Raw genomic sequence first — 111,735 nt, forward strand, 5'->3', positions numbered from 1 at the left:
CCGCGCTGCCGACCGGCGACTTGGTCAGCTTCGTCCGCGGCTGGCCGCCATAGGTGATGCTGCCGGGAATAGGGTCCAGCGCCGGGCTATCGGCGGAGGAGCAGCCGGCGAGCAAGGCCACGGCAAACAATGCCCCGGGGAATAAGGCGGGCAGCAGCACTTTCATCGTCGTCATCCCTCTGTCGGCTCCAAGCCAGATATGGAAACCGCAGCGGCTTCCGCCAAGGGCAGGCCACACCGGGGCTTGCAGAAATCACGCTCGAATATCGCGCCGAACCGGTCGCAACGAAAGCCCTGCTGCGGCGTTAACTGAGATCAACCAACCTTAGGAGACACTGACGTGATCGGGTTTCCCGGCTTCACCGACCATGACGAATCCGGCCGGCAGGGCCACGGCGAGGCGGCGACGCGCGCTTCGGTCGAGAGCGCCCTTCACGCCGCCGCCGATCTCGACGCTGAGGAAATCATCGTCGACATGCTGGGCGCCTATGTCATCCTCGACGGTTTCGTGCACCGGCGCGGCGATGTCGAGCGGGCGGTCGCAATCGCCGAAAGCATCGTCGGCCAAGGTTATGTGCACAGTCGCCTGTTGCGGCGCTGAGGGAACCAAGTGCCCTTCCGCGGGTTGAAATGCCGGATCGAAACGCTGGAGACCCCTCATGCAGTCGCTTCCTCGCCTCTCGGCAATCACCATGATATCGGCCGGCGTCTTTGCCGGTTCCGCCTATGCCTCGCTGGAAACCGGCACGAATTATTCGGCGCTGCCGAAGGACCAGGTTGCCCTCAACGAATATACCGGCGCCGTCGCCTGCACGCCGGCAGAACCGCAGTATCTCCCCTCCTTCATCCGCGCGGGCGATGGCACGATCATCGGTGTCGGTTATATCGAGGTGGAAAGTGAGGGCGGCGCGGACTGCTGAAAACAGTCCTGCTCAAACGAGGCTCGCCTGCGTTCCCGCAGAGGTGACGAGCCTCTGACCATCATCATGATGGCTGCGTGTCTTTTATGAATAGACCTGTCCCGGGCACAACGCCCATTGCACCAAAACCCGCCACAAGTTCGATGCAGGGTTAAGTAAATTAAAGCGTTGCACCGTTCCGGCACGCTCCGTTTACGGAAATCGGCCGAAGGACGAGTTCAACGTGGCTGAGCGTGCTTCCGCGTCCTGTCGGACGCTTGGCCGCTCTAATGCAACTTCAGCTTCGCCTCTTCGGCCGCCGCCAGGAATTCAGCTCGCGCCTCTTCCACGCTCTTGCGCCCGTCAAGTGCTGCCCGGCAGGTGCTGCGCGCCTTGATATAACGCAGCCCGCGCGAGTTCGGCCAGAAATCCGCCAGGCATTTCAGCGCATCGAACGGCCCGCTGACCGTTCGCGCGTCGGCATCTTCGAAACCGACCTTGACCGGGCTGTCCCATTTTTCAGTTGCCATCAATGCTCCTCCACGATTGTCGACAGAAACAAAGGGTGCAGCGCCTCCCTATTCCTCCGTGGAGACGCCGCCATGATAGCATTCTAGCGTGATTTTCACGGCCAACAATGGTGAATCGATTGTTGCCGGTGAGGCGAAATGTCAGCGTGTGTGAGAGGGGTTCGCCGGCATGCAGGCCGGGATGTTTTTTTAGATAGTCGCAGATAAGTTGTATGGCGCTTGCGCGCTGCTACCGCTACCCAGCTGAGGGGCTCCGACATGGGTTTAGATCGAAAATTGATCCAGGCTGCTTTTCTCTGCGGGGGGCTGGCAATGCCGGCCTTTGCCGGCGGCGCAGAGATATCAGATGAAGACGCTTTGCTCGCGCGTATTTCTACTGAGATTATCCCTAGGATCCAACTGGAATACGTGCAGACCGCCATCGGCCAGTTTACGGCCGCGATGGATATCGCCGCCTTTCGCGCACGACTGATATTAGACGAGGCATTACAGCAATGGTACGTCGAAGGTATATATGATGGAGTTCCTACGAGGGTAACCGCTGACCTGCTTGAACGGTGGGCGTTGTCGCCATCCATGCCCTATTATCTCGAAGCAATCGACATTCCCGATTGCGCTCATGGCAGCGTGCTGCTTCCCAATTGTCGCTAGCCCTCGTCGAGCACGTGCGAGGAGATATCCGATATCTGAGAAAGAAAACTGGTGCTGCCGAGTGGGATTGAACCACCGACCTCACCCTTACCAAGGGTGTGCTCTACCACTGAGCTACGGCAGCAGGACCAGGACCCGTGCGAGCCGGGCGGCTCAAATCGCGGGAACGGGGCGGCTATTGCCACAGCTTGGCGGCAAGCGCAAGCAGCAAATTCCAACTTCGCGTGGATTGGGACGCAAGGGCCTTTTGGATCGGCGCGAATTCGGCTAATCCTGTCACATGAACGACAAGACCGAAACCGGCCAGCAGAGCCGCAAACAGGCGATCGAGGCCCAGGCGAAACTGCGCCGCGAGCGCGCCGCCGAAAAACTCAGAGAAAATCTTTCGAAACGCAAACAGCAGGTGCGCGCCCGCCGTTCGGGCCAAGCCGACGAAACAAATGGACTGCCTGCCGCAAAAATGGACGAATCGTAATGTTCCGTCCGCGGTCAATTGAAGCGTCGCGAAAAATCCCTTAAACACCCCACTCCCTATTCCAAGGCAGTATTTCAGGAAAGGCGGGCGCGGCCCGTAAGCGCACATGGATCGTATCAGAATCGTCGGCGGTAATGAGCTGAATGGCATCATTCCGATTTCCGGCGCCAAGAATGCCGCATTGCCGCTGATGATTGCCTCGCTTCTGACCAGCGATACGCTGACGCTCGAAAACGTCCCGCATCTGGCCGATGTCGAACTCTTGATGCGCATCCTCGGCAATCATGGCGTTGACGTTGCGGTCAACGGCCGCCGCGAGCGCCAGGAGGATTCCTATTCGCGCACGATCCATTTCACCTGCCGCACCATCGTCGATACCACCGCTTCCTATGAGCTGGTCTCGAAGATGCGCGCCTCTTTCTGGGTCATCGGCCCGCTCCTGGCGCGCGAAGGCCATTGCCGGGTGTCGCTGCCGGGCGGCTGCGCCATCGGCACGCGCCCCGTCGATCTCTTCATCGAGGGCCTGACGGCGCTCGGCGCCACCATGGAGATCGATGCCGGTTATATCAACGCCAAGGCGCCGAATGGCGGCCTGATCGGCGCGCGCTACACTTTCCCGAAGGTTTCCGTCGGCGCCACCCATGTGGTGATGATGGCGGCAACGCTTGCCCGCGGCACGACTGTCATCGGCAATGCCGCCCGCGAGCCTGAGGTCGTCGATCTCGCCAACTGCCTGAACGCCATGGGCGCCAAGATCTCCGGCGCCGGCACCGCGACCATCACCATCGAGGGCGTCACCTCGCTCTCCGGTGCCCGCCACCGCGTCCTGCCGGATCGTATCGAGACCGGCACCTATGCCATGGCGGTTGCGATGGCCGGCGGCGACGTCGTGCTCGAAAATACCGATGTGGCGTTGCTCGACACCGCATTGGAAACGCTGCGCCGCGCCGGTGCCGACATCTCCGCGACCAACAACGGCATGCGCGTCAAGCGTAATGGCGCCGGCATCAAGCCGGTCGATATCGTTACCGATCCCTTCCCGGGTTTCCCCACCGATCTGCAGGCGCAGTTCATGGCGCTGATGACCCGCTCTTCCGGCATCTCGCACGTCACCGAGACCATCTTCGAAAACCGCTTCATGCATGTGCAGGAACTGGCCCGCCTCGGCGCCAGGATCACGCTCTCCGGCCAGACGGCGAAGATCGAAGGTGTCCAGCGGCTGCGCGGCGCCCCCGTGATGGCGACCGATCTGCGTGCCTCCGTCTCGCTCGTCATCGCCGGCCTGGCCGCCGAGGGCGAAACCACGGTCTCCCGCGTCTATCACCTCGACCGCGGTTTCGAGCGGCTCGAGGAGAAGCTGACCCGCTGCGGCGCCGTCGTCGAGCGCATCAGCGAGTAAGCCGTTCATCCCGGTTGCGTATTTGGCCGCAGCATCTTATTTCCCTTGTCTGACGCATCGCCATTTCGGCGGTGCCTGCTGGGATGAAGCCGAATGACCGAACTGAAGCTTGTAGCGCTCGATGACGAGGATCTTGCGATCATCTCCGCGCATATGCAGGACAGCGTCTTCAAGGTCGGCGATATCGACTGGTCGCCGCGCGACGCGCAGTTCGCCCTTGCCGTCAATCGTTTCGTCTGGGAAGGTGCCGAGCGCAAGCGCAGAGGCTTCGAGCGCCGCCGGGCTGCCCTGGTGTTCAAGCGGGTGCTCGCCGTGCGGTCGCTCGGCATCGACCGCGGCAAACGGGACGAGGTGCTGTCGCTGCTGGCCCTGCGTTTCGAGCAGAAGGGCGAGGGGCCGGAGGGTACGATCGAGCTGTCGCTGTCCGGCACCGCCTCGATTGCGCTCGATGTCGAATGTATCGAGGTGCAGCTCTCCGATATCGGCGGCGCCTGGGAGGCTTCCTCCAAGCCTCGCCACCTCTGACGTCTCTGACGCTTGAGGTTTGAACATCGCAGTTTCGAGTTGAGAAGGAATATCGGCCTTGGCAATCTGGCTGGATCAGGCATCGGAAGGTTTCGAGCAGCGTTTTGCTACCTTTCTGACGACGAAACGTGAAGTCTCCGAGGATGTGAACACGGTCGTTCGCGCCATCATCGACGATATCAGGGCCCGCGGCGATGTGGCGCTTGCCGAATATTCGCTGAAGTTCGACGGCATCGATTTCGCCACCGTGCCAATGCGGGTCACGCCGGAAGAGTTCGACGCGGCGATCGAGGCCGTGCCTCCGGAAGTGCTGGGTGCGCTGAAGCTCGCGGCACTGCGCATCGAATCTCATCATCGCCGGCAGCTGCCGAAGGACGATATTTACGAAGACGATCTCGGCGTCGGTCTCGGCTCGCGCTGGACGGCGATCGAGGCGGTCGGCCTCTATGTTCCGGGCGGCACTGCGAGTTATCCGAGCTCGGTGCTGATGAATGCCGTGCCGGCCAAGGTCGCCGGCGTCGATCGCATCGTCATCGCCGTTCCCGCCACCGGTGGTGCCGTCAACCCGGCGGTGCTTGCCGCCGCCAAGCTTGTCGGTGTGACCGAGGTTTATCGTGTCGGCGGCGCCCAGGCGATCGCGGCTCTTGCCTATGGCACCGAGACGATCGCCCCGGTTGCCAAGATCACCGGTCCCGGCAATGCCTATGTTGCTGCTGCCAAGCGCCATGTCTTCGGCACTGTCGGCATCGATATGATCGCCGGCCCTTCCGAAGTGCTGGTCATCGCCGACAAGGACAACAATCCCGATTGGATCGCCGCCGACCTGCTGGCGCAGGCCGAGCACGATGCCAGCGCCCAGGCAATCCTGATCACCGACGATGCCGAATTCGGCAAGGCGGTGGAGCAGGCGGTGGAGCGCCAGCTGAAGACGCTGAACCGTGCCGAGACCGCCGCGGCAAGCTGGCGCGATTTCGGCGCGGTCATCCTCGTTGCCGATCTGAAGCAGGCCATTCCGCTCGCCAACCGCATCGCCGCCGAGCATCTGGAGCTTGCCGTCGCCGATCCGGATCGGCTGCTCGACGGCATCCGCAATGCCGGCGCGATCTTCATCGGCGCCCATACGCCCGAGGTGATCGGCGATTATGTCGGCGGGTCCAACCACGTGCTGCCGACGGCGCGCTCGGCGCGCTTCTCCTCCGGCCTTTCGGTGCTCGATTTCGTCAAGCGCACCTCGATCCTGCGGCTCGGCCCGCAGCAATTGCGCACCCTCGGCCCGGCGGCGATTGCGCTGGCCGTCTCCGAAGGCCTCGATGCTCATGCGCGATCGGTTGCGATCCGCCTCAACCTCGAAAGGTGAGGGGATGGCGGCGGGCGATTTCCGGCTTTGCGACGTCGTCCTCGACGATACGATCGGCCGTTCGACGCCCGATGTCGAGCATGAACGCGCCGTCGCCATTTTCGACCTGATCGAGGAGAACAGTTTTGCGCCGATCGGCCATGCCGGCGGGCCTTACCGGCTGAACATCTCGCTGGTCGATTCCAAGCTGGTCTTTGCCATCAGGACGGAGGAAGGCATCGACGTCGCCACCCATATCCTGTCGCTCACCCCCTTCCGGCGGATCGTCAAGGATTATTTCATGATCTGCGAGAGCTATTACGAAGCGATCCGTTCGGCCACACCGAGCCGCATCGAGGCGATCGACATGGGCCGGCGCGGCATCCACAATGAAGGTTCGCAGACGCTGAAGGACAGGCTGACCGGCAAGATAGAGGTCGATTTCGACACCGCCCGGCGGCTGTTCACTCTGGTCTGCGTGCTCTACTGGCGCGGGTGACGGCCGTGGATCTCGGCGCCGACATCGAGGAGGGAAAGCGGCCGGGCGCCATCCTCTTCATGTGCGGGATGAATGCCATCCGCTCGCCGATGGCCGAAGCGATCGCCCGCAGCATGCTGCCGTCCAATACCTATATCAGGTCGGCCGGCGTGCGCGCCGGCGAGCGCGATCCTTTCGTCGATGTCGTGCTCGACGAGATCGGGCTGTCTCTCGGGCGTCGCCTGCCGCAGACGCTGGAAGAGCTCGAGGACGATTATTTCGATCTGATCATCACCCTGTCGCCGCAGGCCCACCATGCCGCCCTCGAGCTGACGCGGTCGAATGCGATCGATGTGGTCTACTGGCCGACCATGGATCCGACGGTTGTCAGCGGCACGCGCGAGCAGATTCTGGAGAGCTACCGCGAGGTCCGCGATTACCTGGCCGGCCTCATCGAAAGCCGGCTAGTCAAACGAAATGGCATTGCCGCGCAATCGGCTTGAAAACAAATGACGGAAAGGCCGTTCAACAAGGTTCACAAACCTGCGTTGATTGTGTAGTTTCCGCCCAAATTTTAAAGGCGCGCGCTGCGCTGCCTATTCAACCCACAGGAAGAAAACACTTATATGCCGAAAGAAGAAGTCCTCGAATTCCCGGGTATCGTCACCGAACTTCTGCCGAATGCGACGTTCCGCGTGAAGCTCGAAAACGAACACGAGATCATCGCCCACACTGCGGGCCGCATGCGCAAGAACCGCATCCGCGTTCTCGCCGGCGACAAGGTGCTCGTGGAAATGACGCCCTACGATCTGACCAAGGGCCGCATCACCTACCGTTTCAAGTAAGCTTGCCCAAGGTTCTGCAGGGGTTGTTCTCCCGTCTGTCGATGGTCGAGGTTCCATGGCGCTGAAATACAAGCTCATTCTCGCCTCGGGCTCGCCCCGTCGCGTCGACCTGCTCAACCAGGCAGGCATCGAGCCTTCGCGCCTGATGCCGATGGATATCGACGAGACGCCGAAAAAGTCGGAGCACCCGCGTTCGCTGGCCCGCAGGCTTTCGGCCGAGAAGGCGGAAGCAGCACTTGCCGCCATCAAGAGTGATATCACCTGGAAGGGCAGCTATATCCTCTCGGCCGATACGGTGGTCGCCGTCGGCCGGCGTATTCTCGGCAAGGCGGAATTCGCCGATGAGGCATTGAGCTCGCTGCATCTTCTGTCGGGACGCAACCATCTCGTCTATACCGGCGTTTGCCTGGTGACGCCGGATCGCAAGATCCGCCAGAAGATCGTCGAGACCAAGGTGCGCTTCAAGCGCCTCTCCGGCTTCGAGATCGAAAACTACCTGGCCTCCGGCCAGTGGCGCGGCAAGGCAGGCGCCTATGGCATCCAGGGCCTTGCCGGCACCTTCGTGCAGAAGATGGTCGGCTCCTACACCAATGTCGTCGGCCTGCCGCTTTATGAAACCATTGTGCTTTTGACCGGCGAAGGCTTCGACGTGCATAGCCGGTGGCCCGAGGGCTGAAGCCCGAAGGCCGACTCCTGAATTAGGACGGACCGATCATGCCCGAAGACAACAAAGCCGCCGCCAAGGTCGAACCGTTGCGCAAGGCGCGCCCTTGCCCCGAATGCGGCAAACCCTCACACCGCGAACATTACCCCTTCTGCTCCAACCGCTGCCGCGAGGTCGATCTCTCCCGCTGGCTGACCGGCGCTTATGCTATCCCGGTGGCCGACGACGAGACGAAGGCCGAATATCCGGATGAGGAAAACTAGAGAATTCCGTCGGCGAAGCTCTTATTTTTCCTCATGAATCTGTAAAACCGGCAAGACCGTCAAAAAAGTGTCGTTTGACCGCTTGCCATGGCCGAACAAGATGCTATAACCCCGCTCGCTTCCGGGGCGAACCAAGGCCCCGCGGTTCTTTTTTCGAAAAGCGCCATCGGAAGCAGGTTAGCCCAGGTAGCTCAGTTGGTAGAGCAGCGGATTGAAAATCCGCGTGTCACTGGTTCGATTCCGGTCCTGGGCACCACTCAATCCCCTAGAACTAATCTCCATGCACAGCATCGGATAGCGGGCCAGAATCTGGCCAACAAACCCCTCTGTCTAGAAGCTAGTGCCGCCCTTTCGTTGTCTTCGCCAGCATCTCGCTCAGAGTTGCCGCCGAAAGCATGGATTCGGCCAAAAGCTTCTTGAGCTTCTGGTTCTCTTCTTCAAGGGCTCTTAGCCTTCTCGCATGGAGACCGACATTTCCGGACTGCAGGGATTGCCACCGATAGAAGGTCGGCTCGCTGATGCCGTATCGGTGGCAAACATCGGCCACCGTCACGCCGGCCTGGTGCTCCTTGAGAATGCCCGTAATCTGGTCGTCGTCAAATTTTCGCTTGCCCATCACCGCTTCAGTCCTCACGAAATGCTCTGTTGAAACTGTCGAGAAGCGGTCTGACAGCGTAGAGGGCCACGCTGCTTTTGCCGGTTTCGATCAGTGTCTGTGCGGGCATGCCCGCGACCAGTTCGACATCACGCATTTTCGCCAGCCGCTCGTCCGTTACGCGGATTGTCGCGGCATAATAGGGCTGGCCGCTCTGCGTATCGGTGAGGCGGTCGGCTGACACATACTCGACCCGACCTTTCAGCAGTGGAACGCGCCGCTGATTGTATGGAAGAAGGTGCACCTGTGCCTCCAGCCCCGCATGGACAAGATTGATGTCCTCCGGTCTGACATGGGCAGACACGATCAGGCGATCGGAGCGTGGCAGAAGATCGACGAGCGGTTCGCCTGCGCCGATCACCCCGCCTGATGTGTGGATGCGCAGGTTCATGATTGTACCATCTTCGGGAGCCCGGATATCGGTCCTCGAAAGTTGGTCGTCGATCGCCCGCAAGCGCTCGCGCAATTGCATGATCCGGCTTTCCGTATCGCGCATGCCTTGGGCGACTTCGCTCAACCGGTCGCTCTCGAGCTTTGCGAGATCGACCTGCGACTCGCTGATCACCTGGTAGGCGCGCGCGATCTGTGCCCCGACTTGGCCCTGCTGGCCGTCAAGATCTGCTTTTTCGCGCTCGAGGTTGAGAAGCCTGCTCCTTCTCTCCAGTCCCTTGGCAGTGAGGATCGTCACCTGTTCCAGTTCTTCCTGCGAGATTGCGGCTCTGTCGGCGAGTGCCGCCTTCTGGGCGCCAAGTCCGACGATTTCCTGCCGCACCTGCGCGATTTTTTCATTGCCGATCTGAATTTCCGCCTGCATGACCCGGCGGCGAGCCTCGAAGATTTTCTGTTGCCCGGTCAGAATCGCGCTGACCGAAGGATATTTGTCCATGGCTGCCCTGAGATCGTCGGGATAGGCGACATGGTCGCCGCCGGTCTGCTCCGCAAGCAGGCGGGCGCGGCTTCCTTCGGCGTCCCAAAGCTGCCCTTGGATGCTGTCGCGCTCCGAGCGGGACTTCGTGTCGTCGAGTTCGATCACGATTTGCCCGGCCATCACCGTATCGCCGTTCCTGACGAGGATCCGCCGCACAATTCCGCCTTCCAGATGCTGGATGGTCTTGCGGCTGGTCTCCGGCTCGATAACGCCAGATGCGACCGCAGCGCTGTGCAGCGGGGCCAGAGCCGACCAGATTCCCAATCCGACGACAAAGACGAGGATCAGCAGGTTTCCCGTCCAAACGACGCCTCTGAGCACCGGCATGGGCGAAGGGGCGGCGGGTCCGCGCTGTTTCTGTTCGATCACCGGCGGATAGGCCGTCTGCCTGGCTGTCGCTGTCCATCGATGAGCGAAGCGCTGGCCCATCCTTGACGAATTCGAAAATTTCGCCGGGGGCGCGTCCAGTGGAACAAGGGTCATGGCAGCGTCCCTCCCTAGCTTCCCGTTCGCGCCGGTGGTTGAAGATAGGTTTCATAAATCCGCTCGCTGTCGCCGAAGGCAGCCACCGTGCCGTTGCGCATGATGGCAATCTTGTTGGTGACCGGCAGGATGCCCATCCGGTGGGTTATGATAACGACGGTCATCCCCCGGGATCTCATCCGCTCGATTGCCGTAAACAGCATGCGTTCGCCGTCATAATCCAGGCTCGAATTCGGATCGTCGAGAACGATGAGGGACGGATTTCCGTAAGCCGCCCGTGCCAGCCCCAGCTGTTGGCGCTGAGCCCGAAGGAGCAGGTTTCCCCCTTCACCGATATCGGTCTCGTAGCCCTGCGGCAGCCGCATGATCGCGTCGTGCAATCCAACCAGCTTTGCGGCGTCGATTGCCTTGCCGGGATCTCCTCCGTCCAGCCGGCCGATCACATCCTTGATTGCTCCGCCGAAGAGTTCGATATCCTGCGGCAGATATCCGACGTGGCAGGTCCCCCCGCAAAGACGCAGAGCCGAGATATCGACCCCGCCGAGAAGAGCATATCCGCTCGTTGCCGGCACAACACCTGCCATGATGCGGCCCAGTGTCGATTTTCCCGATCCCGACGGACCGATGAGCGCAATGCAATCGCCAGGTGCCAGGCGCAATGTGATATCGGTCAATATCGGCCGATCGGCGAATGGCTTGAAATAGCTGACATTATCGAGAACCAGGCCATTGGGTTCCGGCAGCGGCACCATTCGGGCGTCGCATTCCGATGCAATTGTTATCAGCATTCTGTTCAAGCGATTGAAGGCATTGCGCGCAAACATGAAGGAGCGCCATGCCCCAATTGCGCCCTCGATCGGTGCGAGCCCACGCCCGAGCAGCAGGCTCGCAACGAAGATGATTCCGGGACTGCCGCTGTTGACGAGCACCAGCCAGGTCGCCGATCCCATCATCAGGATCTGCGCCAAGGTGCGGATCGATTTGGAGAAACCAAGGATGATCTCCGTGCGATGCATCGCGATGTCCTGGGCCCTTCTTGCCATTTCCGCATCGCGATAGACGATCAGGGCTGCACCGTCCTGCATGCCCATGGCCCGGATCACCTCGATGTTTTTCAGCGCGGTCGCAAATCGCAGATAGCTCCTCGAAAGGGCAAGATTGGCGTGAGCAAGCGGCGCCCGCGTCGCCAGTTCCGTTGCCAGCGCAAACAGCAGCAGCGCAACTGCGCACAGAAGACCGATGGTCCCAAGCAGCGGGTGAACAAGAAAAAGCAGAAGCAGGAATACCGGCGCCCAGGGAACGTCGAATAGAAGCGAGCTGGCCGGTGAATCGAGGAACTGGCGCAATGCGGCGAGATCCCTGTAGCACTCCGAGGCGGCTCCCGTATCGGCGCGAGCGGCATATTCGAACGATGCGGTGAGCACCATGGGCCGCAGCCTATGGTCCAGCCAGCTGCCGATGCGCGAAAGAGCTGCCCTGCGCACGATATCGAGCGTCGACCCGACCAACACGGCGATGGCGATGATCATCGTCAGCATCAGCAGCGTGTCGACGCTTCGGCTCGACAGGACCCTGTCGTAGATCTGCAGGAGATAGATGGAAGGCGTGAGAAGAAAAAGATTATAGCCGCAGCTGTAAAGGAAGACCAACCCGAAGGCCCCGGCGCAAGCCCGGAGCGCAACAACGAGCTGTGTCGGTGGTCGCGGTGGTTTTATGGAAATTGTTGTCATTATCAGATCTCGCTGCCCTTGATACTGACAAGAAGAGGCTGTCTGCCTTGAGGGCCGCCGGCCGAAACCAGCGGCCCTTGATGTCGTCTGAGTTCAGGAGCCGAGATGGTCGACGTCGATATGGCCGAAGGCGTTGATGAAGTGATCCAGAGAATTGGTCACCGTCGTCGTTTCGGGATCCGTGTGGACCAATGCCGACGAGATATCGCCGCCATGCGCCATGTTTCCATTGCCGCCGTTGCCGCCGACACCGGCGAGGATGGTGGCATGCTGATCGGCCATCAGCTGCGTATATTGTGTCGCGGTCGTCGCCGCAGCCACTGCAGCCGTGTCGCCGCCGCTTGAGTTTCCTTGACTACCGTTCGAGTTGGAATCTCCGCCCGCGCCGCCATCGCCGTGGTTCGAGATTTTCGCCAGGAAGCCGTTCTGGGCCTCGGTAAAGCCACCGGATCCGCCATGGCCGGCGTCCCAATCGGCCGTCTGCCAAACGTGATCGCCGTTGTGCACATCGGTAGTGGCCCCATAGACCTTTTGCACGGGATCGACATATGCAACCGGGTTGTAGTTGATGTTGCCATCGTTGTGGCCATCACCACCGTTGCCGGCATTCGCGTCACCCGCATCCGGATGGCTGAGATGAATCGTGTCGGATATTTGTGGAATAGGCATTGATGTCACTCCTCTACTTGGTTTCGTGCGTGTTGGTTTTTTACGGCGTCCCCCTGCGGCGTGCTTTCCGGCATATCGCCACAGCCAATACGACCGCGGAGGAATATTGCCCGCGATTTAAACTTCGAACTACCTAGATATTCGGAGGCATTCCTTCGGATGTATACTTGATGTGACGGAGCGTTATTTGGATTGGTGTTGGGTGATTTGGCGCGGGGCGGCATGCTCACGATCAAGTCTTCGACCTCACCGAAGCGACGCCAGGGCCCTCATCCAAAGCCGATTGAGTGCTTGCAACGCGCACAACGGGTGCTGCGGCCATGACAGCCAAATGGCTAGAGAACTAGCCGAGTGGATGTAGACGAATTGCAGGCTCTGCTTTTCCGAGGTTCAGATGCACAATGCCTGAACAATTAAGGCGGCATGACGCCGCATGCTCGGTGGCCGTGCGGTCGACCGCGAATGGAGACGGTAATGGCGGAACCTCGTCCCTTATTGGAAGACCTGCCCAAGGCGGGCACCGATCAACACCTCGCCGCCAATGTGGCTGCGGGGCATCTGGCACTGGTGCCGACCTGGCTTCCATTGGATGTCGCTTCCGCTCCAAGTCATACGTCAGCCGGCAGCGGTGGTGACGGGATCAGCGAAGGCGTGATCAGCAGCAATGCGTTGGCGGTCTTCATGCCGTCCAATGCCGCTATTGCAGGACCTCATTCGAGTGCCGACGCTTTCCAGGGCAACGATGCGCTCATTAATCAGCATCCCACCGAAATGGCTGGGATCGGCGGCAATGGCGGAAGCGGCAATGTTGCCATCGGCAGCGGCGATGGCGCCACTCATGCCGGCAGCGGCGGCAACGGGCTCTTCTATGGCGGGCTGGTCAGCACCGAAGTCGCAGTCTTTGCCCCCGTCAATACTGCTGTGGCTGCCGGCCCAGGCGCGGAGGCTCACGCCGAGCAATCGAACAACGCAATGTTCCTGCAGGGCGCAACCCAGATGGGTGGCATAGGCGGCTCGGGCGGAGACCATAATGTCGCGACCCATGGTTCGTCCATGAGCCCGGGCACTGCGCTGACATTGACCGGCGACTATTATGCCGGCCACGGCGGTGATGGATATTTCGTCGGCAGCATGGTCGACGTGAGTATCGCCATCTTCTCGCCGATCAACATCGCCATCGGCGCCGCAGGCGGCTCGGCGGAGGCTCATCAGACAAACAATGTGATTTTCGATCAGGGCACTGTGCAGATCGCAGGCATGGGCGGCAACGGCGGTGGCTTCAACCTGTCGTCGGACACGATCTTTACCGGCAACCATGCCGGTGGCGGTGGCGGCGACGGATCGTCGACCGGCGCCATGGTCGACGTCAATTTCGGCTATTTCCATCCCATCAATATTGCCGTTCCCGCCGGTGGGACGGCGGACGCCCAACAGATCGACCATGTTCTCTATGATCAGCATGCGCTTCAGCTGGCCGGCATCGCGGGCCACGGCGGAGAGGGTAACCTCACGGACGCCCATTCGGCGCTCGTCGACGATATTCTGACTTTCATGCATAGCTAGAGCAATTCCAGCAAAAGTGCTCAGCGGTTTTCCCAGTAAAGGCGCGAAGCGCTTTTGCCGGGAATTGCGTGAAAACAGAGAGATAGCCCGCTCGTATTGCGCCTGCACAACTGCACGAGATTGTTCTCGGTGCTGTTTTCAAGCCATATGTTGAATCGTTCCCCGCCCGGTTTCGACGGAGATACCGACCATTCCCCAATGAGCTTATCCGCATCAGTCGGCGCCTGCGTGATGCTGCCTGAGTGAAAAACGCTGCGGCTGGTATTAATGCGTCATTTGAGCGCGGTTTCCAGTAATCAAAAAGGGTAGTCGCCGATCTCAGGCTTTTGTTGCTTTTGGCGTTTGTCCTTTTGCTACTGGGATCTGCAACTGTTTTGAATTGAGACAGGGAAATAAAGCCGATCCGATCGGTGGCTTGTTATGTAAGATAGAGTTTTACAGAAAAGGTCTGAAGCAGATCGATTGCCTTTTCAATTCCTTTGGAAGCTTTGTTGACCCGCTTGCCGTACGTAAATTCGGCGAATTCCGGAAAGTCTTTGGTGGAAAGTCGAGTCGTCAGCTCATGATGAACAAGCGCGTAAATTTGCTCGCATAAGCTAGTTATCTCTCGTAGAAATCTTATAGGCTATAATAATTATCCTGAGAGATCAGACTATTAATATCGGCAATACACTCGCTTTTTCTCATGACATGTCGCAAGAACAGGAATAGTATGAATGACTGTTGGGTTGCACACAATCTGGGGAGCACGCAGGTGTCCGACAGTGCTGGAACAAAGCGCCGGCGCAATGCACCAACTGTGATCATTATTGAGCATTCTACACTGGCGCGCACGACCGTGGTGAAGCTACTTGAGCGGGAACTCGCCGGGTGGAACTTGATCGATTTGAGTTCGACCGAGAGTCTCGATCGGGCGCTTGGAGCCGAGGTGCGTTTGATCGCATTGGATCTGGCCGGCCGAGGTGTCGAGAGCGCCAGCCTGCGGGATGATCTCGCCGCGATTACCGCACGTTTTCCCGAAGTTCCTATCACGTTGCTCTCAAGTACGGATGACGCCATCATTGCCCGTCAGGCGCTCAAGATCGGCATACGCGGCTTTTTCTCGACGTCCCTTCCCATCGACATTGCTCTTGCCGGCCTTCGCCTTGTCCTGGCAGGAGGAACATTTTTCCCACAGCTTTTGGGGGCAGCTACAAACGGCTCAAACGGCTCAAACGAGCATAGTCCGGCCAGAAACGAGGCCGAAAAAAGCTTGGATGAGCGGACGCAATACTTGGCGCTCGCCGAGTTCACGCCCCGCGAAGCGGATGTCCTCGCAGAGTTGCAATCCGGCTGCTCAAATAAGGTCATTGCAGGAAAACTCAATTTGTCGGGGCATACGGTGAAGATGCATCTGCAACACATCATGCGAAAGCTGCAGGCGCAGAACCGGACTGAAGTGGTTGCCCGCTTGATCCAAAGAGCCGCCAGCGGGCCTGACGCCTCGCCGAGTTAGGCGGTGTCGCCGGTGCCGGGAACTGTCTCAACGTTTTAGCTGGATTTCCGAGTGCGGCTTGACCCCGCCATGGGCGCCGAAGAATGCTCCCTTACTCGAACTGTTCGGGGCGTCGGACACAGCCGTGCCTCTGCAAAACGGGCATTGCCGAGCCCGGGCTTTAGAATTTTTAAGCGCCTATCTGCTGGATCTGCATGTCAGCAGAAGGCTCGGCAACGACGGCTTGATTTCGCCCTGCCTGCTTGGCGCGATAGAGCGCGCGATCGGCTTCGAGCAAGAGCGCTTCCGGAGAGATATTCTGATCCGGGGCCGCCAGAGCGATGCCGACGCTGAGCGTCACGTGCCCGAAAGGCGATCCCTCATGCGCCAGCTTGACGGTCGCCATTGCCGAACATAGGGCCTGTCCGATGACGGGCGCGTTGCTGGCTGAGGCGATCCGCGCAATGATGGCGAATTCCTCTCCGCCATAGCGGGCAACAACGTCCTGTTTGCTGCGTGTATTGCGTTCCAGCACCCTGGCGATTTCCTTGAGACAGGCGTCTCCCGCCGGATGGCCGTATCGGTCGTTATAGCCTTTGAACCAATCGGCATCCACCATGGCAAGCATCAACAGGTCCTGCCCTTGTCCAAGCCCGGCGAGCTCGCTTGCGAGAACCTCGTCGAAGCGGCGCCGGTTGGCGACGCCCGTCATCTCGTCCGTCTGGCTGATCGTCAGGAGCTTCTGATTGAGCCGCTCCAGCTCGGACGTTCGATCCCGTATCTTTCCCTCAAGCGCTTCATGGGCTGTGTGAACGCGCGCGGCCATCGACGCAAAATCGCGGGCAAGCTCGCCGATCTCGTCGTCGGAATGCGTGGGCAGGGCGTCATTGGCAACAGTAACGCCGGAACGACCGACCAGCTGCGTGGCGTGGATCAATCTCACCAGCGGTTCGGCGACCTGCTTTTGCAGGATCGAGCGGAGGATGAAGAGTTCGACGAACAAGGTGAGCAGCCCGACCGCGACGACGATCCCGAGATTGGTGAGGATGGCGGGTCGCATCAGGGATTTCGGATAGTGGACGGCAAGCACCCAGGGCGTATCCGGGATCCGGCCGACGGCGGTAATTTCGCTGGTGCTCTCGATGAGCGATACTGAACCCGCTCCGATCGCCTGGCTCGCCTTCAGCAATGGCTGGTAGTCGGCGATTTCAAGGGAGGAAATCGAGGCTTCGCCGGCGCTGGCCGTGATCGCATCGGTGTATTTACCGTCGAAGATCAGAGTTCCCTGATTATCGGCTGCAAAGATCGTCGCGCGTGCGCCCGGCAGCGTCGGATTTGCGGTTCGTTTCATCAGATCGTCGAGCAGCACGTCGACGCAAGCCATGATGCGATGTTTGCCCGAAGCATCAGGCGCATCGGCCGTCGCAATCGTCGTCATCCACGCATTGTTGGAGGGATCCCAATAGATGCGGGTGAAGAAGGTCTCGTTTTGAGGCCCGCCGAAGCCGCGGGAAAAAAATTCGAAAGTCTCGAGCTTCAGCGCATCCGGGCCTTCATATTTGAAAACCTTGGCGATGTCGGCAGCCTGATAGATCGGGAAGCCTTTTTCCGGAACCACGCCGTAGAAATTGAAGAGGCGGCCCTTGGCGGCGGAACCGAATTGGTAAGAGAGCAGGTACGACAGCGCAAACCGTGTCTTCACGTCCGCATCCGGCGTCACGTCAGGCGCATAGGTCGCCGACATGCCGGGAAATCTGCGTCCATCGGGCAAAGGCTCGCCTTCAAATAATCCCGGGCGCTGGGTGTAGGATCCATCCTCATGGCGATAGAAAATATCGTCGAAATTCCGCGCCAATGACTGCCGGGCTTCCGGTATCGCGTAGATCCTGTCGAATTCGGCAAGGAAATTCTTTTCGAGGTCCTTCACTTCGCGAAATGGCAGAGATTCGCGCTGCAAAGCCTGTTCCGTCGACAACGAGAGCTGCGAGCGCACCGACTGCTCAAGCGCGGAATGGTTGATGAAATAGGACACACCGCCCGCACAGGCGCAGACCAGCGCGATGCGCAGTGCCGCAAGCCTCAACGCCCGCGCCGCCAGAGTATGGCGTGTTTTCCGCTTCACCGTTGGTCTGAAGGCGATCCTCAGCAACGCGCTCATGCCGGTGCCGCTCATTTCGACGATCCGGCCTGCATGATCGACAACCCGATTGCGTCGACCGATCGCATGCCAATAACCAGCAGGCTGTTCGAGATCATGCATTTACCTCAGTCGTTGGAAGCAAGCCTGTCCGGCTGCCCCTCGAGAGCAGCATCAAAACGTCGTGCATTTAAGGGCATCGTGGGAAAGCGCCATGAGTCATTCATGACTTTAAGAGTTCGGCAGCGGCGGCGAAACTCATTCAGCGCATCGAGACTTTGCTCGCTGGACTGGAGCCATTCAGTGCAGTCTACAAGTTAACAAAGAATGCTTTGCTGAAGCGCCGCCGATTTTGCCTGCGCAATTTGGACAGAACGGGGACAATCCGGATCAAACGGTTGCTCTGTCGGCCGCGCAGCTCGGATGTTCGTTTCAGCTGGTTTTATATCGTGAATCCCTCATGGGAACAGCGAGTCCAGCCGGCCGTTACTTTAGCGAACGGAGGACATGGACATGCGCAAGAAAAAGGCAATCGTCGAGGCGGCGCTCGAGTCCGAATATGAGCGCCAGCCGCTCGGGATCATGAATACGGAGCAAGCGCTCGAGCTTGAGGATGCCGAGGGTCTCGTTTTCAGTCACCCGGATAAAGAGGCCGGGGTGACGGATCACTTTGTCGATCAGGAACAGTTGCGGCGATTGGTGCAGTAGATCTTCGCGCAGCTGTCGATCTCAGGCAATCATGTAGCCGCCGTCCACCGGCATGGATATCCCGTTCACCATCGCCGCCTCATCCGACAGCAGGAAGAGCACGACTTCGGCGACGTCGCTCGGTTCGGCGAAGCGACCGACGGGGATGCGCTGCATCATCCCGGCCGCCTTCTCGGGATCGCTCCAGGCCTTCACCGCCATCGGCGTCAGCGTCACCGTTGGGTGCACGCCGTTTGCGCGGATGCCGTGCGGCGCAAGTTCCTTCGCCATGACCCGCGTCAAGCCATCGAGCCCCCCCTTCGACGCACAATAGGCGGCATGGTCGGGGATGCCGACAAACGAGGCGACCGACGAGACGTTGACGATGGCGCCTTTGCGGCCCTCCTTGATCAGCGATCGGGCATATTCCTGCGCCACGATCATCGGCGCCCGTGTGTTGACCGCGACGAGACGGTCGAATGCTTCGACTGACGTCTCCAGGAACGGCTGGAGTTCGGTCGTGCCGGCGCAGTTGATCAGGAAATCCGCCGGCAGGGCCGCAATCGCCGCCTCCCTGGTCGCATCGGCGTCGGCGAGATCGACCTCTATGGCGCGGCAGCCGGGTTCCTCTCGCAGCGCGTCGACGTCGGCGGCACTGCGGGTGAGGGCAACGACATCAGCACCCCGCTCGACGAGTATCCGGGCAATTTCGCGGCCGATGCCTTTTCCCGCTCCGGTAACGATGACCGTCTTTCCATTGAAGTCCATGGTCGTCTCCTTACAGTCTCTGGCCCGTTTCCCGATCGAAGATATGTGCACGCCGGGGATCGATGTGGAAATACACCGTCCGTCCGGGATCGACCTCGATACGCTCGCGGATCAAGGCGTCGATCGGCACACCTTGCGTACGGCCGAAAATCAATGTCTCCGAACCCGTGGGCTCGAACACCGATACCTCGACGGGAACGCCATCGTCGCCGATCGTGATATGCTCCGGTCTTATGCCATAGGTGACAGTCCGTCCGTCATCCGCATTGGTATTGTCCAGGGGCAGGGCGACGCCCTGGTCGGTGACGACGACCTTCCGGCCGTCGCGGGTCGCGACACGGCCCTGAAGGAAGTTCATCGATGGGCTGCCGATGAAGCCGGCGACAAAGAGGTTGACCGGGAAGTCGTAAAGATCGAGAGGCTTGCCGATCTGCTCGACCCTGCCGTCGCGCATCACCACGATCTTGTTGGCCATCGTCATGGCCTCGATCTGATCATGCGTGACGTAGACGGTGGTGGTTTTCAGCCGCTGGTGAAGTTCCTTGATTTCGACGCGCATGGTGACGCGAAGTTTGGCGTCGAGATTGGACAACGGCTCGTCGAACAGGAAGACCTGCGGATCGCGGACGATGGCGCGGCCCATCGCCACGCGTTGACGCTGACCGCCCGACAGTTGCTTCGGGTAGCGGTCGAGATAACGCGTCAGGTCGAGGATCTCGGCGGCCCTGCCGACCTTCTCGTCGATCTCCGCCTTGGGGCGCTTGGCCATCTTCAGCGGAAAGCCCATGTTCTCCGCCACCGTCTTGTGGGGATAGAGCGCGTAGCTTTGGAACACCATCGCGATGTCGCGCTCCTTCGGTGGAGCGTTGGTGACGACACGGCCGCCGATCCGGATGTTGCCGCCGCTGACGGTCTCGAGACCGGCGATCATCCGCAGCAGGGTGGACTTGCCGCATCCGGAGGGGCCGACCAGCACGACGAATTCGCCGTCTTCGATGTCGACGCTGACGCCGTGCATGACCTGAAGCGCGCCATACCTCTTGGTGACGTCGCTAACCTGTACGTTTGCCAATGTCGTTCCTCCCTAAAGCAGCACGGCTGGTGTGTTGACGGAAGTCATCGGCTCATCCCTTCCAGACGATATAGGCGCCGAGCACCGCCGAGATTGCCGCGGCGACCCATACCGAGGGCCCGAACGGCTCGATGAACCGCATCCAGAACAGCGAGAGCGCGACCCAGATCACCACCGAGATGAAGAGCCGGTCGAACCAGTTCGTCTCGATCGGCAGAAATCCCGGCTTGCGTTGGTTGTTTTCTGATTGAGAGCTCATGGCTTCACCCTTTCACCGCACCGAAGGTCAGGCCGGCCACGATGTGGCGTTGCACCACCGAAAAGACGATGAGCGCCGGAACCAGTGTCAGCATCGAGATTGCGGCCATGATGCCCCAGGCCGTGCCCGTGGTCGTCACATATTCGGACAGGCCGGTGGTCAGAGTTCGCGCATTGAAGTTGGTGAGGGTCGCTGCGAGCAGGTACTCGTTCCACGCAAACACCCAGGTCAGGATCAGCGTTACCGCGAGCCCGGGCCGCGCCAGGGGAAAGACGATGTCGTAGAGGACGGTCCATGGGCTGGCGCCGTCCATATAGGCTGCCTCGTCCAACTCCTTCGGAATTCCTTCGACGGTCGGGCGCAGCGTCCAGATGGCGAAGGGAAGGTTGAAGGAGCAGTAAACCAGTATCATGCCCAGCCGGGAATCGGCGAGCGAGAAGTCGCCGATCTTGTAAACCTGCGTCAGCAGCAGGAAAAGCGGCAGCAGGAAGACCGCCGGAGGCGCCATGCGGTTGGTGATCGTCCAGAAGAAGATGCTTTCCTTCCCCGCGAGGTCGAAGCGGGTCAGCGCGTAGCAGGCAAAGAAGCCGAGCGTCGTGACCAGCAGCGCGTTGCCCGACGAGATGATCATCGAGTTGAGCATGTATCCGCGCAGGGTCGGATTGGTCAGCACATCCTGGTAGTTCTTCCAGAAGAAGCTGCGGAGCACGACATCGGGCGTCGAGAACAGGTCGAAGGGCTGTTTCACCGATATGACGAACAGCCAGTAGATCGGGAAAAGCGTCGCGAGGCTGATCAAGATCCACAGCACGACGGGCAGCCAGGGGGTCTGGGTCTTCATCGCGTCAACCTCTCTTCACGCGGGGCGCAATCAGGCCGACATACAGCAGCCAGCAGACGACGATGGTGAGGTAAAGGACGATGACGGAGATGGCCGAACCATAGCCGTAATTGGTCTTCGGGAAGACCTCCTTGAAGATGTGGACGCCGATATAGCGTGTCGACGAACCCGGGCCGCCGCCGGTCAGCATCAGCACTTCGTCGACGGTGCGCAGCGCATCCATCAGCCTGATGAACACCGTGGCGAGCAGGGCCGGGCGGATCAGCGGGAGCGTGATGTGCCAGAAGATCTGGCTCTTGCCCGCGCCGTCGATCTGCGCCTGCTCGAACGGATCGGGCGGCAGCGAGACCAGTGCGGCGATCAGCGAAAGGGTGACGAGCGGCGTCCAGTGCCAGATGTCCATGATCACCGTGACGGTGAAGGCCGCGACGGCACTCTGGCCGATGTTCAGATCGTAGCCGAACCAACTCCTGAGAAGATAGGGGATGATGCCGATCGACGGTGTGGTCATCAGCTTCCAGACGGAGCCGACGATGATCGGCGCCATGATCAGCGGCAGGGTGTGGATCGTGCGAAACACCGCTTTTCCAGGAAAATCCTTCAGCAGCGCCTGGGCGAGGACATAGCCGAGGACCAGTTCCGAGACGACTGCGAAGAAGACGAATGTGAGGGTTATGCCGAGCGATGCCAGGAATTGGGCGTCGAAGACGAGCCGCCGATAGTTGTCGGCCCAGTTGAAGACCATGCCCGGATTGGCCGCGAACGGGTTCCATGCATGGAACGAGACCCAGAGGACGTAGATGAACGGAAAGATTCCGAACAGTCCAAGGATCACGATGGTCGGTGACAGTAACAGCCACCCGAGCTTCTGCGAATGCATCGCCTATCCCCCATTGAACGTTATGTGACGTCCGCCCATCCTGGAGCGAAAGATGACGGGTCGTAGGACACGACCCGTCAATTGGGGAGGATGTTTATTTGCGATAGCCGAGCGATGTCAGTTCCTCTTCGGCCTTGGCCGCCATCTGGTCGAGGCCTTCATCGGGAGCGATTTTGCCGGTCAGGATGTCGTAGAAGATCGGAGCGGTCGCTTCCCGCACCTGCGCATGGAAGGGGTAGGGAGGAGCGCCGGCGAAGAGTTTGCCCTCATCCTTCAGCATCGTGTAGAAGCCGCCGAGCTTGGTATCCATCTCCTTTACCTTCGGATCGTCGAAGGTCGCCTTGTTGGTGATGCGCGGCGCGGCGATGGCCCAGTCGGGCTGCACTTCGTTCTGACCGATGAATTCGAGGAACAGCAGCGACGCTTCCTTGTTCTTCGACGTAATCGGCACGCCGAAGGCGCCGCCGTCGTAGTAACCGATATAGCCCTTTCCGGCTTTCGCATCGTCCAGCACGCCCGGCTCGAGCGGCGGCAGAGCGAACCCGACCTTTCCGACGACCTTCGATTGCGCTTCATCGCTTGCAATCCACGCGGCATTTTCACCGTAGATCAACCCCTGGGCGACACGGCCGGCGGCAAATGTCGTTGCCGTTTCCGTCCAGGTCGACTGGGTCGATTCCGGTGGAGCGATGTCGCGCAGGTGCAGCCAATATTTCAACGCGGCCTTCGCCTTGTCGCCATTCATCGTGCCGCCGTGTTCGACGGTGGCCGCATAATTGTTCTTGGCGTCGATGCCCCAATTATAGACCCCGAACGTCGGCACGATAGACTCGAAGAATTCATACCAGGAGGCCGGATGGCCCGTATGGGCCTGAGCGGTCGTGCCCCAGAGCTCCATGCCGTTGTCCTTGCCGTACTTCGTGAAGAATTCGGCGATCTGAGTGTATTCCTCGTGGGTGGTCGCCGGCTTCAGGTCCTTGCCGGTTTCCTTCTTGAAGGCCTCCTTGATCTTCGGATCGTCGAAGAGGTCCTTGCGATAGAGATATGTCTTCAGGAACGCTTCCATCGGCGTGCCGAAGAGGTCGCCGTTGGCATCCTTGAAGTAGTCGGCGAAGCTGGTGAAATTCGCATCGTCGTAGGTCGGGGCCTTCAGATCCGGCTGATCCTTCAGCGTCTTGGTGATGTCGACGAGGAAATTCCTGGCCAGATAGGAGTAGATGATGTCCTGCTCGATGTAGACCATGTCATAGATGCCGGTCTTGGCTTCCATGTCCTTGATCGCCTTGTCGTACATCTGATCCCAGGAGGTCGTCTCGATTTCGACCTTGATACCGGTCTTCTTTTCGAATTCCGGAGCGAGCACGTTCTTGATGTAGTTCGATGGCGGGGTACTTTCGGTGACGCCGTGCAGTGTCACACCCTTGTATTTAGCGCCGGCGTCGGACCAGAAGTCAGCCCAGGCCGGCGAAGCGGTCGTCGCGAGGCCGAGCGTCAGCGCAAGCGCGCTAGCCTTCAAAGCATAGTGCATTTCCAATCCTCCCAGAGTGCAGCGAGAATATTCGCCGGTGCTTGTGTAGGCCAAAAAAACGGACAGTGCAATATTTGTTGTCTAAACATGCAAATAGATGGCCTATGTTATTGATTTTCGCAGGAACAAATTTTCCGCAGTGCCATGAAGCAATGGCGTTAGGCATAAAATGCTGCAATGCAAGGTATTTTTGCGAAGCAACAAAATAGGAGTGTCCAAATTTATTTGTTGTCTTGCCAAACTAAATGGCATAGCACTGAGCGCAATCACCGGCATTTCGTGGAGGAAAAACCTATGCGTCGATTGGGTATCCATTCATTTGTATGGACAGGCGGCCAAACGCAGGAAGGCCTGGAAATGGCCCTCAACAAGACCGCCGAACACGGATATCGCACCATCGAATTTGCCTATCTGCGCCCCGAGAAATTCAATCTCGACCGGCTGGCAAAGCTCGCCCAGTCCCTCGATGTGGAGATCGGCGTGACCATGGGCCTGCCGCTCGACAAGGACGTGTCGAGCGAGGACGCTGCTGCGGTGTCCGCCGGCAGGCAGACGCTGGCCGACGCCGTTCGTGCGGTTCGCGATATCGGCGGCAACAAGCTCGGCGGGATTCTCTATTCCGCCCACACCAAGTACAATCGTCAGCCGACGAAGAAGGGCTGGGACAACAGCGTCGCCGCGATCGCTGCAACCGGCGAGGTCGCCAGGCAGGCGAACGTCGACCTGGTGCTGGAGGTGGTCAACCGGTTCGAGACGAACCTGCTGAATACCACGGCGCAGGGCCTCAAGTTCATCTCCGAGACCGGATCGCAGCATGTTCGTCTCCATCTCGACACGTTCCACATGAATATCGAGGAAGCCAATCCGGCCGCTGCGATCCGTCTTGCCGGCGACAAGATCGGTTATTTCCACATCGGCGAAAGCAATCGCGGCTATCTCGGTGACGGCGTCATCGACTTCGATCGGATCTTCGACGCCCTGCTCGACATCGGCTACGAAAGAGACATCGTGTTCGAGAGCTTCTCGACGACGGTCGTGGACGAAGGCCTGTCGCTCGCCTGTGCGATCTGGCGCGATACCTGGGAGGATAATGATTTGCTTGCGGCGCACGCCAAGCGCTACATCGAGCTGAAATATGACGAGGCCAAGCGTCGCCGCGCCACAAACGCGCGGCCCTGATTATCCTTCTGACAGCCTGTTCCAGTCGTGTAAGGGTGGGCGGCTTGAAGGGAATAGACACATGAACGACACCGTCTCCATCGGAAGTTCGCCGCGCAGGATCCGGCAGAACAATATCGTCGCCGCCTTGCAGACGATCTATGTCCACCAAAGCCTCAGCCGGGCCGATCTCGCCCGCAAGCTCGGCATGAACCGCTCCTCCTCGGGAGAGATCGTCGCCGAACTGACCGAGGGCGGATTCGTTCAGGAGTCGGAGGAGAGCGGCAAGCAGCGCCTGGAGCATTCCCGTGCCGGCCGTCCCGGCATCATGCTCGAACTGGTTCCGGATGCTGCCTTCTTCGTCGGGATCGAGATCGGCGTCGAACATATATCGGCTGTCGTTGTCGATCTCTCCGCCGAAGTGCGCGCATGTCGGAAAGTCGCCTTCGACACACCGTCTTCGACGGTGGAGGAGGCCGTGGCGCAGGGTATCGAACTGATTGTCGGCGCGATGGCGAAGCGAATGATCGACAGGTGCAAAGGCTTGGGCCTATCGACGCCGTCCCACGTGCGCCCAGATGGATTTGTCACGCTGGCGCCGATCATCGGCTGGCGGGACGTACCGTTGAAGGACATTGCCCGGTCAGCCTTCCCGGCCGCCGTGCCGATCGCGGTTGAAAACGATGCCAATGCGTTTGCGATCGGCGACAGCTATCGTCACGGCGTCGCAGGGGTGACCCTGTTCCTGCTGATGGAAACGGGCGTCGGCGGCGGCATCATGATCGATGGCAAGCTGTTTCGCGGCGGCCATGGTCTGGCGGGGGAAATCGGCCACACGCTGGTGCCGGGAAGCGGCGGCCAGAAGCTCGAACAACTGATCGGTCGCGAGGTGCTGATCGGCCAGTATCGCGAGGCTGTCGGACGCGAGGACGCCGATCTGCAGGATTTCCTTGGTGGCGTTCGCGATCGCGTCCCGGCCGCGGTCAACATCGCCGAAACCTGGTCGCGCCATCTTGCATATGCATTGCTGCAGGCCTGTCGTCTGCTCGACCCAGACAGGATCGTGCTGGGCGGCTCCGTCGCACCCCTCTATCCGATGGTGGCTGCCCGCGTGGCGGTCCACATGTCGGAAGGCCAGAACATCGCTTTTCCCACGCCGGAGATCGTCGTGGACGATGATGCGGAGTTCGATTCCGCCTTCGGGGCGGCATGCATGCTGCACCGGCGCTTCCTGTCGCTGGAGAATGAGGAGTTCGGCAGCGAGGACGGTGCGCCGGTCCAATCGGCGCTGAGTTAAGAGACCACAGGGATCGAAAGCAGGACTGCATATGGTTTCAATACTGGCTCCGGACGCACTTGGTCCCACGGTTTGCGTAGGGGAGATCCTCGTGGAGATCGTCGCAACGACGGTTGGAAACGGCTTCCTCGAAGCCCAGCCGCTCGTCGGTCCGTTTGCGAGCGGTGCGCCGGCGATCTTCATCTCGCAATGCGGTCGCCTCGGCGGTCAGGCGGCAATGGTCGGCGCCGTCGGCGATGACGATTTCGGCCGGGTCAATACCGATCGCCTCAAACGCGACGGCGTCGATATCTCGGCCATTTCGATCGATCCGGATTACCCGACGGGAAGCGCTTTCGTTCGCTACCGGACGGATGGCTCCAGAGATTTCGTCTACAACATCGCCACCTCCGCAGCCGCCCGCTTCGGCTGGTCCCGAGGGGTCGCCGATCTCATCGATCGGACCGGGCACCTGCACGTGATGGGCTCGGCGCTGTCGGTTCCGAGTGCCCGTGCGGTGATCGACAAGGCGGTCGACATCGTCAAGGGACACGGCGGAACGCTGTCGGTCGATCCGAACCTTCGCAAGGAGTTGAAGCTCGATGAGGACACCGAGCGCCGGTTTGCCAAGCTTGTCGCCGCCGCCGATCTGCTTCTGCCCTCCGGAGAGGAGCTTGAGCGCGCCGCAGGTGTCGAAGGCGAGGCGGAAGCGATCCGCCGCCTGTTCGAGATGGGCGTCAAGGAGATCGTGCTGAAGCGCGGCGCCGGCGGCGCAACCTACTTCGCCGGCGGCGGAGACCGCATCGACGCTCCCGCTTTCGTCGTTCAGGAAGTCGATCCTACGGGCGCCGGCGACTGCTTCGGTGGTGCCTATCTCACTTGCCGGCGGCTCGGAATGTCTCCGCAACAGGCTCTGACCTATGCCTCGGCCGCCGGCGCCCGCAACGTCACGGTGCTGGGTCCGATGGAAGGTGCGGGCACCCGCCGGGAACTCGATGCATTTATCGCGTCAACGGAAAGGCGGCCGTGATGGAGGTGCATCTGAACGAACTGGCGAGGCTCAGGATCGAAGGCCAGCCGAAGGGCGTCACCTCCGTATGCTCCGCCCATCCGATCGTGCTGCGCGCCGCCCTCCGGCACGGGCGGCAACAGAAAAGCACCGTGCTGATCGAAGCGACCTGCAACCAGGTCAATCACCTCGGCGGCTATACCGGGATGACGCCGAGCGATTTCGCCTCTCTCGTCATGAAGATCGCTGCGGAGGAGGGGTGCCCCGAAAAATTGATCGTTCTCGGCGGCGACCACCTCGGCCCCAATCCCTGGCGCGACCGGCCGGCGGAAGAGGCCATGGCCGAGGCGGAGACGATGGTTGCCGCCTATGTCGAGGCCGGGTTCCGCAAGATTCACCTCGATGCTTCGATGGGCTGCAAGGGCGAGCCGTCGGCGCTCGACGACGAAACCACCGCCCGTCGCGCTGCCCGGCTCGCCGCGGTCGCCGAGGCTTCGGCCAGGAAGACCGGCGGCGCGATGCCGGTTTACGTCATCGGCACCGAAGTGCCGCCGCCGGGCGGGGCCGACCATGCCCTGACGACGATCGAGCCGACGGCTGCTGCGGCGGCGTTGAAGACGATCGAAGTCCACCGCCGGATCTTTGCAGCGGCCGGCCTCGGGCAGGCGTTCGGGCGGGCGATCGGGCTGGTCGTTCAGCCGGGTGTCGAGTTCGGCAATCACAACGTCATCTTCTATGACAGCAGCAAGATAGCGGCGCTGCAATCGGTGCTGACCGGGGAGCCGCAATTCGTGTTCGAGGCTCACTCGACGGATTATCAGGGCACCGGGCCGCTAAGCGCGCTGGTAAAGGACGGTTTTCCCATTCTGAAGGTCGGTCCCGAGCTGACCTTCGTCCTGCGCGAGGCGCTCTACGCGCTGGATGCGATCGCGTCCGACCTCCTGGCCGATTACGGCCAGCGCCCGCTCTATGCGGCGCTGGAAGCGCTGATGCTCGCTCAGCCCGACAATTGGCGCCGTCACTATCACGGGACGGAGGCCGAGATGCGTTGGCTGCGGCATTATTCGCTGTCTGACCGCATCCGCTATTATTGGGCGTCGGGTGAAGCGCAAGAGGCCGTCCGGCGCCTCTGCGATGCCCTTCGCGGGCAGTCGGTACCGCTGCCATTGTTTTGGCAGCATATGCCGGCCGCCCAGCATTTCGCAGACGTGCCGCTCGATCCGGATGAGGTTCTGATCTGGAGAGTGACGAAGAGCCTGGCGGACTATCACGCCGCCTGCAGCGTCGGGAAGAATGAGCAATCAAAATCAGGATAGGAGGAGACATCGATGACGGAATTGAATGGGAAGATCGCGGCGGTCACGGGTGCGGCATCCGGCATAGGATTGGCCTCGACGGAAGCAATGCTCGCCGCGGGCGCGACGGTCGTGCTGGTGGACCGGGATGAGAAGGCCCTTGAGGCGGTTTGCAGCCGGCTTGGCGAGCGCGCGATCCCGCTCGTGATCAACCTGCTCAATCCGAACGAATGCGCGGGACTGCTTGAGGGCGTCCTGGCGAAGACGGGCAAGCTCGACATCCTGCATGCCAATGCAGGCACCTATATCGGCGGCGACCTTGTGGAAACCGACCTCGATACGATCGATCGGATGCTCAATCTCAATGTGAATGTCGTCATCAAGAACGTTCACAATGTCATTCCGCACATGATCGAACGCGGCACCGGCGACATTGTCGTCACAAGCTCGGTCGCTGGACATTCGGCTATCCCGTGGGAGCCGGTGTATTCCTCGTCGAAATGGGCGATGACCTGCTTCGTCCAGACGATGCGGCGCCAGCTTCTGAAAAACGGCATTCGCGTGGGGTCGGTGTCGCCAGGACCGGTGATCAGCGCTCTGCTTGCGGATTGGCCGGAGGAAAACCTTCGCAAGGCCAAGGAGGCCGGCGCGTTGATCGAGCCCAAGGAAGTCGCCGACGCGATCATCTTCATGCTGACCCGGCCGCGCAACGTCACTATCCGCGATATCGTCGTCCTTCCAAGCGCATTCGACATCTGAAGGAGCCTGATATGAGCTACCAGAAGAAATTTCGCCTCGACGGCGAACGTGCTGTGGTCACCGGCGGAGGGCGCGCGATCGGGCTCTGCTGCACCGAGGCGCTGGCGGAGGCGGGTGCGGCTGTCGTCGTCATCGAACGCAGCGAGGCCGACGCCCGGCAAGCGCTTGCACTGCGCGACAAGGGCTACGACATCGAAGTCCGGGTGGGCGACGTTACCGACGCCGGCCGGATGGACGCAATCGCCAATGAGCTTGCCGACGGAGGCCGGCCGGCGACGATCCTGGTGAACAATGCCGGGATTGGCCAGAGCGGCATCCCGGCAGAAGATCTCACCGACGCGGACTGGCTGCGCATGATGGACGTCAATCTCAACGGCGTCTTCTGGTGCTCGCGCGCCTTCGGCCGACACATGGTCTCGATGAAGCGGGGCGCCATCGTGAACCTCGGCTCGATGTCGGGGCACATCTGCAACCGGCCGCAGCCTCAGACGGCCTACAATGTCTCCAAGGCGGCAGTCCATCACCTCACGCGGTCGCTGGCCGCCGAATGGGCGCAGCATGGTATCCGGGTAAACGCCGTCGCGCCCACGTATATCGAGACACCGATGGTGGTGGCCGTCGAAGCCAATCGCGAGCGCATTCCGCTCTGGCTGGCCGACACACCGATGGGCCGGATGGGAACGCCGGAGGAGGTCGCAAGCGCGGTCCTCTTTCTGGCAACGGGCGCAGCCAGCCTGATGACCGGAGCAATCGTCAACGTCGATGCCGGATTCACCTGCTGGTAGCCATTTCGGGACGAGGCGCGAGCGGCGCCTCGTCCGCATAACAAGACTGCCTGCTGCGCAAAGTCAGCGATATGGAAACGTTACCACATCGTCTTGACTCGCATTCCCAGCGCATTTATTCGAATGTGGAAACGTTGCCATATCGGGGAGAAGCTTAATGAAATCCGCACGGTTGAACCGACTTTTCGGCGTGTCCGGAAATTGTTTTGACGTCGCTATCGATCACGGCATGTTCAATGAACGGACCTTCCTCGCCGGCATCGAGAACATGAAGACCGCCATCGAGGTGATCGCTGAGGCCGGCCCGGATGCCATTCAGCTGCCGCCGGGCACCGCACCCCTTCTGCAGGCCATTCCCGGAAAACATCGCCCGGCACTGGTGCTGCGCACCGACATCGCCAACATCTACGGCAATCCGCTGCCGTCGCAATTGTTTTCCGAAATGATCGACAGGGCGGTGGAACAGGGCGTTGCGCTGGATGCCGCCTGTGTCGTCGTCAATCTTCTGATGCTGCCGGACCAGCCGGAAGTCTACCGCGCCTGCGTGCGCAACGTGAACAGCCTGAAGCGCCAATGCGAGATCTACGGCATGCCGCTGATGGTCGAGCCGCTCGTGATGCAGGACAATTCCAAGGGCGCCTATATGGTCGATGGCGCTATCGACAAGATCCTGCCGCTCGTGCGTCAGGCCGCCGAACTCGGCGCCGATATCATCAAGGCAGACCCGTGCGACAATGTGGAGGAATATCACCGCGTGGTCGAAATCGCCCAGGGCCTGCCGGTGCTGGTGCGCGGCGGCGGCCGCGTTTCGGACCAGGAAATCCTGATCCGCACCAAGCAGTTGATGGAGCAGGGCGCCCGTGGCATCGTCTATGGCCGCAACGTCATTCAGCATCACAATCCCGGCGGCATGACGAAGGCCTTGATGGCGATCGTCCATGACAAGGCTTCCGTTGAGCAAGCTTCGCTGCATATTGGCTGACGCGTCTGGGAGGACATGTCATGACGAAAATATTCCGCTTCGGCGTCATCGGCTGCGGTCTGATGGGGCGCGAATTCGCCAGCGCCGCAGCGCGCTGGCTGCATCTGGCCGATGTGAAGGCGCGGCCGGAAATCGTTGCCGTCTGCGATACCAATGCGACGCTGCTCGACTGGTTCAGGGATCATGTGCCGACGGTTCGCCAGTTCACCGCCGACTATAAGGAGCTTCTCGCCAATCCCGAAGTCGATGCGGTCTATTGCGCTGTGCCGCATGTGCTGCACCAGCAATTCTATATCGACGTGCTGAAGGCCGGAAAGCATCTTCTCGGCGAAAAGCCATTCGGTATGGATGCCGCCCAGAACCGGGCGATCACGGCGGTTCTCGCCGAGCACCCCGAACTCATGGTCCGCTGCTCGTCGGAAATGCCGTTCTTCCCCGGTGCCCAGAAGGTTATCGCGCTGGCAAAAAGCGGCGAAATGGGCGAGATCCTCGAAGTCGAGGCGGGCTTCCTGCACTCGTCGGATATCGACCGGCAAAAGCCTATCAACTGGAAGCGCATGGCCGACATTAACGGCGACTATGGCTGCATGGGTGATCTCGGCATGCATGTGCTGCACGTGCCGCTGCGTCTTGGCTGGCGCCCAATGACCCTGCATGCGCAATTGGTCAAAAAGGTCACCGAACGTCCTGACGGCAAGGGCGGCATGCTGCCCTGCACCACCTGGGACAATGCGACGATCAGCAGCCGCGTGCGCACCGGGGATCAGGATTTCCCGATGGTGCTGAAAACCTGGCGCATCGCGCCCGGCGAATCCAACACCTGGTACATCAGAGTCCTGGGCATGAAGAAAAGCGCATTCTTCAGCACCAAGTCGCCGCGTCAGTGGCAGTGGATGGATTACAACGGCGGCGCGCAGGCTTGGAGCACCGAGGATCTCGGCTACACCTCGCTGTTTCCCGCCATCACCGGCAAGATCTTCGAATTCGGTTTTGCCGACGCCATCCAGCAGATGTGGGCGGCTTTCGTCGATGAATTGGCCGGAGGCGATGCGAACGGGTTCGGCTGCGCGACGCCGGCGGAGGCAGAGGCGCATCATGCGGTGCTGATGGCGGCCCTCAAATCCGGTCGCGAGGATGTCGTGGTCCCGGTCGACTATGATGGGGCGTCCGTCTGATGGAGCTGATCGGCCGCTTTGCTGCAATCGAGGAAGACGAGCCGCCGTTCCGCCCCTTGCGGAACGAAGGAGGCCGCTGATGCGAACCGGGGAGGAGGTTCACCAGCACGACGCTCTGAAACAGGGCGGCATCGTTTGCGCCGGAAATTTCATTGTCGACCGTGTCCACACCCTGTCCTATTGGCCCGAACAGGGCAATCTCGCCCTTATCCTGCACCAGGATCTGGGCGTCGGGGGCGGGGCTGCCAATGTCGTCACCGATCTCGCCTCGCTCGGATTTCCCGGAAGGCTGGCGTCGGCGGGATGCATCGGCGCCGATCAGGACGGAGAGATCGTCAAGGCCCGGCTTGCCGCGGCGGGCGTCGATATCGGTGGTCTGACCGCGCTCGCCGACCGGATGACGGCGCATACGCATGTCATGAATGTGCCGGGCCAGAACCGCACCTTCTTCTATCATGGCGGCGCCAGCGATGCCGTCACGGACAAGCTCATCTCACCCGCGACCTTCGCCGAGGCCGGATATCGGCTGTTCTATCTCGGCTATCTCATGCTGTTGCCGGGCCTCGACCGAATAGGGCCCGACGGTTCGTCGGGAGCCTCGCGCCTGCTCGAAGCCGCGCGCCGCGCCGGGCTGACGACCTGCGTGGATTTCGTTTCCAGCGAAGACCCGGAATTTGCGGCCAAAGTCGGCGTCGCTCTGCCCTTCTGCGACTTCCTGATCATCAACGAGATGGAGGCGGGCCGGGCAACCGGCGTTACCGTTCGCGATGCGAAGGGTGATCTGATCGAGGCGGAGCTTTTCAAGGCCGGCGAGCGGCTGCTGGCCGCAGGCGTCGCCAAGGGGGCGATCATCCACGCGCCGGAGATCTGCTTCTGGTTTGCATCAGGCGCTGCCCCGATCATGACGCGTTCGCGCGCTGTCGATCCCAATGACATCGTCAGCACTGTCGGCGCCGGCGACGCCTTCTGTGCCGCCGTGCTCTACGGCCTGCATGAGAACTGGCCTGTCGAGCAGATCTGCACTGTGGCCCATGCCGCGGCTGCATATTGCCTGACGGGCGCGACGGCCACCGACGGCATCCCCGACATGTCGATCCTCCTCCGGGAGGAGAAGGAGACGAACCCCGCCTAGCCGATGCCATTCAGTCGAAAGGGAGGAGCACATGAAGCTATTCACGATGGCAGCCAGGGAGGCAGCGCGATGACAGATACGGAAACGGGGTGGCGGCTCTCCGGCAAGGTGGCATTGGTCACGGGAGGAGCAAGCGGCATCGGCAAAGCGGTATGCGAGCGCTTCGCCGCCGAAGGCGCCAAGGTTGTCGTCGCTGACCTCGACGCTGGCAAATGCGTGGCCGTGGCGGAAGCGATCGGCGCTAATGCCTGGGGTGTCGCGCTCGATGTGACTCGCCAGGACAGCATCGAAGACGCTGTGCGCTTTTCCATCGCCGTCGCCGGCAAGATCGACATCCTGGTCAACGCCGCCGGCATTTACGAGGTTGAGTCCATTCTGGAAATATCCCGGGAGCGGACCGCGAAGGTGTTTCAGGTCAATATCGAAGGCCTGATCTTCATGACACAGGCCGTTGCCCGGCATATGGTGGAGAGAGGGGAAGGTGGACGCATCATCAATTTCTCCTCCCAGGCCGGGCGTCGGGGCGAAGGACCGGCTGTGGCTTACTGTGCTTCCAAGGCGGCGGTCATCAGCATCACGCAAAGCTGCGCCCTCGAGCTGATCCGCTACGGGATCAACGTCAACGCCATCGCTCCCGGCGTCGTCGATACGCCGATGTGGGACGTCGTCGATGCAAAACTCGGCAGCCGGGAAGGGTTGCAACCCGGCGAGGTGAAGTCGCGCGTGGCCGCCGCCGTCCCGGCCGGGCGATTTGGCGCCGCTGAGGAACAAGCCGCCATGGCGGCCTTCCTGGCCGGGCCCGATGCAGCATACATCGTGGCGCAGTGCTACAATGTCGATGGCGGCAATGTCATGAGCTGAGCGCTTCGCTTCATCGGCAGGAATAGGCAATCGAGCTTGAGGTCTGGAGGAGTGGAATGAGAGCTGTACGCTTGGAGTCGATCGGGTCTTTGACCATGCGCAGCGTTGAGAAACCGGTTGCCGGGCGGGGCGAGCTGCTTGTCCGGGTCGCCGCCGCCGGCATCTGCGGTTCCGATCGCCACATGTACAAGGGCGAATATCCGACAGCGATCCCCGTCACGCTGGGCCACGAATTCTGCGGCATCGTCGAAGAGATCGGCGATGGCGTCACCCGCTTTGCCGGCGGCGAGTTGGTGACGGTCGACCCGAATATCGCCTGCGGCACCTGTCCGGCTTGCACACGGGCGCGGCCGAACCTATGCGAGAGACTGACCGCCATCGGCGTGACGCGGGATGGTGGCTTTGCCGAATATGTGGCGGTGCCGCATGCGCAGGCCTTCATCCTGCCGGTCGGCCTCGATCCCGTTCACGGCGCCTTCTCCGAACCGCTGGCCTGTTGCATCCACGCCATCGACAAGGCAGGAATCCGCCCTGGCGACAACGTCGCCATCCTCGGCGGGGGCGTGATCGGCCTGCTGATGGTGCAGCTGGCTCGTCTGGCGGGGGCAGGCGAGATCATTTTGATCACGCGGCAGCAATCGAGACGTCAGGCCGCTCTGCGCCTGGGGGTGACGCACGCCTTCGACCCGAATTCTTCGGACACGGTCGCGTCCGTTCGAGAGGTCACCAAGGGCGGCGCCGATGTGGTCATCGAGTGCGCCGGCGTCAGTGACACGCTTCAAAGCGGTCTGAAGATGGCGCGGCGCGGTGGCGCCTTCGTGCTTTTCGGGGTCACGCCTGCGGGTGTCGAGGTGCCGGTTCTGCCTTTCGATCTGCTGATCAACGAAGTCGATATCAGGCCTGCCTACCTCAACCCCTTCACCCATTCGCGCGCTGCGGCAATGGTCGCAAGCGGAGCATTGGAACTGGACGCATTGGTCACCAGAACCATCGGTCTCGAAGAGGTCGCCGACGTGGTGGGCAACGCGCCATTGCCAGGCGAGATCAAGGTCATCGTCCGGCCTTAGAGCATGGTGCTGCGGACGGGGCCGGTGGAATCGCGCGTAATCAGCGTGACCGGCACTTTGACGACCGCAGCCGGTCGAGGTCCGGCTCCTGTTTGTTGGTCGTCGATCAGCGCTTCCAGCAGCCGCGCTGCCTGCTGCCCGACATTGCGGATCGGCTGTGCGACCGTTGTCAGCCGTGGGAAGACGTAGGCTGCCTCCGGCAGGTCGTCGAAGCCCACGACCGAATAATCGTTCGGAACGGAAAATCCGCGATCCTGGACGGCATGGATTGCCGCTATCGCCGAAACGTCGGTGGTGCCGATGGTCGCGGTGATTTCAGGCCGAGACGCCAGCAATTCGCGCGCCAGCCGGTAGGTCTCGGCAAAGCTGTGCTCCTCCGCCATCGCCACGACGGCAGGCGTGATGCCGTCTTTCGCCATTTCCGCTGTGATGCCCTGGAGCCGGAGCTGGATCGGCTGGCTGTGTGCCGGCGCCCCGACGATGGCGATCGCCCGGTGGCCGAGGCCGATCAGATGGCGGGCCATCAGCCGTCCGCCTTCTTCGTGATCGGCCATCACAGCGTCGTCGGCGATGCCGCCCAGCTCGCGGTCGATGGCGATGATCGGAATACCGGCATCCCGCAGCACCCCGAAATGCTCGATGCTGCCGAAGGCGCTTGCGACGATGACGCCATCGACGCGCTGGGAAAGCAGCATGGAAATATAGCGCGCCTCGTGATCCATATTTTCCGCCGTGCTGCAGATCAGCGTCTGATAGCCGTGCTGAAACAGTTCCTGCTCGATGGCATGGGCAAGGATACCGAAGAACGGCACGTCAATCGACGGCAGCATCAGCCCGATCATCCGGCTTGGTGCACCGCGCAGCATACGGGCACCCTTGCTGGGTGTGTAGTTCAGTGTCCGGATCGCCGCCTCGACGCGGTGCCGGAGCTCAGGCGAGGCGTAGCCGCTGTTGTTGAGCACACGCGAGACCGAAGAGACCGACGTTCCTGCGAGCTTGGCGATATGTCTGATGCTGGTCGTCACAGGCCGGCATTTCTCTCTTTTGCAGCACCGAGCGTCTTCACGTGCATAAAGGACGCCATAGCAGTTTGAATGCTGCACAACTTATCCCTAAATCGATTCCGGTCTAAGCAATTCCTACGCCACAACCAAGCCATTTCATGGACACCTGATGAGCGACACGGTCATCCTTTTTCACGGCATTGCCCGGACGAAGAAAAGTATGGAGAAGCTCGCGGCCTTCCTGTCCGGCAAGGGATATCGGGTTGTGAATGTCGGTTACCCCTCCACCAGGTTTTCGATCGGCGACCTCGTCGATATCGTTCGGCCGCAGATCGACGCGGCTGCGAAGGAGGCAGGCGACGGCCATGTGCATTTCATCGGTTATTCGATGGGTGGGCTGCTCATCCGTGCTTTTCTCAGGAACCATCGCCCGTCGAACCTGGGAAGAGTGGTCATGGTCGGAACGCCGAACAATGGCAGTGAGATTGCCGATTTCCTCAAGACCTGGCCGCTCTACAGGAAATTCTATGGACCGGCAGGGCAGCAATTGATTACCGATCAAACCGCAATGACCACGCTGTTCGGCACTGTCGATTACGAACTTGGCATCATCGCTGGGAACCGGACCATCGACCCGGTCTCTTCCCTGATCATCGGCCTCAGGGTTCCGAATGATGGAAAGGTGTCGGTGGAGAGCACCCGCCTCGACGGCGCCGCGGCGCATATCGTCATTCCCGCCAACCACACTTTCTTGCCGGTCAACAAGATCATGTGGAGGCAAGCCCTGGCGTTTCTGCAGGATGGACGGTTCGTAAGCTGAACACCGACAGCTGCTCATCGACAGTTTCAAAACGCGCAGCGTGGGCGGACCTCACCGTTGAACGGTGAGGTCCTGCTTAACCTTTGAAATCAACAGGCGGGAGCCGTCAGCGGTGAAGTGCCCGTAGTCGAATTGCACCGGGTCCCCGCTTTTTGTCCACACGATACAGTCGGGGTTGCACATGGTCTTATAGGTGGAGATGTACATTGCTCCGCTTCCGGCCAATGCGTCGTGAATCTCCACACCGATGCGCTGCCGAGGCGCCAAATGGTCGGCGGCATGAAATGGCTGCTTCTCATAGAGACTGTGAGCGAGCAGCCGCGGCAAGGAAGATTTATATTCTGCCACTGGTCCGAAGACGACGATCTTTTTGGCAAAGGGTGACAGGTAGTCCACCGTCTTTCTGATGAGTTTGACGTCATCTTCCGTCCAGCGTCCAGCCAACACGAGAACATCGACCTTGTGGCTCGGCAAAAACTCTTTGAAGACGTAGTTCATGAGGTCCAGGCAGCGCTCTTCGCCTTCGGCTTCAAGAGTAGGACGGCATCCTGATGCGTTGGCTTGAAGGACGTTGGTCCCCGGCAGCGTCTTCAAGCCGGGATATAGGTGCGCAGCGTGACTATCACCGACGAGCGCGATGTTTTGCTGATTGTTTGAGAGAGCCAGGCAGGCATCGCGATCGTATTTTTCGATACCGTCGTTTGACGTGAGGAAGCATTTTCCACTGCGGAAGGCTTTCGAGGGGTCGTAATCGGCAAATTCCGCCACTCGCTCAACGAGCTTGTTGTCGTCTTTCATTTGATCGGCGGCGAGCTGCCCGACGAATGCCAGCATTGCTACTGAGGCAATGGAGGCAGCCCCGGCGGCTACGGACACCAGAGGCCGGTATCGCATCGTTCGGAAGGGCGTTTCGATAAATCGCCACGAGAAATATGCGACGACAAAACTCAAAGCGACGGGCACCAATTGCCAGCCATGCTCCCACGCCCCGTACTGGTTCGAAAACACCCAGATCGGCCAATGCCACAAATAAAGGGAATACGAGATCAAACCTATCGAGGTGGCGACCCGCAATGATAGAAGCCTGCTGACCAGCGTGCCTGGACCCGCCCAGATGATCAGAGCCGTGCCTGCCGTCGCGGGCAAGGCCATCAACCCGGGAAACTCAGAGGTTTTCGACAATAGCAGTGCGCTGAGGCCGATCGCCAAGGCGCCGATTGCCGAAAGCGCATTGTTGATCCGCATATCGGCAAATTTCGTCAATGCCGGTGCTGCGATGAGGGAGCCTACCAGCAGCTCCCACGCGCGATATTGCACAAGATAGAAAGCTGCAGAGCGGTTGATCGGAACAGCGATGATGGAAGCAATGATGCTGACTGCGAAAAGTCCCGCTATGGCTATCCCGGTCACCTTGCGCCCATACCGGCTCGCTGCCATGACGATCAGCGGAAAAATGACGTAGAACTGCTCTTCGACCGACAACGACCATGTGTGCAGGACCGGATTGAATTCCGCGGAATCATCGAAATATCCAGTCGTCAAATAGAAGTAGGCATTGGACGCAAAGAGCGCGGAGGACGTCACGGACTTGAAGACCCGCAGGCTTTCGTCAGGCAGCATCGTAAAATACGAAACCGCCATCACGGCAGCGTACATGGCTATGACGGCAGGAAGAATTCGTTTGGCTCGACGGCTATAGAAGTTGCCGATCGAAAATCGGCCATCGTTCGCTTCGGCGAGGATTATTTTTGTAATCAGGAAGCCCGATATCACGAAAAAAATGTCCACCCCGATAAATCCGCCGGGGAGAATGCGATCAAATCCGCAGTGATAAAGAATCACAAAAATGACGGCTACGGCTCGCAGGCCGTCGATATCTTGACGATGCGTAATCATTGTCGGCCTCGGTGTTTGGCCTCCCGGGATTTCGTAACGTGAGACCGTTCAATATGCAACCAGAGTCATGGTAAAATGAAACAACTCGCCCTATAGGCGCTTTCGGCCCAGAGATAGAGGCCCAGCGAGCGAGCGCAAGGTCATCTAGGTTTCGAGATAGTGTTTATTTTTACCACTGGTCCGATGGCGCCGACGAGGAGAAGAGTAACGTCCATCAGCGCAACAGTGATTGACTAAACAGCTGCTTTTCAACGGTCCCCAACTCAGGCCACAGAAGAAGACTGACGGGCGATTAAAATGGGCTGCTGAAACGCAGCGGCGGCGTTGCCAGAACGCCATGCAGGAAAAATCGGGCGAACATGTGACGAGCCCGGTGCCGACCGATCCTGGGCCCGAGATGCGATGCGGCTTCAACGCGCTGCAAGGGCGTCTGGTCGAACACGACGATCGGGGCGGACTGTTTCTATTGGTCTATTTGCATAGATTTCTCAGCGGCCGTTCAGGTTAAGATAATTTTCAGATATTCAAACATCCGCCACACCGCCGCTCACTATTGAGAGCGACAAGCATATCGAAGGAAGATCTGATGCCCGCCATCTTGCGAAAGAAAATTCATGGAGCATCCACACGGGGGCAGGTCATCGACGGTGCTGAGGATATCGGCGTCGCTTATCAGGTCTTTTCCGACACTGTGGTCGAAGACGTGGTGGTCAAGAATTCTCCGCGCGGCTTCAAATTTCACAACGGCAAGAATCTTGTCGTAAGGCGCTGCGAAACAGAAAATGTGAATGGCGACGGCATCTACCTTACGATGACGTCGAATGTTTTGCTGGAAAACAACCGCGTCGGCGCAGCGCCCGGCCAGGGAGCGGATTGTTGCCAATTCGCCTACGAAAACAAAGATAGCTATATAAGTTCCAATGTGGTGGTCCGGGGCAACCTTTTTCTACAAAGGCCGTCCAGCACCTCGAACAAGGGGGCGCTGGTTTGCGGCAGGACCCGGAACTACCTCGTTGAATATAATTTCATCGGCGGGAAGAATTTTTCTTTTTCATCGATCGGCGACGATGCGGTCGTGCGCAGTAACATCATGCGCGACGGCAGGATGAACGATTATTCCTTCGGTTATGGAGTTGGCGATCAAGTCAGCCATGGCGGCCACCATGTTTATGACAACAGGATCGAGAACAGCAATCGCGGCGTGAGTTTGAGCGGTTATTCCGATCAGAATCTGGCATTCCGCAAAGATATGAATATCCACGATAACGTCATCAGCGAATGTGACATCGCTTTTTTCGCCAATCGACCATGGTCCGGAAGCTTTCGGCGCAACATATTCCTGCGCTGCAAGCAGGGCATTCTGCTGAAGGGAAACGGGGAGGCGACTGCGGGGGACGTTGACGGCAACTATGTCAATGACGGCAGCTTTCTGAACGTCACTCCGCCGCCGCTTCGCGTCAAGCCCGACGGAAAGGCTTCCGTTTCTTCAGGTGAATGGACATCCGAGCCCGACGAAATCCGCATCCAGTGGCGTAACAAGGGGATCGATATACCGGGCGCCAACCGGCCATCGATAACGGTCGAAGCCGGCATGGAATTGTCATGCGTCTTGCTGGCCCGCAAGGAGCAGAATTGGATGTTGGCGATCGCTGAGACTGCTTATGATGATTTCACGCCGCGCGCGTGGCAGGAAAACATGCTGCCCTGGCAGAAGCGATATTTCTCGATTTGAACGGCTGCTCGCATGCCCATCCGGCGGCCGACGATATTGACCGATGCGACAAGAACGACGGAATGAGCGCTCTACCGCCAGCCGTCGAACACACCTTCCCTCAAGGCTGGCGTTGATTCCGGTTTGTTCGCAACCTGGGACGCAGTTCCGAGAGTGCGATGACCATATGTGGCCAGCAAATGAAAGGTGCCAGCATCATGCCTGCCTCGGTCATGGCTCCAAGCATGATGAGGATGATGATAACAATCTCCTTTCGCCTGGCGCCGGATTCTGCCGGATCGGGGTCGACGATTGTCATCTTCCGGAACACGCGGGTCAGCGCAAACAACGTCCATGCGGTAACGCCTGGAATGCCGATATTGAGCGCTAGCTCAAGATAGGTGTTATGGGTCGATCGTGCATCGAAGGTAACCTTGACGTACTCTTCCATGACATCGGGCTGACGAAACATCGCAAACCCATAACCTGTTAGGGGCCTATCCCAGATCAATGGCAATAGCTGTTCCCAGATATTGGTGCGACCGGAGAAAGTAATATCTTTGCCGAATGCTTCTGCAACCGCTGAAGCCACGCCGAGGTAAACGAAGCTGGCGCCGAACCCGATGATCACGAACAACAGGAAAACGACGAAGGAACGAAAAAGACGGTTCGGGTAAATGTGAATAACGCGAATGCCATACAGCATCATGCTGCCGAACATCGTCAAGACGACAGCCGTCGAGGACTTCGTTGCCACAATCAAGGCGAGGAGACAAAGCATTGCAGCCCAGCGTACCAGGGTACTGTAACGAAGCCGGCCGAGTTTCTCCGTCGAGAGCAGGCAGACAAAACTGATCGAGGAAAACTGCCCCAACGTGTTCTTATGATAAAATGCGCCTTTGACCATGCCCGCATAGCTGCCGCGCATGATGGCGAATTGTGGGAAAGCTGCCGTGTAGAGAACGTTGATGAATGCGGCGGCAATCGCAAAACGCCCGAGGACTCGGAAGGCTTCGACATTGCCGTAGCGCGCGCGGTACAGAAGAGGCGGGATGGCGAGAACGATGACCGCAGCCAATCCTTTTAAGGATGCGGTCTTGTCGATAGAGAAGACGATCGATGTCAGGCACGAAATGCCGACAACCACGATGAACGGCGAAAACCTTGAAAAGACCCGTAGGAACTGTTTCTGTTCCAACAGAAAATATAATCCTGACAAAGGGATAAGGCCGTAGAGCAATATTTTCATCGGCAGCGGGTCGACCGCGGCGCCGTCGTCGAAGTTTGCGGGCAGGCCGTACCACATGCCTGTTGCCCGCCATAGAGACGCGTAAAATGCTATCGTAAGGACCAGCTTTGCCAGCACATCGCGCCGGACGCGCCACCGAGGCACAGACTGCCGGTGGTAGCCCGCCGGATAGTGGTGTCTTGCCAAAGCTGCATTTTCTATCGTCATCAAAGGCTCATATAAATCAATCTGCAGAACCCCGGCTGTTCGCCACGATCAAGGCGATGCCGGTATTCGATTGAACGGAGGCGGGAACTGATCTGCGCATCCTCGGCTTCCGCTCGCGAAGAACGAATTCGTTTTTGGCGGTTTCGATAACGTCGTCCTAGTTTCCCAAACTGCCCGTTTCGGTGGGCGATTTGGCCAGGGCAATTTGACCAGTGGCCCCAAGCTTCTTGAGGCGGCACGTCTCACTTCGCCATGCGGCGCGACTTTAAGCGAACTCATTCCGCGAATCCAGCCGATATAATCATGTCATCATGTCGCGCCGTTAACCGTCCGATCGACTCTGGACTATTGGCACTACCCAGGCGATTTTACGGCGAACCCAATTTTCGGAACCAAACATCGGCTCCGCCGTTGAATGCGATGTCCAACCGTGTCCGGGAGACAGGCATGGCACGTCAGACATTCTGGAAGGGCTACCTCAAGCTTTCGCTGGTGACCGCCGCCGTCTCGCTGACGCCGGCGACGACCGAAAGCAATAAGGTGCGCTTCCACGTTCTCAATCGCCAGACCAGGAATCGCGTCGAAAGCCGTTATGTCGACAGCGTCACCCACAAGCCGGTCGCCGACCGGGATCAGGTGAAAGGGTATCCGCGCGGCGAGGACGACTATGTGCTGCTCGAAGACGAGGAGATCGAGGAGGTCGGGCTCGAAAGCACCCGCACCATCGATATCGACAGCTTCGTGCCGCGCGGCTCGATCGACTGGATCTGGTACGACAAGCCGCATTTTCTGGCGCCCGAGGATAAGGTCGGGGTGGAAGCCTTCTGCGTCATCCGTGAGGCGATGAAGGCAAACGACGTGGTCGGCATCGCCCGCCTGGTGCTTTATCGTCGCGAGCGCGCCGTGCTCCTGGAACCGCAGGGCAAGGGCATCATTCTCTGGACCCTGCGTTATGGCGACGAGGTGCGTGAACCTGTGGCCGAACTCGACAGCAAGGCCGAGATCGACAGCAAGCTTTTGACATTGATGAAACAGCTGGTGAAGGAAGAGACCAAGGATTGGAGCCCGGCCATGGTGCAGGATCCGATCCAGAAGCGCCTGAAGTCGATGATCCGCGGCAAGCAGAAGAGCCTGAAGAAGGCCGCGCCCGCGAAAAAGCCCGCACCGGTGAAATCGACCGGCAACGTCATCAACATCATGGATGCGCTGAAGAAGAGCCTTGCGACGGATGACGGGCGCAAACCGCATTAGCGAAAACGACAGATTTCAAAAGCCAGCTCAGCTCGCCTTCTTGGTTCCGCGGCTGTCGCTGCGCGCCGGCGCCTTTTTCGCCGGCGCCTTCTTTGCAGTGGCCTTGCCGCTCACCCCAGCGCTCTGTCGCAGCGCCTCCATCAGGTCGACGACCTTGCGTTCTGGCGGCTGCTTCTTCTTTGGCGGTGCCCGGCCCTCGATTTTTGCCTTCACCAGCTCGACGAGGGCAGCCTCGTAACGATCCTCATATTCGCTCGGCTCGAAGCTGCCTTGCTTGGTCTTGAGGATATGGCCTGCGAGTTCGAGCATCTCCTTGTCGAATTTAATGTCGGGAATGTCGTCGAAGACGCTTTCGGCCGAGCGCACCTCGTAGTCGAAGTTCAGCATGGTCGCGACGATGTGGTCACCTTGCGGGCGGATCAGCAGCGTCCGGTTGCGTCGGAAAAGCACGGCTTCGGCAAGTGCTGCGACCTTGCCGTCGAGCATCCCCCTGGCAATCAGCGCCAGCGCCTCTTCATCATGTTCGTCCACGGGCGCGAGATAGTAGGGACGGTCGAAATAGAGCTTGTCGATGCCGTCATAGGCGATGAAGGCCTTGATATTCAGCACCTTGTCGCTTTCCGGCATGAGTGCGGCGATCTCGTCGCCCTCGATGACGATGTAATCGCCATTCTCCAGCTGGTAGCCCTTGACCTGGTCGTCCCGCTCGACCGGTTTGCCGGTCTCGCTGTCGATGAATTGCCGCTCCACCCGGTGACCGGTCCTGCGATTGATGATGTTGAAGGAGACGCGGTCGGAGGAGGAAATGGCAGTGTAAAGCCCGACGGCGCAGGCAAGGTCGCCCACCTTCAGATGACCTTTCCAGCTTGCCCGCGCGGCCATTCCATCCTCCGTCGCAAATCAGAGCCGACTGTTGCTCTTGTCGGTTTCGAGTTCCTGAAAGGCCCAGCCGCGGCCGTCGGGCGCGGGATAGGCGAGCAGCGCATCGCCATCGCCGATCTTCTGGCGCGAGGCGGCATCCCTGGCGTGAACGATCGCTTCATCGGCCGTGGCATAGGTTTCAGAAAGCGTGTCGCCGAGCTTGTAGGCCCAGCCATTGTCATGCGGCACGACCTGATAGGTAATATCGGCCATTTCGGATCTCCTCTTTAGTTCCGATTTGGTTTGCGCCGCTCGTCGAGGGCGATGATCTTCTCCACGGAGGCGATATCCTCGCTGGTGACGACAGGCACCGGATCGGCCGCGATCGCCTCCAGCACCTCTCGCGAGACGGCGCCGTTGCGGATCGCCCATTCCAGCGTCTCGCGTGTTTCGCGCTCGGCCTTCAGCTGCCCATAAAGCGCCACGATCAGCCGATCGCGGGCGTCCATTTGCCGGCCCTGGCGATCCATGCTGCGGACATCAGGCATCGCAAACCACCTTTGTCACTGATTTCGTTCAGGTGTAATCAACTGATGACGGATGGAAAGGTTCCGAAACCGATGCGTGGCACTTGCCTCTTGCGGCGCCGGGCGGCGATTGCCATCTACAGAATGTTCGTCAAAGGAATTCATCATGGTCGATCTCAAGGCCCGTCCCCGCCCGACCGGCGCCACCGCCGCTCTCGGCCGCACCGGTTTTCCGCATGTCACCTCCGCCACCAAGGGCGAGATCGATATCGTCACTTCGCCGTCGCAGCCGGGCTTCAATCCCCTCGACCTGCTCTATGCCTCGCTCTCGGCCTGCCTCGTGCTCAGCGCCCGCATGGCTGCCAGCCAAATGGGCGTTCTCGACAAGATCAGCGACATCACCGCCGAGGTCACCGGCGAGAAGGCGACGGAAGGCCTTTCGCGTGTTGCGAGGTTCAATATCGCCTTCTCGATCAAAGGCGATATCGATGAGGAGACCCGGCAGAAAATCGTCCATGCGGCCGAAGACGAGATCTGCACGGTGAGCAATACGATCCGCGGCAACCCCGATTTTTCGACGACGATATCGGCATAGAGCATGATGCCGAAAAGTGTGAGCGGTTTTCGGACGACATCATGCTCTAACTCTTTAAGGTAGAACAGGATTCAGATTTTAGGCCGACCGGGCCTAAAATCATCCTGTTCTAGGCTCGATCTATATAATATTTATAGACAATTGCCGGCAGAGGATTGCGCGGCCCATGCCCGGCTTCTATGCTTGGGCATCGAAAGCGATGATACGGCCACCATGCAGTCCAAGCCTTTCCCGAAATCCGAACGGCCTGTCGTCGCCATCATCGGCGGCGGCGTCTCCGGCGCCGGCGTCGCCTATCATCTCGCCCGGGCGGATTGCGGCGAAGCTCCCGTCATCCTGGTCTTCGAGCCGCGCGCCGAACTCGGCCGCGGCCTTGCCTATGACACGGATGATCCGGCGCACCGTATCAATGTCCCGGCCGCCAAGATGAGCCTGCAGCCGGACGATCTGGGCGAATTCCAGGCCTGGATCGAAGCCCGCGATGCCGTTGCCGGCGACAGCAAGGCCAAACAGCCCGATGGCTCGCTTTTCCCGCGGCGCCAGCTGTTCGGCGAATATGTCGCCTCGCTGCTGAAACCAATGCTGGAAGACGGACGCGTGCGTCATTGCCGTGTCGCGGTCACCGGCGTCGAGCGCCGTGCCGGCCGCTGGACGATCCGCGACGATAAGGGCGGCGTGACCGAGGCCGATATCGTCGCGATCGCCACCAGCCATCCGGCGCCCGCAGCCCCCGGCCGGCTGGCGAGCCGGCTCGCGGGCCATCCGCGTTTCATCGCCGATACCACCAAACCAGGCGCGCTCGAGGTCATCCGCCCGCATGACCGGGTGCTGGTCATCGGCAACGGCCTGACGGCGGCCGATGTCATCGCCTCGCTTGCCGAGCGCGGACATGAGGGTCCGGTGACCGCGATCTCGCGCCGTGGCCTGCGTTCGCGCGGGCATGCGCCGGTGCCGCAGCCGCTCTTCGGCGATTTCCTGGCCGATGCGGGCCATTCCGCCGGCTCGCTGCTGGCAAGGATCCGCATCGCCATCGATGCGGCAAAAGCGGAGGGGATCAGCTGGCACGGCGTGATCGATCAGGTGCGGGCGCAGGGATATGATCTCTGGCAGGCGCTGCCGGGCGCCGAACGGCGCCGTCTCGTCCGCCATCTGCGTCCCTATTGGGACGTGCACCGGTTCCGCATCGCTCCGCAGGTCGAGGCCGTGCTCGACGCGGCGATTGCTGCCGGCCGGCTCGAGATCCTTGCCGGCTCCGTTGCCGATGCGCGCATCGAGGGCGAGTTCATCCTGTGCACCCTGAAGCCACGGCAGCAGCGCCAGCCGCTGGAGCGGAGTTATGACGCCGTCATCGTCACCACCGGCCCGGCCCATGGCGGCATTCTCGAAACTCAGCCCTGGCTCGCAGACCTTGCGGCAAACGGCCACCTGTCGCTCGATCCCACCGGCCTCGGCCTTGCCTGCACCGGACATTCGGAGGCAATCGGCCTGTCAGGAGAGGCGGATCCATCGCTGCTGATCTCCGGCCCGCTGGCGCGCGGCACCTTCGGCGAGCTGATGGGCCTGCCGCAGGTGACCGAGCACGCCTTCTTCGTCGCGAACGAGATCGCTGCGAAGCTGCGGGTGAACGCGACAAACACGCATCCGGCCTAATTTTACATTCCCCTGATTTTACATTCCTATGTCGCTTGGCGGCTGTCGTTCATGATCGACTTCTGATACTCACGGCGGCCAACATCCCATCGCCCCGCTTTCGGGCGACCAGAAATATCGAGATCATGTCGCAGGCTGCCTCCACCCTTTCCGAAGCCTCGCCTTCCAATCGGCTCGCCCTTGCAGCCCTCATTCTCGGCGGGGCGGCGATCGGCGGCTCGCCGATCTTCGTACGGCTCTCCGAGGTCGGGCCGATGGCGACGGCCTTCTGGCGCGTGGCGCTGGCACTGATCCCGATCTTCATCGTCTCGCTCATGAAGAAGCATGCAGGCCCGAAGCCGCAAAGCCTTTCCGATTACGGCATGCTGATCCTGCCGGGCGTCATGCTGTCGCTCGATCTCGCCGCCTGGCACCTTTCGCTCACCATGACCTCGGTTGCCAATGCGACGCTGCTGGCCAACCTCGCACCGGTCTTCGTCACGGTGATCGCCTTCGTCTTTTTCCGGGCAAGGACGAGCGGCGTCTTCCTGCTAGGACTGGTCCTGGCGCTGGCGGGCGTCGTCATTCTGAAGGGCGGACCGGCAGCCATCGGCAATGGCGACCTCGGCGGTGACGGTATCGCGATGATCGCCGCCTTCTTCTATGCCTGCTATATCCTGGCGATCGGCAGGCTGCGCAGCCGGTTCGATACCATCCGCATCATGCTGTGGAGCACGGCATCGGCTGCCGTCTTCATCTTCCCGATCGCTCTCATTCATGAGGGCCATATGCTGCCGGCAAGCCTCTATGGCTGGTCGATCCTCTTCGGTCTTGCCTTTATCAGCCATGCCGGCGGGCAGGTGGCGATCACCTATGCGCTGGCCTATCTGCCGCCGGCTTTCTCCTCGCTGACGCTGCTGCTGCAGCCGGTCGTCGCGGCAATCCTTGCCTGGGCCCTGCTGAACGAGGCGATTGGAACCATGCAGGCGCTTGGCGGCGCCGTCGTGCTTGCCGGAATCATGGTCGCCCGCCGAGGCTGATCGTCAGCGGTTTTCCTGCAGCAGCCATTTCTGGATGATCGGCACATCGGCATCGCCGAGATCATGGCCGCCGGGAATGACGTCGGAATCGACCGTGGCGCCCGAACTCTTCAGCCGGTCTTCCAGCTCGCTTGCATATTTGCCGTAGGCATCCGTCTTGCCGCTGATGACGAGCAGGTCGGTGCCTTTGAGATCGGCATGCGGATAGTCGCTGAGCACCGGCATGGAGCGCAGCAGTACCGCCTTGTGAACCAGGTTCGGGTGCAGGTAGAGCAGCGAGTTCAACAGGTTGGCACCGTTGGAGTAGCCGACATAGACGACCTTCTGGGGATCGAGCCCGTAGGATTTGACCGCGCCCTCGATGAAGGCGGCGAAAGCCTCCGCCTCGGTCTTGATGTCATTCTGGTCGAAGGAGAATGGGGTGATGCGCTTGTACCAGCGCGGAAACCCTTCCTCCGTCGCCCGGCCGCGCACGCCGAGCAGCGTCGCCCGCGGTGCCGCCTTGTTCAGCAGCGGCATCAGTGTCGTCTCGTTGCCGCCGGAGCCGTGCAGCAGCACGAAGACGCTGCCGTCGGGATCCGGCGGCGTATAGAAACGGTGGACGAACGGCAGTTCTCGGTAATTGATGCGCGGCTGGCCGGGCATTGCAAACTGCGGCAGCACGACCTTCAGGTCATGGAGATTGGTGATCGCTTCGGGCGGCGCAAACAGTTTCGTCCCAAGAGCGGCCTGCTCTTCATCCACGATCATGCCCGGCTTGTCGGTCGCAAGCTCTATCAGCGTGCCGCCGGGCTCGCGGGCATAGAGCGAGCGGAAATATTTGCGGTCATGCAGGTTGGTCGGCGATGCGTCGGTGGCTTCCAGGGCCTTGCGGACGGAATGCAGTGCCTCCTCGTCGGCAGCGCGGAAGGCGACGTGATCGATGGTCCCGGTGCCCGGCGCGCCAGCCCAGAAGCCGCGGGCATCGCGCACGTCGATGACGTCACCGGACTGCGAAACCAGCCTGTCGATCGTGCCGCGATTGGCCTGGAAGCGGTAACCAAAATGGCTCTCGATAAAGCTGCGGCTCTCAGCCGGCTTCTCCGTCAGCATGGTCGCGCCGCGCACGCGCTGGATAACGTGCTCGGCGGGGATCGAGGCGCCGTGCCAAGCCGCCGGCGAGGTGAGGCTCTTTGCGCCGGCGAGCTTGAGGATGATGTTGTCGGGATCCTTCAGCCGGAGCACGGGCTCGCCGAATTCATCGGCCGGTCCTTCCGAGCGCAGGCCGAAGCTCATGGCGCGCGTCAGCCAGTAGCCGATGCTGGCCGGGTCGATCGACAGTGATATTTCGCTGATCTGGCCGTAGCCGGCCCGGCCGGGCGCACCGTCTTCCCAGGCGAGGAAGGTAAGCAGCGAACCCGGTGTCCCCACAGCATCGCCGTAGAACAGATGGAGTTGCGTCGCGTCCTCGTAGCCGGCCGTCTGCTTGACCAGCCGCAGGCCGAGAAAACCTGCGTAAAAGTCCACGTTCGCCTGCACCTTTCGGGTGACGGCCGTGACGTGATGTATGCCTGATACCATCGGAAGCAGTCCTGATTGAAGCGGTGTCGTCAGGAGCGCGAGTATGAAAGCTGCGAAGGTCATACCGTTGCCAATGACCATCGCTTAGTTTTGTTCCGCACAAAGCGCAAGCGAATCGCCGCGCTGCAGCAATTCCAGATGATCGACATATTCGAGCGCCTCTTCGAGTTGCTGCAGGGTCGGCGGCTTGACCATATAGGCGCGCGCACCGAGATTTCTGGCCCGTTGCCGGTCGGTCTCATCGCTTGAGGTGCTGAGAATGCAGACGGGAATCTGGTTGAGGCGGACATCGTTGGAAAGCGCACGCAGCACCTCGAAGCCGTCCATGATCGGCATGTTGATATCGAGCAGCATCAGGTCGATCTGCGGCAGATCGGCAATACCGGCGCGTTCATCGAGCAGCCGCATCGCCTCGCGGCCGTTGGTGGCGACATGCAGATTGAAATTCACCTTCTCCCGCCGCATCAGCTTGATCTTCAGAAGCTGGATATCGGCCGGGCTGTCCTCCACCAACAGCACTTCGGCAAGCCTGCCTTCGCCTTCGCCCGGCTGCTCCGCCGGTCTGCCGCTGTGCGGGATGGCCGCTGCAGCGGGCGGCTCGGGCCTCGTCCCGGCGAGCGGCACGTCGAGAACGAAAGTGGCGCCGGGGCCATCCTCCGCCTCGCACCAGATCGAGCCGCCATGCAGCTGCGCGATGCGGCGGCAGATGGCAAGGCCGAGCCCGGTGCCCTCAATGCCGCGACCGACGAGTCGCTTGAACGGCTGAAAGATCAGTTCGCGATGCTGAGGATCGATGCCGGGCCCGTTGTCGCGGACGGTAAGGCGGCAGAAATCGCCATGGGCTTCGCCTGAGATCGTGACCTCCGGAACCTTCTGCTCGCAATAGCGGATGGCATTCGACACGAGGTTCTGCAGGAGCTGAGTCAGCAGCGTCGCATCGCCCATGACCTCCGGCAGCGTGCCCCGGATGATCATCGCGCCGCGGCTTTCGGTCTGCTGGCGCAGATTGTCCTCCACCTGGTCGAGTACGGCAGAAAGCGAAACCGGCGTGAGCTCCGGCCCGCCGGAGGCTTCGAGCCTGGTGAAGCCCGAGACCTTGACGATCAGGTCTTCCATATGGTCGGCGGCACTCAGCACGTAATCGAGCAGTTCCCGGTCGTCGGCGGGAAGCGCTGCAGAACCGTGCAGGATGCGGCTGAAAGATTTGATCGTCCTGAGCGGCTCCTTCAGATCATGGGCCATGGCGCGTGTGAAGATCTCGAGCGATTGCCGCTTCTGCTCCAACTGCGCTTCCAGCATGCCGTGCATGATGGCGTTCTGGATGCAGCGATGCAGTGTTTCGGGCGACAGCGAATCCTTCGTCAGATAGTCGCGCGCGCCGCTCTTCATCACCTCGACGGCGACGGTTTCACTGCCCTGGCCGGTCAGCATGATGACGTTGGCGGCGGGATCGTTCTCCAGAATATCGGCCAGAACGCCGAGCCCGTTGCGACCCGGCAGCGAATAGTCGAGCAGGATACAGTTCGGCCGTTTGCGGCCGTTCAGCGCAAGACCCTCTTCGCCTGTCTCCGCCTCCAGGACGCTATAGGCGGTGCTGGAGACGCGGCCCAATATGCGGCGATAGACCTCGCGATCGTCAATATTGTCGTCGATGATGAGAATGACGCACTCTTCCGCCAAAGTGTCAGTCCTCGAGCGGCAGGATGGCGATTTCGAACCAGTATTCCTTCAGCCGCTGGATCGCCGCAAACAGCCCGTCGAGATCGACCGGCTTCTGGACATAGGTATTGGCGCCGAGCGCATAGCAGCCTTCGATATCTCGCTCGTCGTCGGAGGTGGTGAGGATCACCACCGGGATCTTGCGCCAGCCGGCGTTCGATTTGATCGCCTCCAGCGTCTTGCGGCCGTCAAGGCCCGGCATATTGAGATCGAGCAGGATCAGCCCCGGTTTCGGCACCATCACGGCCAGCATGTCGAGCGCTTCCTGCCCCGAGGCGGCCCAGCGGATCGAGTTGCGCAGATTGGTGCGTTTGAAGGCGCGCATCGTCGCTTCGAAATCGTCTTCGCTGTCCTCGACGATCAGGATCGGTTGCGTGTCACGCTGCTGCATTCTGCCCCTCGCGCTTTTTTCCCAGAGTGAAGTAGAATGTGGTGCCGGTGCCGACCTCGGATTCCAGCCAGATATCGCCATTGTGCCGGGCGATAATCTTGCGGACGAAGGTGAGGCCTGCTCCGGTGCCGTCGTCGGAATCCTGCGATTTTTCCAGCCGTTTGAAAATGCGGAAAATATCCTCATGGAATTCCTGGGGTATGCCCTTGCCGTTATCCCGGACGAAAAACACGTTGCGGGCAATCGTGCCGTCCTGGCCGACGAACCGATCGAGATAGCCGATCGACACCAGCGGCGCCGGTTTATCGTTATATTTGATCGCATTGGTGATGAGATTGCGGAACACCTCGGTCAGCCGCGGCGCGTCGCAGACCACATCCGGCAACTGGCCGTCGATGATGACCTTGGCATGGCGTTCCTCGAGCAGCAGTTCCATGGTTGCGACGACATCCTTGACGATCAGGCTGATATCGCTGCGTTTGACCGCCAGCTGCTGCCGCCCGAGCCGGGAGAAATACAGCAGGTCGTTGACGAGTTTTTCCATGCGCTGGCTGAGGCGCACCAGCCGGTTCAGCCGGCGCACGCCGTCGTCGTCGAGCTTGTCTTCGTAGTCCTCCAGCAGGAATCGGGAGTGGTTGTGCAGGCCGCGCAGCGGTTCCTTGAGATCATGCGAGGCGATATAGGCGAATTCGTCGAGGTCGTGATTGCTGCGCTCGAGTTCGGCCGTATAGGCCTCGAGCTGGGCAAGCGTCGTTTTCATCCGCTCTTCCTGCCGGGCCCGCTCGCTGATATCGCGCACGATGCCGACGAAGATCTTCGCATCGCCGGTGGAAACCGCGCTGATGGAAACGTCGATCGGAAAGACGATGCCGTTCCTGCGGCGTCCGGAGACCATCCGCGTCGTGCCGATAATGCGCTCCTCACCGGTCTTCCGGTAATGGGCGAGATAGCCGTCGTGCTCGGAATGATAGGGTTCGGGCATCAGCATCTTGATATTCCGGCCGATCGTCTCCTGCGGGGTATAACCGAACATGCTTTCAGCCGCCGGGTTGAAGCTCCTGATCGTTCCACTCTCGTCGATGACGATGACGGCATCGGGCGTCCCGCGCACCAGCGCGCCGAAACGGACGCGCTCGGTTTCGAGGTTATGATTGTTGCGCATGAAATAAAAGACGAGGATGGCGATCAGCCAGAGCGTCGCAGCCGTAATCGTGCGGTTGGCGATCTCCTGCCAGAATGCCGCCTCGTCGTGCCTGACGGCGAAGAAGCCGAGCATCAACAGCACGGTGCAGGCAAACGCGAAAAAAAGCGGCGCATTCCTGTTGCCGAACCAGAGCGCCGTCAGCACCAGCGGCACATAGAGAATGCCGTTGGCAACGCCGAGCGGCGTATAGAGATCGACGAGGAGGCCGGTGAAGCAGACCGCCGCCGGGATCCAGAGCGGAATCTGCGCCCGGTTTGCCGGCTGCATCCACCAGGAGCGCGCGAGCAGGCCTGAGCCGAAGATCACCATGCCGACCGCCGTATGCAGCGCCATCGCCGCATAGGGCCCCCAGCGGTAACCCTGTTCGGCATCGGTGACATAGCTGGCGAGCGCGATCATGCCGAGGGTGATGACGATGTAGCTCGTCAGCTCCTGCACCACCTGGCTTCTCCTCTCGACGTAGAGAGAGAACAGCAGCGAAAGATTGGCGATCAGGAAGACCAGCGCCGTGTTCGGGCCCATGCCGCCGCCGATCTGCGCGATGAAATCGGGCGGAATGACGAAGCGGGTGATCAGCAGGTCGATATTGTGGAACGTCCGGCCGATGGTTACGATTTCCAGGAGCCGGGCCGCGGCGATCGCCGCCGCAATCCCTGTCATGACCGTTGCGGCAATCAGAAAACGACGGGCAGCCAGCGTCGAGGCGGCAAGCCCCAGGCCGGACAGCACGAAGCAGAGCGCGGTGTTGAAGGCCATCGACGGAAAGCCGGGAACCAGCGAAATGATCACCTGGATCTGCAATAGCCAGCCGGCAAGGGCGCTCATTCCGAGAAGGAACATCAGGCAGCCGACCGCAATCGCAAAGCCACGGTAGCGCTGCCGCTGGCGCTGGTCCTGCAGGTCCACATTGCCACTATCCTGCACCCGTCATGTCCTCCTCGGTTCGCGCGGCCATTTTTTCCGAAATCGAGGAATACTCAATAGGCAGGGGAGAACGGCGCTGCGCTTTTTCCGAAATGATTTTTCGACAAGAAGGATCGAATTTTCGCGAAATCGCGATATCGTGACGTCGAAGGACAGCAAGGTTCATCGAACAATATCCAAATCATGGTGCTGAATGCCAACCATAATTTACGTCGACGACAGCAGGGATGATCTCTTCTATCTCGACTATATCCGCAGGAAGCAGCAGATAGATGTCGATCTATTCTGTTTTTCGACCGCCGAGACGGCGCTGGCGGCGCTGGAGCAGCGGGCGGCGGAAGGCTGGGCGCTGCCGGAACTGCTGGTCGCCGATCTCTACATGCCGCTCGACAGCGGCATCGCCCTGGTGACCAGGCTGCGCCTGGACGACCGTTTCAAGGCGATGCGGCTTGCCATCTGCAGCGGCTCGGATGCTGCCGAGGACCGCGCGCGCTCGCTTGAGGCCGGCGCCGACGCCTATCTGGAAAAGCCGCTTGATCTTGCCGGAATTATTCTCAATCTTGAGCTGTAGGAAGCGGCGAAGGCCCGGTAACCTGTTCCCCGTCCCATGTCCCAACCATTTGACAAACCGCAATTGACAAGGTCGAGGTCGCACCACAAGATGCAACCGAAGCGAAGCAAATGATAGGCAAAATAAGCGCTGAGAGAACCGATCGACCCGCGTTCGCCGCCACGAACATCAGCCAACCCCTTAGCCAAATGGGTCTGTCGGCTCTCTCGCGCTTACGTCTGGCACTGCCTTCCTGCATTCTTGGATGTTGAATGCAGGAAGAAAACGATACCCAGGTAAGAACTACTGCCCTCAGTAAAATCTGCCCGTGCATCACCTGTAGCTGAGATAATTGATGATTTCCGCCTTTGAATGCCGAAAGTCCCCGTTTCGATATTCGTCATCAACTGTCTCGCAATTTTTGTAGCTCTTCGCGTTTAAGACGTATATCCCAAGATTTCGGGATCGGAGGCATCGAGGAGAGGAAGAGTGGGAATGAACAACGCCCCGGCAATTCCCTTTCATGCCGGACCGGAGCTGAGCCGGGCGATCAACCGCACCGATTTTTTCCGGCTGCTGAAGTCGGCGGCACAGCACTACAACTTCGATAATTTCGCGCTTGCCCGCATTTCCGAGACTTCGGCTCCTTTCGGGGAACGCGATATCGTCATCACCAATGTCGCCGAACGGCGTGTCGGTCTTTTCATCACGACGTTGAAGGAAGCGCTCGGGACCGTTCGGGCAAAGTCCGCCCAGTTTCTGGCAACGCCGGTTCATGGCAGGAGCGTACGGCCGGAAGATTATCGCTCCGATCTCGTGTTCAACGAGTTCCTGAGCGGCGTCTTTCTGTTCATCCCGCTGTTCACCCCCGAGGGGCGGCGCTATTGCCTCGTCCTCAGCGGCGAGCGTCAGGAGCCGGATCAGAGCGAGATTGCCGATATGCTTCTCGACGCCATGCGGATTTTCGACAAGCTTTATGAGGAAATCCTGACGCAGGAAATGTCCGGGCGGCTCACCCAGCGCGAGCAGGAAATCGTCAAATGGACGAGCGAAGGCAAGACGTCGGCTGAGATTGCCATCATTCTCGGTCTTTCCGAACATACGGTCAATTCGCACATCACCGCGGCTGCGCGCAAACTTGACGCCGTCAACCGCGTTCACATGGTGGCGATCGCCTTGCGGAACGGCTTGGTCACGTGAAGCCGGTTTCGGGATTGGGGAAATTAAGTCGATGACCACCGAAACTGTGCGAAAGAATGCCGTGAAGGTTCTCTTCGTCGACGACGAATTCATCGAATTCCGTGCGCTCAAGAAGAAGATCGCCGATCTCTCCGAGCCGGCCGTCGAGGTTGAATATTCGCCATCGATCGGTGACGCGCTGGAAAAGATCCGCTTGGCGCGTTTCGATCTCATCCTGCTTGACAACCGCCTGCTGCCGAACGCCGATTTCCGCGAAACGGTGCCGGAACTGCGCGGCATCGGCTACACCGGCCCGATCGGCGTCGTCTCGACCGACATATCGGGCGGCTATTTCCAAGAATTCCCGGATTACGGCGTCGATTTCCGCATCGGCAAGGACGAAATCGACGCCCAGACGCTGCAGCACATCATCCGCGAATATGTGAACTATGACGTCCCGGATTTTTGGAAGGACGATTACAGCATCTGAAAAGATGCGCTCGTGAAGCTCAGGCGACCGAAAGGCGGATGAGGAAGCGGCTGCCGTTTTGATCCGAATGTTCAAGGCTGAGATCGCCGCCAAGCGCCGCCAGAAACTCCCGCGCCGTCGTCAGTCCGAGGCCGGCGCCGGGCACCGTTCCCACCTTCGGCAATTTCCAGAACGGCTCGAAGATCCGCTCCCGATAGGCCGGATCGATGCCCGCCCCATTGTCGGAAATCCGGATGAACCAATCCGCCATCTCCCGCTCCGCGCTGATGACCACATGAAGCGGCGCTTCGCTGCGATAGGTCAGCGCATTGGTCAGCAGATGCCTCAGCACCAGGCCGAGCAGGGCAGGGTCGGTCCGGAGGGAAGGCAGGCCCTGGCTTTCCAGCGTCGCATCGGAAACCGCGATTTCGTCGGTCAGTTCGCCCCAGACATTTTCGGCCAGCGCCTGCAGATCGACCTCTTCGGGCGTCACCTGAGGCGCTCCGCCGGCAAGGCTCATCAATGCCTTGGTCAGGCGCTGCGCGGCTTGCGCCTTTTCCATGATCATCCGGAGGCTCTGAAGCTGTTCGCCGTCGAGCGTTCCCTCGAGATCGTCGAGCAGCAGTTCGGCATACATGGCGATATGGCGCAGCGGCGATTGCAGATCGTGCGAGGCGGTTGCGAGAAAACGCTTGATGCGCTCCTCGCTGCTATCGTCCTCTTCCGGTCGTCTCGTCGGGTTTGATGACATCTGGCGGGTTCCCCGATCTTTGCTGTAGCGCCCTACATCCTATCAGACGCGCCAAGGACGCGGTAATCCTTTGAATCGCTGCAGGATTTTATCCTTGCAGTCATCGACAATAGAAAGAGGGCGCCGGCTCTGCAACCGGCGCCCTCTTCAAGGATGCGTCATCAGGCGGATTTTAGCTCGCCGATTTGCGCGGGCGACCCTGTTCCGGCGGGATGATTTCGACGGCGCCATCGGTTGCCGCTGCCGCCTTGGCATGGCGGCGGCGCCAGTCGCCGAGGAAGAGCAGGATCGGTGCCGCGATGAAGATCGACGAGGCGCCGGCTACGAGAATGCCGAAGACCATCGGGATGGCGAAGCTCGAGACGGCGCTGCCGCCCCAGATCGCCATCGGTACCAGGGCGAGGAAGGCCGTCGCATTGGTGTAGAGGCTTCGTGCCAGGGTCTCGTTGATCGACTTGTCGATGATCTCGCGCAGCGGCATCGACTTGTAGAGCCGCATGTTTTCACGCATGCGGTCATAGACGACGACTTTGTCGTTCACCGAGTAACCGACGAGCGTCAGGATGGCGGCAATGGCCGTCAGGTTGAAGTCGAGGCCGGTGATCGCAAAGAAGCCGATCGCCTTGGTGACGTCGAGCACCAGCGTGACGATGGCGCCGACGGCAAACGGCCATTCGAACCGCACCCAGATATAGATGAGCATCGCGAGGCTTGCGATCACCACCGACAGGATGCCGGCCCAGGCAAGCTCGCCGCTGACCTTCGGGCCGATGACATCCGTGCCTTCGACGGTGGCGGTCGGATCGATCTTGGCGACTTCGGCCTTGAGCTTGGTCACCGCTGCCGTCTGCGCCTCTTCGCCGCCTTCCTGCCGCTGGGCGCGAACGAGAATGCTGCTTTTGTCGCCGAAGGACTGCAGTGTGATTTCGCCGAGGCCGAGACTATCAAGGCCTTCGCGGAACTTCGCCAGATCGGCCACCCCTTGGGTCTTGACGGACATCTGGATGCCGCCGCGGAAATCGACGCCGTAGTTGAGGCCGGGGTGAATGAAGAGCACGACGGAGGCGATCGAAAGCAGCGCCGAAACGGTGACGCCGAAGAAGCGCGCCTTCATGAATTCGATGTGCTTGTCATAGGGGCTGAATGGGATCAACGGCCGGATGTTCAGCACCTTGAACTTGCGGCGGCGGGTGATCTCGATCATCGCAACGCGAACGAAGGCGACCGAGGTGAACATCGAGATGATCAGGCCGAGCGCCATGGTCACGGCAAAGCCGCGAACCGGGCCGGAACCGAAAAAGAACAGGATGGCCGCAGCGATCAGGGCGGTCATATTGCCGTCGATGATGGTCGAATAGGCGCGATTGAAGCCGGTATCGATGGCGGCAAAGGCGCCCTTGCCCTTGCGGGTCTCTTCACGAATACGCTCGTTGATGAGGACGTTCGCATCGACCGCAAGGCCGATGCCGAGAACGACACCGGCAATGCCCGGCAGCGTCAGCGTCGCACCGACCAGCGTCAGGGCCGAGAAGGTCAGGATCGTGTGGATCAAGAGCGCGATATTCGCCAGCACGCCCCAGGTGCCATAGAGAACGAAGATGAAGACTGCAACGAGGATAAAGCCGACGATGCCGGAATAGATACCCATCTTGATGGCATCGGCGCCGAGGTCGGCGCCGACGGTGCGTTCCTCGATGACCGTCAGCTTGGCGGGCAGGGCGCCGGCGCGCAGCATGGCGGCAAGCGTCGTGGCGCTGTCGGCCGAGAAGTTGCCGGAGATCTGGCCGGAACCGCCGGTGATCGGCTCGCGGATGACGGGCGCGCTCAGCACTTTGTCGTCGAGGACGATGGCGAAGGGATTGCCGACATTCTGACGGGTGATATCGGCAAAGCGGCTGGCGCCGGCGCTGTCGAAGCGGAAGCTGACGATCGGCTCATGCGTGTTCGGGTCGAAGCTGACGCGGGCGTCGGAAAGCCGGTCGCCGGAGAGTTCGACGCGGTCAAGCACCGGATAGGTTCGGCCTTCATCGTCCTTCAGCATGGTCACGCCAGGGCCGGGCTGGTTGTTCGGCGACAGCATATGGAACGACATCTTCGCCGTGGAGCCGAGAAGCTGGCGCAGCCGCGTCGGATCCTGTGCGCCGGGCAGCTGCACGAGCACGCGATTGGCGCCGATGCGCTGAATGGTCGGCTCGGAAACGCCGACCTGGTCGACGCGCTGGCGGATGACTTCAAGGCTCTGCTGGACGGCGTTGTCGACATTGGCGGAGATGCCGGCCTTGGAGAAGCCGATGGTAATGGTCGCTCCGTTCGCTATGACATCAAGATCCGACTGGCCGGCGCTGAGGCCGGTGCTGATCGGGTTGGCGAGCGTCTTGAGGTCGGTGACGGCGGCATCGCTCTGCGTGGCATCGGCGAGCGTCACGACGATCTGGTTCTGGCTGCGCACGACGGCCTTCGGCTGGATGCCCTTCTCGCGCAGCACGCGGCGCGCGTCCTGAAGCAGCGATTGCAGCCGCTCCTTGGTCAGATCCGCCTCGTCGACTTCCAGAACGAGATGCGAGCCGCCGCGAAGATCGAGGCCGAGCGACACCTGCTCATGCGGCAGCCATGCCGGCACGCGCTGAAGGACGGATTGCGGCAGGACGTTCGGCAAAGCGATCAATAGGCCGAGAAGGATGATCACCGTATAGGTGAACACCAGCCATGGTGAAGTACGCATGTTGTATTCCTTAGATAATCGAGGGCCGGCGCTCGGGCGCTGGCGGCATGTCGTCAGATGTCGGAAGCGCCTCGGCGCAAACGTCAGGCTGCAGCCGGCGGTCCGCGCGGCTGATGGGTCCTGGAGACCGCGGCATGACGCGGAGCATCAAATGCCGGAAAAGCGGCTGCAATGGTCCAGCCGGCGAGATCGACAACCGGAGCCGCGGCAAGGGCGGGCGATCCGCCGTCATGGGCCGCCTGCTTCGGCGCAAGCCTGCGCTCGGTGGCAAGCACGCCGCGCACGGCATCGCGCGCGGTCAGCTGCGGCGGCTGCGGATCCCGGCCGGAAGAGGAAAGCGTATTGACGGCGGCGGCCGGCGAAATGACCAGATTGCCGCCGACGAGCAGGCCGATATAGGCAAGGATGGCGACAAGCAGGGAAGCGGCGACACGGCTGGTCAGATGGTGCTGGTCCAGCTCCACCTTCTCCGTCCCGGCGATGTCACTCCCGTATCGGCTCAAAAGCTTGCCAATCTCTCATTCTTTTGGCGGCGGAGGCTCATCCGCCGTCATAATTGTAGCAGGCCCATGCCCGTCTTCATAGCGCACACTGTCATGATGCACTTGGGCGAGCCGGTCAACCATGCCAAGCGCGATTTCACGCTCGCCCATGATGACGGTGTCGGCGCCATAGTGCTTCAATTCATCGACCTCGGCATCGGAATGGGCGCGCGCGACGATGAGGATCGACGGATTGACGCTGCGCGCCTGCTCGGCGATGCGGCAGGCCTCGAAGGCATTCGGGATGGCGATGGCGATGCTGCGGGCGCCGGAAAGATTGGCGAGGTCGAGCGTTTCCCGCATCACCGCATTGCCCATCAGGGTTTCGACGCCTTGCGCCCTCAGTTCGCCGATGCGCTTGTCGGAATCCTCGATGACGAGAAAAGGTGTGGCTGACGATTTGAGATTCTGTCCGACGATGCTGCCGACCCGCCCGTAGCCGACGAGAATGGCGTGGCCGCGGAGAGCCGTCGGGTGTACCTCGTCGTCTTCGGGCGGCGCCTCTTCATGAGCGGCCGCCGCATCCGGGGAGGGGGCGGATTCCACCACGGCTTCCTCTCGTTTTGCGCCTTCTAGCATCGGCCGCATGCGGTCGCAGAGGAAGAACAGCAGCGGATTGAGGATGATCGAGATGATGGCGCCGGCCAGGATCAGGTCGCGGCCTTCCTCCGGCAGCAGCCCGAGTTCGACGCCGAGGGCGGCGAGGATGAAGGAGAATTCGCCGATCTGGCCGAGGCTCGCCGAAATCGTCAGCGCCGTGCCGAGCGGCTTCTTGAAGGCGAGCACAATCAGCAGGGCGGCGACGGATTTGCCGATGACGATGATGAAGATGGTGGCGAGGATCGGCAGCGGCCGGTCGATCAGGATGTTCGGATCGAACAACATGCCGACCGAGACGAAGAAGAGTACGGCGAAAGCATCGCGCAGCGGCAGGCTCTCCTGGGCGGCGCGATGGCTGAGTTCGCTTTCGGCAAGCACCATGCCGGCAAAGAAGGCGCCGAGCGCCAGCGACACGCCGAAGAGCTTGGCCGCGCCGAAAGCGACGCCGAGCGCGATCGCCAGCACGCCGAGCCGGAAGAGCTCACGCGACCCGGTATGGGCGATGCGGTGCATCGTCCAGGGAATGAGCTTGCGGCCGAAGACCAGCATCAGCGCCACGAACAGCGCCACTTTCACCAGCGTCATGGCGATCATGCCGCCGATGCCGAGATCGAGCCCGAACAGGCGGTTCAGCCCGGCCGAGAGCGGCTCGACCGGCGCGTGACCCTCACCGCCGATGCTGGCTGCGGCCGGGATCAGCACCAGCGCCAGCACCATGGCGAGATCCTCGACGATCAGCCAGCCGACGGCGATCCTGCCGCGCTCCGTCTCGACCAGGCGCCTCTCCTGCAGCGCTTTCAACAGCACCACTGTGGAGGCGACCGAAAGCGCCAGGCCGAAGACCAGGCTGCCGCCGGTCGGCCAGCCCAGGAAGGCGCCGAGCCCCCAGCCGAGCAGTGTCGCAAAGGCGATCTGGGCGATTGCGCCCGGCACGGCGATGCCGCGCACCGACAGCAGGTCCTTGAGCGAGAAATGCAGCCCGACGCCGAACATCAGCAGGATGACGCCGATTTCGGCAAGCTCCGGCGCCAGGCTCTGGTCCGCCACATAACCCGGCGTATGCGGGCCGACCAGAACGCCGGCAATCAGATAGCCCACCAGCGGCGGCATGCGCAGCCGATGGGCAAACGCGCCGAAGATGAAAGCCAGCACGAGGCCGCCGACGATTGTCGAAATCAAGGGCGTATCGTGCGGCATTGCTGTCTCCCGATCTGGAAATCCCGTTTATAATGTGACATATATGGTTTATATCGACCAATATGGGCAAGTTGTAATCATGGGTCAAGGCGCAAGGGAAACAATTCTGACCCCGGCTCTCTGCCGGGCGGCGCGCGGCTTGCTTGACTGGACCCAGATCGATCTTGCCGAAAGGGCGGCCGTCTCGCGCAGCACCATCCGCGATTATGAGGGGCGCCATCACGACATCCACCGCGCGACGGAGGCGCAGCTGCGCCTCGCCTTCGAGGAAGGCGGCGTCAGATTCGTCGAGATCGAAGGGGCGGGCACCGGCCTCTGCCTGCCCACGGCATAATTCCCTAGACCGGAATCGATTGGCTCAGGGCGCCAGGCAGGCGGCGGAGACCTTGTAGACGGAGAGCGACTTGCCCTTGTAATAGCCCTCGGTCGGCTGCCAGTTCTTCAGCACCTCGGGCGTCTCGGAGGCGCAGCTGACGGGCCCGATTGTCAGGTAAAGCACCTTGCCGGTGATGTCGGCCGGCAACGCGAATTCCTGTTCATAGTAGCTCTCCGGAAGGCCGGCGGGGGCCCGCGCATAGATCCTGTAGGAGGCATCGCGCAGCGTATAGAAAAGATCGGCGACCATGTCGCGATCGTTGGTGACGATGATGTCGGTGCCGGCCTGAGCCGCGAGGGCGGCGGTCTCGCGGCTGACCTCGGCGCGGCCGAGATAGCGCTTCATCACTTCGTCGCCGTTCGGCAGCAGCAACTGCTGCGGAAAGATCGTCGCCAGCGGAAAGAGCAGGCTGGCGACGCCGTTGATGCCGAGCGACAGTCGCAGGCCCTTCGGCCACATCCGGTAAAGCAGCCAGACGGCAAGGATGGTGCCGGCGACATAGGCGGTCACGGCCCAGTTGGCATAGGCCTTGGCGACCGTTGCCTGCAGCGTGATCAGCACCACCACCGGCATCGACAGCCAGACCAGCATCTTTTCCCGGTCGTCGCTCCTGCCCCTGATCATGCGATAGACCGCCCAGAGCATCGCAAAGAAGACGATCGGCCCGACGACGCCGAACTGGGCGGAGAAGAATTCAAGCCCGCGACGGAGATTGATGCCGAGATCGCTCCAATGGGCGATGTCCTGCGTATGCCGCACCGTCGTATTGTTGTGCTGCAGGTTCCACCAGAGGTTCGGCAGGGCGACGACCGCCGCGACCGCAACCGCGATGATGAAATCCCGGATGGCGATGCGCGCCGCCGGAATGAGGAGGAGGGCAAGCGCGCCGCCCGGAACGACGAACAGCACGGCATATTTCGTCAGGAAGGCGAGGCCGACGCCGAGGCCCATGACCAGCGCCAGCCCGACCGAGCGCCGCTGTGTCAGCCCGAAATAGGCAAGCAGGGTGATCGCGATGAAGAACAGCAGGATGACGTCGGTCGAGAAGAACACCGAGGAAAGTGCCACACCCGGGAGGGTAATATAGGCGGCGGCCGTCCAGCCCTCGATCTCCGGGCCGACGAAACGCTTGGCAACCTTCATCAAAACCAGTGCCGCGGCCATGTGGATGAGCGGCCCGGAGAGCCTGATCCAGTAGATGGCATTGGAGCCGGAAAGCTCGGTCATTCCACGGATCACCCAGGCGATCATCGGCGGCTTGGAATAATAGCCGAGATCGAGATTCTGCGCCCAGAACCAGTACTGCGCCTCATCGACGAAAAGGTCCGTCCGATCGAAAGCTAGCGTGACGACGCGCCAGAGCGTGAAGCCGAGAACGATGAGAAGACCAGATCTGGGGGACATGAACCACGTGTTCCGCTGACATGAAAGGCGCCAGTGCGATACACCAAAGGTGCCGGACTGCCAACGGGCAGGGACGCGCTTTAGAAAACCCGAAGCGCGCTGATATCGCGGTTTGCGGCGAGAGAATCGAGGCGGGCGACGGCGGCAAGCAGCGTCATTGCAATCAAGCAGGCACCCAATCCGAGAACAATCATTGCTCTGTCCTTGTCGACGTCATGTCTTGGTTATCGACCGGCCTATAACACGGAGCTTGCGTGTGCCTTGTAGCAGCCGTGCAACTCCGCCGCAGTATTTGCCGCCAACGGCCTTGAATTGCTTCAAAAGCCGGCAATGCGAAGGGCTTATTAACCTTCAAGCAAGGAATTAACCATAAACATTGGTTTACACGTCGGAATGGGAAGATGCACTCGTTCCCACCAGGCATGACGCCGTCCCGCCGTACCGGGTTGATCCGGTATCCATCTCTTCAGACAGCTCCGAAACATAGCTGATCAGGGGGCTTCGACCCGCCGGTTTTAACCGGTGGTGAGAACCGTCTCGAGGCTTTGCGTTTCTCTGGATGCTGCGAAAGTTTTTAACCAGGCAATCGCCTGGACAGTGGGTCGGGGACAGGCGTTGAGGCAGGACATGCCATCAGATCAGGCTCGTGGAGCGCAGGCAGGCAGCTTGCGCGACCGCCTGCGCTTTGCCGGCCTCGATGCCGACCAGTGCGAACTGGTGCGCCGCAACCGGCCGGCCCTCGAAGCGCATCTGAAGGCAGGCCTGCGCGATCTCTTCCACAGATTCCAGTCATTCCCCGACGCCGCCCGCAATTTCGACAGCGAGCGCCAGGTCGAGCGCCTGCATGATCTGCAGTCCTCACATTGGGACGTGCTGACGGATGCCCGGTTCGACAGCCTCTATGCCGAACGCGTCAAGGTTCTCTCCGATACCGAAAGTAAGATCGGCCTCGACCCGCGCTGGCACGTCGCCGGCCATGGCGTCATGCTGGAGCATGTCGTTTCCGGTCTCGCCGAGGAAATTGCCGGCCGTCCGCTGCTGCCGTCGGCCAAGCGCCGCACCCGCGAAATCTCCGATCTGATGACGGCGATCATCCGCCTCGTCATGGTCGATGTGGAAATCGCCGTCTCGCTGCGCTTCAATGCTCAGCGCGCCGCCCAGAGCCGTGCGCTCGCCGATCAGCGCACCGACAACGAGGCCGAGATCGTCAGGATCTTCGGCGATGTCATCGAAGGCCTTTCCGCCCGCGACCTGACGCGGCGCGCCCCCGTCGACGGCGCCCATGCGGCGACTGCCGCCGCGCTGAACGGCGCCTTGGATGGCCTCCATGCAGAGTTTGCTGCCATCACCGAACGCACGCTGAAGGCCGAAGCGGCGACCGGTTCGCTTGCCGGCCTGTCCAGGCAGTTCGCCGGCACGGCGTCGGGCCAGGCCGACCGGCTGCAGCTTTCCGCCGCCGCGCTTGCCGGCATCGCCGCCAGCGTTCGCGATGGCGCTGCCGACAGCCGCGCCGCCGAGCAGGCCGCCGCCTCGACGCGCGCCGCCGTCGAGGAAAGCGGTGAGGTCGTCGGCCGTGCGATCAGCGCCATGGCCGATATCGAGCAGTCGGCCGAAAAGATCGGCCAGATCATCGGCACGATCGACGAGATCGCCTTCCAGACCAATCTGCTGGCGCTGAATGCCGGCATCGAGGCCGCTCGCGCCGGCGATTCCGGCCGCGGTTTTGCCGTCGTCGCCCAGGAGGTCCGTGCGCTTGCCCAGCGTTCGGCCGAGGCCGCCCGCGAGATCAAGACGCTGGTGACGACGACCAAGGCGCAGGTCGATGCCGGGGTGCAGATGGTCGGCCGCACACAGGATTCGATCGGCAGCATCGTGCGCCAGGTCACCGACATCAATGCCGCCATATCAGGCATCGCCACCCGCACCGGCGAACATGCATCAAGCCTCGATAGCGTGACGTCCGACGTCAAGGGCCTGGGCGGCGAAGTGGCAGGCAGCGCCGGCCTTGCGGAGCGCTCGGCCGAAGGCGCCGACCACCTCCATACGGTCATTGTCGAGCTCGGCCAGACGATTCGCGAATTCCGCATCGCCCGGGAAAACGCCAATGCCGGGCGCCTGGCGCCGGTTCGCGGGACGCCGCCGCGCGCCATCGAAGCCGCCGCCCGTCCGGCTGTGGCCGAGGACGAATACGAAAATGATGATTTTAGCCTTCCGCAGCCCTTCGCAAGCGTCGGAGGTGGGCGGAATGTTTACTAACCTATCGGATGATTGCCGCAGCTCGTCTTCTCGAGCCGGGGACAAGGGGACAAGGAAAAGCTGATGGTAGCAAAGAAGAGTGGCAAGACGCTGGATCTGACAGCGGTGCTCGACCTCAACGAGGCTTCCGCCTTGCGCGATAAACTCCTCTCCCTCAGGGGCAGTGGTCTGTCGATAGACGCGTCCGGCGTCGAACGGATCGGTGCCCTGTGCGCCCAGGTTCTGATGTCCGCCGAGAAGACCTGGGAGCAGGACAAGCAGCCATTCACCTTTTCCAAGGTGTCCGACGCATTTCAGAAAACCATGCAGCTGGTGGGCGTCAATATTGATCACCTGCTTGCCAAGGAGATTCGGCAATGAAGAAAAAAGTTCTTACCGTGGATGATTCCCGCACCATCCGAAACATGCTTCTCGTGACGCTCAACAATGCCGGCTTCGAGACGATTCAGGCGGAAGACGGCGTCGAGGGTCTCGAGGTTCTCGAAGAGTCCAATCCTGACGTTATCGTGACGGACATCAACATGCCGCGCCTCGACGGCTTCGGCTTCATCGAAGGTGTCCGCCGCAACGAGAAATATCGGGCGATCCCGATCCTGGTCCTAACCACCGAAAGCGACGCGGAAAAGAAGAACCGCGCCCGCCAGGCTGGCGCCACCGGCTGGATCGTCAAGCCTTTCGACCCGGCCAAGCTGATCGATGCCATTGAGCGTGTAACCGCTTAAACCCAGGATTTGCTCCTATGGATATGAACGAAATCAAAGAGATCTTTTTCCAGGAGTGCGAGGAACAGCTCGCCGAGCTGGAATCCGGTCTTCTGAAAATGAATGATGGCGATCGCGATCCGGAAACCGTCAATGCGGTGTTCCGTGCCGTGCATTCGATCAAGGGTGGCGCCGGCGCCTTCGGCCTTGATGATCTGGTCGCCTTCGCCCATGTTTTCGAGACCACTCTCGATTGCGTTCGATCCAATAAGCTCGAGCCGACCCAGGACGTCCTGAAGGTGATGCTGAAGTCGGCCGACGTGCTCGCCGACCTGACGAATGCTGCGCGCGACGGCGGCAGCGTCGATGAAAGCCGCAGCCGCGGTCTCGTCAAGGAGCTCGAGGCGCTGGCCAATGGCGAATTGCCGTCTCCCTCGGCCGCCGCCGAGGCTCCGGCGCCCAAGGCCGCCGCAAAGCCCGTAGCCGCCGCTCCGGCGCCGGCTCCCAAGCCGACCGACGACAGCGGCTTTCAGCCGGTCCCCTTTTCCTTCGACGATTTTGGCGGCGAGGGCGATGCGGGCTCCGGCATGCCGGCCTATGAAATCATCTTCAAGCCGCGCTACGAACTCTATTCCAAGGGCAATGACGCCACGCTGCTGCTGCGCGACCTTTCGCGCCTCGGCGAGATGACCATCTTTTGCAATAGCGATGAGCTGCCGGGCCTCGATGAGCTCGATCCGGAAGGCGCCTATTTCTTCTGGAACATCACGATCAAGACGGACAAGGGCGAGGACGCCATTCGCACCGTCTTCGAATTCGCCGAATGGGATTGCGAATTGACGGTGAAGCCGGTCGAGGAAGCAAGGGCTGAGGCGACAAGCAACGACGAACTGCCGATGGTGCCGGTTCCCTTCGATCTGTCGATCCTGGACGAAGCAGGTGCTGCCGAAGACGTTTCCGGCACTGCCGCCGCCGAGGCCGCCGCCGCCGTTGCCGCCGCCGAGACCGCCTCCAACGTCACGCAGATGGCAGCCGCTGCCGCCCGCGTCGAAAAGAAGGAATCGGCAGCCGCCGCAGCGGCTGCTGCAAGTGCCGCAGCCGCCCAGAACAATGCCGCCGGCGCCGGCCAGACGATCCGCGTCGATCTCGACCGTGTCGACCGCCTGATCAACCTCGTCGGCGAGCTGGTCATCAACCAGGCAATGCTGTCGCAGAGCGTCATCGAAAACGACACGACCGGCACCTCCTCGATCAACATGGGCCTGGAAGAGCTGCAGCAGCTCACCCGCGAGATCCAGGACTCGGTCATGGCGATCCGCGCGCAGCCGGTGAAGCCGGTCTTCCAGCGCATGTCGCGTATCGTTCGCGAAATCGCCGACATGACCGGCAAGTCGATCCGTCTGATCACCGAAGGTGAAAACACCGAAGTCGACAAGACGGTTATCGACAAGCTGGCCGAGCCGCTGACTCACATGATCCGCAATGCCGTCGACCACGGCATTGAAACGCCGGAAAAGCGCGCCGCCGCCGGCAAGAACACCGAAGGCACGGTCCGCCTCACCGCCAAGCATCGTTCGGGACGCATCCTGATCGAGCTTGCCGATGACGGCGCCGGCATCAACCGCGAGAAGGTCCGCCAGAAGGCGATCGACAACGACCTCATCCCGGCCGATTCCAACCTGTCGGACGAGGAAATCGACAACCTGATCTTCCTGCCGGGCTTCTCGACGGCCGACAAGATCTCCGACATCTCCGGCCGCGGCGTCGGCATGGACGTCGTCAAGCGTTCGATCCAGGCGCTCGGCGGCCGCATCAACATCACCTCGAAGCCCGGCCACGGCTCGGTCTTCACCATGAGCCTGCCGCTGACGCTCGCCGTCCTCGACGGCATGGTGGTCACCGTCGCCGGCCAGACGCTGGTCGTGCCGCTGACTGCGATCGTCGAAACCCTGCAGCCGGAAGCCTCGGCGATCCATTCCTTCGGTGCGAACCACCGGCTGATCTCGATCCGCAACAGCTTCTGCCCGCTGGTCGATGTCGGCCGCATCCTGAACTTCCGCGCGACCCAGGCCAACCCGGTCGAGGGCGTGGCGCTTCTGGTGGAATCCGAAGGCGGCGGCCAGCGCGCCCTGATGGTCGATGCCATCCAGGGTCAGCGCCAGGTGGTCATCAAGAGCCTGGAAGCCAACTACACCCATGTGCCGGGCATCGCCGCCGCCACCATTCTCGGCGACGGGCGCGTCGCTCTCATTCTCGATGTCGACGCGGTTGTCGGCGCCTCGCGCGGCCAGTCGCTCAAAGCAGAAATGTCGTTAGCAGCGGTAGGGTAAGGGAATGTCGTACGCCGTAAAAAATCTGAACGAGGGGGATCGCGAGCTGATCGCGTTCCGCATCGGGGATCAGGAATTTTGCGTGAACATCATGTCGGTTCGTGAGATCCGGGGCTGGACCCCGGCGACCACGATGCCGCACTCGCCTGGCTATATGCTCGGTGTCATCAACCTGCGCGGTGCGGTGCTGCCGATCATCGACCTTGCCGCCCGGCTCGGCATGAAGCCGGCCGATCCGACGGCCCGTCATGTCATCATCGTCGCCCAGGTGCGGCGCAAGGTCGTCGGCCTCCTGGTCGACGCCGTGTCCGATATCCTGACGGTGACCGACGAAACCATCCAGCCGACGCCCGAGATTTCCTCCGAGCTCGAACGTCAATTTGCCCGCGGCATTCTTGCCATCGACAAGCGTATGATCTGCCTGATCGAACTCGAATCCCTCTTTCCCGAGACCGAAAGCGAAGCCGCATGAACGCAATGGGCGCAAAAGATCAGAGACAGGGATCCGACGAGGTCCTGGCGAGCGGAGAATATCCGCTGACGCGCCGCGACCTCACGGAGATCGCCGCGATGATCTATTCGGATGCCGGCATCTTCCTCAACGAGACGAAGGCGTCTCTGGTCTATTCGCGCCTGTCGAAGCATATCCGCAATCTCGGCCTGTCCGGCTTCCGGGAATATTGCGAGCTCGTCGCTTCTCCGGCGGGTGCGGCGCCGCGCCGCGAGATGCTGTCGCATCTGACGACCAATTTTACCCGCTTCTTCCGCGAAAACCATCATTTCGACCACCTGCGCGACCATGTCCTGCCCGAGCTTCTGCAGCGGGCGAAATCGGGCGGCAGGGTGCGCATCTGGTCGGCCGCTTCCTCCGACGGGCAGGAACCCTATTCGATCGCGCTGACCGTTCTGTCGCTGATGCCGAATGTCGCCGATTACGATTTCAAGATCCTGGCGACCGACATCGACCCGAAGATCCTGGCGATCGCCCGAGCCGGCGCCTATGACGAAAACGCGCTCGAAACCGTTTCGCCCGCCATGCGCAAGCAATGGTTCAGCGAAGTCGAGATCCAGGGCCGCAGGAAGTTCCAGGTCGACGACCGCGTCAAGCGGCTGATCACCTACAACGAGCTGAACCTGATGGCGCAATGGCCGTTCAAGGGCAAGTTCGACGTCATCTTCTGCCGCAACGTCGTCATCTATTTCGATGAGCCGACGCAGATGAAGATCTGGCAGCGTTTCGCCGGCCTGCTGCCGGAGGGCGGCCATCTCTATATCGGCCATTCAGAGCGTGTGTCCGGCGAGGCGAAACACGTCTTCGACAATATCGGCATCACAACCTATCGCTACACGGCCAAGGGTCTCGGGAGGAAGGCATGAGCGCTCCGGCAAGGGTTCTCGTCGTTGACGACTCCCCGACGATGCGGGGGCTGATCACCGCCGTCCTCAGTTCCGACCCCGAGGTCAACGTCATCGGCCAGGCCGGCGATGCGCTGGAAGCGCGCGAGGCCATCAAGCGGCTGAACCCCGACGTCGTGACGCTCGACATCGAGATGCCGAACATGAACGGTCTCGATTTCCTCGAAAAGATCATGACGCTGCGTCCGATGCCGGTCATCATGGTATCGACAATGACCCATCGCGGCGCCGAGGCGTCGCTTGCAGCGCTCGAGATCGGCGCGTTCGACTGCGTCGGCAAGCCGGCGCCGGGCGAACTCAGGCCCTTCGGCGACCTCGCCGAGAAGGTCAAGGCCGCCGCGCGCACACAGCGCCAGTTCTCCCAGCCGGTTGCCGCCCCGGCACCTCCGCCCTCCGTCGCTGATTTCCGCGTCGGCCGCAAGATCGTCGCGATCGGCTCGTCCACAGGTGGCGTCGAGGCGCTGATCGCCGTGCTGCAGAAGTTTCCGGCCAATTGCCCGCCGACCGTCATCACCCAGCATATGCCGCCGACCTTCACCAAGAGCTTCGCCGAACGCCTGAACCGCCTCTGTGCGCCGGTGGTGCAGGAAGCGACCGACGGTGCCCGCCTCGAAATCGGCAAGATCTATCTGGCGCCGGGCGGCGAGCGTCATCTCCAGGTCAGCAACGCCTCGGCGCCGTGCTGCCGTCTCGTCGACCGGGCGCCGGTCAACGGTCACCGCCCATCGGTGGACGTCCTCTTCGATTCGGTCGCCGAACTGGCTGGCCGCAACGCCGTCGGCGTGATCTTGACCGGAATGGGCCGCGATGGCGCCGCCGGATTGTTGAAAATGCGCCACGCCGGCGCCAGAACACTCGGCCAGAACGAAAAAACCTGTGTCGTTTACGGAATGCCAAGGGTTGCTCATGAACTTGGCGCCGTGGAGCAGCAGTTGCCCCTGTCTGCCATCGGTGAAGAAATATTGAAAATGACAGCCGCCCGAAAGGAAGGGACCGAATAAAATGTCGATCGCGGAGAAAATCAAAGTTCTGATCGTCGACGATCAGGTAACGAGCCGGTTGCTGCTCAGCGACGCGCTGACCCAGCTCGGTTTCAAGCAGATCACGTCTGCAGGCGACGGCGAGCAGGGCATGAAGATCATGGCCGAGCAGCCGCACCACCTGGTGATCTCGGACTTCAACATGCCGAAGATGGATGGCATCGGCTTCCTTCAGGCCGTGCGCACCAACCCGAACACCAAAAAGGCGGCCTTCATCATCCTCACCGCCCAGGGCGACCGCGCATTGGTGCAGAAGGCAGCCCAGCTCGGCGCCAACAACGTGCTCGCCAAGCCGTTCACGATCGAGAAGATGAAAGCGGCCATCGAAGCCGTGTTTGGAGCCTTGAAATGATGACTGAGGGGGCAGCCCGCCGCGTGCACATCATTCAGGGCGAGTACAAGGTTCTGAGCGATCCGAATGCGGTCCTCTCGACCATTCTCGGCTCGTGCGTGGCTGCGTGCCTCAGAGACCCTGTCGCCGGTATCGGCGGCATGAACCACTTCTTGCTGCCGGGCTCGGCGACCTCGCCGACGTCAGGCGGCGATGCGACGCGCTACGGCGTGCATCTGATGGAGCTGCTGATCAACGGTCTCCTGAAGCAGGGCGCCCGGCGCGACCGGCTGGAGGCCAAGATCTTCGGCGGCGCGAAGACGATCTCGACATTCTCCAATGTCGGTGAGCAGAACGCGGCCTTCGCCATGCAGTTCCTGCGGGATGAAGGCATTCCGGTGGTCGGCTCCTCCACAGGCGGAGATCATGGACGCAAGCTTGAATTTTGGCCCGTCTCCGGCCGTGCCCGGCAATACCCCCTGACCGGCGCCGAAACGCAGAGAACCGTCGCTCTCGAGCAGCGCCCCGCCGCTCCGCCGAAGCCCGTCGAAACCAGTATCGAATTTTTTTGATGGCGAGGATTTTTATATGACATTTAATTCGGTGATGGAGCCGCCTGCGCCAGTTGAAGCGTTGAGCGACATCCTGATGCGCATCGTTTCCGAACTGCACGACGTTGCCTATCTCATCGAGCGCATCGAGCCGCAGCTTCTCGATCTCGGCGGCGCCGAAATCCTGAATTCGCCGGATGCCATGAAAGTCATGCAGGGCATCGATCTCGCCGTGCAGAAATCCCGCGGCCTTGCCGAGTTCATCGACACCATCACCGGCGAAATTCCGCACGGCTGGGCCGTCGACGTTGCGACCGCGCTCAGCCTCGTCAAGCTGGCGGAGATGCAGAAGGCATTGGGCGGCGCCACACGCCACGGCCATTCCCAGCCTCTGAGCAAGGCAGCCGGCGACTTCGATTTCTTCTAGTCCTTCAGGGGCCGCGCCCCCTTAACGAAACGCTCGCGCAAGTTTCGCCGACTATTCGTCAGATGAGGCAATAAGCCTGCTTTGTCTTTGACGAATCGTGCGAGAACAGAATGAATCTGTTAAATCAATTAGTTCAGATCTTTAAGAACTTCGGTTCCCTTGGCCGAACACGCCTGATGATTCTCGGAGGCGTCGGTGCCGTCTCCATCGCAATCGTCCTTGCGGCCGCCCTTTTCGTCAACAAGCCGGCACAGGAAACGCTCTATGTCGGTCTGGATTCGCCCGATCTCAACCAGATCAGCATGGCGCTTGCCGAAGCCAACGTCGATTTCCAGGTCGGCACTGATGGTACCAGCATCAGCGTCCCCGCGGGGATGACGGGCAAGGCCCGCCTGTTGCTTGCCGAGCGCGGCCTGCCGAACAGTGCCAATGCCGGTTACGAACTCTTCGACAATGTCGGCTCGCTGGGCCTGACCTCCTTCATGCAGGAGGTGACGCGGGTTCGAGCGCTGGAAGGCGAAATCGCCCGCACCATCCAGTCGATCTCGGGCATAACAGCGGCGCGCGTTCATATCGTCATGCCGGAGGTCGGGAACTTCCGGAAGGCGGAGCAGAAGCCGACCGCCTCCGTCATGATTCGCGCCAGCGCCACCACCGGGCGCAGTGCTGCGACCTCGATCAGACACCTCGTCGCCTCGGCCGTGCCGGGGCTTGACGTCGATGACGTGACCATCCTCGATTCCGCCGGTCAGCTGCTCGCGTCCGGCGACGAAGCCAGCAACAGCTCGCTGAACCGCTCGCTCAACATCGTCCAGAACGTCCAGCAGGAAGTCGAATCCAACATCGACAAGGCGCTCGCACCCTTCCTCGGCATGGACAACTTCCGCTCCAGCGTCACCGCCGATCTCAACACCGACGCCCAGCAGATCCAGGAAACCACCTACGATCCCGAATCCAAGGTCGAACGTTCGGTCCGCTCGACCAAGGAAGCCCAGCAGTCGCAACAGAAGCAGTCCGACAGCGCGACGACGGTCGAGCAGAACATTCCGCAGGCGGCTCCCGAGGCCGGTGGTTCGGCCGGGCCTGAATCGCAGGACAAGTCCGACAAGCGCGAAGAGCAGACCAACTACGAGATCAACAGCCGGACGACGGCGACCACCCGCAACAGCTACAAGGTCGAGAAGCTGTCGATCGCTGTGGTGGTCAATAAGGGCCGCATCGCCAAGATGGTCGGCGAGCCTGCCGATCAGGCCAAGATCGACGCCTATCTTGCCGAAATGCAGAAGATCGTCGCTTCGGCGTCCGGCATCGACGCCAAGCGCGGCGACGTCGTCACCGTCACGGCCATGGACTTCCTCGAGAACCAGCTGCTCGAAGACGCCACCGGCGGTGTCCGCGTCATGGACATGCTGAGCCGCAACCTGGCCGGCATCATCAACTCGCTGGCCTTTGTCGCGGTCGCCTTCGTGGTGGTCTGGATGGGCCTGCGGCCTCTGGTGCGCAGCGTCAGCGGCAACGGCAGCTCTTCGGTTCTCGGCGACGCCACGCCGGAGGCGGCCGGCCTCGAGCTTCCGGACTTCGCGCCGGCAGCCGGCGCTTCCGGAGGAGCCCTCATGGACGGCTTCGGATCCGACTTCGGCTTCGACAGCACCGAGGATCTGCTCAGCCTCGGCGACGACGACGGCAACTTCAACCGCCGCGTCAAGGAAGGCCCGGAACGCAAGCTGTCCCGCATGGTCGAGATCAACGAGGAACGCGCCGCGAAAATCCTCCGGAAATGGGCGATCGACGAAGCAGCGTAAGAAAAAGGCCGGGCAACTGGCCTTTTTTCATGTCGGTACACAGTGTCATTTCTGTAACGGGATAGTTGTCAGATCCTCGACTCGCGTAAAACGCGAATGAAGTTGCGATACAGCCAGAATCACCTTAGCCTCTCCTTATCTTGAGGGCTGGAATTGGTCATCGAATCAGTGCATGGGCGGCAGTGGAAGTAAATCCCTAGAAGTCGGAGATGGTGATTTGCATCGGCTGGCTTACTCTTGGGTGATTCGAAATGGGATTCGAGCGGGACTCGAATTGAATCCCTTATAGAAAAATTGCTGTTGCACCGAGTTTGATCGTTTCTCAGCCGCAGGACATTGCCAATGGATATGGATGTAATTCAGGCGAGCAAAGGCGAGAGGCAAATGTCGAATTTTGCGAGCGCTGTGGTGCCGGATTTGTTGCCGCGCGATCAACTGCTCCAGCGCCTGCACGGTGTCGCCAACACTGGCAGGTTGCAGTCCGGTCTGCGCGCGCTGACGGAGTATGTCGGTGCTTCGCACTATCTTCTGGCGCGCTGCGATCTCCTCCAGGAAAGCGGCCTCGATTTCATCGTCTCGTCGGATTGGCCCTTTGACCTGGTCAGGGATATCGCCAACGATCTGGTTCGCGGCTACGCCCGTTCGACGGAGCTGGAAAAATGCATGCAGGTCTTCCAGCCGAATTTTGCTCTTATGCCTGATAGTGCCGACGTGCCGGACGGCGCCAGCCGCCAATATTGTTCGGTAACCTTCAATGTCGGCCGCTCGCGGCTCGCCCTGATGTTCCTGTTCGGCGAGGGGTTCATCCTGTCGCCGGAGCGCCTGCGGGATGTCGGCCTGCTTGCAGGTTACGTGGCGAGTTTCCTGCGCTGCGGCGGTACCAGGGTCGATCGCGATTTCGAATTGACCGACCGCGAGCTCGAATGCCTGTTCTGGATCGCCGAGGGCAAGACCAGCGACGAGATCGCGATGATCCTCGGCATCTCCCGCAATACCATCAACAACTACATTACCAGCGTGATGCGCAAGACGGCCACCAAGACCCGCTCCGAGGCCATAGCCTTCGCCGTCCGCAATAATCTCGTATAGGGGGATCCATGGCACATCCATCAGCCAGGACGATGAGCAGTGCCGAGCAGTCGCGCATGGTGCGTGTGAACAGGATTTCCAGCCGGTCCGATCTCTTTCCGCGGCTGATTGCCATGCAGAAACTCGCCGATGCTCACGGCTTCGCGATCTTCCGCGTCAGCGGCTCGGGTATTCCGGCAAAGCAGCGCCTTGTCTGCGAACTCGAAAACTGGGGGTCTTCCAACGCCGGTTTCGGCAAGGCCTTCACGGATGCCTACGGCGATGTCCTTCTCGAGCATATTGAAAAGTCGTTGTTGCCGCTCTCATGGGCCGGCGGTTGCGACCGTGCCGCCCCCGGTCCTGCCGACTTCGCGCCGTTCATGACGCGGCTGCAGGATGGGATCGTGCCTTTTTCCGGCCTTGCCTTTCCGGTGCGGCTCGGTGCCGTAGGCAACGGTTTCATCGTTTTCACCGGCGATGAGATCGATCCCTCGAGCGATACAATCGTCGAGCTGCACGGTCGCTGCTGCCATATCATGATGGATCTGCTCTCGCTCGACGAACGCCGCACGGCGGCCGCCGAAGCCCTCAGCGAACGTGAGATCGCCTGTCTCCAGCTTGCCGGCGACGGCCGCATCAGCGAAGAGATTGCCGACAAGCTCGGCCTGTCGGTGCACACCGTCAACGCCTATCTCGGCTCGGCGACGATCAAGCTCGATTCCGTCAATCGCATCCAGGCGATCGCCAAGGCGATCCGGCTCGGCTATATCAGCTGAGCCCCGCTCAGCTGAGCTGAGCGGATGAAAGCTCTCATGTCTTGATAAGAGGTCAGCTGGCCAGCGCCCGCGGCGCCTGGCTGACGCTGTAGCGCGATTCTCGAAGGCTCTTTTCGAGGAAGCGGGTGTTCTCATCGGGATCGGCCGAGGGATCCTGGAACGCGATATGGTTGATCTCGATGCCGGCGTGATCTTCGGCAAGCGTCAGCTGTGCATAGACGGTGACGCCGCGCGGCTTGATTTCCAGATCGAGAACGACTTCGGGCTTGCCGCCCCACTCCAGCGTATAGTTGCCGCCCAGGCCGAAATTCACAGTGCCCGGATGAAAGAAAAGCTCTGCCGCTGAAGCGACGAGATCGGAAAGATTGCCATAATACTCGAAGCGCAGCAGCGAAATAAGGTCAGAAGCATCCAGAAGGCGCAGTTCCGTGGCGACCGGGCTGATCGCAACTGCGAGGATTTTTTCACGCTGGGTAGAGTGAGGGCATTTTTTCATTCGGCTTATCTTACCCGTTTGTTCTTGGCGTCTGCGGCGTAAACCCGGTGGATCAGCTCCGCAACGGCCTTATAGAAGACTGACGGGATGACAGTATCGACCGAGACTTGCGCAAACATGGAGCGCGCAAGCGGCGGATCCTCGAACACCGGGATGCCGTTTTTCTCGGCAATCTCCCTGATTTTGAGCGCAATGAGGTCCTGGCCCTTGGCCAGCACCACCGGCGCGTCGTTTTCTTCGCGCGCGTAGCGCAGCGCCACCGCATAGTGCGTCGGGTTGGCGATGACGAGCGTCGCCCGGTGTACATTGGAGATCATGCGCCGGCGCGCGCGGTCGCGCATCAGCGAGCGCTGCCGGCCCTTGACGAAGGGGTCGCCCTGCGCCTGCTTGTTTTCTTCCTTGATCTCGTGCCGCGTCATCTTCAGCTCGGTGAACCAGTGGTGGCGCGTCCAGAAGACATCGACGATCGCCACGATCGCGGTGGCGATCAGCACGACGATGATGATCTTGCGCATCGCCGTCGAGATCCGCACCAGGATCGTCTGCGGATCGGAGAACATTGCGTCGATCGAGCTGAAATATTCGCTCCTCAGCACGAAAAACAGGATGACCCCGACGACGACGACCTTGAACAGCGATTTTCCGAACTCGATGAGGCCCGGCAGGCTGAAGAGCCGTTCCCAGCCTTTGACGGGAGAGATGCGCGAGGCCTGCGGCCGGATGCGTTCCAGCACCGGTGTCGGCAGGTTCTGGAAGATCGAGGAGGCGATGCCGAACACCATGAACAGGATGAAAGCCGGCGCCAGCAGCGCCGCAATGGCCCAACCGAGCTTGACGAACAGCGAAAGAACGTCAGGCCCCGTCTCGATCTTCCATTGGTCGGGCTGATCGAAGATGTCGCGCAGCGTTTCAGCCATGTGCCCGACGCTGTCGGGGAGGAAGAACACCAGGTAGATATAGGTGGCAAGGATGGTCGCGAAGATCGACAGTTCGCGCGAAAACGGCACGTTGCCTTTCTCGGCGGCGTCGGTTTGCTTTTTCGCGGTCGGGGCTTCTGTTTTGCTGTCCTTGTCATCATCTGCCAAGTCGCGGCCCTCCGTCAAAGATATAGAGCGCAGCTAATGCATGTCGCCCAAACACGTGCAGCGGTTTTGGATGACGACATGCATCAAAACAAAGAGCTAAAGCGCGTCGCGGAAACCGGGTTCCCTGCGACGCGCTTTAGAGCGCGGCCTATTGTTGGAAGGGTAGTCGCCTGTGGCATGGCGATCAACAGCCGCCTTGCTGGCGGCTGGATTTGTCAACAGTCTCGCAGGATCAGGCGGCTGCCGAAGCGTCGCCTTCTTTTTCCTTGAGTTCGATCTGGCCAGAATTGGCCAGGCGAATCGCTTCCTGCGCCACGGCGCGCCGGGCAATGGCGATCTCGCGCGGATTGACGCCGCCCATGCCGCTCTGCAGATCCGATTCGATCATGCGGCGCTGGCGCGGGCTGATGGCGGAGAGAACCGATTCGCGGATCTCGGGCGGCGAACCGCGCAGGGAGACGGTGAGCACATCCGTCGAGATGTCGTTGAGCAGCAGGACACGGCTGCGCTGCGGCATGTACATGAGGTCCTCGAATAGGAAGATTTTCGGGCGGACCTTGTTGACGGATTCGCGGCTGATCGATTCGAGCGAGGTAAGCAGCGTGTCGACCTGCGGCTTGTCGAGCTCGTTCATGAGATCGGCGACCTTCGTCGAGCCGGCGGCATTGCGCTCTGCCTCGACCTCGGCAAGCAGCGTCATGACCTGGTTCTCGATGATCTGCGCAGCCTTCGGGCTGACGGTCTTCATGTTGACGGTTCGGTTCATGATGTCGGCGCGGCGGTTGTCGGGCAGCTGCAGCAGCACCTTGGCGCCGAAGTTGGAAGGCATCATCGACAGAATATAGGCAACGGTCTGCGGGTGTTCGCGCAGCAGGAACTGGGCGATGAATGTCGGCTCCGCCTCGCTGAGGCGATCCCAGATCGAGGTTTCGTAGGCCTGGAACGCCGTGCGGCGGCCGAGCAGGCTGTCGACCTCGTCGGGCGTCAGGCCTTCTTCCAGAATGGCTTCGATCGCCTTGGCGTTGTCCATCAGTCCGGCGCCCTCGGTGAAGAGGTCTTCGAACTCGGAGACGAGCATCAACAGCTCGTCCGGCGGAATGGCGCGCAGCGACTGGGCGGATGAGATAATGGTCTGCAATTCGGCCTGGGTGAAATATTTCAACAGCCGGCCGGCGACGCCCTTTCCCATAGCGAGAAGAACAGCCGCCGCCTTTTCAGCCTGGGTCAACGGTTTCCCGGCTAGCGCGCCGCCGAAATCGTCAAAGTCCATCATGGTCTAACCTCTCCGTCCCACACAGGGATCAGGCTTTTTTCGTACTCAAAACTTCTATCAGTTTCACACCGAATCGGGTGTCGTCGTTATCAAGCACCGTAATTTCGCCGCGGGCAATCCTGCGGCCGTTCACCATGATCTCAACCGGCTCGCCGATTTTCTTGTCGAGGGCGATCGTCGCCCCTTCATTGAGGTTCATCAGGCCGGAGACCTGCATGCGGCTGGTGCCGAGCATGATCTGGACATCGATCGGAATGTCCATGATCAGTTCGAAATTGGAATTCAAAGCGCTGCCGAGCGGAGCCGGCGACGCATCGAAGGAAGGGGTGCTGCCGAAATCCATGCCGGCAGCCGCGCCGGCATTGCCGGCACCGAAATCGCCGCCGAAATCGTCGCCGCCGAACGGGCTGTCCGAAATCTCGCCGCCGAAAGCCGCCAGATCGGTTCCTGCTGCGAAGGCGTCGTTCTGCAGGTCGTCGCCAAACTGCGGCAGGTCGCCATCGGCATCCTGCTTCAGCACGCCGCGCAGATCGTCGATCGCCTGATCGAGATCCGCTTCGCTGCCCGGCATATCCAGGGAGAGGTCGCTGTTCTGCTGTGTTTTCTTCGTAGCCATGAAATCACTATTCCAGTTGAAACTTGCCTCAAACTGCCTTTGCAGCCCGAAAGCCAGAGAACCGATTAATTCATTAAATGACGGATGAGTTCGTCATCCGAGTTCATCGTATCCTTGACGCGGACCATGTAGTTTTCGCCTGAACGCCCGAACTCGCACACATACAATTCCTTGCTGTTGGCGCTGACCTCGACTCGCACGTCGCCATGGTCACGGAACGGAATGACGTCGCCGACCATCAGCTTCGAGATCGTGCGCAATGTCAGGTCCTGCAGCCTGATCTTGGCCTCGAGCGTGACATGCGAGCGGCGAACCTGGTCGCCGAGCTGTTCGGTCCATTCCGCTGAGCTGCCACCGGACTGGCGCTTCGGCTTCGGCGGCGTCACCTTGGTCTTCAACAGCGCCGTCTGCGGAACCATCAACGAAAATTCCGACACGATGCCGGCAAGCGTGATCGACATATTGATGGCGGCTGCGAATTCGTCCGGGCGGTCCTCCGGCGGCCGGGCGCGCATCTCAAGGGCGTGCGGGACCGAGAGGCTCGGTTCGAAGCCGCCGGGTGCGTTGACGGCCGAGCGCAGCACCTTAGCGATCTTGTCGAAAACCATCACCGCCAGGTCCGTCTCGATGATCGACAGCAGCCGGTCGGCAGGCTCCTCGATCGTATCGGCGGTGGCGCCGAGAAGGTGCTCCATCAGCGTGATGACGAAACCGTTGCCGCAGGCAATCGTGATGTTCTGCGACCAGTTGCGCAAGGTCGCATCGACGAGCGTGACGTTCGAGCTCAGGTCGTCGATCAGATGGTTCTTGTAGCCGATTTCGCAGCCGAGATAGTTGACCGTCACGTCGAGGCCAGTCTCGCTCTTGATGACGTCGGGAAAGAATTCGCTGTAGATTTCCCCGAAGGAGCTGCAGATCTTGGCGACCCTGCCTTTGTCGCCGAGCCCGCCGGTCAGCTTGGCGAGAAGGGCAGGATCCATTGCCGGTTTGTCGTGCGAAGCATTGCTCATGGTCATTTAAGCCGCCTTGTTTTCGCCGCCTGGGTTCATCATTTCCTGTTCGACCGCATCGATGGACGGGCGCTCGTAAGCCGAGATCGTCTTGCGGCCGTATTCGAGAGCGACTTGCGGCACCGAGCCGTTCATGTAGGCAAGCAGCGTCTGCTTGACGATGACGTAAAGGCGGTGCTGCTTGTTGCGCACGATCTTGATCTGGGAGACCAGCGGCGAGCAGACGCAGTAGGACAAGAGGATGCCTAGGAAGGTGCCGACCAGCGCCGAGCCGATCAGGTGGCCGAGCACTTCGGGCGAATCGTTGATGTGGGCCATCGCCTTGATGACGCCGAGAACCGCCGCGACGATACCGATCGCCGGGAAGGAATCGCCCATGATCTGGATCGCGTGGTAGGGCTTCATCTTGTCGTGCATGATGGTGTTGAGCTCTTCATCCATCAACGCTTCGATTTCGTGGCTGCGGGCGTTGCCGATGATGATCAGGCGCACATAGTCACAGATGAAGGCCGTCAGTTCCTTGTTCTTCAGAACGGTGGGGGCCGACTGGAAGATCGTCGATTCTGCCGGATTGTCGATATGGGCTTCGATTTCGTTACGCGACTTGGTGCGCAGGTCGCGCATCAAGGAATAGAGCACGCCGAGCGTATCGAGATAATTGCGTTCCTTCGGCACGGCGTGTTTGAAGGCTTCGCCGAGCGCCTTGCCGGAATCCTTCACCACCTTCATCGGGTTCGCCATGATGAAGCTGCCGAGGCCGGCGCCGCCGATGATCACGAATTCGAAGGGCTGGAACAGCGCGTCCACGTGGCCGCCCATTGCCATGAAGCTGCCGATGACACAGCCGCAAGTCACTATAAATCCGATAATGATATTCATCGTCAGCCCAATCTGAACGTTACTTTTCTCTAAGACGGTTAGGGTTTCTGCCTTGCGTGAGGCTGATGAACGGGCCCGCGCGCCAAGCATTTCCGCGTGCCAGCTTCGCGCAAGCATCTGCCGTCAGTCTTAAGGAGACGAATGGGTGCCCGCACCTGTTTCTGAGATGCCGCCTCAGCGAAATCCCGGCCGAACCTCATAAGACGACGCCCGGCTTTTCGTTCCGTTCATCGCCAATGCTTGGAGCCTACCGACATGCAATCCGGTCTTTATGTTTCTCTGTCGTCGCAGATGGCTCTCGAAAAGCGCCTGAACACCATCGCAGACAACATGGCGAACGTGAACACGACCGGTTTTCGCGCCACCGAGGTGAAGTTCGACGAGATGGTGGCGGCGACCAAGAACAAGCTGAACACCAAGGTCGCCTTCGTTTCCCAGGGCAATGACTATCTGAACGAGTCGAACGGCGAGCTGCAGCACACCGGCAACATGCTTGATTTCGCCATCAAGGGCGATGCGTGGTTCTCGCTCGATACGCCCGCCGGCCGGGTGCTGACGAGGGACGGCCGCTTCACCCTCAAGGATACCGGCGAACTGGTCTCGATCCGCGGATATCCCGTTCTCGACGCCGGCGGCGCACCGATCCAGCTCAACTCCAAAGGCGGCGAGCCGGCCGTCGGCACCGACGGCATCATCTATCAGGGTGACCGCCAGGTCGGTTCACTCGGGCTGTTCGAGGCGGATATCAGCAAGGGTTACCTGCGCTACGAAAACAGCGGCATCATGACCACCGACCAGCCGCGCGCCGTCGTCGACCGCTTCAATGTCGGTGTCGAGCAGGGTTATCTCGAAAACTCCAATGTCAACGCCATGCGCGAGATCACCCAGCTGATCGAAGTCAACCGCGCCTTCGAAAGCGTCTCGTCGCTGATGCGCGACAGCGAGGATTCCTTCAAGGAAGCCGTCCAGACGCTTGGAGGTAGCCGCTAATGCATGTCGCCCAAAAGTGTGCAGCGGTTTTGGGAGGACGACATGCATAAGAACAGAGACCGAAAATGCGTCGCATTTGCGGGTGGGATTGAAGAATGAGCACCACGCTGCTGTCCGAGGACGGTCTTTCCCCGAAGCTGGCGCATCTGGCTGGCCTCGTCGACCGATACGCATCGCCGGAGTTTTCGGTTGCCCATGGCGGTCGCGTGCAGACCATCGCTGCCGGTCACTACACGGTTCGCGGTCTCTCCCGCCATGTTCGCCTCGGCGAGTTCGTCGCCCATAAATCGGCAACCGGCATCCATTTGGGCGAGGTCGTTCGCGTCGAGCCGGATCTGATCTATGTCTGCCCGATCGAACCAGGCGAGCCGATCGGCATCCACGATACCGTCATCCGCAAGGGCGCCTTTCGCATCTCACCGTCGGACAGCTGGTGCGGGCGCACCGTCAACTCGCTCTGCGAGCCGATCGACGGCCTCGGCCCGATCGCCGAGGGCCTCGACCGCCGCTCGATCTCCAATACCGCGCCGCCCTCGATGACCCGCAAGCGTGTCGAGGCCGGCTTCAAGACCGGCGTACGCGCCATCGACATCTTCTCGCCGCTCTGCCTCGGGCAGCGTCTCGGCATCTTCGCCGGCTCCGGCGTCGGCAAGTCGACGCTGCTGTCCATGCTCGCCCGCGCCGATGCCTTCGACAAGGTCGTCATTGCGCTTGTCGGCGAACGGGGCCGCGAGGTGCGCGAATTCATCGAGGATACGCTCGGCAGCAACATGAAGAAGGCGATAGCCGTCGTCGCCACCAGCGACGAGAGCCCGATGCTGCGCAAGATGGCGCCGCTGACGGCGGTCACCATCGCCGAGCATTTCCGCGACAAGGGTGAGAACGTCCTGTTCATCGTCGACAGCGTCACGCGTTTCGCCCATGCGATCCGCGAGGTGGCGACCGCCTCCGGCGAACCGCCGATCGCCCGCGGCTACCCGGCTTCCGTCTTCACCGAGCTGCCGCGCCTGTTGGAGCGCGCCGGTCCCGGCCCCGAGGGCGCCGGCACCATCACGGCGATCATCTCGATCCTCGTCGACGGCGACAACCACAACGACCCGATCGCCGATTCGACGCGCGGCATTCTCGATGGTCATATTGTGCTGCAGCGCAGCCTTGCCGAGGAAGGGCGTTATCCGCCGATCGATCCGCTCGCCTCGATCTCGCGTCTTGCCCGCAAGGCCTGGACGCCGGACCAGGAAAAGCTGGTGTCGCGGCTGAAGGTGCTGATCCACCGCTTCGAGGAAACGCGCGACCTGCGCCTGATCGGCGGTTACCGCCAGGGCGCCGATCCCGATCTCGACATGGCGGTCAAGCAGGTGCCGATCATTTACGACGTCCTGAAACAGTCGCCGGGCGATCGCAACTCGCCCGATGCCTTTGCCGATCTCGCCGGCGCCCTCAAGGCTGCAGCCGGTGTCGGCAATCAGGGCGGAGCCATCCAGAGGAGATAGATGTGGCTGAATTCGACGACGAACGCATCGCCTCCCCGAAGCAGCGCGGGAAGGCCGCCCGCCTGGATCGGTTTCTGACCTTTGCCGGCCTGGCGCTTGCCGGCGCCTCCGCGTTCTTTCCCTGGTATGTTTTCTTCAACGAAGACAAATTCGGCATCAATATCGCCGCCAGCGACAATTCCCGCGAGCTGCCGGATTGGCCGGCTCGTAACGTCTTCAGCGTCTCGCCGCTTGCCATGGTCAACAAGAACGAGCCGGACAAGAAGGCGCCGCCGATCGATCCGCTGACGACGGCGACGGTCTCCGACCTCGGTAAGGAGCGCGAGGGCCGCCCCATCCTGGAGGATCAGCCCTTTCCCGGCAAGTCGTCCTTCCGCCTGCTGCACGTCTCCAATGGTCGGGCGCTGATCGAGGATACCTCCGGCATGTATGTGGTGCGCGTCGGCTCGATTCTGCCGGATCAGAGCCGCCTTGCGACAATCGAACAGCGCGAGGGCAAGTGGATGATCGTCACCTCCAAGGGTGAGACCTACCAGAACAACTGAACCTGTCGGTCAACGCCTGAGGCAATAGAGGCTCCGCCGCGAACCGGCCGGGGCCTCGGTTTTTTTTTTGGCCCCGCCGCTCGCCGAAAAGCGCCTTGAAACCTGAATTCCCGTAAGTCCCACGCAAGATTACCGCAATAGGTTCGGGACAGTAAAAACGGAGAGTCTCATGCAACCGATCCAACTTTTCGACTTGGCTTCGCGACAGGCGGAATGGCTGACGATCCGTCAGCAGGTTGTTGCCGGCAACATCGCGAATGCCAATACCCCGAAGTTCCGCGCCAAGGACGTCACGCCCTTCGATGCCGTGCTCGACAAATCAGACATCACCATGGCGCGCACCAATCCGGCCCATCTCAGCGGCAATGATTTCAGCGCCAGCGGCGATATCGACGTCAAGGACGCCTCACTCGACCAGGAAATCGGCGTCCAGGAATCCGGCAACACGGTCGGTCTGGCCGAGGAGCTTTCCAAGTCCGGCGATATCAAGCGCCAGTACGATCTGAACACCTCGCTGGTCAGTTCCTTCAACCGCATGATGCTGATGACCGTCAGGAAGTAAAAGTCATGGATCCGCTTTCAGCAGCAATGAAAATCGCCGGTTCCGGGCTCGAGGCGCAGTCGACGCGCCTGCGCATCGTTTCGGAAAACATCGCCAACGCCCGCTCGACCGGCGACACACCCGGTGCCGATCCCTATCGCCGCAAGACGATCACCTTCGGCCAGCAGATGGATCGCGTGAGCGGCGTCGAGACGGTCGACGTCAAGAAGGTCGGCGTCGACGAAGGCGACTTCAGCACCGAATTCGACCCCAGCAATCCGGCTGCGGACCAGAAGGGCGTCGTCAAGCTGCCGAACGTCAACATTCTGGTCGAGATGGCCGACATGCGCGAAGCCAACCGCTCGTATGACGCCAATCTGCAGACCATCAAGCAGACTCGCGATCTCATCTCCTCCACGATCGATCTCCTGAAGAGCCAATAATTATGATCAGCAGCGTCCAGAATGTCAGCAACCTTTCGATGACTCGTGCGCTTGGCGCCGTCGACACCGAAAATTCGGCCTCGTCGTCTGCCGCCACCATGCCGGGCACCGCAGGTGCGGCCAATAATATGAGCTTCGCCTCGGTCATGGGCAACATGGCGAGCGACGCGGTCAGCAGCCTGAAGGGCGCGGAAAGCATGTCCTTTGCCGGGATCAAGGGCACGGCGACGACGCGTGAAGTCGTCGATTCCATGCTCCAGGCCGAGCAGACGCTGCAGACGGCGATCGCTATCCGCGACAAGGTCGTCTCGGCCTTTCTCGAAGTCACCAAGATGCAGATGTAACTGATTTGAGGACGAACACATGAGAGCGCTCGCCATTGCAGCAACGGGCATGGATGCCCAGCAGACCAATCTGGAAGTCATCGCGAACAATATCGCCAACATCAATACGACGGGTTTCAAGCGCGCCCGCGCCGAATTCTCCGATCTTCTCTACCAGACCGAACGCGCCAAGGGTGTCGCCAACCGCGCCAACCAGGCAGTCGTTCCGGAAGGTGCCAATATCGGCCTCGGCGTCCAGACCTCGGCGGTCCGCAACCTGCATCTCCAGGGCGAACTGACCCAGACCGGCAACGACCTCGACGTGGCGCTGATCGGCAAGGGCTTCTTTCAGATCCAGTCGACCGACGGGACGACGCTTTACACTCGCGCCGGCGCCTTCAACAAGAACGACCAGGGCCAGCTCGTCACCATCGACGGCTACGAGGTCCTTCCCGGCATCACCATTCCGACGGGTTCGACCGAGCTGACGATCAGCCGCTCCGGCCAGGTTTCGGCCAAATTGCCGGGTGCGGCGGATGCGACGGTGCTCGGCCAGTTGACGCTTGCCGACTTCGTCAACGAGGCTGGTCTCCAGCCGCTCGGCGACAATCTCTTCCAGGAAACGGCAGCCTCCGGCGAAGCCGTCGTCGGCAATCCTGACGAGGAAGGTTTCGCCTACATGAAGCAGGGTTATCTGGAATCCTCGAATGTCGACCCGGTGAAGGAAATCACCGAGCTGATCTCGGCCCAGCGCGCTTACGAAATGAATTCCAAGGTGATCACCACCGCTGATGAAATGGCCTCCATCGTCAGCAAGAACCTGAAGTAAAGGGAAGGGCCGAAACATGATGTTTTGCCGGGCAGGACACATCTCAGGATGGGTGGCGGCAGCCACGATCGCAGTCGCGGGCATTTTCTTGCCCGCGGACGTGGATGCCGGCATGGGTTATGCCGTCGTCCCGACGACGATCATCTACCCCGGCGACACATTGTCGGCCAGCCAGCTTCAGGAGGTCGAGGTCACCAACCCCAACCTTTCCGGCGATTTCGCCAAAACCATTTCCCAGGTCGAAGGCCTGGTCTCCAAGCGCACGCTTTTGCCGGGCCGCACGATTTCGGTTTCAGGTCTGCGTGAACCCTATACGGTCACCCGCGGTTCTTCGATCCGCCTGGTCTTCTCGCTCGGTGCGATGACCATCTCAGCCGCCGGCTCGCCGCTCGAAGACGGTGCCACAGGGCAGCTGATCCGCGCGCGCAATATGGATTCCGGCGTCATCGTCAGCGGCACGGTGCTTGCGGACGGCACGGTCCATGTGAGGGCAAAATGAAATTGTTCTTCCGGTTCTTGACCCTTGTCGCGGTGCTCGCCATGAGCCTCGCCGACGTTGCGCCCGCCTGGGCGCTGACCTCCCGCATCAAGGATATCGCCTCGCTTCAGGCCGGCCGCGACAACCAGCTGATCGGTTATGGCCTGATCGTCGGCCTGCAGGGAACCGGCGACGGCTTCCGTGCCTCGCCCTTCACCGAGCAATCGATGCGGGCAATGCTGCAGAATCTCGGCATCTCGACGCAGGGCGGCCAATCCAACGCCAAGAACACGGCGGCCGTCATGGTCACCGCCAACCTGCCGCCCTTCGCAAGCCCCGGCAGCCGCATCGACGTGACGGTAAGCTCGCTCGGCGACGCAACATCGCTGCGCGGCGGCACACTGGTCATGACTTCGCTTTCCGGCGCCGACGGCCAGATCTACGCCGTCGCCCAGGGCGCTGCCATCGTCACCGGCTTCCAGGCCCAGGGCCAGGCGGCGACCGTGACCGAAGGTGTGACCACCGCCGGCCGCGTGCCTGGCGGCGCCATCATCGAACGTGAACTGCCGTCCCGCTTCAAGGACTCGGTCAATCTCGTCCTGCAGTTGCGCAACCCCGACTTTTCGACGGCGATCCGCATCGCCGACATCGTCAATGGTTATGCCTCGGCACGCTTCGGCGGCCCGGTCGCGGAAGCCAAAGATTCGCAGGAAGTGGTGATCCAGAAGCCGCGCACGGCCGATCTCACCCGGCTGATGGCCGACATCGAAAATCTCATCGTCGAAACCGATACGCCGGCCAAGGTTGTCATCAACGAACGCACCGGAACGATCGTCATCGGCTCCGACGTCCGCGTCTCGCCGGTCGCCGTCAGCTACGGTACCTTGACGGTTCAGGTCACCGAGACGCCGCAGATCATCCAGCCCGAACCCTTCTCGCAGGGCCGCACCGCGGTCCAGCCGCAGACCGATATCGCGGCTGAGCAGACCGGCGGGCGCGTCGCCATCATCGATGGTCCCGACCTCAGAACCCTCGTTGCCGGCCTCAACAATATCGGCGTGAAACCGGATGGCATCATCGCCATTCTCCAGGGCATCAAGTCGGCGGGCGCCCTGCAGGCGGAGCTTGTGCTGCAATGATAAAGATCATCAAAGACATGACGGTCCTGCAATTGCTGCGCCGGCTGGCGCTGCCGGCAGCAGGCCTCGTCCTTCTGTCGATCCCGGGGGCCTTCGCGCAGGAGCATGCGCCGGCGGGCGACATCACCTCCCAGGACGAAGTCAAGCAGTTCTGCACCAACATCGCCGACCCCGCCCGCGACCAGCGTTACCTCCTGCAAAAGCAGGAGCTGGAAAAGCTTCGCGCCGACATCGACGCCCGCATGGCGGAGATGGATAAGCGCAAGGCCGAGTACCAGGACTGGCTGAAGCGGCGCGACGATTTCCTGAAGCAGGCGGAAGCCGGCCTCACCGAGATCTACAAGAAGATGAAGCCGGATTCGGCCGCACTGCAGCTGCAGGATATGAAGATCGAGGTGGCCTCCGCCGTGATCATGCGGCTCGGACCGCGTCAGTCGAGCCTCATCCTCAACGAGATGGACCCGAAGAAGGCCGCGGCCATCGCCAGCGTCATCGCCAGTGCGTCCGATCCCAATACGTCGAAGGATCCTTCATGAACATGCGTTTCCCGGCCGCGATCGCCGCCCTCGCACTCCTTGCAGGTTGCCAGTCACCGACGGCAGTCAGCGAGATCGGCCGCGCGCCCTCCATGAGCCCGATCGGCAGCGGTCTTGCCTACGGCCAGACGCCGCAGATGGCGCTTTATCCGAAGCAGCCGCGCGCCGTGGCGCAGGGTTATTCGCTGTGGAGCGATTCACAGGCGGCGCTCTTCAAGGATGCGCGCGCGCTCAATGTCGGCGACATCCTGACCGTCGACATCCAGATCAACGACAAGGGCTCGTTCGATAACGAGACCAACCGCAGCCGCAAGAATTCAAGTGGCATGAACTGGGACGTCAACGCCCAGATCTTCGGCTGGACGCCCGAGTCCAAGACTGACCTCACCTATGGTTCCGACACCAGCACCGACGGCAAGGGCAAGATCGAGCGCACCGACAAACTGACCCTTCTGGTTGCCGCCGTCGTCACCGGCATTCTCGAAAACGGCAACCTCGTCATATCGGGCTCGCAGGAAGTCCGATTGAACCAGGAACTGCGTATCCTGAACGTTGCCGGTATCGTTCGCCCGCAGGACGTCAATGCCGAAAACCAGATCTCCTACGACAAGATCGCCGAAGCTCGCATCTCCTATGGTGGCCGCGGCCGCCTGATGGAAGTGCAGCAGCCTCCGCGCGGCCAGCAGGCCGTCGATCTTTTCTCGCCGCTTTGAGGCTGAACGACGATGGCAGAGCCAGACGCAAGCGCAGGTCAACCGAAGAAGAAGTCCGGCACCCTGATGATGATCATCGGCATCGCTGTCCTGACGCTGCTCGGCGCCGGCGGCGGCTGGGCGGTCGGCACGATCGTCGCGCCCAACATCAAGGGCGCCAAGGAGGCCGAGCAGGCCAAGGACGCCGAGGCCAAGAAAAAGGCCCAGGAAGGCCTGGCCCACATCTCGACGGAAGCCAACAACGTCGTCCAGCTCGAGCCGATCACGTCGAACCTCGCTTACCCCTCGGAAAACTGGGTCCGACTCGAGGTCGCGCTGTTGTTCAACGGTCCACCGGATGTCAAGGTTTCCGAGGATATTCACCAGGATATCCTCGCCTATATCAGGACCGTTTCCCTGCAGCAGATCGAGGGGCCGCGGGGCTTTCAATATCTCAAGGATGACATACAGGAACGTGTTGACCTTCGCTCGCAAGGGCGGGTATCGAAGGTCATGTTCAGGACATTTGTCATCGAATGATTCGTCTCATAGTTTTCCTTGCCGCCATGATGGCGGTACCGGAACTGGCGGTGGCACAGCAGCTGCCGACTGACTTGTTGAACGTGCCGGTCGATGGCTCCGTCGCCGCCTGGATCATCCGCACATTCGGCCTGCTGACCATTCTCTCGGTCGCGCCGGGCATCCTGATCATGGTGACGAGCTTCCCGCGCTTCATCATTGCTTTCTCGATCCTGCGCTCGGGGATGGGCCTCTCCTCGACCCCCTCCAACATGATCCTCCTGTCGCTGTCGCTGTTCATGACCTTCTACGTCATGTCGCCGACCTTCGATCAGGCCTGGCAGAACGGCGTGCAGCCGCTCCTTGCCAATCAGATCAACGAGACCGAGGCCGTCCAGCGGATTGCCGAACCCTTCCGCACTTTCATGGCGGCCAACACCCGCGACAAGGATCTGGCGCTTTTCGTCGATCTGGCGCGTGAACGCGGACAGACTATCCAGACGACCGATCCGATCGACTATCGCGTGCTGATCCCGGCCTTCATGATTTCGGAGATTCGCCGCGGTTTCGAGATCGGCTTCCTCGTCGTCCTGCCGTTCCTCGTCATCGACCTTATCGTCGCCACCATCACCATGGCGATGGGCATGATGATGCTGCCGCCGACCTCGATCTCGCTGCCGTTCAAGATTCTCTTCTTCGTGCTGATCGACGGCTGGAACCTGCTGGTCGGCAGTCTGGTGCGCTCGTTCAACTGACCGGCCGCCGCTCCTGTCTTATCTTCACCCAGGTCTTCGCCAATGAGAAAAACCCGCCGGATCGCTCCGGCGGGTTTTTCGTGACGAATGAAAAGCTTACTCGGCGCCGAACGGCGCCGTTCGCGGCGGCAGCGCCGCAATGTCCATGTGCTCGGGTGCGAGACGCTGCTTGCCGCGCTCGGCCATGATTTCGTAGGCCTGCTCCAGATGATTGCAGAAACGTTCGGCGTCGAAGAGCGGCGCGATATAGCGCTTCTCTTTCAGATGCGCCTTGTATTCGGCGATCCGTCCGGGATTCTGCGCCAGTTCGACGGCCATATCTTCATAGGCTTGCAGGTCGCTTGCGACGAGGTCGGGCAGGTCGATGGCCCGCAGCAGGCTCTCGCTGACGCGTGAGGCGAAGTTGGTGCCTTTGAAGGTCAGAACCGGCAGGCCGCCCCAGAGCTGCTCCGAGGTGGTCGTATGGCCGTTGACGGGGAAGGTATCGATGCCGAGATCGGCCGCCTGCTGGCGGTCGATATGTTCTTCATAAGGTGCGCGCGGGCAGAAGATGATCCGCTTCGGCGAAATGCCTGCCGTCTGGAAGTGCTTCAACAGGTTCGCCTGGTTGCGCGGCGAATTCGCCATCAGCCAGAGCACGCTGTTCGGCGCCCGCTTGAGAATCCGGCACCAGCTGTTGACGACTTCAGGCGTGATCTTCCGGTTGCCGTTGAAGGAGGCGAAGATGAAGGCCTCTTCCGGCAGGCCGAGCTGCTCGCGGGTGACGGGGCGTGGCTTCGGGCGATGCATCGGGTCGTTCGGCTGATAGCTCTCCGGCAGCCGGCAGAATTTCTCGTGAAAGAAGGGCTTGGCCACCTCGGGCAATACCGAATGGTCGCCGATGACGTAGTCGAGATCGATATTGACCGTGCTGCCGGGGAACCCGAGCCAGCCGACGTGTACGGGCGCCAGCGGCAGGTTGAAGGCTGTCGCGCGACTGCCTGAAGTATGGCCCTTCAGGTCGACCATGATGTCGATATTATGCTCGCGCACGACTGCCAGCACCGCCTGGTCCGAGAAGCCGTGAACGTCGACGATCCGGCCCCAGCGGCTGCGGTCGGTCACGTTGTGCTTCAGGTATTCCGGACCCGTATGGCAGAAGAGCGTCACCTCGAACCGGTCCTTGTCGTGCAGCTCCAGGATCCGCTGCAGGAGCTTCATCGTCGCATGGCGATCCCAGAAGTCCGACGACATGTAACCGATCCGGATCTTGTCCGACCATGTGTGCGGCTGGTTGCGGCGGAAGGCCACCCGTTCCGGATTGAGAGGGGTGGTGCCGATCGTGGCATAGCGGTTAAAATCCTCGTTGCCGCACCAGTGCAGATGATAGAACGGGTTGTCCTTGCGCAGGATCTCGACGTCGCCCTTTGCGAGTGCAGCGTCGATCACCCCCTGATGTTTGCTTGCCTCTTCGAATTCGTTGAATTCCCGGGCGAAAACCAGGTGCAGGAAGCGGAATGCAAGATTGCCTGGAAAACGCTTGAAGAGGTTGCGCGAGAGGCTCTGGTTGGTTGCGTCGTTCAGATCGTCGCTCAGCTGCAGAGCTGCCAGCCGCATATGATCAGGATTGGAACTCTGTGACAGCACCGTCTTGAACGGGCGAATGATATCCCGCTGCTGGCGCTTCAGATAGATCGCAGTGATGATGAAGGCGAGTTCCGCGTCGTCCTGTGCCTTGGCGAGGTTTCGCATGGCGATCAGCAGGGCATCATCCTCATTGCCGATCTCATAATGCAGCTTGGCAGCCTGTTTCTGGTATTCGTAGGCATTCGGTCCGTCGCAGTTACCGGCCAGGCCATAGGCTTTCGCGGCATCGGCCTTGAAGCCGAGCTGCACGAGGTTCTTGGCCAGCAGCGCGTAGGTCTTGGCGTCCTGCTGGATATCCATGAGCTGGTTGAGCGTCGCCAAGGACTGTGTGTAGCGGCCCGCCTGGTAATCTTTGGATGCCGCAGAGAACGAAACTTTGCTGTTCAAAACCCAACTCCGTAAAGGAAATGTTCTGGCATGGCTGTCGATCGCCGACGCACGCACGAGCCATCCTCCCCGAGAAAGGGTGGATCGATCCGATGATGCTATCCCGGCACCTGCCACACTGCCATGCGAAGCTTGCTTGAAACCGGTGCGCCTTATGAAGGTGCTTCCCTTCAAGAGAAAATGGTTTCTTTCCCGGTATGTTAGCATGCGAAGGAATAGATTCAGCCGGCATTAACTATGCGATGTAAGGAGCCGGCACGAGGCCTCCATTTTTAAGAAGTTGGCAAGCATTGGCTGCGAGATTGCCCTGGACATGACGGGTTTGGGCCAAACAAAAAAGGCGCCGAGTAGCATGAAGCTGGTCCGTCATCGCCGGTACTATAGTCCGGTATGTCCTCCTTTTTGTATCTAGTTTCCAGGGGACAGATTTATGACAAGCATTAACACCAATTCTTCCGCGCAGGCCGCTCTCCAGACGCTGCGCAGCGTCAACCAGAACCTCAACAGCACGCAGAACCACGTTTCGTCGGGTTACCGCGTTGAAAAGGCTTCTGACAACGCTGCCTACTGGTCGATCGCAACGACCATGCGTTCGGACAACAAAGCTCTCGGCGCAGTTTCCGACGCTCTCGGCGTAGGCGCTGCGAAGGTCGACACCGCTTACACGGCAATGGACAGCGCCATTGATGTCGTCGGCGACATCAAGGCCAAGCTCGTTGCCGCGACTGAAAACGGCGTCGACAAGGCCAAGGTCCAGGAAGAAATCGGTCAGCTGCAGCAGCAGCTGATGAGCATCGCTCAGTCGGCTTCCTTCAACGGCGAAAACTGGGTTGCCGGCGCTGACGGCACCAAGAGCGTCGTTTCGTCCTTCGTCCGCGACGGCTCCAACGCCGTGTCGGTCACGACGACCGATTACGTTCTCGACGACGGCTCGGCAGGCAACGTTCTGTTCGGCATGAGCAACGGCACTGTCGAAACCTCCTCGGGTATCCTTGGCACGTCGAATGGTGCAACCGGTTCTGTCTACTCGATGGACATCACCAACTTCACCGCCGGCCAGATCCAGACGGCTCTGACCAACGTCGAAGCGGCTCTGAAGTCCATGACCAGCGCCGGCGCTGCTCTCGGCTCGCTCTCCAGCCGTATCGACAGCCAGGACACCTTCGTATCCGCTCTCAGCGACTCGATCGACTCCGGTGTCGGCCGTCTCGTCGACGCCAACATGGAAGAAGAATCTTCCAAGCTCAGCGCCCTGCAGACCCAGCAGCAGCTGGCGATCCAGTCGCTGTCGATCGCGAATTCCTCTTCGCAGAACATCCTGTCGCTCTTCCGCTAAGAGCGGTCGGCAAAGGCTTTCAAGTTTCGCGGCCGGGTCATTCCCGGCCGCGAAATGTTTTAACATTAGGTTAATGAAAATCCTTCTAAGTGTCAGATATTTTTACGCTATTTCCATTTTGAATTTAGCTTTCCTTAACCATCTTGCTGTTTTCTAGGCCCATCGAAACGGCGAGTTAACCCTAACAAGAATGGTTAACAGGCATGATGCTGATCGCTGTGGGCCGGCCGAAAATCCGGAATGTCCCTTTTTAAAATCTGCCAACAAGGGGCAAACAAACTATGACGAGCATCAACACCAATAACGCTGCAATGGCAGCCCTCCAGACTCTCCGTGGCATCAACCAGGGTCTCCAGACAACCCAGGCCCACGTTTCGTCCGGCTATCGCGTCGGCCAGGCTTCCGACAATGCTGCTTACTGGTCGATCGCAACGACCATGCGTTCGGACAACAAGGCGCTTTCCGCCGTCTCCGACGCTCTCGGCCTCGGCGCCGCCAAGGTCGACACTGCTTACTCTGCCATGGACAGCGCCATCGATGTCGTCGGCGACATCAAGGCCAAGCTGGTTGCCGCGACTGAAAACGGCGTCGACAAGGCCAAGGTCCAGGAAGAAATCAGCCAGCTGCAGCAGCAGCTCCTGAGCGTCGCTCAGTCGGCTTCCTTCTCCGGTGAAAACTGGGTTGCCGGCGCTGACGGCACCAAGAACGTCGTTGCCTCCTTCGTCCGTGACGGCTCCAACGCTGTTTCTGTCGTGATGACCGACTACGTTCTCGACGACGGCTCGGCAGGCAACGTTCTGTTCGGCATGAGCGGCGGCGCGGTGGAAACCTCCACGGGTATCCTCGGCACGTCGAATGGCGCAACCGGTTCTGTCTACGCGATGGACATCACCAACTTCACCCTCGGCGAGATCCAGTCGGCTCTGACCAACGTCGAAGCGGCTCTGAAGTCCATGACCAGCGCCGGCGCTGCTCTCGGCTCGATCTCCAAGCGCATCGAACTGCAGGAAAACTTCGTATCCGCTCTCAGCGACTCGATCGACTCCGGTGTCGGCCGTCTCGTTGACGCTGACATGGAAGAGGAATCCTCCAAGCTCAGCGCTCTGCAGACCCAGCAGCAGCTCGCCGTCCAGTCGCTGTCGATCGCGAACTCCTCTTCGCAGACCATCCTCACGCTGTTCCGCGGCTAATAAACCGCAGAAATATCGGCCCGCCGGTCTGCGGCAGGCACCTCGCAAACGAGCCGCGCTTCAATGGAGCGCGGCTTTTTTAATGTCTGTTAACGGTTGATTAACCATAATGCTGTTTTCTGCGATCAACGAGACGGCGGGTTAACCAAATTTAAGAACCGGTTAACAGGCATGAGGCTGGTCCCCGTTCCCGGTAGCTTTCCGGAATGTCCCTTTCTATCAACTGCCGACAAGGGGCAATCATTTCATGACCAGCATTTTGACGAACGTTGCGGCGATGGCCGCTCTTCAGACACTCCGCGGAATCAATGACGGCCTCGAGGCTACGCAGAACCGCGTATCGTCGGGTTATCGCGTCGAAAAAGCGTCGGACAACGCCGCCTACTGGTCGATCGCAACAACCATGCGTTCGGACAACAAGGCACTCTCCGCCGTCTCCGACGCTCTCGGCCTCGGCGCCGCCAAGGTCGACACCGCCTACTCTGCCATGGACAGCGCCATCGACATCATCAGCGAAATCAAGGCGAAGATCGTCGCCGCGACCGAAAAGGGCGTCGACAAGACCAAGGTCCAGGAAGAAATCGGCCAGCTGCAGCAGCAGTTGCTCAGCATCGCGCAATCGGCTTCCTTCTCCGGTGAAAACTGGGTTGCCGGCGCCGACGGCACCAAGAGCGTCGTTTCCACCTTCGTGCGCGATGGCAGCGGCAATGTCTCGGTCAAGACGACGGACTACATCCTGGACTCCAGCTCCACGGGCAACGTCCTCTTCGGCATGGACTCGGTCGGCTCGATCGAGACGAGCTCCGGCATTATCGGCACATCATACGGTACGATCGGCTCGATCTACTCGATGGACATCAGCAGCTTCGGCTCGGTTGAGATCTCCATGGCCCTGACCTCGATCGAGGCCGGCCTGGAGGCGATGACCAAGGCTGCATCGCAGCTCGGCTCGATTTCCACGCGAATCGAACTGCAGGAAAATTTCGTCGGCGCGCTCAGCGACTCGATCGACTCGGGCGTCGGCCGCCTCGTCGACGCAAATATGGAAGAGGAATCGAGCAAGCTGACGGCGTTGCAAACGCAGCAACAGCTGGCGATCCAGTCGCTGTCGATCGCCAACTCCAGCGCTCAGAACATCCTCACGCTGTTCCGCAGCTAAATCGGGCGCTGAAGCTGGACCGAATCTTGCGCCTTCGTCCGGCAACAAGCAAAAAGCCTACAAACCGCGTCCGAAACGGCGCGGTTCTTTCTTTTATATCAACAGCTTGACTTGCATCGCGATCGACGCGGCGCGTTCAGTGCTGCGCTCTTGCCCAACGGGTTGATATCGAGTTACCTTCGCTTTCAGTTGATTTGCTTTTGCGACACGCCGGTAGAAACTCTACCGGAGGCATGACGCCACTTCAGTCGCCGCCGGCATTCCGGCCTGCCCCTTGACCTTATTCCGAGACCCTGTCGATGACCGTTAAGATTACCAGCGCGGCCGCGGTGAATGCGCTTGCGGTGCTACGCAGCATCAACAAAGAAGCCAGCCAGACCCAGCAGCAAGTGTCCTCGGGATACCGTATCGAGACGGCCTCCGACGATGCGTCCTACTGGTCGATCGCAACCGTCATGCGCTCGGATAGCACCAATCTGGGCACGATCGGAGATGCGCTTGGTCTCGGCGCTGCCAAGGTGGATGCGACCTACACGGCGATGACCTCGGCGATCGATCTTATGGGCCAGATTCGCGCCAAGCTGGTTGCAGCAAAAGAGCCCGGCACCGACAAGGACAAGATCAATGCCGAGATCAGCGAATATAAGGAGCAGCTGAAGAGCGTCGTTGAATCGACGTCGTTTGCCGGCGAAAACTGGCTGCTGAACGGCGATACCGCCGCGCCGCCGACATGGTCGGTGATCTCGAGTTTCGCGCGCGCGCCGACCGGCGAATATCAGGCTCAGACCATCGATTTCCCCTCGTCGCAAACCATCCTCATCGATAAGAACGATGCGAGCGGCGGACTGTTTACCAAGGCGGTCGATGCCAATGCGATCAACAACAGCGGTACGACGTCGCGCAACTATTACCTTTTGGACGCCAGTTCGACCACGCCGGCGACGGGCACGGAAATTGCGATCGACAAGAATACCACCGATGCGCAACTCACCGATATGCTCGATGTGACCGACTCGCTGCTTTCCTCGCTGACGACGACGGCCGCTTCCATCGGCGTGATGAAGACGCGCATCGACGATCAGATGGACTACACGGCCGATCTCTCCGATTCGATCGACAAGAGCGTCGGTGCGCTCGTCGATACCGACATGGACGAGGCTTCGATCCGGCAAAAGGCCATCGAAACCCAGAAGCAGATGGCCGTCGAAGCGATCTCGATCCTCAACACGGCTTCGAGCAAGATTCTGATCCTGCTGGAATAAAGGTGGGCGCGATCGCGGATGGCGGCGCCATTCATCCTCGCGCAAGTTTGACTTCCTAGTTTCCGGCATGAAGGCATCGTCCGAATCCGTGCCGGTGCAAGGTGAAGCCCTTGCCCGTTCGAAGCGACGTGCCGGCGCGCAAGGTCGTTTTGAGCGGGGGTGGATATGCTGCATGCCTCCCGAATGCTGGATGGTTTTTTATGAGCATTACGCTTTCCCGGTATTTGAAGGATTTCGGTGAACCGGAACCGTCGGCGCCGATCATCGAGATGGACGATTTCGGCGGCGACGGTTTTCCCGAAATGCCGAGCGAACCGGTAATCGACGTCGAGGCGGAGCGCCGCGATGCCTATGCGCAAGGTCATGCCGCAGCGACCGCTGATTTGACCGAAAAATACGAACGCGAGACGCGGACGCTGGCCGAGGCTCACGCGCGTGAGCTCGCCGAGCTGAGGCTTCGCTACGAAGTCGAGGCGGCAGCGGTCATTGCATCCCGCGTCCGCGATATCGCCGAAGAGGTCGCGCAGCTGGTCAGTGCCGGTGCCGCTATCGCCATCGCGCCCGTGATGACCGAAGCGCTTGCCGCCAGGGCAGCCGAAAGCCTCGCCGTGCTGCTGCGCGACTCGATCCTCGAGGGCGCTGCCGGACCGATCGTCGTCCGCGGGCCAATCCGGCTTTTCGAACTCTTAGCCGCCGAGCTCGGTGAACATGCCGAGGCGGTTCGACACATTGAGACTGACGATATCGATCTTGCCGTCGAAATCGGCGAATCCGTCATCGTCACCCGTATGTCCGCCTGGGCAGCCAGCTTGAAGAAAGTTCTCGAATGAGCGAAGGCGAAAACCACCACCACGGCAAGAACGAGATCATCATCGTCAAAAGACATGGCGGCGGTGATCACGATGGCTCCCATGGCGGTGCGTGGAAAATTGCCTATGCCGACTTCATGACGGCGATGATGGCGTTCTTCCTGGTCATGTGGCTGGTCAATGCCGCCAACGAGGAGACTAAGGCCTCGGTCGCGACCTATTTCAATCCGATCAAGCTCTCCGACGAGAAGCCGACCGAGAAGGGACTGAAGAAGCCTGTCGACAACGCCGAGGGTGAGGAGAAGCAGGAAAAGTCGAAACAGAAGGAAGAAAATCCGAACGACGGCAAGGCTTCGGCGGATGGTGACGACCAGACCTCGACATCAGGCGACCAGACCAATTATTCCGAGGCCGATTTCTTCGAAAATCCCTATTCGGTTCTGGCTGAGATCGCGCAGGAAGTCGGCCAGCAGGCCAATGTCAGCGCCAAGGGCGATGGCGGTGCCGCCGATTCCGGCCCGGCCACCGGCGCCGATGGCGGCGAAGCCTATCGTGATCCCTTCGATCCGGATTTCTGGACGAAGCAGGTCGAGGTGACGACAGCCGGCAAGTCCGCGCCTCCCGGCAAGAGCGACGAGCAGGCGGCCGAAAGCGCGACAACCGAGATCGCCAAGGTCGAGGATATGAAGCCGATACCGCTGACCACCGATCAGAAGGCCGCAGAGGAAGCCAAGGGCGCGGCCGAGGCCAAGGACGGCAAGGCGCCGGATGACAAGAAGTCTGGCGATAAGAAGGCTGAGGACAAGAAGGCCGCAGCGCAAAAGGATGCAGCGCAGAAGGACGCCGATCATCAGAAGGATGCGGACAAGAGCGCGGCCGAGACCGAACAGCAGCAGCAGAAAGAAGCAGAGCAACTGCATGCGCAGATCGCCCAGCAGATCGGCGGCATTGCCGGCAAGCTTGCCGAAGGCCTGACCGTAACGGCATCCGAAGGCGGATTGCTGGTCAGCATCTCCGACCAGAGCGACGACTCGATGTTCAATATCGGTTCCGCGGTTCCTCGCCAGGAGATGGTGCTCGCCATGGAAAAGATCGGCGCGATCCTGAAGGAAAGGGGCGGCGCGGTCGCCATCCGTGGCCATACGGACGGGCGCCAGTATAAGGGTGCGCAGAATGAGAACTGGCGGCTTTCGATGGACCGCGCCCAGAGCGCTTATTACATGTTGGTACGCGGCGGGCTCGACGAAAAACGCATCTCTCAGGTTTCGGGCTTTGCTGACCGCCGGCTGAAACTGCCGTCCGACCCGTTCAACGCGACCAATCGCCGGATCGAGATCCTGGTGCAGGCGGATCGAGGATAACAGGATGGCGCGTCGGCAGCATCGCTATGTCGGATTTGTGGCCCTCGGCCTGGCGATGCTTTCGCCGACCGCAGCCAAGGCGCAGGATCCGGACGATCTTGCACCCTACAAGATGCTGCGGTCGCTGCAGTTCGTGCAGGATTCCGTCGTCTCCGGCGATCATTCGGCCGGTGAGATGCAGCGCTTCATGCTGGGCACGATCGACGAGCGGCTGCGCAGCGTCGACACGTCGGTCTTCGATGACGACCGCAACGTCGATGCAGCGCTGATCTACGCGATGAGCGGCGGCAATCCGCAGACGCTCGAATATCTGATCGCCCACGACGTCAACGGCTATTTCGACAACCGTGTCACCGATGTGCTCAGAAAATATCTGAGCGGCAAGGGGCTGCTCGTCGCCAAGACACTGGAGGAGACGGCCAGGGAATACCGCGACAAGAAGATCGGCCCTTACCTCGCATTGATCGGCGGCAACGTGCTGATCGCGACGAAGCCGACAGACGCGCTGGATCTCTACGACCAGGCGCGCCTTGCAGCACCCGGCACGATCGTCGAGGAAGCGGCGTTGCGCCGCTCCGTCGCCATCTGCGTCGACAAGGGGATGCTCGACAGGGGCATGGCCTATTCGCAGCGCTATATCAGGCGCTTCCTGCATTCGCCTTATGCCAGCCAGTTCGCCGATCTTTTCGTTACGCTCGTCGTCGGCCATGATCACGACGTGAAGCCGCAGGATGTCATCGACATCCTGTCCTTCATGGACGCGCCGCGTCAGCGCGAGGTCTATCTGCGCATCGCCCGCGCTGCGGCGATCGCGGGCAAGCCGCAGCTGGCCCATATGGCGGTCGAGCGTGTGCAGTCGCTTGGCGCCGGCACCGACAATGCTTTCGGTCCGCTGGCGGATTTTTATGGCGGCATGGCCGGCCTTCCCACAGAGGATATCGACCAGGCGGCGAAGAATGTCAGCGGCATCGCCGGCAACACGCTTTCGCCGCGGGATCAGGCGTTGCAGGAGGCGGCGCGATCGGTTGCCGAGCAAATCCTGCGCGCTCCCGACCCGGCAAGCCTGACGCAAGCCTCGGACCCTAACACTTCTGATCAAGAAATCACTTCTGAAAAGGCTGCGGCTATAGCTCCGCAACCGGGAGCGCCAGGCGCGCTTCCCGAGCCTGTTCCGGGAGGTGTGGCATCGACTGGCCAGAGCCAGGGTGCCGACCCCTCATTTAACGCATTTGTGACGACCAATCGGTCCAAGCTCGACGAGATCGACGGTCTTCTGGCGCAGGAAGGCAACGAACAATGATGGATATGAGCGTTTTGGGCGGAGCCGCCGGTGCGGATCCCGCCGCCGCTGCGAAATCTGCACGACCGATGGGCAAAGACGATGCCGCCGGCCAGAAGAACGGCTTCTCCGACGCGCTTGCCAAGGCAAGCAACGACGCCGACGATGCGCAGCCGGAGCAGGGTGCGGTTACCGATACCGGTACCGAGAAAGTGGCGCGGACGATCCGCAGCCGCAGCGGCGCAAAGCCGTTGATCGATCTCGGCGACGCCGCTTTGAAGGCACAGGCTGAAGTGCAGCCGGAAACCATCGCCAATGTCGTCGCGGCAAAGCCTGTAAAGGCTGCAGTCAAGATGCCCGCGGATCTTGCCTTCGGCAAGCTCGACGCGAAGGACAGCTCGGCCGAGGAGGTCGTTCAGGCGGCCAAAGGCGGCAAACATGCCAAAGCCGACGCGTTGGAAACCGATACGGACACGGACAGCGAGGATGACGACGGCGGTATTTCCGATGTGCTCGGTCTGCTGAAGCAGGATCCTGCCGACGGCGCGGTCGCTTTGTCGGCGGCAGCAGGCGTCCATCACGCGTCTGCCCGAGCCGACGACGTCAAGCCGGCCGACAAGAAGATCGAGGGTATCGACGCCAAGGCAGGCGGCCATGCGTCCGACGCCCTGGCGGCCGTCAGCGGCAACGTCGACAGCGGCAAGGCTGATGAGGTCAAGGTACCCGGATCGGAGAATGCCGAAGCCGCCGACGGCAGGACGTTCAGGATCAGCCGCGCCGATGGCCGTGGCGTGTCGATGGACATCCATCTCGGCACGGATCAGGCCGGTTCTCAGGATGGCTCGAAGAAAGCCGATGTCGAAAACGTTTCGGTTCTCGAATCGCGCCGCTATATCGGCCTGATGCAGAACTCGAATTCCGCCGCCGTCACGGCCGCTCTCTCCGGCGATTCCGAATGGGCGCGCGCCATGGAACCGAGCTCGGCGCTCTCCAACGCGGCGGAATGGACAAGCACCGGCAAGGTGGTCAATACGCTGAAGATCCAGATGAACCCGCTCGATCTCGGCATGGTGACGGCGACCATGCGCCTGTCCGGCGACGCCCTGAATGTCGACCTCAAGGTCGAAACCGGCGCGGCCTATCGTCAGATGAAGGAAGATCACGGCAAGATTCTCGAAGCTCTGCGCAGCCAGGGCTACGCCGTCGACAACGTCACCATCAGCATGGCGCCGGTCGAGCGTAGCGACGCCGGCAGCCAGGCAGGCAGCCAAGGCCAAGCCTCCCAACAGCAGTCGCTCGCCCAGCAGGGGCAGGGCGGCGAGGCGCGCGAGCGTCACAATCAGACGGCACAGCGGGCGGGCGGAGGCTTCAATGGTGCAGGCGAGACCGGTATTGAAGACGTTTCTGCTGGCCGCAGCGGCGGCACTGGCGGCGTTTACCTCTGAGGCGAAAGCCTCCACCGGCGCCTGTGAGCGTGAGATCCAGTCGGCAGCTGCCAAATACGGCATCCCGGAAGGCATCCTCTATTCGGTCGGCCTGACGGAGACCGGCCGCAAGGGCTCGCTCTATCCCTATGCGATGAACGTCGAAGGCAAGGCGATCTTTCCGCCCTCCGAACAGGACGCGATGCGGCAGTTCGACGTCGCCCGCAGCAGCGGCGCCAAGCTCATCGACATCGGCTGCATGCAGATCAACCACTACTACCATGGCGAAAATTTCGGCTCGGCCGAGGATATGTTCGACCCGCATCGCAACGTCGAGTATGCGGCAAAATTCCTCCGCAACCTGCATGACCGTCACGAGACATGGACGATGGCGGTAGCCAGATACCACGCAGGCCCCAACAACGACCCCGCGCAGAAGCAATATGTTTGCCGCGTCATCGCTAATCTGGTCGCCACCGGCTACGGCAAGTGGACTCCCAATGCGAGTAACTTTTGCCGAAATTGATTCAACCCAAAATGGAAGAGGCCTATTGTGACGAAACTGTGTCACAATATGGCAGGAATCCGGCATGAATCCCCTGCGCAAGTCATAATTAAGGGTCTGTTAACTTTTCCACGAAATTTTGGTGTGCATAAACAACCGGACCCACTAGATATAGATCAAATCGCTACCCAGATCTTAATCAATTATTAGTTTCTGCCATTAACTTTAACGAGTTGTCGCCGATTCGTGCGATTCGTACCCATAGATCATCGAAGTGCCACACTGATTCGGAGGCGGACGAATGATCGTCGTGGTTGATGAGCGTGAGCTCGTGAAAGATGGATACACATCTCTGTTTGGCCGTGAGGGCATTCCCTCCACCGGCTTTGATCCCGCGGAATTCGGCGAGTGGGTACAGACCGCTGCTGATTCCGATATTGCGGCAGTCGAGGCATTCTTGATTGGTCAGGGCCAGCGCAGCCTCGAACTCCCCCGGGCGATCCGGGACCGGTCGATGGCGCCGGTGATTGCGGTCAGCGATCAACCCTCGCTCGAAAACACTCTTGCGCTGTTCGATTGCGGCGTCGACGATGTGGTGCGCAAACCGGTGCATCCGCGCGAAATCCTCGCAAGGGCGGCTGCGATCCGGCGCCGGCTGAAGGCGATTGCCAACTACACCGAAATCGGCGGGATCCGCGTCTTCTCGGATGGTCGTGACCCCGAGATCAACGGCGAAGTCTTCGCGCTTCCCCGGCGCGAGCGCCGCATCCTCGAATATCTGATCGCCAATCGCGGTCGCCGGGTCACCAAGACCCAGATCTTCAACGCCATCTACGGCATCTTCGATGAAGAGGTCGAGGAGAACGTCGTCGAAAGCCATATCTCGAAGTTGCGCAAGAAGCTGCGCAAGAAACTCGGCGTCGATCCGGTCGATTCCAAGCGCTTCCTTGGCTACTGCATCGATTGGGCCTGATTTTCCGGCCGGGCGGCGGCGCCCGGCTGAACCTCGATATTGGCCTCGCAGCGCGCCATCACAGACAGCTTCACGCAAGGCCCGACAAATACTCTCGAGCTTAACAGGTAAAACGAGGTTTTCAGATGAGCATTTTCGGCAGCATGAAGACGGCGGTATCGGGCATGAATGCGCAGGCGAACCGCCTCAGCACGGTCTCCGACAACATCGCCAACGTTAACACGACCGGTTACAAGGCTGTGTCGACGAGCTTCTCCTCGCTGGTCCTGCCTTCTTCGGGCGGCAACTACAATTCCGGCGGCGTTCAGACCTCGGTCCGCCAGGCCGTCTCCGATCAGGGCGATATTTCCTACACCACCTCGAGCACCGACCTTGCGATCTCGGGCGACGGCTTCTTTATCGTCCAGGGCGCCGACGGCACACCGGTTCTGACCCGCGCCGGCGACTTCACCAAGGACGACGAGGGCAATCTCGTTAACGCCGCCGGCTTCGGCCTGATGGGCTATTCCTACAACTCCGGTTCTCCCGCTGTTGTCGTCAACGGCTTCGACGGCCTCGTTCCCGTCAACGTCAACCAGGAAGGCCTGACCGCCATCGCCTCGACCTCAGGCGTCTTCAAGGGCAACCTCGATTCCAACGCTAAGGTTGCTCCGGTCGCTCCTGCGACGCTTCCGAGCGACAACGGCGCTACCGGCACCCCGACAACCGATACCAAGAAGTTCTCGATGGTCGCCTACGACACGCTCGGCAACAAGGTGATGTACGACTTCTACTTCACCAAGACCTCGGTTACGACACCGCCGCCGGCAACCGGTACCGCCAGCACCTGGGAGGTTGCTATCTTCCGCAACGCCGATGCGGCGACCGGCGGCACGACCTCCTTCCCCTACACCACGGCCGGCGGCGCCGTCGCCACGACCACGCTGGACTTCGACTCCACCGGCAAGATCACCAACTCTACCGGTTCCGCGACTATCGTCGATCCGGTGACCGGCTTGTCGATCGACATGGATCTCTCGGGCTTCACCCAGCTCGGCGCGGCCTTTGCCGGCACCGGTACGCCGAACGGTCAGGCCGCAAGCCCGGTCAAGGATGTCACGATCGACGGCGACGGCATCGTCTACGCCAAATACGAGGACGGCAGCACCAAGCCGCTCTACCGCATTCCGCTCGCCAATGTCGCAAGTCCGGACAAGCTGACGCTGATGAGCGGCAACGTCTACAGCGCCAACGGCCAGTCGGGCGTGACCGTCACCGGCTTCCCGCAGACCAACGGCCTCGGCACGATCAAGTCGGGCGCTCTCGAAGGTTCGAACGTCGACCTCGCCGGCGAGCTCACCGAGATGATCGAATCCCAACGCAGCTATACCGCCAATTCCAAGGTGTTCCAGACGGGGTCCGACATCATGGACGTCCTCGTCAACCTCAAGAGATAATCAGGGTAACGGGTAAGCCATGTCGCTCACGTCCGCACTTAATACCGCGCAGGGAATATTCAACAATACCGGCACGCAGAGCAGTGTCGTATCGAACAATATTTCGAATGCCGGCAACAAGGATTACGTGCGCCGGCAGGCGATGCTCACCACGTCCCTGAACGGCGCGCAGGTCGTCAAGATCGACCGGGCGCAAGAAGATGCCCTGCTGCGCCAATATCTGAAATCATCCTCTCAGGACAGCGCCCAGCAGACCCTGCTCAGCGGTCTCGAGGATCTGAAGTCGATCATGGGTGGCAACGACTACGAAACGTCGCCATCCACTTATCTCGGTGTTTTCCAGCAGAAGCTGCAGGCCTTCCGCACGACGCCGGGCAGCACCGTCGCCGCCCAGGGCGCCATCACCGCCGCCCAGGACGTCGCCAACTCGCTGAACAACGCGTCGACTTCCGTGCAGGATGTCCGCGCCAGTGCCGACAAGCAGATCTCTACCGCGGTCGATACGCTGAATACGCTGCTCAGCCAGTTCGAGACGGCCAACAATGCGGTGAAGACCGCCACGGCCACGGGCGCGGATGCCTCCAGCGCTCTCGACGAGCGCGAGAAGGCCCTCAAGCAGATTTCGCAGATCGTCGGTGTCAGCGCGACGACGCGCGACAACAACGACATGGTGCTAAGCACCTCTGACGGGACGATTCTCTTCGAGACGATCCCGCGCACGGTGACGTTCCAGGCGAAGGATGCCTACAACGCCACCATAACCGGCAATTCGGTCTATATCGACGGTGTCGCGCTTCCGCGTGGCAGCGGATCGACGGCGACGGGGCAGGGGAGCCTTCAGTCGCTCCTGCAGGTCCGTGACGAGATCGCTCCCAACTTCCAGAAACAGCTCGATGAAATCGCCCGCGGCCTGGTCTCGCTCTTTAAGGAGCAGAGCACGTCGGGCACTCCGGCCTATGTGACCGGTCTCTTCACCTGGAGCGGCGACACGGTCGAGGCCGGCAGCACCGCGGTTGCCGGCATGGCGTCGACCATCACCGTCAGCAGCACCGTCATCACCTCGCAGGGCGGCGACCCGATGCGCCTGCGCGATGGCGGCGTCAATGCCGACGGCGTCGTCAACAATCCTACCCACCTCAGCGGCTACACGACGGACCTCGATAGTCTTTATAATGCCTTGGGCTCCGATATCGATTTCGATCCGGCAACCGGAACGACGGCCGGATTCGACGCCACGACGGGCATCGATTCGAACGTCAGCATCATGGAATACGCCACGAATTCTCTCGGCTGGCTCGAGCAGTACCGCAGCAACGCCACGACCGCGGCGGAGAACACCTCGGCAGCGCTGTCGCGCTCGGACGAGGCCTATTCCAACGAGACCGGCGTCAACCTCGACGAGGAACTGACGCTGCTTCTTGATATCGAACAGTCCTACAAGGCGGCGACCAAAATCCTGAACGCTGTCGACGAAATGTTGAAGTCATTGCTGGATATTGCGAGTTAAGCCATGAAGAGCTCATTTATTTCAAGTTCGGCCATTCAGAATGCGATGCGCTTGACCATTCGTCAGGGGCAGAACCAGATGACGAAGGCGACGATGGAGGCAACGACGGGTGTCTATGCCGACATCGGTGTCTCGCTCGGCGGCAACGCCGCCAGAAGCGTCGACTTCAGCCGCGAGGTCGACAGGATCGACACAATCAAATCGAGCAATTCGCTCGTTACCGCACGCATGGAATCCTCGCAACTCGGCCTGTCCAAGATGAAGGACGTCGGCGACGGCCTTGTTTCAAAGCTGACGGCGCTCCAGGGCAGCCACGATCCCGGCAGCATTACCGTCGCCATCCAGTCGGCGACCAGCGCGCTCTCCACCATGATGGACACGGCCAATACCATGGTGAACGGCGAATACCTGTTCTCCGGCATCAATACCGATGTGCAGCCGCTGACTGACCAGACGACGGCGACGAGCGCAGATATCGTCACCGCGCTGAATACCTATGCGACGGGCCTCGGCAAGGGCGTCAGCGATCTCACCGGCGACGAAATGGAGACCTTCATTACGACGACGGTCGAGCCGATGTTCAGCGAGGCAAACTGGACCAATGCGACGACCGGCTGGTCGCAGGCATCGAGCCAGAACATGACGAGCCGCATCAGCAATTCGGAAGTCATCGAATCCTCGACCAACGCCAATTCCGAAGGCATGCGCTACATGGCGCTCGCCTCGGTGATGACCTCGGCGCTGCTCGGCCAGGACCTTAGCAGCGATGCGATGAGCACGGTCTCGAAGCAGGCGATCAGCTATACGACGAAGGCGACCAGCGGCATCGTGACTCAGGCAAGCCAGCTCGGCCTTTCCCAGGAGCGCGTCAAGAAGTCCAACGACGCCCTCGACGCCCAGTCAAACATCATCAAGAACAAGCTCGTCGATCTCCAGGGCGTCGATCCTTACGAGGCCTCGACCCTCGTCAAGACTTTGGAAACACAGCTTGAAACGGCTTACACGATCGTCTCGAAGATCCAGCAGTTGAGTCTCGTAAACTACCTTTGATGATCAAAGGCGCGCAAAGAAGGATGCATGAATGTATCAGTTCTCATATGCCGAAGTCATGGAGGACTCGGTGGCCGACGCGAAACAGCGGGAATGGCAGGTTCTTGACCGGTCCATAGATCTGCTGTCGTTGGCGCGCGAAAAGGAAAAATACGGCCGGGAAGCCATCGAAGCTCTGTTTTATACGCGCCGGGTTTGGATCAGCTTCATCGAGGATCTGAAACATCCCGACAACCAGCTGGAGATCGAACTCAGGGCCAACCTCATCTCGATCGCGATCTGGATATTGAAGGAATGCGACAGGATCCGAAAACGTCTGTCGAATAACTACCAGGGCATCATCGACGTTACCACCATCATCAGGGATGGACTTAAATGAAAAGTACACTTCGCATTTCTCTGAAAGCCGGAGAAAGAATCTTCATCAACGGCGCCGTCCTGCGCGTGGACCGCAAGGTCGCGCTGGAATTCCTGAATGATGTGACGTTCCTTCTCGAAAACCACGTCCTCCAGCCTGAAGGCGCCACCACGCCCCTGCGTCAGCTCTATTTCATCGCGCAGATGATCCTCATCAATCCCGAGGGCAAGGACCACTCGACGGCGATGTTCCGCAAGTCGATCACCATGCTGCTCAGCTGCTTCAAAAACGAGGAGATCCTCGCCGAACTGAAGCGCATCGATGCACTCGTCTCGACCGGCCGCGCTTTCGATGCGCTGAAGGCGATCCGCGGCCTCTACGCGATCGAAGACAATATCCTCAACAACCACGAAATGCCGCCGACGATGGTCGAGCAGATTCGCAGGGAGATTGCACCATGGCGGTAGATGCAACATCAAGCGTCAGCACGACGAGTACGACGACCTCGACCAGTTCGGCCCAGAGCAAGGCGACGCTGAACTACGACAATTTCCTTCAGCTGCTCATTGCGCAGATGAAGAACCAGGATCCGACCGATCCGGTCGATGCCAGCGAGCAGATGTCGCAGCTGGCAAGCTTCTCGCAGGTCGAACAGACGATCCAGACCAACACCAAGCTGGATACGCTGCTGGCAAGCTCGAGCCTTACCCAGGCCAGCAGCTATGTCGGCAAATACATGGAAAGCGCTGACGGCACCGTCAAAGGCACCATCGAATCCGTCAAGGTTTATTCCGACGGCATCATTGCGACGACCACGGATGGCGGTAATATACTCGTGCAGGCGGGAATCACTGTTGCCGACAAGGCGCCGACCACCACGACCACCGACAGCGATACCTGATGCCGTGGCGCCGAGGCGCCGGGTGATACCGATCAACAGCGGCCCGGCCACGGCGGGGCTGCTTCGAGGCGATATGAGGTTGCCTTCAGATGAATGAAGCTGATGCATTGGATCTGTTCCAGGCCGCGATCTGGACCGTCCTGATTTCCGCCGGTCCCGCCGTCATCGCCGCGATGGTCGTGGGTCTCATCATTGCCTTGATCCAGGCGCTGACCCAGGTACAGGAAGCGACATTGACCTTCGTGCCGAAGATCGTCGCGGTGCTGATCACCGTCGGCGTCACCGCGCCCTTCGTCGGCTCGCAGGTCTCGATTTTCACCAATCTCGTCTTCTCGCGCATCCAGTCCGGTTTCTGAGCCACCTTCGCGCAAGCTTCGCCATTTAATTCTCGATCCGAATTGGGCGGACCGAGTCCGCCTCCTCTCATGAAGAGACGGAACTGTTATGGCGCAACCACCTGCATTACCTCTTCCGAAAGTCGCCCCGAGCCTGCGCGATGTCGGTTTTGCCCTCGGCATCATCGGCATCATCTGCATTCTCTTCCTGCCGATCCCGCCATTCCTGATCGATATGGGACTGGCCTTCTCGATCGCCTTCTCGGTGCTGATCCTGATGGTTGCGCTGTGGATCCAGAAACCGCTCGATTTTTCGTCGTTTCCGACCATTCTGCTGATCGCGACGATGACCCGGCTGGCGCTGAACATCGCGACGACGCGCGTCATCCTGTCCCACGGCAATGAAGGCCACGACGCGGCCGGCGGCGTCATCGCCGGTTTCGCAAGCCTGGTGATGTCCGGCGACTTCGTCATCGGTCTGATCGTCTTCCTGATCCTCATCACCATCAACTTCATCGTCATCACCAAGGGCGCCACGCGTATCGCCGAAGTCGGCGCGCGTTTCACCCTCGATGCCATCCCCGGCAAGCAGATGTCGATCGACGCCGATCTTTCGGCCGGCATCATCGATGAAAGGGAAGCCCAGCGCCGGCGCAGGGAGCTCGAAGAGGAAAGCTCCTTCTTCGGTGCGATGGACGGTGCGTCGAAATTCGTGCGCGGCGATGCCGTCGCCGGCCTGATCATTACCGCCATCAATGTCTTCGGCGGCATCATCATCGGCTATTTCCGCCACGGCATGCCGATCGGTGAAGCAGCCGACGTCTTCGTCAAGCTCTCCGTCGGCGACGGCCTCGTCTCCCAGATGCCGGCCCTCATCGTCTCGCTCGCCGCCGGCCTGCTCGTCTCGCGCGGCGGCACCACCGGCTCCACCGACCAGGCGGTTGTCAACCAGTTGAGCGGTTACCCCCGCGCGCTCTCGGTCTCGGCCGTGCTGATGTTCGTTCTGGCGCTGATGCCGGGCCTGCCCTTCGTCCCCTTCGTGATCCTCGGCAGTCTTCTTGCCTTCGGCGCCTGGTTCATCCCGCGTCAGGTCGAGGCCGAAAACAAGCTTCGCCGCGAGCAGGAGGAAAAGAAGGTCGTCCAGAGCAAGGAGCTGGAAAAGGATTCGGTCAAGGCGGTGCTGCGGACCTCCGAGATCGAGCTTGCGCTCGGCAAGATGGTCTCGACGCGACTGCTCGGCGCCCACCAGGAGCTCGCCTTCCGCGTCGGCAAGATGCGCAAGAAGTTCGCCACCCAATACGGTTTCGTCGTGCCCGAGATCAAGGTCACCGACGATATCGCCATCGCCGAGAAGTCCTACCAGATCCGCATCCACGGCACGACGGTCGCCTCCAACTTGCTACGCGTCGGCGAAGTTCTCGTCGTCACCGGCGCCGGCCGCCGGCCGAGCATCCCCGGCGACGAAATCCGCGAACCAGCTTTCGGCATGCCGGCCGTCTCGATCCTCGAAAACTTCGCCGACGATCTGAAACGCGAGGGCTTCCAGCCGATCGACAACGTCTCCGTGGTGCTGACCCATATGAGCGAGGTCATCCGCAACAACCTGCCGCAGCTTCTGTCCTACAAGGACGTCAAGGTGCTGATCGATCGCCTCGATCCCGAATACAAGAAGCTCGCCGACGAGATCTGCTCGTCGCACATGTCCTATTCGGGCTTGCAGGCGGTGCTCAAGCTGTTGCTTGCCGAACGCGTCTCGATCCGCAACCTGCACCTCATTCTCGAAGCGGTGGCCGAGCTCGCCCCGCATGTCAGGAAGACCGAGCAGATCGTCGAGCATGTCCGCATCCGCATGGCCCAGCAGCTCTGCGGCGACCTTGCCGA

General features: G+C 60.8%; 116 protein-coding genes and 2 tRNA genes (2 of these 118 running past the window's edge). 81 read left to right on the top strand and 37 right to left on the bottom strand.

What is annotated here, in order from left to right; translation table 11 throughout:
- Positions 1–166: the 5' portion of a hypothetical protein gene (locus tag FHX14_RS27570; RefSeq protein WP_012556549.1), read on the bottom strand. The gene continues 116 nt to the left of window position 1, outside the view; only the first 166 of its 282 coding nucleotides appear in the window; its start codon is at positions 164–166; its stop codon lies off the left edge, out of view.
- A 174-nt stretch (positions 167–340) separates the two neighbouring features.
- Between FHX14_RS27570 and FHX14_RS27575 the strand changes: the two genes are divergently transcribed.
- Together FHX14_RS27575 and FHX14_RS27580 are read left to right on the top strand one after the other, a co-directional pair.
- Positions 341–601, top strand: a complete 261-nt coding sequence (locus FHX14_RS27575; protein WP_184380102.1) for a BON domain-containing protein — start codon at positions 341–343, stop codon at positions 599–601.
- 58 nt (positions 602–659) lie between these two features.
- On the top strand, positions 660–920 hold the full coding sequence (locus tag FHX14_RS27580) for a hypothetical protein (RefSeq protein WP_183779323.1): 261 nt from the start codon (positions 660–662) through the stop codon (positions 918–920).
- 266 nt (positions 921–1,186) lie between these two features.
- Here FHX14_RS27580 and FHX14_RS27585 read toward each other — a convergent pair whose 3' ends face one another.
- Complete coding sequence (locus FHX14_RS27585) at positions 1,187–1,429, bottom strand: DUF982 domain-containing protein (protein ID WP_003588688.1); 243 nt, start codon at positions 1,427–1,429, stop codon at positions 1,187–1,189.
- A gap of 258 nt (positions 1,430–1,687) precedes the next feature.
- Between FHX14_RS27585 and FHX14_RS27590 the strand changes: the two genes are divergently transcribed.
- Positions 1,688–2,080, top strand: a complete 393-nt coding sequence (locus FHX14_RS27590; protein ID WP_054183807.1) for a hypothetical protein — start codon at positions 1,688–1,690, stop codon at positions 2,078–2,080.
- 49 nt (positions 2,081–2,129) lie between these two features.
- On the opposite strand, the gene FHX14_RS27595 is transcribed toward FHX14_RS27590, so the two are convergent.
- Positions 2,130–2,204, bottom strand: a tRNA-Thr gene (locus tag FHX14_RS27595).
- A gap of 156 nt (positions 2,205–2,360) precedes the next feature.
- On the opposite strand from FHX14_RS27595, the gene FHX14_RS27600 reads away from it, so the two are divergent.
- From FHX14_RS27600 to FHX14_RS27645, 10 genes are all read left to right on the top strand, one after another.
- A complete protein-coding gene (locus FHX14_RS27600) occupies positions 2,361–2,555 on the top strand; it encodes a hypothetical protein (RefSeq protein ID WP_003588684.1) in 195 nt (64 codons plus the stop codon).
- Between the two features lie 106 nt (positions 2,556–2,661).
- Positions 2,662–3,954: a UDP-N-acetylglucosamine 1-carboxyvinyltransferase gene (gene murA, locus FHX14_RS27605; protein ID WP_003588682.1), complete on the top strand. Its 1,293-nt coding sequence runs from the start codon at positions 2,662–2,664 to the stop codon at positions 3,952–3,954.
- 93 nt (positions 3,955–4,047) lie between these two features.
- On the top strand, positions 4,048–4,479 hold the full coding sequence (locus FHX14_RS27610; RefSeq protein WP_184380104.1) for a DUF2948 family protein: 432 nt from the start codon (positions 4,048–4,050) through the stop codon (positions 4,477–4,479).
- A gap of 58 nt (positions 4,480–4,537) precedes the next feature.
- Positions 4,538–5,836: a histidinol dehydrogenase gene (gene hisD / locus FHX14_RS27615; RefSeq protein ID WP_184380106.1), complete on the top strand. Its 1,299-nt coding sequence runs from the start codon at positions 4,538–4,540 to the stop codon at positions 5,834–5,836.
- Positions 5,837–5,840: 4 nt separating this feature from the next.
- Positions 5,841–6,314, top strand: coding sequence for a UPF0262 family protein (locus FHX14_RS27620; protein ID WP_003588677.1), 474 nt, complete (start codon positions 5,841–5,843; stop codon positions 6,312–6,314).
- Positions 6,311–6,796 carry a low molecular weight phosphatase family protein gene (locus tag FHX14_RS27625; RefSeq protein ID WP_348649273.1) on the top strand — a complete coding sequence of 162 codons (486 nt, stop codon included), beginning with the start codon at positions 6,311–6,313 and terminating at the stop codon, positions 6,794–6,796. The genes FHX14_RS27620 and FHX14_RS27625 overlap by 4 nt, the downstream gene beginning before the upstream one ends.
- Before the next feature lie 123 nt (positions 6,797–6,919).
- The gene (gene infA / locus FHX14_RS27630; protein ID WP_003545338.1) at positions 6,920–7,138 is read left to right on the top strand and encodes a translation initiation factor IF-1; all 219 of its coding nucleotides are present in this window, start codon (positions 6,920–6,922) and stop codon (positions 7,136–7,138) included.
- Positions 7,139–7,193: 55 nt separating this feature from the next.
- Entirely contained in the window at positions 7,194–7,814 is a 621-nt protein-coding gene (locus tag FHX14_RS27635) for a Maf-like protein (RefSeq protein WP_003570453.1), read from the top strand.
- A gap of 38 nt (positions 7,815–7,852) precedes the next feature.
- Positions 7,853–8,065 (top strand): DNA gyrase inhibitor YacG, encoded by a 213-nt coding sequence (gene yacG, locus FHX14_RS27640; RefSeq protein WP_003588672.1) that lies wholly within the window; start codon positions 7,853–7,855, stop codon positions 8,063–8,065.
- 180 nt (positions 8,066–8,245) lie between these two features.
- Positions 8,246–8,321: transfer RNA gene (locus FHX14_RS27645), tRNA-Phe, on the top strand.
- 81 nt (positions 8,322–8,402) lie between these two features.
- On the opposite strand, the gene FHX14_RS27650 is transcribed toward FHX14_RS27645, so the two are convergent.
- The 4 genes from FHX14_RS27650 to FHX14_RS27665 form a co-directional block, all read right to left on the bottom strand.
- The gene (locus FHX14_RS27650) at positions 8,403–8,699 is read right to left on the bottom strand and encodes a transposase (RefSeq protein ID WP_157179768.1); all 297 of its coding nucleotides are present in this window, start codon (positions 8,697–8,699) and stop codon (positions 8,403–8,405) included.
- Complete coding sequence (locus tag FHX14_RS27655; RefSeq protein ID WP_012556556.1) at positions 8,689–10,131, bottom strand: HlyD family type I secretion periplasmic adaptor subunit; 1,443 nt, start codon at positions 10,129–10,131, stop codon at positions 8,689–8,691. Before FHX14_RS27655 ends, FHX14_RS27650 begins: the two co-directional genes overlap by 11 nt.
- 14 nt (positions 10,132–10,145) lie before the next feature.
- Positions 10,146–11,861, bottom strand: coding sequence for a type I secretion system permease/ATPase (locus FHX14_RS27660; RefSeq protein WP_054183764.1), 1,716 nt, complete (start codon positions 11,859–11,861; stop codon positions 10,146–10,148).
- A 93-nt stretch (positions 11,862–11,954) separates the two neighbouring features.
- Positions 11,955–12,530: a hypothetical protein gene (locus FHX14_RS27665; RefSeq protein ID WP_012556558.1), complete on the bottom strand. Its 576-nt coding sequence runs from the start codon at positions 12,528–12,530 to the stop codon at positions 11,955–11,957.
- Positions 12,531–13,004: 474 nt separating this feature from the next.
- Here FHX14_RS27665 and FHX14_RS27670 point away from each other — a divergent pair, with 474 nt between their 5' ends.
- The gene (locus FHX14_RS27670; RefSeq protein ID WP_012556559.1) at positions 13,005–14,093 is read left to right on the top strand and encodes a hypothetical protein; all 1,089 of its coding nucleotides are present in this window, start codon (positions 13,005–13,007) and stop codon (positions 14,091–14,093) included.
- A gap of 712 nt (positions 14,094–14,805) precedes the next feature.
- Positions 14,806–15,588: a response regulator transcription factor gene (locus FHX14_RS27675; RefSeq protein WP_003588663.1), complete on the top strand. Its 783-nt coding sequence runs from the start codon at positions 14,806–14,808 to the stop codon at positions 15,586–15,588.
- Positions 15,589–15,757: 169 nt separating this feature from the next.
- On the opposite strand, the gene FHX14_RS27680 is transcribed toward FHX14_RS27675, so the two are convergent.
- Positions 15,758–17,827, bottom strand: a complete 2,070-nt coding sequence (locus tag FHX14_RS27680; RefSeq protein ID WP_244429822.1) for a diguanylate cyclase — start codon at positions 17,825–17,827, stop codon at positions 15,758–15,760.
- Between the two features lie 384 nt (positions 17,828–18,211).
- Here FHX14_RS27680 and FHX14_RS27685 point away from each other — a divergent pair, with 384 nt between their 5' ends.
- Positions 18,212–18,412: a hypothetical protein gene (locus tag FHX14_RS27685; RefSeq protein WP_172643254.1), complete on the top strand. Its 201-nt coding sequence runs from the start codon at positions 18,212–18,214 to the stop codon at positions 18,410–18,412.
- A gap of 21 nt (positions 18,413–18,433) precedes the next feature.
- On the opposite strand, the gene FHX14_RS27690 is transcribed toward FHX14_RS27685, so the two are convergent.
- The 6 genes from FHX14_RS27690 to FHX14_RS27715 form a co-directional block, all read right to left on the bottom strand.
- The gene (locus FHX14_RS27690; RefSeq protein WP_003588658.1) at positions 18,434–19,159 is read right to left on the bottom strand and encodes an SDR family oxidoreductase; all 726 of its coding nucleotides are present in this window, start codon (positions 19,157–19,159) and stop codon (positions 18,434–18,436) included.
- Between the two features lie 10 nt (positions 19,160–19,169).
- The gene (gene ugpC, locus FHX14_RS27695) at positions 19,170–20,231 is read right to left on the bottom strand and encodes a sn-glycerol-3-phosphate ABC transporter ATP-binding protein UgpC (RefSeq protein WP_003588657.1); all 1,062 of its coding nucleotides are present in this window, start codon (positions 20,229–20,231) and stop codon (positions 19,170–19,172) included.
- Between the two features lie 52 nt (positions 20,232–20,283).
- Positions 20,284–20,490, bottom strand: coding sequence for a DUF2160 family membrane protein (locus tag FHX14_RS27700; protein ID WP_003588655.1), 207 nt, complete (start codon positions 20,488–20,490; stop codon positions 20,284–20,286).
- A 4-nt stretch (positions 20,491–20,494) separates the two neighbouring features.
- A complete protein-coding gene (locus FHX14_RS27705) occupies positions 20,495–21,331 on the bottom strand; it encodes a carbohydrate ABC transporter permease (protein WP_003588653.1) in 837 nt (278 codons plus the stop codon).
- Positions 21,332–21,335: 4 nt separating this feature from the next.
- Complete coding sequence (locus FHX14_RS27710; protein ID WP_003588651.1) at positions 21,336–22,211, bottom strand: sugar ABC transporter permease; 876 nt, start codon at positions 22,209–22,211, stop codon at positions 21,336–21,338.
- A gap of 94 nt (positions 22,212–22,305) precedes the next feature.
- Positions 22,306–23,739: an extracellular solute-binding protein gene (locus tag FHX14_RS27715; protein ID WP_003588649.1), complete on the bottom strand. Its 1,434-nt coding sequence runs from the start codon at positions 23,737–23,739 to the stop codon at positions 22,306–22,308.
- Positions 23,740–24,033: 294 nt separating this feature from the next.
- Here FHX14_RS27715 and FHX14_RS27720 point away from each other — a divergent pair, with 294 nt between their 5' ends.
- The 11 genes from FHX14_RS27720 to FHX14_RS27770 all read left to right on the top strand — a co-directional run bounded on the left by FHX14_RS27720 (position 24,034) and on the right by FHX14_RS27770 (position 35,238).
- Entirely contained in the window at positions 24,034–24,918 is an 885-nt protein-coding gene (locus FHX14_RS27720; RefSeq protein WP_003588648.1) for a sugar phosphate isomerase/epimerase, read from the top strand.
- A 61-nt stretch (positions 24,919–24,979) separates the two neighbouring features.
- On the top strand, positions 24,980–26,194 hold the full coding sequence (locus FHX14_RS27725) for an ROK family transcriptional regulator (protein ID WP_184380110.1): 1,215 nt from the start codon (positions 24,980–24,982) through the stop codon (positions 26,192–26,194).
- Between the two features lie 31 nt (positions 26,195–26,225).
- On the top strand, positions 26,226–27,203 hold the full coding sequence (locus FHX14_RS27730) for a sugar kinase (RefSeq protein ID WP_184380112.1): 978 nt from the start codon (positions 26,226–26,228) through the stop codon (positions 27,201–27,203).
- On the top strand, positions 27,203–28,498 hold the full coding sequence (locus FHX14_RS27735; protein WP_184380171.1) for a D-tagatose-bisphosphate aldolase, class II, non-catalytic subunit: 1,296 nt from the start codon (positions 27,203–27,205) through the stop codon (positions 28,496–28,498). Before FHX14_RS27730 ends, FHX14_RS27735 begins: the two co-directional genes overlap by 1 nt.
- Before the next feature lie 12 nt (positions 28,499–28,510).
- A complete protein-coding gene (locus FHX14_RS27740) occupies positions 28,511–29,236 on the top strand; it encodes an SDR family oxidoreductase (RefSeq protein ID WP_003588640.1) in 726 nt (241 codons plus the stop codon).
- A gap of 11 nt (positions 29,237–29,247) precedes the next feature.
- Positions 29,248–30,021, top strand: a complete 774-nt coding sequence (locus FHX14_RS27745; protein WP_184380114.1) for an SDR family oxidoreductase — start codon at positions 29,248–29,250, stop codon at positions 30,019–30,021.
- Between the two features lie 157 nt (positions 30,022–30,178).
- On the top strand, positions 30,179–31,003 hold the full coding sequence (locus FHX14_RS27750; protein ID WP_003588637.1) for an aldolase: 825 nt from the start codon (positions 30,179–30,181) through the stop codon (positions 31,001–31,003).
- A 20-nt stretch (positions 31,004–31,023) separates the two neighbouring features.
- Positions 31,024–32,178 (top strand): Gfo/Idh/MocA family oxidoreductase, encoded by a 1,155-nt coding sequence (locus tag FHX14_RS27755; RefSeq protein ID WP_003588636.1) that lies wholly within the window; start codon positions 31,024–31,026, stop codon positions 32,176–32,178.
- Between the two features lie 79 nt (positions 32,179–32,257).
- A complete protein-coding gene (locus FHX14_RS27760; RefSeq protein ID WP_003588634.1) occupies positions 32,258–33,310 on the top strand; it encodes a carbohydrate kinase family protein in 1,053 nt (350 codons plus the stop codon).
- Positions 33,311–33,379: 69 nt separating this feature from the next.
- Entirely contained in the window at positions 33,380–34,171 is a 792-nt protein-coding gene (locus FHX14_RS27765; protein ID WP_003588632.1) for an L-iditol 2-dehydrogenase, read from the top strand.
- 56 nt (positions 34,172–34,227) lie between these two features.
- Positions 34,228–35,238: a zinc-dependent alcohol dehydrogenase family protein gene (locus tag FHX14_RS27770; RefSeq protein WP_003588630.1), complete on the top strand. Its 1,011-nt coding sequence runs from the start codon at positions 34,228–34,230 to the stop codon at positions 35,236–35,238.
- Here FHX14_RS27770 and FHX14_RS27775 read toward each other — a convergent pair.
- Positions 35,235–36,263, bottom strand: a complete 1,029-nt coding sequence (locus FHX14_RS27775; RefSeq protein ID WP_003588628.1) for a LacI family DNA-binding transcriptional regulator — start codon at positions 36,261–36,263, stop codon at positions 35,235–35,237. The two genes, FHX14_RS27770 and FHX14_RS27775, sit on opposite strands and share 4 nt — an antisense overlap.
- 148 nt (positions 36,264–36,411) lie before the next feature.
- Here FHX14_RS27775 and FHX14_RS27780 point away from each other — a divergent pair, with 148 nt between their 5' ends.
- Complete coding sequence (locus FHX14_RS27780; RefSeq protein WP_003588626.1) at positions 36,412–37,062, top strand: alpha/beta fold hydrolase; 651 nt, start codon at positions 36,412–36,414, stop codon at positions 37,060–37,062.
- 51 nt (positions 37,063–37,113) lie between these two features.
- Here FHX14_RS27780 and FHX14_RS27785 read toward each other — a convergent pair whose 3' ends face one another.
- Positions 37,114–38,958 carry an acyltransferase family protein gene (locus tag FHX14_RS27785; RefSeq protein WP_184380116.1) on the bottom strand — a complete coding sequence of 615 codons (1,845 nt, stop codon included), beginning with the start codon at positions 38,956–38,958 and terminating at the stop codon, positions 37,114–37,116.
- Between the two features lie 586 nt (positions 38,959–39,544).
- Here FHX14_RS27785 and FHX14_RS27790 point away from each other — a divergent pair.
- A complete protein-coding gene (locus FHX14_RS27790; RefSeq protein ID WP_003588623.1) occupies positions 39,545–40,690 on the top strand; it encodes a right-handed parallel beta-helix repeat-containing protein in 1,146 nt (381 codons plus the stop codon).
- Positions 40,691–40,790: 100 nt separating this feature from the next.
- Here the strand turns inward: FHX14_RS27790 and FHX14_RS27795 are convergent, their stop codons facing one another.
- Positions 40,791–42,125, bottom strand: coding sequence for an O-antigen ligase family protein (locus tag FHX14_RS27795; RefSeq protein ID WP_037073316.1), 1,335 nt, complete (start codon positions 42,123–42,125; stop codon positions 40,791–40,793).
- A gap of 447 nt (positions 42,126–42,572) precedes the next feature.
- Here FHX14_RS27795 and FHX14_RS27800 point away from each other — a divergent pair, with 447 nt between their 5' ends.
- Positions 42,573–43,376: a Ku protein gene (locus tag FHX14_RS27800; RefSeq protein WP_003588620.1), complete on the top strand. Its 804-nt coding sequence runs from the start codon at positions 42,573–42,575 to the stop codon at positions 43,374–43,376.
- A 27-nt stretch (positions 43,377–43,403) separates the two neighbouring features.
- Here FHX14_RS27800 and FHX14_RS27805 read toward each other — a convergent pair whose 3' ends face one another.
- The 3 genes from FHX14_RS27805 to FHX14_RS27815 are packed head-to-tail and all read right to left on the bottom strand — an operon-like array spanning position 43,404 to position 44,785.
- Positions 43,404–44,258, bottom strand: coding sequence for a Ku protein (locus FHX14_RS27805; protein WP_003588619.1), 855 nt, complete (start codon positions 44,256–44,258; stop codon positions 43,404–43,406).
- Positions 44,259–44,276: 18 nt separating this feature from the next.
- On the bottom strand, positions 44,277–44,510 hold the full coding sequence (locus FHX14_RS27810; protein ID WP_003570400.1) for a DUF2188 domain-containing protein: 234 nt from the start codon (positions 44,508–44,510) through the stop codon (positions 44,277–44,279).
- Between the two features lie 14 nt (positions 44,511–44,524).
- Positions 44,525–44,785, bottom strand: coding sequence for a hypothetical protein (locus FHX14_RS27815; protein ID WP_003588617.1), 261 nt, complete (start codon positions 44,783–44,785; stop codon positions 44,525–44,527).
- Between the two features lie 145 nt (positions 44,786–44,930).
- Between FHX14_RS27815 and FHX14_RS27820 the strand changes: the two genes are divergently transcribed.
- The 3 genes from FHX14_RS27820 to FHX14_RS27830 all read left to right on the top strand — a co-directional run bounded on the left by FHX14_RS27820 (position 44,931) and on the right by FHX14_RS27830 (position 48,028).
- Positions 44,931–45,359: an OsmC family protein gene (locus FHX14_RS27820; protein WP_003588615.1), complete on the top strand. Its 429-nt coding sequence runs from the start codon at positions 44,931–44,933 to the stop codon at positions 45,357–45,359.
- 213 nt (positions 45,360–45,572) lie between these two features.
- Positions 45,573–47,009 carry an FAD/NAD(P)-binding protein gene (locus FHX14_RS27825; protein WP_003588614.1) on the top strand — a complete coding sequence of 479 codons (1,437 nt, stop codon included), beginning with the start codon at positions 45,573–45,575 and terminating at the stop codon, positions 47,007–47,009.
- Positions 47,010–47,134: 125 nt separating this feature from the next.
- The gene (locus FHX14_RS27830) at positions 47,135–48,028 is read left to right on the top strand and encodes a DMT family transporter (protein ID WP_003588612.1); all 894 of its coding nucleotides are present in this window, start codon (positions 47,135–47,137) and stop codon (positions 48,026–48,028) included.
- Between the two features lie 3 nt (positions 48,029–48,031).
- Here FHX14_RS27830 and FHX14_RS27835 read toward each other — a convergent pair whose 3' ends face one another.
- Genes FHX14_RS27835 through FHX14_RS27855 form a run of 5 tightly spaced genes read right to left on the bottom strand, consistent with a single transcriptional unit; the run spans position 48,032 to position 53,992 of the window.
- Positions 48,032–49,651 carry a VOC family protein gene (locus FHX14_RS27835; protein WP_172643253.1) on the bottom strand — a complete coding sequence of 540 codons (1,620 nt, stop codon included), beginning with the start codon at positions 49,649–49,651 and terminating at the stop codon, positions 48,032–48,034.
- A gap of 21 nt (positions 49,652–49,672) precedes the next feature.
- On the bottom strand, positions 49,673–51,268 hold the full coding sequence (locus FHX14_RS27840; protein WP_003588608.1) for a response regulator: 1,596 nt from the start codon (positions 51,266–51,268) through the stop codon (positions 49,673–49,675).
- Between the two features lie 4 nt (positions 51,269–51,272).
- On the bottom strand, positions 51,273–51,698 hold the full coding sequence (locus tag FHX14_RS27845; RefSeq protein WP_003584210.1) for a response regulator: 426 nt from the start codon (positions 51,696–51,698) through the stop codon (positions 51,273–51,275).
- A complete protein-coding gene (locus FHX14_RS27850) occupies positions 51,685–53,826 on the bottom strand; it encodes a PAS domain-containing sensor histidine kinase (protein WP_003588606.1) in 2,142 nt (713 codons plus the stop codon). Before FHX14_RS27850 ends, FHX14_RS27845 begins: the two co-directional genes overlap by 14 nt.
- Positions 53,816–53,992 carry a hypothetical protein gene (locus FHX14_RS27855; RefSeq protein WP_156339786.1) on the bottom strand — a complete coding sequence of 59 codons (177 nt, stop codon included), beginning with the start codon at positions 53,990–53,992 and terminating at the stop codon, positions 53,816–53,818. The genes FHX14_RS27850 and FHX14_RS27855 overlap by 11 nt, the downstream gene beginning before the upstream one ends.
- Positions 53,993–54,019: 27 nt before the next feature.
- Here FHX14_RS27855 and FHX14_RS27860 point away from each other — a divergent pair, with 27 nt between their 5' ends.
- The 3 genes from FHX14_RS27860 to FHX14_RS27870 all read left to right on the top strand — a co-directional run bounded on the left by FHX14_RS27860 (position 54,020) and on the right by FHX14_RS27870 (position 56,045).
- Positions 54,020–54,397 carry a response regulator gene (locus tag FHX14_RS27860; RefSeq protein ID WP_003588604.1) on the top strand — a complete coding sequence of 126 codons (378 nt, stop codon included), beginning with the start codon at positions 54,020–54,022 and terminating at the stop codon, positions 54,395–54,397.
- A 474-nt stretch (positions 54,398–54,871) separates the two neighbouring features.
- Positions 54,872–55,576 (top strand): LuxR C-terminal-related transcriptional regulator, encoded by a 705-nt coding sequence (locus FHX14_RS27865; RefSeq protein WP_003588603.1) that lies wholly within the window; start codon positions 54,872–54,874, stop codon positions 55,574–55,576.
- Positions 55,577–55,607: 31 nt separating this feature from the next.
- Entirely contained in the window at positions 55,608–56,045 is a 438-nt protein-coding gene (locus tag FHX14_RS27870) for a response regulator (RefSeq protein WP_003588601.1), read from the top strand.
- A gap of 19 nt (positions 56,046–56,064) precedes the next feature.
- On the opposite strand, the gene FHX14_RS27875 is transcribed toward FHX14_RS27870, so the two are convergent.
- From FHX14_RS27875 to ybaL, 4 genes are all read right to left on the bottom strand, one after another.
- Complete coding sequence (locus tag FHX14_RS27875; protein ID WP_003588599.1) at positions 56,065–56,775, bottom strand: ATP-binding protein; 711 nt, start codon at positions 56,773–56,775, stop codon at positions 56,065–56,067.
- Between the two features lie 172 nt (positions 56,776–56,947).
- Entirely contained in the window at positions 56,948–59,497 is a 2,550-nt protein-coding gene (secD, locus tag FHX14_RS27880) for a protein translocase subunit SecD (RefSeq protein ID WP_003588597.1), read from the bottom strand.
- An 83-nt stretch (positions 59,498–59,580) separates the two neighbouring features.
- On the bottom strand, positions 59,581–59,961 hold the full coding sequence (locus tag FHX14_RS27885; protein ID WP_003588596.1) for a hypothetical protein: 381 nt from the start codon (positions 59,959–59,961) through the stop codon (positions 59,581–59,583).
- Between the two features lie 54 nt (positions 59,962–60,015).
- Entirely contained in the window at positions 60,016–61,836 is a 1,821-nt protein-coding gene (ybaL, locus tag FHX14_RS27890) for a YbaL family putative K(+) efflux transporter (RefSeq protein ID WP_184380118.1), read from the bottom strand.
- 34 nt (positions 61,837–61,870) lie between these two features.
- On the opposite strand from ybaL, the gene FHX14_RS27895 reads away from it, so the two are divergent.
- Positions 61,871–62,170 (top strand): helix-turn-helix transcriptional regulator, encoded by a 300-nt coding sequence (locus FHX14_RS27895; RefSeq protein ID WP_037073313.1) that lies wholly within the window; start codon positions 61,871–61,873, stop codon positions 62,168–62,170.
- 24 nt (positions 62,171–62,194) lie between these two features.
- On the opposite strand, the gene FHX14_RS27900 is transcribed toward FHX14_RS27895, so the two are convergent.
- Positions 62,195–63,616 (bottom strand): glycosyltransferase family 39 protein, encoded by a 1,422-nt coding sequence (locus FHX14_RS27900; protein WP_184380120.1) that lies wholly within the window; start codon positions 63,614–63,616, stop codon positions 62,195–62,197.
- A 627-nt stretch (positions 63,617–64,243) separates the two neighbouring features.
- On the opposite strand from FHX14_RS27900, the gene FHX14_RS27905 reads away from it, so the two are divergent.
- The 13 genes from FHX14_RS27905 to FHX14_RS27965 all read left to right on the top strand — a co-directional run bounded on the left by FHX14_RS27905 (position 64,244) and on the right by FHX14_RS27965 (position 76,314).
- Positions 64,244–65,872, top strand: a complete 1,629-nt coding sequence (locus FHX14_RS27905; protein WP_184380121.1) for a globin-coupled sensor protein — start codon at positions 64,244–64,246, stop codon at positions 65,870–65,872.
- A gap of 63 nt (positions 65,873–65,935) precedes the next feature.
- Positions 65,936–66,232: an STAS domain-containing protein gene (locus FHX14_RS27910; RefSeq protein ID WP_003588585.1), complete on the top strand. Its 297-nt coding sequence runs from the start codon at positions 65,936–65,938 to the stop codon at positions 66,230–66,232.
- A complete protein-coding gene (gene cheY1, locus FHX14_RS27915) occupies positions 66,229–66,594 on the top strand; it encodes a chemotaxis response regulator CheY1 (protein ID WP_003570362.1) in 366 nt (121 codons plus the stop codon). The genes FHX14_RS27910 and cheY1 overlap by 4 nt, the downstream gene beginning before the upstream one ends.
- A 17-nt stretch (positions 66,595–66,611) precedes the next feature.
- A complete protein-coding gene (locus tag FHX14_RS27920) occupies positions 66,612–68,903 on the top strand; it encodes a chemotaxis protein CheA (RefSeq protein WP_054183732.1) in 2,292 nt (763 codons plus the stop codon).
- A 4-nt stretch (positions 68,904–68,907) separates the two neighbouring features.
- A complete protein-coding gene (locus FHX14_RS27925) occupies positions 68,908–69,375 on the top strand; it encodes a chemotaxis protein CheW (protein WP_003588581.1) in 468 nt (155 codons plus the stop codon).
- On the top strand, positions 69,372–70,280 hold the full coding sequence (gene cheR, locus FHX14_RS27930; protein WP_003588579.1) for a protein-glutamate O-methyltransferase CheR: 909 nt from the start codon (positions 69,372–69,374) through the stop codon (positions 70,278–70,280). The genes FHX14_RS27925 and cheR overlap by 4 nt, the downstream gene beginning before the upstream one ends.
- A complete protein-coding gene (cheB, locus tag FHX14_RS27935) occupies positions 70,277–71,320 on the top strand; it encodes a protein-glutamate O-methylesterase CheB (RefSeq protein WP_003588577.1) in 1,044 nt (347 codons plus the stop codon). The genes cheR and cheB overlap by 4 nt, the downstream gene beginning before the upstream one ends.
- 1 nt (position 71,321) lies before the next feature.
- On the top strand, positions 71,322–71,711 hold the full coding sequence (locus FHX14_RS27940) for a response regulator (RefSeq protein WP_003556488.1): 390 nt from the start codon (positions 71,322–71,324) through the stop codon (positions 71,709–71,711).
- Positions 71,708–72,262, top strand: a complete 555-nt coding sequence (gene cheD, locus FHX14_RS27945) for a chemoreceptor glutamine deamidase CheD (protein WP_003588575.1) — start codon at positions 71,708–71,710, stop codon at positions 72,260–72,262. Before FHX14_RS27940 ends, cheD begins: the two co-directional genes overlap by 4 nt.
- A gap of 16 nt (positions 72,263–72,278) precedes the next feature.
- A complete protein-coding gene (locus FHX14_RS27950; RefSeq protein WP_003588573.1) occupies positions 72,279–72,668 on the top strand; it encodes a hypothetical protein in 390 nt (129 codons plus the stop codon).
- A gap of 110 nt (positions 72,669–72,778) precedes the next feature.
- Entirely contained in the window at positions 72,779–74,470 is a 1,692-nt protein-coding gene (gene fliF / locus FHX14_RS27955) for a flagellar basal-body MS-ring/collar protein FliF (RefSeq protein ID WP_003588571.1), read from the top strand.
- Between the two features lie 342 nt (positions 74,471–74,812).
- Positions 74,813–75,559: a helix-turn-helix transcriptional regulator gene (locus FHX14_RS27960; protein WP_012556592.1), complete on the top strand. Its 747-nt coding sequence runs from the start codon at positions 74,813–74,815 to the stop codon at positions 75,557–75,559.
- 8 nt (positions 75,560–75,567) lie between these two features.
- Positions 75,568–76,314: a helix-turn-helix transcriptional regulator gene (locus FHX14_RS27965; RefSeq protein ID WP_003588568.1), complete on the top strand. Its 747-nt coding sequence runs from the start codon at positions 75,568–75,570 to the stop codon at positions 76,312–76,314.
- Positions 76,315–76,366: 52 nt separating this feature from the next.
- Here FHX14_RS27965 and FHX14_RS27970 read toward each other — a convergent pair whose 3' ends face one another.
- The 6 genes from FHX14_RS27970 to motA all read right to left on the bottom strand — a co-directional run bounded on the left by FHX14_RS27970 (position 76,367) and on the right by motA (position 81,673).
- Positions 76,367–76,810, bottom strand: coding sequence for a hypothetical protein (locus FHX14_RS27970; RefSeq protein ID WP_003588567.1), 444 nt, complete (start codon positions 76,808–76,810; stop codon positions 76,367–76,369).
- Positions 76,811–76,815: 5 nt separating this feature from the next.
- A complete protein-coding gene (gene flhB / locus FHX14_RS27975) occupies positions 76,816–77,895 on the bottom strand; it encodes a flagellar biosynthesis protein FlhB (RefSeq protein ID WP_012556594.1) in 1,080 nt (359 codons plus the stop codon).
- A 232-nt stretch (positions 77,896–78,127) separates the two neighbouring features.
- Positions 78,128–79,168 (bottom strand): flagellar motor switch protein FliG, encoded by a 1,041-nt coding sequence (fliG, locus tag FHX14_RS27980; protein WP_003588564.1) that lies wholly within the window; start codon positions 79,166–79,168, stop codon positions 78,128–78,130.
- A 28-nt stretch (positions 79,169–79,196) separates the two neighbouring features.
- Positions 79,197–79,784, bottom strand: a complete 588-nt coding sequence (gene fliN / locus FHX14_RS27985; RefSeq protein ID WP_054183727.1) for a flagellar motor switch protein FliN — start codon at positions 79,782–79,784, stop codon at positions 79,197–79,199.
- 65 nt (positions 79,785–79,849) lie between these two features.
- Positions 79,850–80,800, bottom strand: a complete 951-nt coding sequence (locus FHX14_RS27990) for a FliM/FliN family flagellar motor switch protein (protein WP_179611591.1) — start codon at positions 80,798–80,800, stop codon at positions 79,850–79,852.
- Positions 80,801–81,673 (bottom strand): flagellar motor stator protein MotA, encoded by an 873-nt coding sequence (gene motA / locus FHX14_RS27995; protein ID WP_012556597.1) that lies wholly within the window; start codon positions 81,671–81,673, stop codon positions 80,801–80,803.
- A gap of 255 nt (positions 81,674–81,928) precedes the next feature.
- Here motA and flgF point away from each other — a divergent pair, with 255 nt between their 5' ends.
- The 13 genes from flgF to fliP all read left to right on the top strand — a co-directional run bounded on the left by flgF (position 81,929) and on the right by fliP (position 90,956).
- Entirely contained in the window at positions 81,929–82,663 is a 735-nt protein-coding gene (flgF, locus tag FHX14_RS28000; protein ID WP_003588556.1) for a flagellar basal-body rod protein FlgF, read from the top strand.
- 95 nt (positions 82,664–82,758) lie between these two features.
- Positions 82,759–84,156: a flagellar protein export ATPase FliI gene (fliI, locus tag FHX14_RS28005; RefSeq protein WP_184380124.1), complete on the top strand. Its 1,398-nt coding sequence runs from the start codon at positions 82,759–82,761 to the stop codon at positions 84,154–84,156.
- A 2-nt stretch (positions 84,157–84,158) separates the two neighbouring features.
- The gene (locus FHX14_RS28010) at positions 84,159–84,701 is read left to right on the top strand and encodes a hypothetical protein (protein ID WP_003588553.1); all 543 of its coding nucleotides are present in this window, start codon (positions 84,159–84,161) and stop codon (positions 84,699–84,701) included.
- Positions 84,702–84,870: 169 nt separating this feature from the next.
- A complete protein-coding gene (gene flgB / locus FHX14_RS28015) occupies positions 84,871–85,263 on the top strand; it encodes a flagellar basal body rod protein FlgB (RefSeq protein ID WP_003588551.1) in 393 nt (130 codons plus the stop codon).
- A 5-nt stretch (positions 85,264–85,268) separates the two neighbouring features.
- Entirely contained in the window at positions 85,269–85,685 is a 417-nt protein-coding gene (flgC, locus tag FHX14_RS28020) for a flagellar basal body rod protein FlgC (protein ID WP_003570338.1), read from the top strand.
- A gap of 2 nt (positions 85,686–85,687) precedes the next feature.
- The gene (locus tag FHX14_RS28025) at positions 85,688–86,029 is read left to right on the top strand and encodes a flagellar hook-basal body complex protein FliE (protein ID WP_003588549.1); all 342 of its coding nucleotides are present in this window, start codon (positions 85,688–85,690) and stop codon (positions 86,027–86,029) included.
- 19 nt (positions 86,030–86,048) lie between these two features.
- Entirely contained in the window at positions 86,049–86,837 is a 789-nt protein-coding gene (gene flgG, locus FHX14_RS28030) for a flagellar basal-body rod protein FlgG (protein ID WP_012556600.1), read from the top strand.
- A 16-nt stretch (positions 86,838–86,853) separates the two neighbouring features.
- The gene (flgA, locus tag FHX14_RS28035; protein ID WP_003588544.1) at positions 86,854–87,336 is read left to right on the top strand and encodes a flagellar basal body P-ring formation chaperone FlgA; all 483 of its coding nucleotides are present in this window, start codon (positions 86,854–86,856) and stop codon (positions 87,334–87,336) included.
- Positions 87,333–88,454 (top strand): flagellar basal body P-ring protein FlgI, encoded by a 1,122-nt coding sequence (locus tag FHX14_RS28040; protein WP_003588542.1) that lies wholly within the window; start codon positions 87,333–87,335, stop codon positions 88,452–88,454. Before flgA ends, FHX14_RS28040 begins: the two co-directional genes overlap by 4 nt.
- A complete protein-coding gene (locus tag FHX14_RS28045) occupies positions 88,451–88,990 on the top strand; it encodes a MotE family protein (RefSeq protein ID WP_003588541.1) in 540 nt (179 codons plus the stop codon). Before FHX14_RS28040 ends, FHX14_RS28045 begins: the two co-directional genes overlap by 4 nt.
- On the top strand, positions 88,987–89,703 hold the full coding sequence (flgH, locus tag FHX14_RS28050; RefSeq protein WP_003588538.1) for a flagellar basal body L-ring protein FlgH: 717 nt from the start codon (positions 88,987–88,989) through the stop codon (positions 89,701–89,703). The genes FHX14_RS28045 and flgH overlap by 4 nt, the downstream gene beginning before the upstream one ends.
- A 12-nt stretch (positions 89,704–89,715) precedes the next feature.
- Positions 89,716–90,222 carry a flagellar basal body-associated FliL family protein gene (locus FHX14_RS28055; protein WP_184380126.1) on the top strand — a complete coding sequence of 169 codons (507 nt, stop codon included), beginning with the start codon at positions 89,716–89,718 and terminating at the stop codon, positions 90,220–90,222.
- On the top strand, positions 90,219–90,956 hold the full coding sequence (gene fliP, locus FHX14_RS28060) for a flagellar type III secretion system pore protein FliP (RefSeq protein ID WP_003584259.1): 738 nt from the start codon (positions 90,219–90,221) through the stop codon (positions 90,954–90,956). The genes FHX14_RS28055 and fliP overlap by 4 nt, the downstream gene beginning before the upstream one ends.
- A 96-nt stretch (positions 90,957–91,052) precedes the next feature.
- Here fliP and FHX14_RS28065 read toward each other — a convergent pair whose 3' ends face one another.
- Positions 91,053–93,026, bottom strand: a complete 1,974-nt coding sequence (locus FHX14_RS28065) for a glycosyl transferase (RefSeq protein ID WP_184380128.1) — start codon at positions 93,024–93,026, stop codon at positions 91,053–91,055.
- 373 nt (positions 93,027–93,399) lie between these two features.
- On the opposite strand from FHX14_RS28065, the gene FHX14_RS28070 reads away from it, so the two are divergent.
- The 18 genes from FHX14_RS28070 to flhA form a co-directional block, all read left to right on the top strand.
- Positions 93,400–94,305 carry a flagellin gene (locus FHX14_RS28070; protein WP_003588535.1) on the top strand — a complete coding sequence of 302 codons (906 nt, stop codon included), beginning with the start codon at positions 93,400–93,402 and terminating at the stop codon, positions 94,303–94,305.
- Between the two features lie 281 nt (positions 94,306–94,586).
- Positions 94,587–95,495: a flagellin gene (locus FHX14_RS28075; protein ID WP_003588534.1), complete on the top strand. Its 909-nt coding sequence runs from the start codon at positions 94,587–94,589 to the stop codon at positions 95,493–95,495.
- A 247-nt stretch (positions 95,496–95,742) separates the two neighbouring features.
- Positions 95,743–96,654 (top strand): flagellin, encoded by a 912-nt coding sequence (locus FHX14_RS28080; protein ID WP_184380130.1) that lies wholly within the window; start codon positions 95,743–95,745, stop codon positions 96,652–96,654.
- Positions 96,655–96,953: 299 nt separating this feature from the next.
- Positions 96,954–97,916 (top strand): flagellin, encoded by a 963-nt coding sequence (locus FHX14_RS28085; RefSeq protein WP_184380132.1) that lies wholly within the window; start codon positions 96,954–96,956, stop codon positions 97,914–97,916.
- Positions 97,917–98,116: 200 nt separating this feature from the next.
- Positions 98,117–98,746 (top strand): hypothetical protein, encoded by a 630-nt coding sequence (locus FHX14_RS28090; RefSeq protein WP_184380134.1) that lies wholly within the window; start codon positions 98,117–98,119, stop codon positions 98,744–98,746.
- Positions 98,743–100,086 (top strand): MotB family protein, encoded by a 1,344-nt coding sequence (locus FHX14_RS28095; protein WP_184380136.1) that lies wholly within the window; start codon positions 98,743–98,745, stop codon positions 100,084–100,086. Before FHX14_RS28090 ends, FHX14_RS28095 begins: the two co-directional genes overlap by 4 nt.
- A gap of 4 nt (positions 100,087–100,090) precedes the next feature.
- Positions 100,091–101,386 (top strand): chemotaxis protein MotC, encoded by a 1,296-nt coding sequence (motC, locus tag FHX14_RS28100; RefSeq protein ID WP_184380138.1) that lies wholly within the window; start codon positions 100,091–100,093, stop codon positions 101,384–101,386.
- Entirely contained in the window at positions 101,383–102,810 is a 1,428-nt protein-coding gene (locus FHX14_RS28105) for a flagellar hook-length control protein FliK (RefSeq protein WP_184380140.1), read from the top strand. Before motC ends, FHX14_RS28105 begins: the two co-directional genes overlap by 4 nt.
- Positions 102,758–103,315: a lytic transglycosylase domain-containing protein gene (locus tag FHX14_RS28110; RefSeq protein WP_003584276.1), complete on the top strand. Its 558-nt coding sequence runs from the start codon at positions 102,758–102,760 to the stop codon at positions 103,313–103,315. The genes FHX14_RS28105 and FHX14_RS28110 overlap by 53 nt, the downstream gene beginning before the upstream one ends.
- A gap of 280 nt (positions 103,316–103,595) precedes the next feature.
- Positions 103,596–104,267: a winged helix-turn-helix domain-containing protein gene (locus FHX14_RS28115; protein ID WP_003588527.1), complete on the top strand. Its 672-nt coding sequence runs from the start codon at positions 103,596–103,598 to the stop codon at positions 104,265–104,267.
- A 125-nt stretch (positions 104,268–104,392) separates the two neighbouring features.
- The gene (locus FHX14_RS28120) at positions 104,393–105,703 is read left to right on the top strand and encodes a flagellar hook protein FlgE (protein WP_054183709.1); all 1,311 of its coding nucleotides are present in this window, start codon (positions 104,393–104,395) and stop codon (positions 105,701–105,703) included.
- 19 nt (positions 105,704–105,722) lie between these two features.
- Entirely contained in the window at positions 105,723–107,210 is a 1,488-nt protein-coding gene (gene flgK, locus FHX14_RS28125; protein ID WP_183693640.1) for a flagellar hook-associated protein FlgK, read from the top strand.
- Between the two features lie 3 nt (positions 107,211–107,213).
- A complete protein-coding gene (locus FHX14_RS28130) occupies positions 107,214–108,260 on the top strand; it encodes a flagellar hook-associated family protein (RefSeq protein ID WP_003588522.1) in 1,047 nt (348 codons plus the stop codon).
- A 31-nt stretch (positions 108,261–108,291) separates the two neighbouring features.
- Positions 108,292–108,639, top strand: a complete 348-nt coding sequence (flaF, locus tag FHX14_RS28135) for a flagellar biosynthesis regulator FlaF (RefSeq protein ID WP_003588521.1) — start codon at positions 108,292–108,294, stop codon at positions 108,637–108,639.
- Entirely contained in the window at positions 108,636–109,085 is a 450-nt protein-coding gene (flbT, locus tag FHX14_RS28140; RefSeq protein WP_003584285.1) for a flagellar biosynthesis repressor FlbT, read from the top strand. The genes flaF and flbT overlap by 4 nt, the downstream gene beginning before the upstream one ends.
- On the top strand, positions 109,076–109,519 hold the full coding sequence (gene flgD / locus FHX14_RS28145; protein WP_184380142.1) for a flagellar hook assembly protein FlgD: 444 nt from the start codon (positions 109,076–109,078) through the stop codon (positions 109,517–109,519). The genes flbT and flgD overlap by 10 nt, the downstream gene beginning before the upstream one ends.
- 89 nt (positions 109,520–109,608) lie before the next feature.
- The gene (gene fliQ / locus FHX14_RS28150; RefSeq protein WP_003588518.1) at positions 109,609–109,875 is read left to right on the top strand and encodes a flagellar biosynthesis protein FliQ; all 267 of its coding nucleotides are present in this window, start codon (positions 109,609–109,611) and stop codon (positions 109,873–109,875) included.
- An 88-nt stretch (positions 109,876–109,963) separates the two neighbouring features.
- Positions 109,964–111,735 carry the 5' portion of a flagellar biosynthesis protein FlhA gene (gene flhA / locus FHX14_RS28155; RefSeq protein ID WP_184380144.1) on the top strand. Its footprint extends 316 nt past the window's final position, so only the first 1,772 of its 2,088 coding nucleotides appear in the window; the start codon lies at positions 109,964–109,966; its stop codon lies off the right edge, out of view.

The organism is Rhizobium sp. BK619 (assembly GCF_014195245.1).
Lineage (GTDB): Bacteria > Pseudomonadota > Alphaproteobacteria > Rhizobiales > Rhizobiaceae > Rhizobium > Rhizobium acidisoli.

What these genes read in the sequence shown, in the direction of transcription:
- FHX14_RS28115 (WP_003588527.1), top strand. Translation starts at nt 103,596, where the DNA reads ATGATCGTCGTGGTTGATGAGCGTGAGCTCGTGAAAGATGGATACACA.
- FHX14_RS27655 (WP_012556556.1), bottom strand. Translation starts at nt 10,131, where the DNA reads ATGACCCTTGTTCCACTGGACGCGCCCCCGGCGAAATTTTCGAATTCG.
- FHX14_RS27855 (WP_156339786.1), bottom strand. Translation starts at nt 53,992, where the DNA reads ATGAACCTTGCTGTCCTTCGACGTCACGATATCGCGATTTCGCGAAAA.
- FHX14_RS27670 (WP_012556559.1), top strand. Translation starts at nt 13,005, where the DNA reads ATGGCGGAACCTCGTCCCTTATTGGAAGACCTGCCCAAGGCGGGCACC.
- flgA (WP_003588544.1), top strand. Translation starts at nt 86,854, where the DNA reads ATGATGTTTTGCCGGGCAGGACACATCTCAGGATGGGTGGCGGCAGCC.
- FHX14_RS27700 (WP_003588655.1), bottom strand. Translation starts at nt 20,490, where the DNA reads ATGAGCTCTCAATCAGAAAACAACCAACGCAAGCCGGGATTTCTGCCG.
- FHX14_RS27760 (WP_003588634.1), top strand. Translation starts at nt 32,258, where the DNA reads ATGCGAACCGGGGAGGAGGTTCACCAGCACGACGCTCTGAAACAGGGC.
- FHX14_RS27815 (WP_003588617.1), bottom strand. Translation starts at nt 44,785, where the DNA reads ATGCCTGATGTCCGCAGCATGGATCGCCAGGGCCGGCAAATGGACGCC.
- FHX14_RS27755 (WP_003588636.1), top strand. Translation starts at nt 31,024, where the DNA reads ATGACGAAAATATTCCGCTTCGGCGTCATCGGCTGCGGTCTGATGGGG.
- FHX14_RS27950 (WP_003588573.1), top strand. Translation starts at nt 72,279, where the DNA reads ATGACATTTAATTCGGTGATGGAGCCGCCTGCGCCAGTTGAAGCGTTG.
- flgD (WP_184380142.1), top strand. Translation starts at nt 109,076, where the DNA reads ATGGCGGTAGATGCAACATCAAGCGTCAGCACGACGAGTACGACGACC.
- FHX14_RS27845 (WP_003584210.1), bottom strand. Translation starts at nt 51,698, where the DNA reads ATGCAGCAGCGTGACACGCAACCGATCCTGATCGTCGAGGACAGCGAA.
- FHX14_RS27765 (WP_003588632.1), top strand. Translation starts at nt 33,380, where the DNA reads ATGACAGATACGGAAACGGGGTGGCGGCTCTCCGGCAAGGTGGCATTG.
- FHX14_RS27770 (WP_003588630.1), top strand. Translation starts at nt 34,228, where the DNA reads ATGAGAGCTGTACGCTTGGAGTCGATCGGGTCTTTGACCATGCGCAGC.
- FHX14_RS27580 (WP_183779323.1), top strand. Translation starts at nt 660, where the DNA reads ATGCAGTCGCTTCCTCGCCTCTCGGCAATCACCATGATATCGGCCGGC.
- flgB (WP_003588551.1), top strand. Translation starts at nt 84,871, where the DNA reads ATGCAACCGATCCAACTTTTCGACTTGGCTTCGCGACAGGCGGAATGG.
- infA (WP_003545338.1), top strand. Translation starts at nt 6,920, where the DNA reads ATGCCGAAAGAAGAAGTCCTCGAATTCCCGGGTATCGTCACCGAACTT.
- FHX14_RS27685 (WP_172643254.1), top strand. Translation starts at nt 18,212, where the DNA reads ATGGACATGCGCAAGAAAAAGGCAATCGTCGAGGCGGCGCTCGAGTCC.
- flgG (WP_012556600.1), top strand. Translation starts at nt 86,049, where the DNA reads ATGAGAGCGCTCGCCATTGCAGCAACGGGCATGGATGCCCAGCAGACC.
- FHX14_RS27620 (WP_003588677.1), top strand. Translation starts at nt 5,841, where the DNA reads ATGGCGGCGGGCGATTTCCGGCTTTGCGACGTCGTCCTCGACGATACG.
- FHX14_RS27635 (WP_003570453.1), top strand. Translation starts at nt 7,194, where the DNA reads ATGGCGCTGAAATACAAGCTCATTCTCGCCTCGGGCTCGCCCCGTCGC.
- murA (WP_003588682.1), top strand. Translation starts at nt 2,662, where the DNA reads ATGGATCGTATCAGAATCGTCGGCGGTAATGAGCTGAATGGCATCATT.
- FHX14_RS27680 (WP_244429822.1), bottom strand. Translation starts at nt 17,827, where the DNA reads ATGCATGATCTCGAACAGCCTGCTGGTTATTGGCATGCGATCGGTCGA.
- FHX14_RS27970 (WP_003588567.1), bottom strand. Translation starts at nt 76,810, where the DNA reads ATGAAAAAATGCCCTCACTCTACCCAGCGTGAAAAAATCCTCGCAGTT.
- FHX14_RS28080 (WP_184380130.1), top strand. Translation starts at nt 95,743, where the DNA reads ATGACCAGCATTTTGACGAACGTTGCGGCGATGGCCGCTCTTCAGACA.
- FHX14_RS27905 (WP_184380121.1), top strand. Translation starts at nt 64,244, where the DNA reads ATGCCATCAGATCAGGCTCGTGGAGCGCAGGCAGGCAGCTTGCGCGAC.
- FHX14_RS27960 (WP_012556592.1), top strand. Translation starts at nt 74,813, where the DNA reads ATGGATATGGATGTAATTCAGGCGAGCAAAGGCGAGAGGCAAATGTCG.
- FHX14_RS28025 (WP_003588549.1), top strand. Translation starts at nt 85,688, where the DNA reads ATGATCAGCAGCGTCCAGAATGTCAGCAACCTTTCGATGACTCGTGCG.
- FHX14_RS27750 (WP_003588637.1), top strand. Translation starts at nt 30,179, where the DNA reads ATGAAATCCGCACGGTTGAACCGACTTTTCGGCGTGTCCGGAAATTGT.
- yacG (WP_003588672.1), top strand. Translation starts at nt 7,853, where the DNA reads ATGCCCGAAGACAACAAAGCCGCCGCCAAGGTCGAACCGTTGCGCAAG.
- FHX14_RS27780 (WP_003588626.1), top strand. Translation starts at nt 36,412, where the DNA reads ATGAGCGACACGGTCATCCTTTTTCACGGCATTGCCCGGACGAAGAAA.
- FHX14_RS27865 (WP_003588603.1), top strand. Translation starts at nt 54,872, where the DNA reads ATGAACAACGCCCCGGCAATTCCCTTTCATGCCGGACCGGAGCTGAGC.
- FHX14_RS27735 (WP_184380171.1), top strand. Translation starts at nt 27,203, where the DNA reads ATGGAGGTGCATCTGAACGAACTGGCGAGGCTCAGGATCGAAGGCCAG.
- FHX14_RS28130 (WP_003588522.1), top strand. Translation starts at nt 107,214, where the DNA reads ATGAAGAGCTCATTTATTTCAAGTTCGGCCATTCAGAATGCGATGCGC.
- FHX14_RS28055 (WP_184380126.1), top strand. Translation starts at nt 89,716, where the DNA reads ATGGCAGAGCCAGACGCAAGCGCAGGTCAACCGAAGAAGAAGTCCGGC.
- flaF (WP_003588521.1), top strand. Translation starts at nt 108,292, where the DNA reads ATGTATCAGTTCTCATATGCCGAAGTCATGGAGGACTCGGTGGCCGAC.
- cheR (WP_003588579.1), top strand. Translation starts at nt 69,372, where the DNA reads ATGAACGCAATGGGCGCAAAAGATCAGAGACAGGGATCCGACGAGGTC.
- FHX14_RS27590 (WP_054183807.1), top strand. Translation starts at nt 1,688, where the DNA reads ATGGGTTTAGATCGAAAATTGATCCAGGCTGCTTTTCTCTGCGGGGGG.
- FHX14_RS28105 (WP_184380140.1), top strand. Translation starts at nt 101,383, where the DNA reads ATGATGGATATGAGCGTTTTGGGCGGAGCCGCCGGTGCGGATCCCGCC.
- FHX14_RS27870 (WP_003588601.1), top strand. Translation starts at nt 55,608, where the DNA reads ATGACCACCGAAACTGTGCGAAAGAATGCCGTGAAGGTTCTCTTCGTC.
- FHX14_RS27600 (WP_003588684.1), top strand. Translation starts at nt 2,361, where the DNA reads ATGAACGACAAGACCGAAACCGGCCAGCAGAGCCGCAAACAGGCGATC.
- motA (WP_012556597.1), bottom strand. Translation starts at nt 81,673, where the DNA reads ATGAATATCATTATCGGATTTATAGTGACTTGCGGCTGTGTCATCGGC.
- cheY1 (WP_003570362.1), top strand. Translation starts at nt 66,229, where the DNA reads ATGAAGAAAAAAGTTCTTACCGTGGATGATTCCCGCACCATCCGAAAC.
- secD (WP_003588597.1), bottom strand. Translation starts at nt 59,497, where the DNA reads ATGCGTACTTCACCATGGCTGGTGTTCACCTATACGGTGATCATCCTT.
- FHX14_RS27705 (WP_003588653.1), bottom strand. Translation starts at nt 21,331, where the DNA reads ATGAAGACCCAGACCCCCTGGCTGCCCGTCGTGCTGTGGATCTTGATC.
- FHX14_RS27730 (WP_184380112.1), top strand. Translation starts at nt 26,226, where the DNA reads ATGGTTTCAATACTGGCTCCGGACGCACTTGGTCCCACGGTTTGCGTA.
- FHX14_RS27920 (WP_054183732.1), top strand. Translation starts at nt 66,612, where the DNA reads ATGGATATGAACGAAATCAAAGAGATCTTTTTCCAGGAGTGCGAGGAA.
- FHX14_RS28085 (WP_184380132.1), top strand. Translation starts at nt 96,954, where the DNA reads ATGACCGTTAAGATTACCAGCGCGGCCGCGGTGAATGCGCTTGCGGTG.
- FHX14_RS28090 (WP_184380134.1), top strand. Translation starts at nt 98,117, where the DNA reads ATGAGCATTACGCTTTCCCGGTATTTGAAGGATTTCGGTGAACCGGAA.
- FHX14_RS27875 (WP_003588599.1), bottom strand. Translation starts at nt 56,775, where the DNA reads ATGTCATCAAACCCGACGAGACGACCGGAAGAGGACGATAGCAGCGAG.
- FHX14_RS27660 (WP_054183764.1), bottom strand. Translation starts at nt 11,861, where the DNA reads ATGACAACAATTTCCATAAAACCACCGCGACCACCGACACAGCTCGTT.
- FHX14_RS27785 (WP_184380116.1), bottom strand. Translation starts at nt 38,958, where the DNA reads ATGATTACGCATCGTCAAGATATCGACGGCCTGCGAGCCGTAGCCGTC.
- cheB (WP_003588577.1), top strand. Translation starts at nt 70,277, where the DNA reads ATGAGCGCTCCGGCAAGGGTTCTCGTCGTTGACGACTCCCCGACGATG.
- FHX14_RS27990 (WP_179611591.1), bottom strand. Translation starts at nt 80,800, where the DNA reads ATGACCATGAGCAATGCTTCGCACGACAAACCGGCAATGGATCCTGCC.
- fliI (WP_184380124.1), top strand. Translation starts at nt 82,759, where the DNA reads ATGAGCACCACGCTGCTGTCCGAGGACGGTCTTTCCCCGAAGCTGGCG.
- FHX14_RS27795 (WP_037073316.1), bottom strand. Translation starts at nt 42,125, where the DNA reads ATGACGATAGAAAATGCAGCTTTGGCAAGACACCACTATCCGGCGGGC.
- motC (WP_184380138.1), top strand. Translation starts at nt 100,091, where the DNA reads ATGGCGCGTCGGCAGCATCGCTATGTCGGATTTGTGGCCCTCGGCCTG.
- FHX14_RS28040 (WP_003588542.1), top strand. Translation starts at nt 87,333, where the DNA reads ATGAAATTGTTCTTCCGGTTCTTGACCCTTGTCGCGGTGCTCGCCATG.
- FHX14_RS27720 (WP_003588648.1), top strand. Translation starts at nt 24,034, where the DNA reads ATGCGTCGATTGGGTATCCATTCATTTGTATGGACAGGCGGCCAAACG.
- FHX14_RS27585 (WP_003588688.1), bottom strand. Translation starts at nt 1,429, where the DNA reads ATGGCAACTGAAAAATGGGACAGCCCGGTCAAGGTCGGTTTCGAAGAT.
- FHX14_RS27725 (WP_184380110.1), top strand. Translation starts at nt 24,980, where the DNA reads ATGAACGACACCGTCTCCATCGGAAGTTCGCCGCGCAGGATCCGGCAG.
- FHX14_RS27790 (WP_003588623.1), top strand. Translation starts at nt 39,545, where the DNA reads ATGCCCGCCATCTTGCGAAAGAAAATTCATGGAGCATCCACACGGGGG.
- FHX14_RS27710 (WP_003588651.1), bottom strand. Translation starts at nt 22,211, where the DNA reads ATGCATTCGCAGAAGCTCGGGTGGCTGTTACTGTCACCGACCATCGTG.
- fliF (WP_003588571.1), top strand. Translation starts at nt 72,779, where the DNA reads ATGAATCTGTTAAATCAATTAGTTCAGATCTTTAAGAACTTCGGTTCC.
- flgF (WP_003588556.1), top strand. Translation starts at nt 81,929, where the DNA reads ATGCAATCCGGTCTTTATGTTTCTCTGTCGTCGCAGATGGCTCTCGAA.
- FHX14_RS27665 (WP_012556558.1), bottom strand. Translation starts at nt 12,530, where the DNA reads ATGCCTATTCCACAAATATCCGACACGATTCATCTCAGCCATCCGGAT.
- FHX14_RS27745 (WP_184380114.1), top strand. Translation starts at nt 29,248, where the DNA reads ATGAGCTACCAGAAGAAATTTCGCCTCGACGGCGAACGTGCTGTGGTC.
- flbT (WP_003584285.1), top strand. Translation starts at nt 108,636, where the DNA reads ATGAAAAGTACACTTCGCATTTCTCTGAAAGCCGGAGAAAGAATCTTC.
- FHX14_RS27740 (WP_003588640.1), top strand. Translation starts at nt 28,511, where the DNA reads ATGACGGAATTGAATGGGAAGATCGCGGCGGTCACGGGTGCGGCATCC.
- fliP (WP_003584259.1), top strand. Translation starts at nt 90,219, where the DNA reads ATGATTCGTCTCATAGTTTTCCTTGCCGCCATGATGGCGGTACCGGAA.
- FHX14_RS27610 (WP_184380104.1), top strand. Translation starts at nt 4,048, where the DNA reads ATGACCGAACTGAAGCTTGTAGCGCTCGATGACGAGGATCTTGCGATC.
- cheD (WP_003588575.1), top strand. Translation starts at nt 71,708, where the DNA reads ATGATGACTGAGGGGGCAGCCCGCCGCGTGCACATCATTCAGGGCGAG.
- fliQ (WP_003588518.1), top strand. Translation starts at nt 109,609, where the DNA reads ATGAATGAAGCTGATGCATTGGATCTGTTCCAGGCCGCGATCTGGACC.
- FHX14_RS27835 (WP_172643253.1), bottom strand. Translation starts at nt 49,651, where the DNA reads ATGACCTTCGCAGCTTTCATACTCGCGCTCCTGACGACACCGCTTCAA.
- FHX14_RS27940 (WP_003556488.1), top strand. Translation starts at nt 71,322, where the DNA reads ATGTCGATCGCGGAGAAAATCAAAGTTCTGATCGTCGACGATCAGGTA.
- FHX14_RS27910 (WP_003588585.1), top strand. Translation starts at nt 65,936, where the DNA reads ATGGTAGCAAAGAAGAGTGGCAAGACGCTGGATCTGACAGCGGTGCTC.
- FHX14_RS27810 (WP_003570400.1), bottom strand. Translation starts at nt 44,510, where the DNA reads ATGGCCGATATTACCTATCAGGTCGTGCCGCATGACAATGGCTGGGCC.
- FHX14_RS28095 (WP_184380136.1), top strand. Translation starts at nt 98,743, where the DNA reads ATGAGCGAAGGCGAAAACCACCACCACGGCAAGAACGAGATCATCATC.
- FHX14_RS27715 (WP_003588649.1), bottom strand. Translation starts at nt 23,739, where the DNA reads ATGCACTATGCTTTGAAGGCTAGCGCGCTTGCGCTGACGCTCGGCCTC.
- FHX14_RS27900 (WP_184380120.1), bottom strand. Translation starts at nt 63,616, where the DNA reads ATGTCCCCCAGATCTGGTCTTCTCATCGTTCTCGGCTTCACGCTCTGG.
- flgC (WP_003570338.1), top strand. Translation starts at nt 85,269, where the DNA reads ATGGATCCGCTTTCAGCAGCAATGAAAATCGCCGGTTCCGGGCTCGAG.
- FHX14_RS27675 (WP_003588663.1), top strand. Translation starts at nt 14,806, where the DNA reads ATGAATGACTGTTGGGTTGCACACAATCTGGGGAGCACGCAGGTGTCC.
- FHX14_RS27825 (WP_003588614.1), top strand. Translation starts at nt 45,573, where the DNA reads ATGCAGTCCAAGCCTTTCCCGAAATCCGAACGGCCTGTCGTCGCCATC.
- FHX14_RS27805 (WP_003588619.1), bottom strand. Translation starts at nt 44,258, where the DNA reads ATGGCCGCGCGGGCAAGCTGGAAAGGTCATCTGAAGGTGGGCGACCTT.
- fliN (WP_054183727.1), bottom strand. Translation starts at nt 79,784, where the DNA reads ATGGCTACGAAGAAAACACAGCAGAACAGCGACCTCTCCCTGGATATG.
- flgH (WP_003588538.1), top strand. Translation starts at nt 88,987, where the DNA reads ATGAACATGCGTTTCCCGGCCGCGATCGCCGCCCTCGCACTCCTTGCA.
- FHX14_RS28070 (WP_003588535.1), top strand. Translation starts at nt 93,400, where the DNA reads ATGACAAGCATTAACACCAATTCTTCCGCGCAGGCCGCTCTCCAGACG.
- FHX14_RS27965 (WP_003588568.1), top strand. Translation starts at nt 75,568, where the DNA reads ATGGCACATCCATCAGCCAGGACGATGAGCAGTGCCGAGCAGTCGCGC.
- FHX14_RS28120 (WP_054183709.1), top strand. Translation starts at nt 104,393, where the DNA reads ATGAGCATTTTCGGCAGCATGAAGACGGCGGTATCGGGCATGAATGCG.
- FHX14_RS28075 (WP_003588534.1), top strand. Translation starts at nt 94,587, where the DNA reads ATGACGAGCATCAACACCAATAACGCTGCAATGGCAGCCCTCCAGACT.
- FHX14_RS27860 (WP_003588604.1), top strand. Translation starts at nt 54,020, where the DNA reads ATGCCAACCATAATTTACGTCGACGACAGCAGGGATGATCTCTTCTAT.
- FHX14_RS27925 (WP_003588581.1), top strand. Translation starts at nt 68,908, where the DNA reads ATGTCGTACGCCGTAAAAAATCTGAACGAGGGGGATCGCGAGCTGATC.
- FHX14_RS27690 (WP_003588658.1), bottom strand. Translation starts at nt 19,159, where the DNA reads ATGGACTTCAATGGAAAGACGGTCATCGTTACCGGAGCGGGAAAAGGC.
- FHX14_RS27830 (WP_003588612.1), top strand. Translation starts at nt 47,135, where the DNA reads ATGTCGCAGGCTGCCTCCACCCTTTCCGAAGCCTCGCCTTCCAATCGG.
- FHX14_RS27800 (WP_003588620.1), top strand. Translation starts at nt 42,573, where the DNA reads ATGGCACGTCAGACATTCTGGAAGGGCTACCTCAAGCTTTCGCTGGTG.
- FHX14_RS28045 (WP_003588541.1), top strand. Translation starts at nt 88,451, where the DNA reads ATGATAAAGATCATCAAAGACATGACGGTCCTGCAATTGCTGCGCCGG.
- ybaL (WP_184380118.1), bottom strand. Translation starts at nt 61,836, where the DNA reads ATGCCGCACGATACGCCCTTGATTTCGACAATCGTCGGCGGCCTCGTG.
- FHX14_RS27820 (WP_003588615.1), top strand. Translation starts at nt 44,931, where the DNA reads ATGGTCGATCTCAAGGCCCGTCCCCGCCCGACCGGCGCCACCGCCGCT.
- fliG (WP_003588564.1), bottom strand. Translation starts at nt 79,168, where the DNA reads ATGATGGACTTTGACGATTTCGGCGGCGCGCTAGCCGGGAAACCGTTG.
- flgK (WP_183693640.1), top strand. Translation starts at nt 105,723, where the DNA reads ATGTCGCTCACGTCCGCACTTAATACCGCGCAGGGAATATTCAACAAT.